Source organism: Burkholderia sp. PU8-34, from assembly GCF_053427725.1.
Window position 1 is genome coordinate 1 of the sequence record NZ_JBSAXC010000014.1, and the last position, 112,407, is coordinate 112,407.

106 protein-coding genes and 1 other RNA gene (1 of these 107 only partly in view) are annotated in these 112,407 nt (G+C 67.2%); 37 read left to right on the forward strand and 70 right to left on the reverse strand.

The features are described 5' to 3' along the window. Positions 1–255: 255 nt before the first annotated feature. The 8 genes from ACV22Z_RS26655 (at position 256) to ACV22Z_RS26690 (ending at position 9,527) form a co-directional block, all read left to right on the forward strand. On the forward strand, positions 256–921 hold the full coding sequence (locus tag ACV22Z_RS26655; RefSeq protein WP_448079270.1) for a paraquat-inducible protein A: 666 nt from the start codon (positions 256–258) through the stop codon (positions 919–921). Continuing rightward, entirely contained in the window at positions 918–1,571 is a 654-nt protein-coding gene (locus ACV22Z_RS26660) for a paraquat-inducible protein A (protein WP_448079271.1), read from the forward strand. Before ACV22Z_RS26655 ends, ACV22Z_RS26660 begins: the two co-directional genes overlap by 4 nt. Beyond that, positions 1,564–3,216, forward strand: coding sequence for a PqiB family protein (locus ACV22Z_RS26665; protein ID WP_448079272.1), 1,653 nt, complete (start codon positions 1,564–1,566; stop codon positions 3,214–3,216). Before ACV22Z_RS26660 ends, ACV22Z_RS26665 begins: the two co-directional genes overlap by 8 nt. Continuing rightward, positions 3,213–3,935 (forward strand): PqiC family protein, encoded by a 723-nt coding sequence (locus ACV22Z_RS26670; protein ID WP_448079273.1) that lies wholly within the window; start codon positions 3,213–3,215, stop codon positions 3,933–3,935. The genes ACV22Z_RS26665 and ACV22Z_RS26670 overlap by 4 nt, the downstream gene beginning before the upstream one ends. A 481-nt stretch (positions 3,936–4,416) precedes the next feature. Continuing rightward, entirely contained in the window at positions 4,417–6,540 is a 2,124-nt protein-coding gene (locus ACV22Z_RS26675) for a site-specific recombinase (RefSeq protein ID WP_448079274.1), read from the forward strand. Between the two features lie 157 nt (positions 6,541–6,697). Then, on the forward strand, positions 6,698–7,996 hold the full coding sequence (locus tag ACV22Z_RS26680) for a THUMP domain-containing class I SAM-dependent RNA methyltransferase (RefSeq protein WP_448079275.1): 1,299 nt from the start codon (positions 6,698–6,700) through the stop codon (positions 7,994–7,996). A gap of 366 nt (positions 7,997–8,362) precedes the next feature. Continuing rightward, positions 8,363–8,755 carry a VOC family protein gene (locus ACV22Z_RS26685; RefSeq protein WP_448079276.1) on the forward strand — a complete coding sequence of 131 codons (393 nt, stop codon included), beginning with the start codon at positions 8,363–8,365 and terminating at the stop codon, positions 8,753–8,755. Positions 8,756–8,840: 85 nt separating this feature from the next. Further along, positions 8,841–9,527 (forward strand): helix-turn-helix transcriptional regulator, encoded by a 687-nt coding sequence (locus ACV22Z_RS26690; protein WP_448079277.1) that lies wholly within the window; start codon positions 8,841–8,843, stop codon positions 9,525–9,527. A gap of 288 nt (positions 9,528–9,815) precedes the next feature. Here the strand turns inward: ACV22Z_RS26690 and ACV22Z_RS26695 are convergent, their stop codons facing one another. The 3 genes from ACV22Z_RS26695 to ACV22Z_RS26705 are packed head-to-tail and all read right to left on the reverse strand — an operon-like array spanning position 9,816 to position 12,736. Continuing rightward, positions 9,816–11,270 carry an NAD(P)(+) transhydrogenase (Re/Si-specific) subunit beta gene (locus ACV22Z_RS26695; RefSeq protein WP_448079278.1) on the reverse strand — a complete coding sequence of 485 codons (1,455 nt, stop codon included), beginning with the start codon at positions 11,268–11,270 and terminating at the stop codon, positions 9,816–9,818. Beyond that, positions 11,267–11,584: an NAD(P) transhydrogenase subunit alpha gene (locus ACV22Z_RS26700; protein ID WP_448079279.1), complete on the reverse strand. Its 318-nt coding sequence runs from the start codon at positions 11,582–11,584 to the stop codon at positions 11,267–11,269. The genes ACV22Z_RS26695 and ACV22Z_RS26700 overlap by 4 nt, the downstream gene beginning before the upstream one ends. Before the next feature lie 12 nt (positions 11,585–11,596). After that, positions 11,597–12,736, reverse strand: coding sequence for a Re/Si-specific NAD(P)(+) transhydrogenase subunit alpha (locus ACV22Z_RS26705; protein ID WP_448079280.1), 1,140 nt, complete (start codon positions 12,734–12,736; stop codon positions 11,597–11,599). A 282-nt stretch (positions 12,737–13,018) separates the two neighbouring features. Here ACV22Z_RS26705 and ACV22Z_RS26710 point away from each other — a divergent pair, with 282 nt between their 5' ends. The 3 genes from ACV22Z_RS26710 (at position 13,019) to ACV22Z_RS26720 (ending at position 16,408) form a co-directional block, all read left to right on the forward strand. After that, positions 13,019–13,528, forward strand: coding sequence for an NUDIX hydrolase (locus tag ACV22Z_RS26710; RefSeq protein WP_448079281.1), 510 nt, complete (start codon positions 13,019–13,021; stop codon positions 13,526–13,528). Continuing rightward, the gene (gene mnmA / locus ACV22Z_RS26715) at positions 13,525–14,670 is read left to right on the forward strand and encodes a tRNA 2-thiouridine(34) synthase MnmA (protein ID WP_448079282.1); all 1,146 of its coding nucleotides are present in this window, start codon (positions 13,525–13,527) and stop codon (positions 14,668–14,670) included. The genes ACV22Z_RS26710 and mnmA overlap by 4 nt, the downstream gene beginning before the upstream one ends. 118 nt (positions 14,671–14,788) lie before the next feature. Next, positions 14,789–16,408: an FMN-binding glutamate synthase family protein gene (locus tag ACV22Z_RS26720; RefSeq protein WP_448079283.1), complete on the forward strand. Its 1,620-nt coding sequence runs from the start codon at positions 14,789–14,791 to the stop codon at positions 16,406–16,408. A 111-nt stretch (positions 16,409–16,519) separates the two neighbouring features. Here ACV22Z_RS26720 and ACV22Z_RS26725 read toward each other — a convergent pair whose 3' ends face one another. After that, complete coding sequence (locus ACV22Z_RS26725) at positions 16,520–17,134, reverse strand: glutathione S-transferase family protein (protein WP_448079284.1); 615 nt, start codon at positions 17,132–17,134, stop codon at positions 16,520–16,522. Between the two features lie 192 nt (positions 17,135–17,326). On the opposite strand from ACV22Z_RS26725, the gene ACV22Z_RS26730 reads away from it, so the two are divergent. The 9 genes from ACV22Z_RS26730 (at position 17,327) to ACV22Z_RS26770 (ending at position 26,670) form a co-directional block, all read left to right on the forward strand. Continuing rightward, positions 17,327–18,724: an aminopeptidase P N-terminal domain-containing protein gene (locus ACV22Z_RS26730; protein ID WP_448079285.1), complete on the forward strand. Its 1,398-nt coding sequence runs from the start codon at positions 17,327–17,329 to the stop codon at positions 18,722–18,724. Between the two features lie 40 nt (positions 18,725–18,764). Further along, on the forward strand, positions 18,765–19,943 hold the full coding sequence (locus ACV22Z_RS26735) for a UbiH/UbiF/VisC/COQ6 family ubiquinone biosynthesis hydroxylase (protein ID WP_448079286.1): 1,179 nt from the start codon (positions 18,765–18,767) through the stop codon (positions 19,941–19,943). 166 nt (positions 19,944–20,109) lie between these two features. Further along, positions 20,110–21,180 (forward strand): tRNA dihydrouridine synthase DusB, encoded by a 1,071-nt coding sequence (dusB, locus tag ACV22Z_RS26740; RefSeq protein ID WP_448079287.1) that lies wholly within the window; start codon positions 20,110–20,112, stop codon positions 21,178–21,180. Then, positions 21,177–21,410, forward strand: coding sequence for a Fis family transcriptional regulator (locus ACV22Z_RS26745; RefSeq protein ID WP_006401675.1), 234 nt, complete (start codon positions 21,177–21,179; stop codon positions 21,408–21,410). The genes dusB and ACV22Z_RS26745 overlap by 4 nt, the downstream gene beginning before the upstream one ends. A 44-nt stretch (positions 21,411–21,454) precedes the next feature. After that, positions 21,455–23,020, forward strand: a complete 1,566-nt coding sequence (gene purH / locus ACV22Z_RS26750) for a bifunctional phosphoribosylaminoimidazolecarboxamide formyltransferase/IMP cyclohydrolase (RefSeq protein WP_448079288.1) — start codon at positions 21,455–21,457, stop codon at positions 23,018–23,020. Positions 23,021–23,242: 222 nt separating this feature from the next. Further along, positions 23,243–23,785 (forward strand): crossover junction endodeoxyribonuclease RuvC, encoded by a 543-nt coding sequence (ruvC, locus tag ACV22Z_RS26755; RefSeq protein WP_448079289.1) that lies wholly within the window; start codon positions 23,243–23,245, stop codon positions 23,783–23,785. 154 nt (positions 23,786–23,939) lie between these two features. Beyond that, positions 23,940–24,521: a Holliday junction branch migration protein RuvA gene (gene ruvA, locus ACV22Z_RS26760; protein WP_448079290.1), complete on the forward strand. Its 582-nt coding sequence runs from the start codon at positions 23,940–23,942 to the stop codon at positions 24,519–24,521. 99 nt (positions 24,522–24,620) lie between these two features. Beyond that, complete coding sequence (gene ruvB / locus ACV22Z_RS26765; protein WP_448079291.1) at positions 24,621–25,688, forward strand: Holliday junction branch migration DNA helicase RuvB; 1,068 nt, start codon at positions 24,621–24,623, stop codon at positions 25,686–25,688. Between the two features lie 25 nt (positions 25,689–25,713). Next, the gene (locus tag ACV22Z_RS26770; RefSeq protein ID WP_448079292.1) at positions 25,714–26,670 is read left to right on the forward strand and encodes an oxygenase MpaB family protein; all 957 of its coding nucleotides are present in this window, start codon (positions 25,714–25,716) and stop codon (positions 26,668–26,670) included. Positions 26,671–26,812: 142 nt separating this feature from the next. On the opposite strand, the gene ACV22Z_RS26775 is transcribed toward ACV22Z_RS26770, so the two are convergent. From ACV22Z_RS26775 to tyrS, 3 genes are read right to left on the reverse strand one after another with little or no spacing between them, the layout of a single operon-like run. Continuing rightward, entirely contained in the window at positions 26,813–27,475 is a 663-nt protein-coding gene (locus ACV22Z_RS26775) for a histidine phosphatase family protein (RefSeq protein WP_448079293.1), read from the reverse strand. Between the two features lie 23 nt (positions 27,476–27,498). Further along, a complete protein-coding gene (gene dtd, locus ACV22Z_RS26780; protein WP_448079294.1) occupies positions 27,499–27,957 on the reverse strand; it encodes a D-aminoacyl-tRNA deacylase in 459 nt (152 codons plus the stop codon). Next, a complete protein-coding gene (tyrS, locus tag ACV22Z_RS26785) occupies positions 27,954–29,195 on the reverse strand; it encodes a tyrosine--tRNA ligase (RefSeq protein ID WP_448079295.1) in 1,242 nt (413 codons plus the stop codon). The genes dtd and tyrS overlap by 4 nt, the downstream gene beginning before the upstream one ends. A gap of 141 nt (positions 29,196–29,336) precedes the next feature. Here tyrS and ACV22Z_RS26790 point away from each other — a divergent pair, with 141 nt between their 5' ends. Then, positions 29,337–30,485 carry an anhydro-N-acetylmuramic acid kinase gene (locus ACV22Z_RS26790; protein WP_448079296.1) on the forward strand — a complete coding sequence of 383 codons (1,149 nt, stop codon included), beginning with the start codon at positions 29,337–29,339 and terminating at the stop codon, positions 30,483–30,485. A gap of 90 nt (positions 30,486–30,575) precedes the next feature. On the opposite strand, the gene erpA is transcribed toward ACV22Z_RS26790, so the two are convergent. From erpA to rplM, 3 genes are all read right to left on the reverse strand, one after another. After that, a complete protein-coding gene (gene erpA, locus ACV22Z_RS26795) occupies positions 30,576–30,944 on the reverse strand; it encodes an iron-sulfur cluster insertion protein ErpA (protein ID WP_010091356.1) in 369 nt (122 codons plus the stop codon). A 270-nt stretch (positions 30,945–31,214) separates the two neighbouring features. Beyond that, positions 31,215–31,607: a 30S ribosomal protein S9 gene (rpsI, locus tag ACV22Z_RS26800; RefSeq protein WP_010091355.1), complete on the reverse strand. Its 393-nt coding sequence runs from the start codon at positions 31,605–31,607 to the stop codon at positions 31,215–31,217. 11 nt (positions 31,608–31,618) lie between these two features. Continuing rightward, complete coding sequence (gene rplM, locus ACV22Z_RS26805; protein ID WP_009687896.1) at positions 31,619–32,047, reverse strand: 50S ribosomal protein L13; 429 nt, start codon at positions 32,045–32,047, stop codon at positions 31,619–31,621. Between the two features lie 331 nt (positions 32,048–32,378). On the opposite strand from rplM, the gene ACV22Z_RS26810 reads away from it, so the two are divergent. Together ACV22Z_RS26810 and ACV22Z_RS26815 are read left to right on the forward strand one after the other, a co-directional pair. After that, a complete protein-coding gene (locus tag ACV22Z_RS26810; protein WP_448079297.1) occupies positions 32,379–32,678 on the forward strand; it encodes a hypothetical protein in 300 nt (99 codons plus the stop codon). A 420-nt stretch (positions 32,679–33,098) separates the two neighbouring features. Further along, entirely contained in the window at positions 33,099–33,563 is a 465-nt protein-coding gene (locus ACV22Z_RS26815; RefSeq protein ID WP_448079298.1) for an OsmC family protein, read from the forward strand. 75 nt (positions 33,564–33,638) lie between these two features. On the opposite strand, the gene rnpB is transcribed toward ACV22Z_RS26815, so the two are convergent. The 3 genes from rnpB to pyrC form a co-directional block, all read right to left on the reverse strand. Next, positions 33,639–34,052, reverse strand: an RNA gene (gene rnpB, locus ACV22Z_RS26820) — RNase P RNA component class A. A gap of 32 nt (positions 34,053–34,084) precedes the next feature. Then, positions 34,085–35,044, reverse strand: a complete 960-nt coding sequence (locus tag ACV22Z_RS26825) for a DUF3025 domain-containing protein (protein WP_448079299.1) — start codon at positions 35,042–35,044, stop codon at positions 34,085–34,087. Continuing rightward, positions 35,041–36,105 (reverse strand): dihydroorotase, encoded by a 1,065-nt coding sequence (pyrC, locus tag ACV22Z_RS26830; protein WP_448079300.1) that lies wholly within the window; start codon positions 36,103–36,105, stop codon positions 35,041–35,043. The genes ACV22Z_RS26825 and pyrC overlap by 4 nt, the downstream gene beginning before the upstream one ends. 225 nt (positions 36,106–36,330) lie before the next feature. Between pyrC and ACV22Z_RS26835 the strand changes: the two genes are divergently transcribed. After that, positions 36,331–37,233: a class II glutamine amidotransferase gene (locus ACV22Z_RS26835; protein ID WP_448079301.1), complete on the forward strand. Its 903-nt coding sequence runs from the start codon at positions 36,331–36,333 to the stop codon at positions 37,231–37,233. Positions 37,234–37,342: 109 nt separating this feature from the next. Here ACV22Z_RS26835 and ACV22Z_RS26840 read toward each other — a convergent pair whose 3' ends face one another. The 6 genes from ACV22Z_RS26840 to ACV22Z_RS26865 all read right to left on the reverse strand — a co-directional run bounded on the left by ACV22Z_RS26840 (position 37,343) and on the right by ACV22Z_RS26865 (position 43,247). Next, complete coding sequence (locus ACV22Z_RS26840; protein ID WP_448079302.1) at positions 37,343–38,068, reverse strand: amino acid ABC transporter ATP-binding protein; 726 nt, start codon at positions 38,066–38,068, stop codon at positions 37,343–37,345. Beyond that, positions 38,065–38,742, reverse strand: a complete 678-nt coding sequence (gltK, locus tag ACV22Z_RS26845) for a glutamate/aspartate ABC transporter permease GltK (RefSeq protein WP_448079303.1) — start codon at positions 38,740–38,742, stop codon at positions 38,065–38,067. Before gltK ends, ACV22Z_RS26840 begins: the two co-directional genes overlap by 4 nt. After that, complete coding sequence (locus tag ACV22Z_RS26850) at positions 38,742–39,482, reverse strand: amino acid ABC transporter permease (RefSeq protein WP_448079304.1); 741 nt, start codon at positions 39,480–39,482, stop codon at positions 38,742–38,744. The genes gltK and ACV22Z_RS26850 overlap by 1 nt, the downstream gene beginning before the upstream one ends. A gap of 85 nt (positions 39,483–39,567) precedes the next feature. Beyond that, positions 39,568–40,461, reverse strand: a complete 894-nt coding sequence (locus tag ACV22Z_RS26855) for a glutamate/aspartate ABC transporter substrate-binding protein (protein WP_448079305.1) — start codon at positions 40,459–40,461, stop codon at positions 39,568–39,570. A gap of 218 nt (positions 40,462–40,679) precedes the next feature. Further along, positions 40,680–41,966, reverse strand: coding sequence for a Glu/Leu/Phe/Val family dehydrogenase (locus tag ACV22Z_RS26860; RefSeq protein ID WP_448079306.1), 1,287 nt, complete (start codon positions 41,964–41,966; stop codon positions 40,680–40,682). A gap of 327 nt (positions 41,967–42,293) precedes the next feature. After that, a complete protein-coding gene (locus tag ACV22Z_RS26865; RefSeq protein WP_448079307.1) occupies positions 42,294–43,247 on the reverse strand; it encodes a LysR substrate-binding domain-containing protein in 954 nt (317 codons plus the stop codon). Between the two features lie 317 nt (positions 43,248–43,564). On the opposite strand from ACV22Z_RS26865, the gene purB reads away from it, so the two are divergent. Continuing rightward, a complete protein-coding gene (gene purB, locus ACV22Z_RS26870) occupies positions 43,565–44,953 on the forward strand; it encodes an adenylosuccinate lyase (RefSeq protein ID WP_448079308.1) in 1,389 nt (462 codons plus the stop codon). Between the two features lie 169 nt (positions 44,954–45,122). Here the strand turns inward: purB and ACV22Z_RS26875 are convergent, their stop codons facing one another. After that, positions 45,123–46,544 (reverse strand): NAD(P)/FAD-dependent oxidoreductase, encoded by a 1,422-nt coding sequence (locus ACV22Z_RS26875; protein ID WP_448079309.1) that lies wholly within the window; start codon positions 46,542–46,544, stop codon positions 45,123–45,125. 286 nt (positions 46,545–46,830) lie between these two features. On the opposite strand from ACV22Z_RS26875, the gene ACV22Z_RS26880 reads away from it, so the two are divergent. Next, complete coding sequence (locus ACV22Z_RS26880) at positions 46,831–47,493, forward strand: TetR/AcrR family transcriptional regulator (RefSeq protein WP_448079310.1); 663 nt, start codon at positions 46,831–46,833, stop codon at positions 47,491–47,493. 58 nt (positions 47,494–47,551) lie between these two features. Here ACV22Z_RS26880 and ACV22Z_RS26885 read toward each other — a convergent pair whose 3' ends face one another. The 4 genes from ACV22Z_RS26885 to edd form a co-directional block, all read right to left on the reverse strand. Next, entirely contained in the window at positions 47,552–48,055 is a 504-nt protein-coding gene (locus ACV22Z_RS26885; protein ID WP_448079311.1) for a gluconokinase, read from the reverse strand. A 13-nt stretch (positions 48,056–48,068) separates the two neighbouring features. Continuing rightward, positions 48,069–49,430, reverse strand: coding sequence for a GntP family permease (locus ACV22Z_RS26890; RefSeq protein ID WP_448079312.1), 1,362 nt, complete (start codon positions 49,428–49,430; stop codon positions 48,069–48,071). Between the two features lie 220 nt (positions 49,431–49,650). After that, entirely contained in the window at positions 49,651–50,277 is a 627-nt protein-coding gene (gene eda, locus ACV22Z_RS26895) for a bifunctional 4-hydroxy-2-oxoglutarate aldolase/2-dehydro-3-deoxy-phosphogluconate aldolase (RefSeq protein WP_448079313.1), read from the reverse strand. Positions 50,278–50,302: 25 nt separating this feature from the next. Continuing rightward, entirely contained in the window at positions 50,303–52,159 is a 1,857-nt protein-coding gene (gene edd / locus ACV22Z_RS26900; RefSeq protein ID WP_448079314.1) for a phosphogluconate dehydratase, read from the reverse strand. Between the two features lie 295 nt (positions 52,160–52,454). On the opposite strand from edd, the gene ACV22Z_RS26905 reads away from it, so the two are divergent. Continuing rightward, positions 52,455–53,303 (forward strand): MurR/RpiR family transcriptional regulator, encoded by an 849-nt coding sequence (locus ACV22Z_RS26905; protein ID WP_448079315.1) that lies wholly within the window; start codon positions 52,455–52,457, stop codon positions 53,301–53,303. Positions 53,304–53,399: 96 nt separating this feature from the next. Here the strand turns inward: ACV22Z_RS26905 and ACV22Z_RS26910 are convergent, their stop codons facing one another. The 9 genes from ACV22Z_RS26910 to ACV22Z_RS26950 all read right to left on the reverse strand — a co-directional run bounded on the left by ACV22Z_RS26910 (position 53,400) and on the right by ACV22Z_RS26950 (position 62,700). After that, a complete protein-coding gene (locus ACV22Z_RS26910) occupies positions 53,400–53,822 on the reverse strand; it encodes a CopD family protein (protein ID WP_448079316.1) in 423 nt (140 codons plus the stop codon). A gap of 17 nt (positions 53,823–53,839) precedes the next feature. Next, positions 53,840–55,111 carry a glutamate-5-semialdehyde dehydrogenase gene (locus ACV22Z_RS26915; RefSeq protein ID WP_448079317.1) on the reverse strand — a complete coding sequence of 424 codons (1,272 nt, stop codon included), beginning with the start codon at positions 55,109–55,111 and terminating at the stop codon, positions 53,840–53,842. A gap of 128 nt (positions 55,112–55,239) precedes the next feature. Next, complete coding sequence (holA, locus tag ACV22Z_RS26920) at positions 55,240–56,355, reverse strand: DNA polymerase III subunit delta (RefSeq protein WP_448079318.1); 1,116 nt, start codon at positions 56,353–56,355, stop codon at positions 55,240–55,242. 18 nt (positions 56,356–56,373) lie between these two features. Beyond that, positions 56,374–56,925 carry an LPS-assembly lipoprotein LptE gene (locus ACV22Z_RS26925; protein ID WP_448079319.1) on the reverse strand — a complete coding sequence of 184 codons (552 nt, stop codon included), beginning with the start codon at positions 56,923–56,925 and terminating at the stop codon, positions 56,374–56,376. A gap of 39 nt (positions 56,926–56,964) precedes the next feature. Further along, positions 56,965–59,559 (reverse strand): leucine--tRNA ligase, encoded by a 2,595-nt coding sequence (gene leuS, locus ACV22Z_RS26930; RefSeq protein ID WP_448079320.1) that lies wholly within the window; start codon positions 59,557–59,559, stop codon positions 56,965–56,967. Between the two features lie 297 nt (positions 59,560–59,856). Then, positions 59,857–60,318, reverse strand: coding sequence for an ExbD/TolR family protein (locus ACV22Z_RS26935; protein ID WP_448079321.1), 462 nt, complete (start codon positions 60,316–60,318; stop codon positions 59,857–59,859). 24 nt (positions 60,319–60,342) lie between these two features. Beyond that, positions 60,343–61,011: a MotA/TolQ/ExbB proton channel family protein gene (locus ACV22Z_RS26940; protein ID WP_448079322.1), complete on the reverse strand. Its 669-nt coding sequence runs from the start codon at positions 61,009–61,011 to the stop codon at positions 60,343–60,345. An 18-nt stretch (positions 61,012–61,029) separates the two neighbouring features. Beyond that, positions 61,030–61,827, reverse strand: coding sequence for a 4-hydroxy-tetrahydrodipicolinate reductase (gene dapB, locus ACV22Z_RS26945; protein ID WP_448079323.1), 798 nt, complete (start codon positions 61,825–61,827; stop codon positions 61,030–61,032). A gap of 57 nt (positions 61,828–61,884) precedes the next feature. Then, entirely contained in the window at positions 61,885–62,700 is an 816-nt protein-coding gene (locus ACV22Z_RS26950) for an outer membrane protein assembly factor BamE (protein ID WP_448079324.1), read from the reverse strand. Between the two features lie 142 nt (positions 62,701–62,842). Between ACV22Z_RS26950 and fur the strand changes: the two genes are divergently transcribed. After that, the gene (gene fur, locus ACV22Z_RS26955; protein WP_448079325.1) at positions 62,843–63,271 is read left to right on the forward strand and encodes a ferric iron uptake transcriptional regulator; all 429 of its coding nucleotides are present in this window, start codon (positions 62,843–62,845) and stop codon (positions 63,269–63,271) included. Between the two features lie 117 nt (positions 63,272–63,388). Here fur and ACV22Z_RS26960 read toward each other — a convergent pair whose 3' ends face one another. From ACV22Z_RS26960 to ACV22Z_RS26970, 3 genes are all read right to left on the reverse strand, one after another. After that, on the reverse strand, positions 63,389–63,913 hold the full coding sequence (locus ACV22Z_RS26960) for an ureidoglycolate lyase (protein ID WP_448079326.1): 525 nt from the start codon (positions 63,911–63,913) through the stop codon (positions 63,389–63,391). 14 nt (positions 63,914–63,927) lie between these two features. Beyond that, complete coding sequence (gene alc, locus ACV22Z_RS26965) at positions 63,928–64,935, reverse strand: allantoicase (RefSeq protein ID WP_448079327.1); 1,008 nt, start codon at positions 64,933–64,935, stop codon at positions 63,928–63,930. A gap of 260 nt (positions 64,936–65,195) precedes the next feature. Then, a complete protein-coding gene (locus ACV22Z_RS26970) occupies positions 65,196–66,518 on the reverse strand; it encodes a C4-dicarboxylate transporter DctA (RefSeq protein WP_448079328.1) in 1,323 nt (440 codons plus the stop codon). Positions 66,519–66,797: 279 nt separating this feature from the next. Between ACV22Z_RS26970 and ACV22Z_RS26975 the strand changes: the two genes are divergently transcribed. Next, on the forward strand, positions 66,798–67,520 hold the full coding sequence (locus ACV22Z_RS26975) for a FadR/GntR family transcriptional regulator (protein ID WP_448079329.1): 723 nt from the start codon (positions 66,798–66,800) through the stop codon (positions 67,518–67,520). Between the two features lie 319 nt (positions 67,521–67,839). Here the strand turns inward: ACV22Z_RS26975 and cynR are convergent, their stop codons facing one another. After that, positions 67,840–68,745 carry a transcriptional regulator CynR gene (gene cynR, locus ACV22Z_RS26980; protein WP_448079330.1) on the reverse strand — a complete coding sequence of 302 codons (906 nt, stop codon included), beginning with the start codon at positions 68,743–68,745 and terminating at the stop codon, positions 67,840–67,842. A 393-nt stretch (positions 68,746–69,138) separates the two neighbouring features. Here cynR and ACV22Z_RS26985 point away from each other — a divergent pair, with 393 nt between their 5' ends. After that, positions 69,139–70,338, forward strand: coding sequence for an MFS transporter (locus ACV22Z_RS26985; protein WP_448079331.1), 1,200 nt, complete (start codon positions 69,139–69,141; stop codon positions 70,336–70,338). A gap of 65 nt (positions 70,339–70,403) precedes the next feature. Here the strand turns inward: ACV22Z_RS26985 and ACV22Z_RS26990 are convergent, their stop codons facing one another. The 4 genes from ACV22Z_RS26990 to ACV22Z_RS27005 form a co-directional block, all read right to left on the reverse strand. Then, a complete protein-coding gene (locus ACV22Z_RS26990) occupies positions 70,404–71,462 on the reverse strand; it encodes an L-idonate 5-dehydrogenase (RefSeq protein ID WP_448079332.1) in 1,059 nt (352 codons plus the stop codon). An 11-nt stretch (positions 71,463–71,473) separates the two neighbouring features. Continuing rightward, a complete protein-coding gene (locus ACV22Z_RS26995; protein WP_448079333.1) occupies positions 71,474–72,430 on the reverse strand; it encodes a 2-hydroxyacid dehydrogenase in 957 nt (318 codons plus the stop codon). Between the two features lie 71 nt (positions 72,431–72,501). Next, entirely contained in the window at positions 72,502–73,971 is a 1,470-nt protein-coding gene (locus tag ACV22Z_RS27000; protein ID WP_448079334.1) for an MFS transporter, read from the reverse strand. 341 nt (positions 73,972–74,312) lie between these two features. Next, entirely contained in the window at positions 74,313–75,086 is a 774-nt protein-coding gene (locus tag ACV22Z_RS27005; protein WP_448079335.1) for an SDR family NAD(P)-dependent oxidoreductase, read from the reverse strand. Between the two features lie 151 nt (positions 75,087–75,237). Between ACV22Z_RS27005 and ACV22Z_RS27010 the strand changes: the two genes are divergently transcribed. Next, positions 75,238–76,146, forward strand: coding sequence for a LysR family transcriptional regulator (locus tag ACV22Z_RS27010; RefSeq protein WP_448079336.1), 909 nt, complete (start codon positions 75,238–75,240; stop codon positions 76,144–76,146). A gap of 266 nt (positions 76,147–76,412) precedes the next feature. Here the strand turns inward: ACV22Z_RS27010 and gap are convergent, their stop codons facing one another. Beyond that, positions 76,413–77,423, reverse strand: coding sequence for a type I glyceraldehyde-3-phosphate dehydrogenase (gene gap, locus ACV22Z_RS27015; RefSeq protein WP_006476940.1), 1,011 nt, complete (start codon positions 77,421–77,423; stop codon positions 76,413–76,415). Positions 77,424–77,512: 89 nt separating this feature from the next. After that, entirely contained in the window at positions 77,513–79,585 is a 2,073-nt protein-coding gene (tkt, locus tag ACV22Z_RS27020; protein ID WP_448079422.1) for a transketolase, read from the reverse strand. Between the two features lie 233 nt (positions 79,586–79,818). Between tkt and speE the strand changes: the two genes are divergently transcribed. The 3 genes from speE to ACV22Z_RS27035 all read left to right on the forward strand — a co-directional run bounded on the left by speE (position 79,819) and on the right by ACV22Z_RS27035 (position 82,065). Continuing rightward, positions 79,819–80,676 (forward strand): polyamine aminopropyltransferase, encoded by an 858-nt coding sequence (gene speE, locus ACV22Z_RS27025; protein WP_448079337.1) that lies wholly within the window; start codon positions 79,819–79,821, stop codon positions 80,674–80,676. Positions 80,677–80,842: 166 nt separating this feature from the next. Beyond that, entirely contained in the window at positions 80,843–81,259 is a 417-nt protein-coding gene (locus tag ACV22Z_RS27030) for a VOC family protein (RefSeq protein ID WP_448079338.1), read from the forward strand. A gap of 38 nt (positions 81,260–81,297) precedes the next feature. After that, a complete protein-coding gene (locus ACV22Z_RS27035; RefSeq protein ID WP_448079423.1) occupies positions 81,298–82,065 on the forward strand; it encodes a 16S rRNA (uracil(1498)-N(3))-methyltransferase in 768 nt (255 codons plus the stop codon). Between the two features lie 77 nt (positions 82,066–82,142). Here ACV22Z_RS27035 and ACV22Z_RS27040 read toward each other — a convergent pair whose 3' ends face one another. From ACV22Z_RS27040 to ACV22Z_RS27095, 12 genes are all read right to left on the reverse strand, one after another. Continuing rightward, positions 82,143–82,979, reverse strand: a complete 837-nt coding sequence (locus ACV22Z_RS27040; RefSeq protein WP_448079339.1) for a hypothetical protein — start codon at positions 82,977–82,979, stop codon at positions 82,143–82,145. Positions 82,980–83,080: 101 nt separating this feature from the next. Next, positions 83,081–83,524 carry a hypothetical protein gene (locus ACV22Z_RS27045; protein WP_448079340.1) on the reverse strand — a complete coding sequence of 148 codons (444 nt, stop codon included), beginning with the start codon at positions 83,522–83,524 and terminating at the stop codon, positions 83,081–83,083. Continuing rightward, positions 83,413–84,876, reverse strand: coding sequence for a hypothetical protein (locus ACV22Z_RS27050; protein WP_448079341.1), 1,464 nt, complete (start codon positions 84,874–84,876; stop codon positions 83,413–83,415). Before ACV22Z_RS27050 ends, ACV22Z_RS27045 begins: the two co-directional genes overlap by 112 nt. 137 nt (positions 84,877–85,013) lie before the next feature. Then, a complete protein-coding gene (locus tag ACV22Z_RS27055; RefSeq protein ID WP_448079342.1) occupies positions 85,014–85,772 on the reverse strand; it encodes a hypothetical protein in 759 nt (252 codons plus the stop codon). 263 nt (positions 85,773–86,035) lie between these two features. Further along, complete coding sequence (locus ACV22Z_RS27060; protein WP_448079343.1) at positions 86,036–86,608, reverse strand: hypothetical protein; 573 nt, start codon at positions 86,606–86,608, stop codon at positions 86,036–86,038. Positions 86,609–86,689: 81 nt separating this feature from the next. Next, positions 86,690–87,928, reverse strand: a complete 1,239-nt coding sequence (locus tag ACV22Z_RS27065) for an HlyD family type I secretion periplasmic adaptor subunit (protein WP_448079424.1) — start codon at positions 87,926–87,928, stop codon at positions 86,690–86,692. Between the two features lie 140 nt (positions 87,929–88,068). Beyond that, positions 88,069–88,848 (reverse strand): ATP-binding cassette domain-containing protein, encoded by a 780-nt coding sequence (locus tag ACV22Z_RS27070; RefSeq protein WP_448079344.1) that lies wholly within the window; start codon positions 88,846–88,848, stop codon positions 88,069–88,071. Further along, a complete protein-coding gene (locus ACV22Z_RS27075; RefSeq protein ID WP_448079345.1) occupies positions 88,821–89,843 on the reverse strand; it encodes an ABC transporter transmembrane domain-containing protein in 1,023 nt (340 codons plus the stop codon). The genes ACV22Z_RS27070 and ACV22Z_RS27075 overlap by 28 nt, the downstream gene beginning before the upstream one ends. Before the next feature lies 1 nt (position 89,844). Next, complete coding sequence (locus ACV22Z_RS27080; RefSeq protein ID WP_448079346.1) at positions 89,845–90,198, reverse strand: hypothetical protein; 354 nt, start codon at positions 90,196–90,198, stop codon at positions 89,845–89,847. 442 nt (positions 90,199–90,640) lie between these two features. Beyond that, positions 90,641–91,207, reverse strand: a complete 567-nt coding sequence (locus ACV22Z_RS27085) for a barstar family protein (RefSeq protein ID WP_448079347.1) — start codon at positions 91,205–91,207, stop codon at positions 90,641–90,643. A 16-nt stretch (positions 91,208–91,223) separates the two neighbouring features. Next, complete coding sequence (locus ACV22Z_RS27090) at positions 91,224–91,655, reverse strand: ribonuclease (protein ID WP_448079348.1); 432 nt, start codon at positions 91,653–91,655, stop codon at positions 91,224–91,226. A 350-nt stretch (positions 91,656–92,005) separates the two neighbouring features. Further along, entirely contained in the window at positions 92,006–94,306 is a 2,301-nt protein-coding gene (locus tag ACV22Z_RS27095) for an NADP-dependent malic enzyme (RefSeq protein ID WP_448079349.1), read from the reverse strand. Between the two features lie 177 nt (positions 94,307–94,483). Here ACV22Z_RS27095 and thiL point away from each other — a divergent pair, with 177 nt between their 5' ends. The 3 genes from thiL to ACV22Z_RS27110 are packed head-to-tail and all read left to right on the forward strand — an operon-like array spanning position 94,484 to position 96,554. Beyond that, positions 94,484–95,482, forward strand: coding sequence for a thiamine-phosphate kinase (thiL, locus tag ACV22Z_RS27100; protein WP_448079350.1), 999 nt, complete (start codon positions 94,484–94,486; stop codon positions 95,480–95,482). Further along, positions 95,472–96,023, forward strand: coding sequence for a phosphatidylglycerophosphatase A family protein (locus tag ACV22Z_RS27105; protein WP_448079351.1), 552 nt, complete (start codon positions 95,472–95,474; stop codon positions 96,021–96,023). The genes thiL and ACV22Z_RS27105 overlap by 11 nt, the downstream gene beginning before the upstream one ends. Before the next feature lie 30 nt (positions 96,024–96,053). Beyond that, entirely contained in the window at positions 96,054–96,554 is a 501-nt protein-coding gene (locus tag ACV22Z_RS27110; protein ID WP_448079352.1) for a CinA family protein, read from the forward strand. A gap of 121 nt (positions 96,555–96,675) precedes the next feature. On the opposite strand, the gene pyrF is transcribed toward ACV22Z_RS27110, so the two are convergent. The 15 genes from pyrF to ACV22Z_RS27185 all read right to left on the reverse strand — a co-directional run. Continuing rightward, positions 96,676–97,503, reverse strand: a complete 828-nt coding sequence (gene pyrF / locus ACV22Z_RS27115) for an orotidine-5'-phosphate decarboxylase (protein ID WP_448079353.1) — start codon at positions 97,501–97,503, stop codon at positions 96,676–96,678. 39 nt (positions 97,504–97,542) lie between these two features. After that, on the reverse strand, positions 97,543–98,592 hold the full coding sequence (locus tag ACV22Z_RS27120; RefSeq protein WP_448079354.1) for an aldose 1-epimerase: 1,050 nt from the start codon (positions 98,590–98,592) through the stop codon (positions 97,543–97,545). A 68-nt stretch (positions 98,593–98,660) separates the two neighbouring features. Continuing rightward, positions 98,661–99,470 carry an SDR family NAD(P)-dependent oxidoreductase gene (locus ACV22Z_RS27125; RefSeq protein WP_448079355.1) on the reverse strand — a complete coding sequence of 270 codons (810 nt, stop codon included), beginning with the start codon at positions 99,468–99,470 and terminating at the stop codon, positions 98,661–98,663. Positions 99,471–99,489: 19 nt separating this feature from the next. Continuing rightward, positions 99,490–100,503, reverse strand: coding sequence for an L-arabinose ABC transporter permease AraH (araH, locus tag ACV22Z_RS27130; RefSeq protein ID WP_448079356.1), 1,014 nt, complete (start codon positions 100,501–100,503; stop codon positions 99,490–99,492). A gap of 76 nt (positions 100,504–100,579) precedes the next feature. Next, positions 100,580–102,100 (reverse strand): L-arabinose ABC transporter ATP-binding protein AraG, encoded by a 1,521-nt coding sequence (gene araG, locus ACV22Z_RS27135; RefSeq protein ID WP_448079357.1) that lies wholly within the window; start codon positions 102,098–102,100, stop codon positions 100,580–100,582. A 65-nt stretch (positions 102,101–102,165) separates the two neighbouring features. Further along, positions 102,166–103,161 (reverse strand): arabinose ABC transporter substrate-binding protein, encoded by a 996-nt coding sequence (locus ACV22Z_RS27140; protein ID WP_448079358.1) that lies wholly within the window; start codon positions 103,159–103,161, stop codon positions 102,166–102,168. Between the two features lie 110 nt (positions 103,162–103,271). Further along, positions 103,272–104,051 carry an SDR family oxidoreductase gene (locus ACV22Z_RS27145; RefSeq protein ID WP_448079359.1) on the reverse strand — a complete coding sequence of 260 codons (780 nt, stop codon included), beginning with the start codon at positions 104,049–104,051 and terminating at the stop codon, positions 103,272–103,274. Continuing rightward, positions 104,048–104,728 (reverse strand): 2-dehydro-3-deoxy-6-phosphogalactonate aldolase, encoded by a 681-nt coding sequence (locus ACV22Z_RS27150; RefSeq protein WP_448079360.1) that lies wholly within the window; start codon positions 104,726–104,728, stop codon positions 104,048–104,050. Before ACV22Z_RS27150 ends, ACV22Z_RS27145 begins: the two co-directional genes overlap by 4 nt. A gap of 29 nt (positions 104,729–104,757) precedes the next feature. After that, positions 104,758–105,783: a 2-dehydro-3-deoxygalactonokinase gene (locus ACV22Z_RS27155; RefSeq protein WP_448079361.1), complete on the reverse strand. Its 1,026-nt coding sequence runs from the start codon at positions 105,781–105,783 to the stop codon at positions 104,758–104,760. Further along, positions 105,780–106,682: an IclR family transcriptional regulator gene (locus ACV22Z_RS27160; protein WP_448079362.1), complete on the reverse strand. Its 903-nt coding sequence runs from the start codon at positions 106,680–106,682 to the stop codon at positions 105,780–105,782. Before ACV22Z_RS27160 ends, ACV22Z_RS27155 begins: the two co-directional genes overlap by 4 nt. Before the next feature lie 365 nt (positions 106,683–107,047). Beyond that, a complete protein-coding gene (locus ACV22Z_RS27165; RefSeq protein ID WP_448079363.1) occupies positions 107,048–107,443 on the reverse strand; it encodes an EF-hand domain-containing protein in 396 nt (131 codons plus the stop codon). A 99-nt stretch (positions 107,444–107,542) separates the two neighbouring features. Further along, the gene (locus ACV22Z_RS27170) at positions 107,543–109,159 is read right to left on the reverse strand and encodes a S10 family peptidase (RefSeq protein WP_448079364.1); all 1,617 of its coding nucleotides are present in this window, start codon (positions 109,157–109,159) and stop codon (positions 107,543–107,545) included. Positions 109,160–109,601: 442 nt separating this feature from the next. Further along, positions 109,602–110,339, reverse strand: coding sequence for a monofunctional biosynthetic peptidoglycan transglycosylase (gene mtgA / locus ACV22Z_RS27175; RefSeq protein ID WP_448079425.1), 738 nt, complete (start codon positions 110,337–110,339; stop codon positions 109,602–109,604). Positions 110,340–110,356: 17 nt separating this feature from the next. Further along, positions 110,357–111,223: a shikimate dehydrogenase gene (gene aroE / locus ACV22Z_RS27180; RefSeq protein ID WP_448079365.1), complete on the reverse strand. Its 867-nt coding sequence runs from the start codon at positions 111,221–111,223 to the stop codon at positions 110,357–110,359. Then, positions 111,220–112,407 carry the 3' portion of an RNB domain-containing ribonuclease gene (locus tag ACV22Z_RS27185; RefSeq protein WP_448079366.1) on the reverse strand. The gene runs 906 nt beyond the window's last position, so the window shows 1,188 of its 2,094 coding nt (coding positions 907–2,094); its start codon lies off the right edge, out of view; it ends in the stop codon at positions 111,220–111,222. Before ACV22Z_RS27185 ends, aroE begins: the two co-directional genes overlap by 4 nt.

Sequence of the window (112,407 nt, forward strand, 5' to 3'; positions counted from 1 at the left end):
AGTCCTCAGTTCAATCATGCGCAGCGCGGCCTTTCAATCGTCCGACGCATGCCAAGGGCGCCATGCTACCGCAACCTTTTGACGCGCGCGGAATCTCAGGACGGGCGCGCCAGCCGCCCGCCAGCTTCGCGCCACGTTACCGACCGGTCACGCAGCGCCATGCTCTTGACACGTCGGAAAAGGCGTTTTGGTAAGATTGGCGCGGGTTCCGGCCCCGTCGACTCGCGTTTCCGCAGTCACGCAACCGCATTGTCCATGCAACGAAACGACCTGATTGCCTGTCACGAGTGCGACGCACTGTTGCACAAACCGCGCCTCGGCGGCCGCGACAGCGCGCGCTGCCCGCGCTGCGACGCGTTGCTCTACCGCAGCAGCTCGGCCCAGCTCGACCGAATCTGCGCACTCGCGCTCGCGGCGCTGATCACGTTCGTGATCGCGCAGGCGTTCCCGATCCTCGAGATGGACGTGAACGGCAACCGCGTGCAGACAACGCTGATCGGCGCGATCGAGGCGCTGTGGCAGCAGGACATGGCGATCGTCGCCGTGATGGTGTTCTGCTCGACCGTGCTGTTCCCGCTCGTCGAGATGGCCGCGCTGCTGTACCTGCTGTTTCCGATGCGGCGCGGCGTCGTGCCGCCCGGCTTCAACCTCGTGCTGCGCGCGGTCCAGCTCGTGCGCCCGTGGGGGATGATCGAGGTCTTCATGCTCGGCATCGTCGTGACCATCGTCAAGATGGTCAGTCTCGCACGCGTCGTGCCGGAAGCCGCGCTGTTCGCGTTCGGCGCGCTGACGCTGATGATCGCCGTCGTGCTGATGTTCGATCCGCGCATGCTGTGGGACATCGCCGACGATCTGCGCGCCGGCCGCACGCCCGAGCGCCGCCCGGCCGCCGCGCCGCTGCCGGAGGCACCTCGCCGATGACTACACCAAACACTGCGCCGACGACTACGCCGACCGCCGCCCGCGAGGGCCTCGCCAGCTGCCACACGTGCGGGCTCGTGCAGCCGCTCGGGCACGCGCATGCGCATTGCACGCGCTGCGGCGCCGCGCTGCACTTCCGCACGCCGGACAGCATCATGCGCACCTGGGCGCTGCTGCTCGCCGCCGCGATTCTCTACATTCCGGCGAACCTGCTGCCGATCATGCGCACCGCGTCGATCGTCGGCGCGCAGGAAGACACGATCATGAGCGGCGTCGTCTATTTCTGGGTGTCGGGCGACTGGCCGCTCGCCGTCGTCGTGTTCGTCGCGAGCATCCTCGTGCCGATGCTCAAGCTCGGCGTGCTGCTGATCCTCGTGATCAGCGCGCAGCGCCGCTCCGCGTGGCGGCCGATGCAGCGCACGCGCCTGTTCCGGATCGTCGAGCGCATCGGCCGCTGGTCGATGCTCGACATCTTCGTCGTGACGCTGACCGTCGCGCTCGTCCACTTCCGTTCACTCGCCACCATCACGGCCGGCCCCGGCGCGCTCGCGTTCGGCTCGGTCGTGATTCTCACGATGCTCGCGTCGATGCAGTTCGATCCCCGCCTGATCTGGGATCCTGTCGAAACCTCAGGGAAACACCATGAATAGTCCGCAAGGCCCGCAGCACGACCCCAATGCGGGGGACGGCCATCCGGAGCCCGATCAGCCACGCCCGCCGGATCCCGTGATCTCGTCGAAGAGCGGCTGGCTGCCGTCGCTCGTCTGGCTCGTGCCGCTGATCGCCGCGCTGATCGGCATCGGCCTCGTGATCAAGTCCGTGCGCGAGCGCGGCCCGGAAATCACGATCAGCTTTCACAGCGCCGAGGGCCTCGAACCCGGCAAGACCCAGGTCAAGTACAAGGACGTCGAGATCGGCATGGTCAAGACGATCACGCTGTCGAAGGACCTGTCGCGCGTGCTCGTCGACGTGCAGCTCAAGAAGGAATCGGAAGACTTCGCGGTCAAGGGTTCGCGCTTCTGGATCGTGCGTCCGCGTGTCGGCGCGACCGGCGTGTCGGGCCTGAGCACGCTGCTGTCGGGTGCGTACATCGGCGTCGACGCCGGCCGTTCGGCCGAATCCGAGACCGACTTCACGGGCCTCGAGACGCCACCGGCCGTGACCGGCGACCAGAAAGGCACGCAGTACGTGCTGCGCGGCGATTCGCTCGGCTCCGTCGACATCGGCTCGCCGGTCTACTACCGGCGCGTGCAGGTCGGCCAGGTGGTCGGCTTCTCGCTCGACAAGGACGGCACGGGCGTGACCTTCAACGTGTTCGTCAACGCGCCGTACAACCAGTACGTCGGCGTCAACTCGCGATGGTGGCAGGCGAGCGGCGTCGACCTGAGGCTCGACTCGAGCGGCTTCAAGCTGAACACGCAGTCGCTCGCGACCGTGATCCTCGGCGGCATCGCGTTCCAGGCGCCGCCCGGCCAGGGCAGCGGCACGACCGCGCCGAACAACACGACGTTCCGCCTCGGCTCCGACGAGGCCGACGCGATGCGCGATCCGGACGGCCAGCCGCTGCAGGTCGTGATGAGCTTCAACCAGTCGCTGCGCGGGCTGTCGGTCGGCGCGCCGGTCGACTTCCGCGGCATCGTGCTCGGCGAGGTCACGGGCATCGGTATCGACTTCGATCCGAAGACGAAGAACTTCACGATGCCGGTCACGATGAACGTCTATCCGGAACGCCTCGGCCGCCGCTTCCGCGAAACGATCGCGAGCAAGGGCGAACCGGCCCGCCGCGAGATCGTCGAGCGCCTCGTCCAGCACGGGCTGCGCGGGCAGCTGCGCACCGGCAACCTGCTGACGAGCCAGCTGTACGTCGCGCTCGACTTCTTCCCGAAGGCGCCCGCCGCGAAGCTCGATACGGCGCGCGAGCCGCTCGAGCTGCCGACGGTGCCGAACACGCTCGACGAGCTGCAGCTGCAGGTCGCCGACATCGCGAAGAAGCTCGACAAGGTGCCGTTCGACCAGATCGGCGCGAACCTGAACAGCGCGCTCGCGAATGCCGACAAGCTGTTCAAGCAGCTCGACACGCAGGTCGCGCCCGAGGCGCGCGACACGCTGTCGGCCGCGAAGCAGACCTTCTCGACCGCGGAAGCGACGCTGCAGCAGGATTCGCCGCTGCAGTCCGACGTGCGCGGCGCGCTGAAGGAGCTCACGCGCACGCTGCAGTCGCTGAACGCGCTCGCCGACTATCTCGAGCGTCACCCCGAATCGCTGCTCAAGGGCAAGCCAGGAGATCAACCATGACGACACGCGTGAACGCATTCGCCTGCGGCGCGGCACTGGCCGCCGCGCTGGCGCTCGCCGCGTGCAGCTCGCCGCCCGCGCGGTTCTACACGCTGAGCCCCGCCGACGCGGCGCTCGCGACGCGCACCGCGCCCGCCAACCCGTCGTTCCTGATCGAGGTGCCGTCCGTCGGCGTGCCCGAGCAGGTCGCGAAGAACCAGCTCGTCGTGCAGAAGAACACCGCGCAGGTCGACGTGCTGGAGCAGGAACGCTGGGCGTCGCCGCCCGCCGACGAGATCCGCCGCGCGCTGTCCGACGATCTCGCCGCGCAGCTCGGCACGATCGACGTCGCGAACTCCGCGTATCCGGCCGGCGTGCCCGTGTACCGCGTGAGCGTCAACGTGCAGCGCTTCGAGTCGTGGCCGGGCAAGCGTGCGGCGATCGATGCGGTGTGGAGCGTGCGAGCGGTCGGTACGCAGGCGGTGATGACCTGCCGCACGAGCGTCTCCGAGCCCGTCGGCGACGGCTACGACGCGCTCGTCGCCGGCCATCGCCGCGCGCTCGACGCGATCGCGGCGCAGGCGGCCGCCGGCGTGCGCGCGATGGCCGCGCGGCGCGGCGCGGCAGCCCCTGCATCCTCGGCGGCATCCGGCGGGAAGAACGCGCCGCCGCTCGTGCCGTGCCCCGCGAGCGCGACGGCCGGCGATGCAGCCGGCGCAAGCGGCAAAGCGGGGACGTAACCGGTAACCGGCCGCTGCGGTGCGCGCCTTTGTTACGCCCGTACCGCCCGCGCGGCTGCCTGCAACGCGCACGCGTGACGCGGATGCGGCACCGGCTCCCTCGCCGTGCGCCGGTCCCACGCGGCGCGCACCGCGGGCAATCGATCTTGCATTGTTTGTCAAAATCCGCCGGAACCGTCGATAGGCAATCCGGTCGGCTTGCGTTTTTGCGGCCGATTGACGATCCTACGCACGTTCAGGCCTGCACCGGCCGCTGCTCGCGCCCGTCGCCCGCGCCGGGCAGCACCGCCGGCCGGCCGCCTCGCAAACCGCCCGCGCCCGTGACGCCGCGCGAGCCGCATCAAACGGGCCGCACCGTGGCCGCCGCGCCCGGCAGCGCGACCTGGCCAGCCTCACCGGTATCCCTGGGGCCGCCGCTGCGCGGCCGGCACCTCGCCGCATCCGAAACCCGCCCCTCCAGGGCTTTCGCTATTTCCGCTTTATGTTTCGTTCCCTGACGACCCTGATCAAGAAGTGGCGCGCATCGCGCAGTGCCAGCCACCAGCTCGACGCGCTGCTCGCGCATGCCGACGCCGGCGCGTCGTATGCCGAGCGCAGCGAATGGCTGATCGAGCTCGCGCACTGGCTGCGCCGCAGCGGTACGATGCAGCCCGCGCAGGACGCCGCGGCCGACCGCGACGACGACGTTCGCGCGTATCCCGCGCATGCGCGGCTGCGCTACCTGTTCCACGTGCTCGACCGCAATCCTGCGTGGAAATCGCACGCCGCGCGGATCCTGCGCAGCATCCTGCGCGAGTGCGACGGCATCTCGCTGTTGTGCGACGCCGGCATGCCCGTGCACTCGGGCTTCTTCGGCGCGCTGTTCGAGCGGATCGACTCGTCGCTGATCCCGCCCGCGCCGAACCGCCGCGAGCTGTCCGCGCTGTTCACGCTGATGTTCCCGTCGCCCGACGACGCGAAATGGATCGACGCGCTGCCCGACGACCTGCTCGCGCGCCTCGCCGCACTGTTCTCGTTCGACGTGACCGACGAGGAGCGCCACGAGCCCGGCTCGTTCTCGCGCGACCTGCTGGCCGCGCTGCACAACCTGACCTGCCAGATCAGCTCGACCGGCCTGTCGCAGACGGTGCGCAGCCGCCTGTCCGACGACGACGCGCACAAGCCGCTCGAGTCGCAGCCGTTCTACCGGCTGACGCGCGCGATGCTCGCGGTCGAGACTGCGCATGCCGCCGTCGAGGACGGCGGCGATCCGAGCAAGCTGCTGCACGAGGTGAACTACCTGCGCTCGCTGCTCGACGAATGCCGGATTGCGGTCGACGACGTGTTCTCGCACCTGTACCGCAACGGCGTGTCGGTCGACATCGTGTTCCAGGTCGAGCGGATGCGGATGCGCATCCAGCGTGCGGAAATGCTGCTCAACGCGTGGATGGCGCGCGACGACCTGCGCGGGATGGCGCACCTGACCGGCGAGCTCGTCGACGCGAACCAGAACAGCCAGAGCGTGGCGCACCTCGTGCGCAGCAATTTCTCGCTGTTCGCGCGCAAGCTCGTCGAGACCAACGCGGACACTGGCGAGCACTACATCTCGCGCGGCCGCGCCGAGTACCTGAAGATGCTGCGGATGGCCGCGGGCGGCGGTCTCGTCACGGTCGTGACGGTGTGCATGAAGTTCGCGATCACCGGCGCGCACCTGCAGTCGATGCTCGAAGGGCTGCTCGCCGGCATCAATTACGCGGCGAGCTTCATGCTGATGCACTTCCTGCACTTCACGCTCGCGACCAAGCAGCCCGCGATGACCGCGCCGACGCTCGCGCGCGAGCTCGACGGCACCACGCACGACGAAGGCGTGAAGCAGTTCGTCGCGTCGGTGATCGCGCTGATCCGCACGCAGGCGGCGGCGATCTGCGGCAACGTGCTGGTCGTGCTGCCCGTGTGCCTGCTCGTGCAGCTGTTCGCAGGCAGCGTGCTGCACGCGAACCTGATCTCGACGCAGAAGGCGCACGCGACGCTGCAGTCGTTCACGCTGCTCGGCCCGACGCCGTTCTACGCAGCGCTCACGGGCGTGCTGCTGTGGGCGTCGAGCCTGATCGCCGGCTGGGCCGACAACTGGTTCGTGCTGCATCGCGTCGGCGACGCGCTCACGTACAACCGCCGGTTGCGCCTCACGCTCGGCGTGGCCGGCGCGGCAAAGCTCGCGCACTTCTGCCGGTCGAACGTCGCCGGCGTGGTCGCGAACGTCGGCCTCGGCCTGATGCTCGGTCTCGTGCCGGCGATCGTCAGCGTGTTCCTGTTCTCGTTCGAGGTAAGGCACGTGACGCTGTCCGCAGGGTCGATCGGCATCGCGCTCGGCGTGCTCGGCAAGGAGACGCTGCACTCGCCCGAGCTATGGTGGGCCGCGGCAGGCGTGCTCAGCATGGCGATCCTCAACGTGCTGGTGAGCTTCGCGCTTGCGTTCACGATGGCCGTGCGCTCGCGCAGCCTGCGGCCGACCAAGGTGCGCGCGCTCGTCGCCGCGATCGGCCGCGCGGTGGTTGCCAATCCGATCGTGCTCGTCTGGCCGGCTGCCGACCGCACGGCCGGCGCGGGACAGTCCGGATCGCACTGACCCGCGTCGCGGGGCGGTCGCAGCGGGCCGCCGCGGCCGCCACCGCCCCGCCAGATGCCGTTTATGCCCTTTGGTCACCGGGGGTCCGCGCAAAGCCGCCGGCCCCACCGCGCGCGCCGCGTACAATAGTGGACTTTTGTCCGCCCTCTCCCGTCTTATGTCCTCGCCCACCCTGTACGAATTCTTCGCCCCCTGCCCGCGCGGCCTCGAAGCGGCGCTCGCCGCCGAGCTGGCCGAGATCGCCGGCCGCCACCTGGACGGCGCGCCGTTCGCCGCGGGCGCGCAGGTGCCGGGCGGCGTCCATTTCCGGGGCGGCTGGGCCGCCGGCATGGCCGCGAACCTGCATTCGCGGATTGCGAGCCGCATTCTGCTGAAGATCGCGCACCGCCCGTACCGCAACGAGCAGGACGTGTACGCGCTCGCACTCGAGCAGCCGTGGGAGCGCTGGTTCGCGGCGACGCAGACGCTGCGCGTCGACATCACCGCGATCAAGTCGCCGCTGAAGAGCCTCGAGTTCGCGACGCTGCGCGTGAAGGATGCGATCTGCGACCGGATGCGCGACAAGACCGGCGCGCGCCCGAGCATCGACACCGGCGCGCCCGACGTGCGCGTGTTCGCGTTCCTGACCGCGTCCGACTGCACGCTGTACCTCGACACGTCCGGCGAGCCGCTGTTCAAGCGCGGCTGGCGCCTCGACAAGGGCGCGGCGCCGCTGCGCGAGAACCTCGCGGCCGGCATCCTGCGCCTGACCGGCTGGACGCCCGGCACGCCGCTGTACGACCCGATGTGCGGCAGCGGCACGTTCCTCGCGGAAGCCGCGCAGATCGCGCTCGGCGTGGCGCCGGGCGTCGAACGGCGCTTCGGCTTCGAGAAGCTCAAGCAGTACGACATCACCGCGTGGCAGGGCCTGAAGGTCGCGGCGCTGGACGCGAAGCGCGCGGCGCGCGGCAAGCGCGACGATCTCGCGGTCTACGGCAGCGACATTTCGGGCGACATGCTCGAGAAGGCGCGCGCGAACCTCGAACGCGCGGGCGTGCCGTCGGTGTGGCTCAAGCAGGTCGACGCGCGCGGGATGACGCCGCCGTGCGACGCGCCGGGGATCATCGTCGCGAACCCGCCGTACGGCGAGCGGATCGAAGTGCGCGGCCGCGGCCCGCGCGGCGATGCGCGCGAAACGGGCCGCAACCGCGGCAACGACGACGCGTTCCGCCGCACGCACACCGATGCGCCGGACAGCGAGTTCTTCAACGCGCTCGGCGATGCGCTGAAGCAGCGCTTCACGGGCTGGCAGGCGTTCCTGCTGACGTCCGACCGCGCGCTGCCTGGCCAGCTCCGGCTGCGTGAGTCCGCCAAGACGCCGCTCTTCAACGGCGCGCTCGAATGCCGGCTGTTCCGCTTCGACCTGATCGCGGGCAGCGTGAAAACGCGCCCGGCCGCGCCGGAAGGCGACGCGTAAGCGATCGCACCCCGCTTCGGGCGGCGCCGCACCGGCGCCGCCCGCCAGCGCGCATTGCGCGCTACCCCATCGAATCCCGACGTGGCCGTCATGCCCGACGGCCAGCCTCCCGCCCTCCTCATCCCGCCCGACCGGCAAGGCCGCGCGCCTTCTGTCGCCCTTTCCCGACGGCCCATCCCGCGCGGCGACGCGCCAGTACACGGAACGCGCTCCGCTACGACCGCCCCGCCGCTCGGCGGCCCGGTTGCCATGTCAGCACCGACGAATCTACTGACAACACGCTGTCAGCAGCCCCCGCTCACACTGCAATCCCGGCGCAATGCAACGCTGGTTTCCACACTGAATCGAACGAAAAAGGAGCACGTCATGACGTCCGCAACCCAGGAACGCGCCATCGCATGGTTCGACATTCCGTCCCTCGATTTCGACCGGGCGATCCGCTTTTACGAAACCGTGCTGCAGACGACGCTGCAGCGCGAGGTGATCGGCGGCGTGCCGATGGCGGTGTTCGGCCATGAGGAAGCGAGCACCGGCGGCAGCATCGTCTACGATCCGCAGCAGATGAAGCCGAGCGCCACCGGCGTGCTCGTCTACCTGAACGCGGGCGACTCGGTCGTCGCGGCGCTCGAGCGCGCCAAACGCGCGGGCGGGGTCGTGCAGGGCTCGGTCGTCGAGTTGCCGAACAACTACGGTTACATCGGCTACCTGATCGACACCGAAGGCAACCGCGTCGGCCTGCACGCGCCGAAATGCCACTGAGCGCGTCGGCCGGGCAGCAAGCGCGGCGCTATCATCGCGGAAGCGCCGCCTTCGACGGAATCGAGCTACACAACGAGGAACACCCATGACGCGCCGTGCCGACCGCCTGTTCCAGATTGCCGAGCTGCTGCGCGGTCGGCGCCTCACGACCGCGCAGCAGCTGGCAGACTGGCTGTCGGTGTCGCCGCGCACCGTGTACCGCGACGTGCGCGACCTGCAGTTGTCGGGCGTGCCGATCGAAGGCGAAGCCGGCATCGGCTACCGACTGAACCGCAACGCGAGCCTGCCGCCGCTCACCTTCACCGCGGAGGAGCTCGCGGCGCTCGCCGCGGGCGCGCGGATGCTCGAGACCTGGGGCGGCGCGCGTTTCGCCGGCGGCGCACGCTCGGCGCTCGCGAAGATCGCGTCGGCGATGCCGGCCGACAAGCGCACCACGCTCGACCGCCTGCCGGTGTTCGCGCCGTCGTTCCACATCGACGCCGCGTTCTCGCTGAAGGTCGATGCGATCCACCAGGCCGTCGACACGCGCCACATCGTCAGCTTCGCGTACCGCGACCGGCTCGGCGCGCACACGCAGCGCCGCGTGTGGCCGCTCGGGCTCGTGTACTGGGGCGGGCGCTGGACGATCGGCGCGTGGTGCGAGCTGCGCGACGACTTTCGCACCTTCGACATCGCGCGGATGGGCGACATCACCGTGCACGAGCAGTTTCCGGACATGGAAGGGCGTCGGATCGCCGATTACATGCGGATCGCGGAAGCGCCGATGCGCTGACGTACGCAGGCGACGGGCAGCGCGCGCACGCTGACGCTCGCCGATTATCTGCGGCGCGGGCAATCGCGCAGGCGACGCCGCTGCATTGGGTCGTCGCGTGCCCGGTCGCGCTGCCGGGCTATCCGGTGGAGATCGGCTGGCTTACGAACGCGCAGCGCGACCCGGCGATCTTGCGCGTGCGGGACACCGTCGCCGCGTGCATCGAAAGGATAGTCAGGCCGCGAAAAAAAGGCGGGCGAACGGATCAACCGTCGCCCGCCGTGCACGCGAGTGCGTTTTTCGAGTACGTCAGTCGACCGACTTCACCATGTCCTCGATGACTTTCTTCGCATCGCCGAAGACCATCATCGTCTTGTCCATGTAGAACAGGTCGTTGTCGAGCCCCGCATACCCCGCCGCCATCGACCGCTTGTTGACGATCACCGTGCGCGCCTTGTACGCCTCGATGATCGGCATCCCCGCGATCGGCGACTTCGGATCGTTCTTCGCCGCCGGGTTCACCACGTCGTTCGCGCCCAGCACCAGCACCACGTCGACCTGGCCGAACTCGCCGTTGATGTCCTCCATCTCGTGCACGATCTCGTATGGCACTTCCGCTTCCGCGAGCAGCACGTTCATGTGCCCCGGCATCCGCCCGGCAACCGGGTGAATCGCGTACTTCACGTCGATCCCCTTCTCGACCAGCTTGTCGGTCAGCTCCTTCAGCGCATGCTGCGCGCGCGCCACCGCCAGGCCGTAGCCCGGCACGATCACGACCGTTTCCGCGTTGCCGAGCATGAACGACGCGTCCTCCGCCGAGCCCGACTTCACCGGACGCTGCTCCTTCGAGCCGCCGGCAGCACCCGCCGACGCCTCGCCGCCGAAGCCGCCGAGGATCACGTTGAAGAACGAGCGGTTCATCGCGTGGCACATGATGTACGACAGGATCGCACCCGACGAGCCGACGAGCGAACCCGCGATGATCAGCATCGCGTTGTTCAGCGAGAAGCCGATGCCCGCCGCCGCCCATCCCGAGTACGAGTTCAGCATCGACACGACCACCGGCATGTCCGCGCCGCCGATCGGGATGATGATCAGCACGCCGAGCACGAACGCGATCGCCGTCATGATGATGAACGGCAGCCACGATTGCGTGATGAAGAAGATCACGCCGAAGCCGATCATCGCGAGCGCGAGCATCAGGTTGATCAGGTGCTGGCCCGCATACACGACCGGCGCGCCCTGGAACAGCCGGAACTTGTACTTGCCCGACAGCTTGCCGAACGCGATCACCGAACCCGAGAACGTGATCGCGCCGACGAACGTGCCGATGAACAGCTCGATCCGGTTGCCGTACGGGATGAAGTTCGCCGACGTCGCGTCAGCCGGCACGAGCCCGAACGCCTCCGGCTCGGCCACCACCGCATAGGCGATACACACCGCGGCAAGACCGATCAGCGAGTGCATCGCCGCGACGAGTTCCGGCATCTTCGTCATCTCGACGCGCGCGGCGACGAACGCACCGACCGCGCCGCCGACCACCAGCGCGCCGAGCACGAGGCCGAGGCCGAGCGGCAGATCCGCGCCGAGCGACGTGGCCTGCTTGAAGATCAGCGCGAGTGTCGTGAGGATCGCGATCGCCATCCCGACCATCCCGAACAGGTTGCCGCGCCGGGCGCTCTTCGGGTTCGACAGCCCCTTCAGCGCCTGGATGAAGCACACCGACGCGACGAGGTACAGCAACGTAACGACGTTCATGCTCATCGCGCGCCCCCCTTCGTACCCTTCGGTTCCTTCTTGCGGAACATCTCGAGCATTCGCCTCGTGACGAGGAAGCCGCCGAACACGTTGACGGCCGCCAGCGCAACCGCGAGCGTGCCGAAGAACTTGCCCGCGCCGCCGAGCGTGAGCGCCGCCGCGAGCATCGCGCCGACGATCACGATCGCCGAGATCGCGTTCGTCACCGCCATCAGCGGCGTATGCAGTGCGGGCGTGACGTTCCACACCACGTGGTAGCCGACGTACACCGCCAGCACGAAGATGATCACGTTGATCACCGTGTGATTGATGAGCTCCATGGTCGCCTCCGTTTATTTGCGCGTCACTTCACCGTCGCGGCACAGCAGCGTCGCGGCGACGATGTCGTCGGTCAGGTCGATGTTCAGCGTGCCGTCCTTCGCGACGATCAGCTTCATGAAGTCGAGCAGGTTGCGCGCATACAGCGCCGACGCATCCGACGCGACCATCGACGCGAGGTTCGTATGGCCGGCGATCGTCACGCCGTTGTGGACGATCACCTGATCGGCCACCGTTAGCGGGCAGTTGCCGCTCTTCCTGCCGTCGAATTCCGGCCCGCGGCCGGCCGCGAGGTCGATCAGCACCGAGCCGGGCTTCATCGACTGCACGGTCTCGACCGAGATCAGCGTCGGCGCGGGGCGGCCCGGAATCAGTGCGGTGGTGATGATGATGTCGGCCTGCTTCGCGCGCTCGTGCACGAGCGCCGCTTGCCTGCCGAGCCACGACGCGGGCATCGGCCGCGCGTAGCCGCCGACGCCTTGCGCGGCGTCGCGCTCCTCGTCGGTTTCGTACGGCACGTCGAGGAACTTCGCGCCGAGCGACTCGATCTGCTCCTTCACCGCCGGACGCACGTCGGACGCCTCGATCACCGCGCCGAGCCGCTTCGCGGTCGCGATCGCCTGCAGTCCGGCCACGCCTGCGCCGAGGATCAGCACGCGCGCGGCCTTCACGGTGCCGGCGGCCGTCATCAGCATCGGGAGGAAGCGCGGATACAGCGCGGCGGCGACGAGCACCGCCTTGTAGCCGGCGATGTTGGCCTGCGACGACAGCACGTCGAGGCTTTGCGCGCGCGTCGTGCGCGGCGCGGCTTCGAGCGCGAAGCCCGTCACGCCGGCCGCCGCGAGCTGCGCGGCCTGCTCGCCGTTGAACGGGTCGAGCATGCCGACGAGCACGGTGCCGCGCTTGAGCAGCGGGATTTCGGTATCAGTGGGCGCCTGGACCTTCAGCACGATGTCGGCGTCGAAAGCGGCCGACTGGTCGGTCAATTCGGCGCCGGCTGCGGCGTACGCGTCGTCGGGGTAGCTGGCCGCGACGCCCGCCCCCTTCGCAACGCTCACGCGGTGGCCGCCGGCCGCGTATTTCTTGACGGTCTCCGGCGTTGCGGCCACGCGCGCCTCGTTCGCCCGCGTCTCAGCAGGCACTCCGATATGCATTGTCAGATCCTCCAGTCATTGTCAGTAATTCTCTCTTTCGATTCTTACTGCGACGGCGAGCCGGACAGGCTGACATACCGGCTCACGAGCAACGGCGTTCACGTTGCACTTTAACCGAAAGCGGGGGTCGCGCCAGCGCTTTACGCACGATCGTGCGGCACCGTTGCATTGCAGCATTCGACAAGCCCGCGCACCTCGCACATCCGGACGATCCGCCGGGGTCGGAACCGTCTTCGCGGTACACCCGGCAACGTCCGGGCGCAACCGGTAAAATGCCCACCCATGAAACCCGAAATCTGGACCCCGCATGTGACCGTCGCGGCGCTCGTCGAGCGCGCCGGCCGCTTCCTCATGATCGAGGAAGAGACGTCGACGGGCCTGCGCATCAATCAGCCGGCCGGCCATCTCGAGGCCGGCGAATCGCTCACCGACGCGGTGATTCGCGAAACGCTCGAGGAAACCGCGCATCCGTTCGAACCCGCCGCGCTCGTCGGCGTGTATCTCGCGCACTACGAGCGCGCCGGCAGCGCCGGCGCGACCTACCTGCGCTTCACGTTCTGCGGCACGGCCGGCGAGCCGCTCGCCGGGCACCGGCTCGACGACGGCATCGTCCGCACGCTGTGGATGACGGCCGACGAGCTGCGCGCGTGCAGCGAGCGCCATCGCTCGCCGGCGGTGATGCGCTGCGTCGACGACTATCTCGCCGGGCGGCGCATTCCGCTCGATTTCGTGCACACGCATTCGGTCGCGCCGCGGCCGGACGCGTTCGACCGTCAGGCGGTGAGCAAATGAGCAAGGGCCGTGTGGTAGTGGGCATGTCGGGCGGCGTCGATTCGTCGGTGACCGCGTGGCTGCTGAAGGAACAGGGTTACGACGTCGTCGGCCTGTTCATGAAGAACTGGGAAGACGACGACGACGGCGAATACTGCTCGACGCGCCAGGACTGGATCGACGTCGTGTCGGTCGCCGACCTGATCGGCATCGACGTCGAGGCCGTCAACTTCGCCGCCGAATACAAGGACCGCGTGTTCGCCGAATTCCTGCGCGAATATTCGGCGGGCCGCACGCCTAACCCGGACGTGCTGTGCAACGCCGAGATCAAGTTCAAGGCGTTCCTCGATCACGCGATGACGCTCGGCGCGGAAACGATCGCGACCGGCCACTACGCGCGCGTGCGCGAGCGCGACGGCCGCTTCGAGCTGCTGAAGGCGTTCGACCATACGAAGGACCAGTCGTACTTCCTGCACCGGCTTAACCAGGCGCAGCTGTCGAAGACGATGTTCCCGCTCGGCGAAATCCCGAAGACGAAGGTGCGCGAGATCGCCGCGCAGATCGGCCTGCCGAACGCGAAGAAGAAGGATTCGACCGGCATCTGCTTCATCGGCGAGCGGCCGTTCCGCGACTTCCTGAACCGCTATCTGCCGACGAAGCCCGGCCCGATGAAGACGCCCGACGGCAAGACGGTCGGCGAGCACATCGGCCTCGCGTTCTACACGTTCGGCCAGCGCAAGGGCATCGGCCTTGGCGGCAGCAAGGACGGCAGCGGCGAACCGTGGTTCGTCGCCGCGAAGGACATCCCGTCGAACACGCTCTACGTCGTGCAGGGCCACGATCACCCGTGGCTGCTGTCGCGGGAACTCGTCGCCGGCAACGTCAGCTGGACCGCCGGCGAGCCGCCGGCCGACGGCGTCGCGTGCGGCGCGAAGACCCGCTACCGGCAGGCCGACGCCGCGTGCACGTTCGCGCGGGCCGGCGGCGAGCGCTTCTCGCTCGCGTTCGACGACGCGCAATGGGCGGTCACGCCCGGCCAGTCGGCGGTGCTGTACGACGGCGAGATCTGCCTCGGCGGCGGCATCATCGAATTCGCGGCGACCGGCCAGGCCGGCCACGCGGCGAGCACGCACGGCGCCCCGGCGCTCGCCGACGCACGCTGATACGCATTCGGTTTAGACTTGCGGCACGCCGCGCCCGGCGGGACACGATTCCGCCGCGGCCGGCGCGCCGCCGCGCAGCGTACGCATGGCGGCATTTCAAGATCCTTTCGGAGCCCCCATGTTTTCACGACGCTATCTGGCGATGTGGTGCGCGGTCCTGCTGCTGGTCGCAATCGCCGCGCTCGCCTCGCTCCATGCGCTCTCCTGGCTGTGGATTGCGATTCCCGCGGTACTCGTCGCCCTCGGCCTGTACGACCTCAACCAGGACCGCCACGCGATCCTGCGCAACTACCCGCTCTGGGGCCACCTGCGCTTCCTGTTCGAATTCATCCGCCCGGAAATCCGCCAGTACTTCGTCGAGGACGACACCGACGAGAAACCGTTTTCACGCGCGCAACGCAGCCTCGTGTACCAGCGCGCGAAGAACGTCGGTGACAACCGGCCGTACGGCACCGAGCTGAACGTGAAGGCGGTCGCGCATGAATGGATCAGCCATTCGCTCGCGCCGACGAAGCTGCCGAACCACGATTTCCGCATCCGCGTCGGCGCGAGCCGCGCGCAGCCGTACGACATCTCGATCTTCAACATCTCGGCGATGAGCTTCGGCTCGCTGTCCGCGAACGCGATCCGCGCGCTGAACCTCGGCGCGAAGAAAGGCGGCTTCGCACACGACACCGGCGAAGGCTCGCTGTCGAAATACCACCGCGAGAACGGCGGCGACATCATCTGGGAAATCGCGTCCGGCTACTTCGGCTGCCGCAACGACGACGGCACGTTCAGCCCGGACAAGTTCGCGAAGCAGGCGGCCGATCCGCAGGTGAAGATGATCGAGATCAAGCTGTCGCAGGGCGCGAAGCCCGGCCACGGCGGCGTGCTGCCGGCCGCGAAGATCACGCCGGAGATCGCGGAGACGCGCGGCGTGCCGATGGGCAAGGACTGCATCTCGCCCGCCACGCATTCGGAATTCTCGACACCGCGCGGCCTGCTCGAATTCGTCGAGCGGCTGCGCACGCTGTCCGGCGGCAAGCCGACCGGCTTCAAGCTGTGCGTCGGCCATCCGTGGGAATTCTTCGGCATCGCGAAGGCGATGCTCGAGACCGGCATCGTGCCCGACTTCATCGTCGTCGACGGCGCGGAAGGCGGCACGGGCGCTGCGCCGCTCGAATTCACCGACCACGTCGGCGTGCCGCTGCAGGAAGGGCTGCTGGTCGTGCACAACACGCTGGTCGGGATCGGCGTGCGCGACCGCGTGAAGATCGGCGCGAGCGGCAAGATCATCACCGCGTTCGACGTCGCGCGCACGCTCGCGATCGGCGCCGACTGGGTGAACTCGGCGCGCGGCTTCATGTTCGCGGTCGGCTGCATCCAGGCGCAGACCTGCCACACGGGCCGCTGCCCGACCGGCGTCGCGACGCAGGACCCCGTGCGCCAGCGCGCGCTCGTCGTGCCGGACAAGTCCGATCGCGTGTACAACTTCCACCGCAACACGCTGCATGCGCTGCAGGAGCTCGTGCAGGCAGCCGGCCTGTCGCATCCGTCCGAGCTGCGCGCGCATCACATCGTGCAGCGCATCGCGCCGCACGAGGTCCGGCTGATGTCGCAGCTGCTGAAATACCTGAAGCCGGGCGCGCTGCTGGACGGCAACGTTTGCGGCTATACGCTGTACGACAAGTGGTGGCCGATCGCGCGCAGCGATTCGTTCACGCTCGGCGACGCCGTGTACGCGTCGATCGAGTAATGCAGCCGGCCGCTTGACCGGCCGTTCGAGCAGCAATGAAAAACGCGCCCGTCGGGGCGCGTTTTTCATTTGCGGACGGCATGGGCGGCATCGGCGGTGGCGCCGTCCGTGTCACCCCTGCGGCACCGTGTCGACAAACGACTGCCGCTGCATCAGCTTCACGAAATGCTTGTCGAGGTTCGGATGGCGGTCGCGCCAGTTGAGTTCGGGCATCCGGAAGTCGAGATAGCCGAGCGCGCAGCCGAGCGCGATGTCGGCGAGCGAGTAATGATTACCGACACACCAGGTCTTGCCGCCGAGGCCCTGCGACATCGCGACGAGCGCGTCGTCGATCTTGCGCTGCTGGCGCGCGATCCAGCTCGCGCTTCGGTGTGCCTCCTCTCGCTGCGTATGCTCGAGGCGGATCGCGACGGATGCGTCGAGCGCGCCGTCGCACAGCGCCTCCCAGCAGCGCACTTCGACGCGCTCGCGGCCGGACGGCGGAATCAGCTTGCCGACCGGGGACAGCGTGTCGACGTATTCGCAGATCACGCGGGAGTCGAACACCGCGGCGCCATCTTCCATCACGAGACACGGAACCTTGCCGAGCGGGTTCGAGGCATGAATGTTGGTATCCGGCGCCCAGACGTTCTCGAGCTCCAGCTTGTAGTCGATTTTCTTTTCAGCAAGCACGATTCGCGCCTTTCGGACGTACGGGCTGCTGAGCGAACCGATTAATTTCATCATCTGCCTTTGTTGGGGAACCGCAGAGAGTATACGTTGTCGGCGATCATAACCGGCCAGCGGCGGTCGGTAGACAATCGCCCGTCCGGCCTGTGGATGGTTTGCAACAGCCGCGGCGGCCCCCTTGCATGCCACCTTGCGCGTTCCTTTCCGCCCCCTCTCACACGCCGCGTCCGGCGGCGCTACAATCGCACGATGAATGCGCCCCACGAATCCGCCATCGCCGTCGACGTCTACCGCCAGCGCCGCGAGCGCGTGCTTGCCGCACTGCGCGCCGCGGGCGGCGGCGTCGCCATCGTCCCCACCGCGCCCGAAGTGCTGCGCAATCGCGACACGGGCTACCCGTTCCGCCACGACAGCTATTTCTATTACCTGACGGGCTTCGCCGAGCCGGACGCGGTGCTCGTGCTGAACGCGTCCGCACCGCACGGCGCGCCGCAGTCGATCCTGTTCTGCCGCGCGAAGAACGCCGACCGCGAAATCTGGGAAGGCTTCCACTACGGCCCCGAGGCCGCAAGCGATGCGTTCGGCTTCGACGCGGCGTTCGCCGTCGACGTGCTCGACACGGAAATGCCGCGCGTGCTCGCCGACGCGGGCACCGTGCACTACCGGTTCGGCGCATCGGCCGAGTTCGACCGCCAGCTCGACCGCTGGCTCGACGCGGTGCGCGCGCAGGCGCGCACGGGCGTCGCCGCGCCGGACGCCATGCTCGACCTCACGCCGGTGCTCGACGACATGCGGCTCGTCAAGGACGAACACGAGCTCGCGATCATGATGCGCGCCGCGCACATCTCGGCGCTCGCGCACCGGCGCGCGATGGAGATCTGCCGGCCCGGCGTGCGCGAGTACGAACTCGAGGCCGAGCTGCTCTACACGTTCCGCAAGCATGGCGCGCAGGCGCCCGCGTACGGCTCGATCGTCGCGGCAGGCGCGAACGCATGCGTGCTGCACTACCCGGCCGGCAACGCGGTCGCGCAGGACGGCGACCTGATCCTGATCGACGCGGCCTGCGAACTCGACGGCTACGCGTCCGACATCACGCGCACGTTCCCGGCGAGCGGCCGCTTCTCGCCCGCACAGCGCGCGCTGTACGACATCGTGCTCGCCGCGCAGCAGGCGGCGATCGACGCGACGCGCGCCGGCGTGCCGTTCGAGGCGCCGCACGACGCCGCGGTGCGCGTGCTCGCGCAGGGGCTGCTCGACACCGGCATCATCCCGAAAACGCGCTTCTCGAACGTCGATGACGTGATCGCCGAACGCGCGTACGCGCGCTTCTACATGCACCGCACGGGCCACTGGATCGGCATGGATGTGCACGATTGCGGCGACTACCGCGAGCGGCTCGCCGGGCGCGACGACAAAGGCGCGCTGCCGTGGCGCACGCTGAAGGCCGGGATGGCGCTGACCGTCGAGCCGGGCCTGTACGTGCGCGCGGCTGACGACGTGCCGCCCGAATACTGGAACATCGGCATCCGCATCGAGGACGACGCGATCGTGCGCGAGAATGGCTGCGAGCTGATCACGCGCGACGTGCCCGTCGCGGCCGCCGAGATCGAGGCGCTGATGCGCGCGGGCGCGGCGCACGGCGCCTGAACGCGCAGCGCCGACCGTTTCATCCGTTTCACGATTCCCGATGACGACCGAATCCTCCCCGGCCACGCCGGACTACGACATCGCCATCGTCGGCGCGGGCCCGGTCGGGCTCGCGCTGGCCGGCTGGCTCGCACGGCGCAGCGCGACGCAGCCGTGGTCGATTGCGCTGATCGACGCGCGCGAACCCGCGGCGAGCGCGAACGATCCGCGCGCGATCGCGGTGTCGCACGGCAGCCGCGTGCTGCTCGACACGCTCGCGTGGCCCGCCGATGCGACGCCGATCGAGCACATCCACGTATCGCAGCGCGGCCATTTCGGCCGCACGCTGATCGACCGCGACGAACACGACCTCGCTGCACTCGGCTACGTCGTGCGCTACGGCTCGCTCGTGCAGGCGCTGGCCGGTGCGGTCCGCGGCACGCGCGTCGACTGGCTCACGTCGACGTCCGCACGCGCGCCGCAGCAGCACGCCGACGGCGTCACGCTGACGCTCGACAGTCCGCACGGCGAACGCGCGCTGCGCGCGCGCGTCGTCGTCAATGCCGAAGGCGGCCTGTTCCACGAGCAGCAGGCCGACGCCGGCAAGCATCGCCGCGACTACGGGCAGACTGCGCTCGTCGGCACCGTGACGGTGTCCGCACCGCGTCCGAACGTCGCGTGGGAACGCTTCACGCACGAAGGGCCGCTCGCGCTGCTGCCGCTCGGCGGTGCCGATTACGCGCTCGTGTGGTGCTGCGAGCCCGGCGAAGCCGCGCGCCGCGCCGCGCTGCCCGACGATGCGTTCCTGCGCGAGCTCGGCCGCGCGTTCGGCGAGCGGATGGGCCGCTTCGTCGCGATCGCCGGGCGCGCGTCGTTCCCGCTCGGGCTCAACGCCGCGCAGACGCTCGTCGATCGCCGCACCGCGATCGTCGGCAATGCCGCGCAGACGCTGCACCCGGTCGCTGGCCAAGGGCTGAACCTCGGCCTGCGCGACGCGCACACGCTCGTTGATGCACTGTCCACGCATGGCGCCGAACCGGCCGCGCTCGCGGCCTTCAACGCGCGGCGCGCGCTCGACCGTCGGCTCACGATCGGCGCGACCGACACGCTCGCACGTCTCTTCACGATCGAATCGACCCCGTTTGCGCTGCTGCGCGGCGCGGCGCTTACCGCGCTCGAGTTCGTGCCGCCGCTCAAGACCGCGATCGCCCGCCAGATGATGTTCGGCCAGCGCGACTGACGCACGCTCCGCCGCCTGCACAAGCATGGCGGCCGACTTGTGCCGGTGCGACATGACGCACGCCACACAAACCGGGTCAAATCGGCACAGCGGGGGAATACGGTAAAATGCGCGTTTTCCCTCCGCCCTTTCCGTGCCCGCGCTGGTCGCGGGCGGTGCCATTGCGATGCCCGTTATCGGCTCTCACGTATTGCGTAACAACCTGTTCGTCGCCCCGATGGCGGGCGTGACGGATCGTCCGTTCCGCCAGCTGTGTAAACGGCTTGGGGCCGGCTACGCCGTGTCCGAAATGGTCGCATCGAACGCGCAATTGTGGAAAAGCGCCAAGACGATGCGCCGCGCGAACCACGAAGGCGAAGTCGAGCCGATCGCCGTGCAGATCGCCGGCGCCGACCCGGCGATGATGGCCGAAGCCGCCCGCTACAACGTCGACAACGGCGCGCAGATCATCGACATCAACATGGGCTGCCCGGCGAAGAAGGTCTGCAACGTCGCGGCCGGCTCCGCGCTGCTGCAGAACGAGCCGCTCGTGAAGCAGATCGTCGAGGCGGTCGTCGGCGCGGTCGGCATCGGGCCCGACGCCGTGCCCGTCACGCTGAAGATCCGCACCGGCTGGGACCGCGAGCACAAGAACGCGATCACCGTCGCGCGCCTCGCCGAGGCCACCGGCATCTCGATGCTCACCGTGCACGGCCGCACGCGCGCCGACCTGTACCGCGGCGATGCCGAATACGAGACGATCGCGGCCGTGAAGGCGGCCGTCGGCATTCCGGTCGTCGCGAACGGCGACATCACGTCGCCGCAAAAGGCGAAAGCGGTGCTCGACGCAACGGGCGCCGATGCGCTGATGATCGGTCGTGCCGCGCAAGGTCGGCCGTGGCTGTTCCGCGAAATCGATCATTTCCTGCAAACTGGCGAGCTGCTGCCGCCGCCGCTGATCGACGAGATCCAGCAGGTGATGAACGAGCATCTGGAAGACCATTACGCGTTCTACGGAGAATTCACGGGAGTCCGTACTGCGCGCAAGCACATCGGCTGGTACACTCGCGGCCTTTCCGGAGCCAACGGGTTCCGGCACCGGATGAACACGCTCGATTCCACCCGCGAGCAGCTCGCCGCCGTCAATGCGTTCTTCGAGGCGCAAAAGGCGCTGTCCGATCACCTCGTCTACGTCGACGAGGACGAAGACGAGCCCGGCCAGCGCGAGGCGGACGACCATAACCAGTTAGCAGCATGAGCAAGCACAACATCGAACAATGTGTCCGCGAGAGCCTGGACGTGTATTTCCGGGATCTAGACGGCTCCAATCCGCACGACGTCTATGAAATGGTGATGTCCTGCGTCGAAAAGCCGATGCTCGAGGTCGTGCTCGAACAGGCGGGCGGCAACCAGTCGCTCGCCGCGGAGTACCTCGGCATCAACCGCAACACGCTGCGCAAGAAGCTGCAGCAGCACGGCCTGCTGTAGCCGGCCGCCCTGTCCCCGTTTCCCTGGCTATTGGTGGTTCCATCATGATCAAGCAAGCGCTCATTTCCGTTTCCGACAAGACCGGCATCGTCGACTTCGCGAAGTCGCTGTCCGACCTCGGCGTCAAGCTGCTGTCGACGGGCGGCACCGCGAAACTGCTCGCCGACGCGGGCCTGCCCGTTACCGAAGTGGCCGACTACACGGGCTTCCCGGAAATGCTCGATGGGCGCGTGAAGACGCTGCACCCGAAGGTGCACGGCGGCATCCTCGCGCGCCGCGACCTGCCGGAGCACATGCAGGCGCTCGAGCAGCACGGCATCCCGACGATCGACCTGCTCGTCGTGAACCTGTATCCGTTCGTCGCGACGATCGCGAAGGACGACTGCACGCTTGCCGACGCGATCGAGAACATCGACATCGGCGGCCCGACGATGCTGCGCTCGGCCGCGAAGAACCACCGCGACGTGACGGTGATCGTCGATCCGGCCGACTACGCGGTCGTGCTCGACGAGATGAAGGCGAACGGCAACACGGTCGGCTACCCGACCAACTTCCGCCTCGCGACGAAGGTGTTCGCGCACACCGCGCAGTATGACGGCGCGATCACGAACTACCTGACGAGCCTGACCGACGAGCTGAAGCACGCGTCGCGCAATACCTACCCGGCGACGCTGAACATGGCGTTCGAGAAGGTGCAGGACCTGCGCTACGGCGAGAACCCGCACCAGAGTGCCGCGTTCTACCGCGATGTCGCGCCGCAGGCCGGCGCGCTCGCGAACTACCGCCAGCTGCAGGGCAAGGAACTGTCGTACAACAACATCGCCGATTCGGACGCGGCGTGGGAATGCGTGAAGACGTTCGACGCACCGGCCTGCGTGATCATCAAGCACGCTAACCCGTGCGGCGTCGCAGTCGGCAACGATTCGGCCGACGCGTACGCGAAGGCATTCCAGACCGACCCGACGTCGGCGTTCGGCGGCATCATCGCGTTCAACCGCGAAGTGGACGAAGCGGCCGCGCAAGCCGTCGCAAAGCAGTTCGTCGAAGTGCTGATCGCGCCGTCGTTCACCGATGCCGCGAAGCAGGTGTTCACCGCGAAGCAGAACGTGCGCCTGCTCGAGATCGCGCTCGGCAACGGCCATAATGCATTCGACCTGAAGCGCGTCGGCGGCGGCCTGCTCGTGCAGTCGCTCGATGCGAAGAACGTGCAGCCGCACGAACTGCGCGTCGTCACGAAGCGTCACCCGACGCCGAAGGAAATGGACGACCTGCTGTTCGCATGGCGCGTCGCGAAGTACGTGAAGTCGAACGCGATCGTGTTCTGCGGCAACGGCATGACGCTCGGCGTCGGCGCGGGCCAGATGAGCCGTGTCGACTCGGCGCGCATCGCCAGCATCAAGGCGCAGAACGCGGGCCTCACGCTCGCCGGTTCGGCGGTTGCGTCGGACGCGTTCTTCCCGTTCCGTGACGGTCTCGACGTCGTCGTGGCAGCGGGCGCGACCTGCGTGATCCAGCCGGGCGGCTCAGTGCGCGACGACGAAGTGGTCGCGGCGGCCGACGAGCACAACATCGCGATGATCCTGACGGGCGTGCGCCACTTCCGTCACTGATCGACTGCTCGCGGCCCGTGGGGCCGCGACACGAAGGCCCGGCGGCGTCGTACCCGCCGGGTTTTTTATTGTGCGGCACCCGGCCGGAGCGCGCGCGTCACGCGTTGCACCGTGGACGGCAACGCGCGTTCGCAAGCCCGTTCGTCGCGCAAGCGGGCGCCGACCCGGCGGCGCGCTGCGCCATTCGTTGTAGTATCGCTGCATCAAGCAATCCTCTTCATCATGCGAATTATCGGCATCGACCCCGGCCTGCGCGTCACGGGCTTCGGCATCATCGACGTCCACGGCCACCATCTCGCCTACGTCGCGAGCGGCGTGATCCGCACGTCGACGGCGGACCTCGCGACGCGGCTCGGCACGATCTTCGAAGGCGTGTCGACGCTGATCCGCGAACACGCGCCCGACCAGTCCGCGATCGAAAAGGTGTTCGTCAACGTCAACCCGCAATCGACATTGCTGCTCGGCCAGGCGCGTGGCGCCGCGATCTGCGGCCTCGTGTCGGGCGGGCTGCCCGTCGCCGAGTACACGGCGCTGCAGCTCAAGCAGGCCGTCGTCGGCTACGGCCGCGCGACCAAGGCGCAGATGCAGGAAATGGTCACGCGGCTGCTGAATCTCTCCGGGCAGCCGGGCTCGGACGCCGCCGACGCGCTCGGCATGGCGATCTGCCACGCGCACGGCGGCAATACGCTCAGCACGCTCGGCGGCCTCGCGCCGGCGCTCGCGAAGAAAGGGCTGCGCGTGCGGCGCGGCCGGCTCGTCGGCTGATCGCCGGCGCGCGCAATCGCCGGTGCGCCGGTGCGCCGGATCGACCGTTTTGCCCGCATGGACACGCATCGCTTCGGCCTGACGGCCGACCCATCGGCATTGCGCCGCACGTGCGCTACACTCGCGCTTCCTTCTTCATCGCCTTGCTCACTCCATGATCGGTCGCATCGCCGGCATCCTCCTCGAAAAAAACCCGCCTCACCTGCTCGTCGACTGCAACGGTGTCGGCTACGAAATCGACGTGCCGATGAGCACGTTCTACAACCTGCCGCAAACCGGCGAACGGGTCGTGCTGCTCACGCAGCAGATCGTCCGCGAGGACGCGCACCTGCTGTACGGTTTCCTGACCGCGCAGGAGCGCACGACTTTCCGCGAGCTGCTCAAGATCACCGGCATCGGCGCGCGCATGGCACTCGCCGTGCTGTCCGGCATGAGCGTGCCGGAGCTCGCGCAGGTCGTGACGATGCAGGACGCCGCCCGCCTCACCCGTCTGCCCGGCATCGGCAAGAAAACGGCCGAGCGCCTGCTGCTGGAGCTGAAGGGCAAGCTCGGCGCCGACCTCGGTGCACTCGCCGGCGCCGCGTCGCAGTCCGACCACGCGGCCGACATCCTCAACGCGCTGCTCGCGCTCGGCTACTCGGAGAAGGAAGGCCTCGCCGCGATCAAGAATGTGCCGGCCGGCACGGGCGTGTCCGAAGGCATCAAGCTCGCGCTCAAGGCGCTGTCGAAGGCGTAACGGCAAGCGGTTCAGCGCAGTGTCGCGCCTCCGCATGCGGCGCGCCAGTCGGCCGTTCGGCCAGGTTGGTAGGGCGGCGGCGCGCGGTACAATGGCCGCATGATTGAAACCGACAAACTCGCCACCGAGCGGATCATCGCCGCCACACCAGCCTCGTCGCACGAGGAGGTGTTCGAACGCGCGCTGCGGCCGCGCCAGCTCGACGAATACGTCGGCCAGGAAAAGGTGCGCGGCCAGCTCGAGATCTTCATCGAGGCCGCCAAGCGCCGTTCCGAGCCGCTCGACCATGTGCTGCTGTTCGGCCCGCCCGGTCTCGGCAAGACCACGCTCGCGCACATCATCGCGCGCGAGATGGGCGTCAACCTGCGCCAGACGTCGGGCCCGGTGCTCGAACGCGCGGGCGACCTCGCGGCACTGCTGACGAACCTCGAGGCGAACGACGTGCTGTTCATCGACGAGATCCACCGGCTGTCGCCGGTCGTCGAGGAGATCCTGTATCCGGCACTCGAGGATTACCAGATCGACATCATGATCGGCGAAGGTCCGGCCGCGCGCAGCGTGAAGCTCGACCTGCAGCCGTTCACGCTCGTCGGCGCGACCACCCGCGCCGGGATGCTGACCAACCCGCTGCGCGACCGTTTCGGGATCGTCGCGCGGCTCGAGTTCTACGACGCGGAGCAACTGTCGCGCATCGTGCGCCGCTCGGCATCGCTGCTCAACGCGCAGATCGATCCGAACGGCGCGCTCGAGATCGCGAAGCGCTCGCGCGGCACGCCGCGGATCGCGAACCGGCTGCTGCGCCGCGTGCGCGACTATGCGGAAGTGAAGGCCGACGGCACAATCACCGCGGCCGTCGCCGATGCGGCGCTCGCGATGCTCGACGTCGATCCGGTCGGCTTCGACCTGATGGACCGCAAGCTGCTCGAAGCGATCCTGCACAAGTTCGACGGCGGCCCGGTCGGCATCGACAACCTCGCCGCGGCGATCGGCGAAGAGCGCGACACGATCGAGGACGTCCTCGAACCGTACCTGATCCAGCAAGGCTTCCTGCAGCGCACGCCGCGCGGGCGCGTGGCGACGCTGATGACCTACCGCCACTTCGGGCTCGCCGCGCCCGACGCGGGCACCCCTGCACGCGGCTCGTGGGAGACGTCCGACGGGAAATGACCGCCCGCCCGACGCCACGCAAGCGATGACGACGCCCTCCAACCCGCACCCCGGCGCGCCCGCCTCGCACCCGCGCTGGCTCGAGCCACTGCGCAAGCGGCTCGTGGCCGGCGTCACGCATCTGACGACAGGCAGCGGCCCGTCGCTCGACTTCTCGTCGCCGCCTGGCGATCCGGGCCTGTTCGGACCCGACGCGGTCTGCTGGCGCGTGCATGCGGATTTCGCATCGATGATGACGGGCGGCATTTCCGCGCTGCTGCTCCAGGCATTGCATCCACTCGCGCTCGCCGGCGTATGGGATCACTCTTCGTTTCGCACCGACATCCTCGGCCGGCTGCGGCGCACCGCGACGTTCATTTCCGGCACCACGTTCGGCAACAGTGCGGACGCGCTCGCGCTGATCGAGCGCGTGAAGGCGATTCACGCCCGGGTGCACGGCACCGCACCCGACGGGCGTCCATACCGGGCCGACGATCCGGCGCTGCTGACCTGGGTGCACGTCGCCGAAGTCTCGAGCTTTCTCGCGGCGCACTTGCGTTACGTGAACCCGGCATTGCCGGGCGAGCTGCAGGATCGCTATTACGCTGAAACGGCGCGGATCGCCGAAATGCTCGGCGCGCAGGATGTACCCCGCTCGCGTGCCGAGATCACCGCGTACCTGACGCGCATGCGGCCCGAGCTCGAGGCCGGCCCGCGCACGTTCGAGGTGATGCGGATCCTGCTCAACGCGCCGGTCGCTAGGCCGGCCATGCGGCCCGCTGCGACCCTGGTGATGCACGCCGGAATCGACCTGCTGCCGCCCTGGGCGCAGGACATGCTCGGGGTCTCGGCATTCGCGCCGTTGCGGCGCGCGTTCGTCCGGCCCGGTGTGCGCGCCGTTGCGCCGGTATTGCGCTGGGCGCTCGTCAACGGCGCGTCGAGGCGCGCGCGTCGGCGGGCAACCGCACACAACGTGGTGCAATCGGAACGGAAAGGAAGCTGACGAGCTGACGCCCGGTGGGCCGACCGCAGTGGTCGCCGGCGGGTGAAGCAAGGCTCACGCTCGCGGCAGCTCGGCCGCCGAGCCCGCGCGCATGCTGCACGCGAGCTGCAACGACGCCGCCGTCGCGGCTCGCGGCCTGCGCCTACAACACCCTGCTGTAGCCGTCGTCGTCGCTCGCCTCGTTCAGATGCGAGATGTCGGCCCACTGCACGACGTTTGCGCGTCCGTCCACATAGTCGACGACATTGATGCTCGTATTGAGCAGCTGATAGTTGCGCGGCGCGTCGAGATCGAGCGCGTTTGCGAACCGATACACGCAATCGAGCACGCCGCCGTGCGCAACGCACGCAATCCGGCCGCCCGGATGCGCGGCGACGATCGGCTCGAGTGCGTGCAGCACGCGATGATAGAACACGCGCTGCGACTCGCCGCCTTCGGGTTCGAAACCTGGGTCGCGCGTCTGCCACGCGGCGTACGCATCCGGAAAGCGCGCCTCAATCTCCGCGCTGTCATGACCCTGGAAGATGCCGTATGCGCGCTCGCGCAAGCCTTCGCGCAGCACGAGCGGCAGGCCGAGTGCATCGGCGGCCGGCTGCGCGGTCTGCTGCGCGCGCATCAGGTCGCTCGAATAGATCGCATCGACGCGCGCACCGTCGCGCGCATCGCGCGCAAGACGCGCGGCAAGCCGCTGCGCCTGCGCGAGGCCCGATTCGGCGAGCGGAATGTCGATATGGCCCTGGATACGCTTGATGCGGTTCCAGGCCGTCTCGCCATGACGGATGAAGAGAATCTGCGTGGTAGCCATCGCGACGGCGCTCCCGGAAAGAATCAGGGCCGCACTTGCAGCCAGAACGTCACCGGCCCGTCGTTGACGAGCGACACCTGCATGTCGGCGCCGAATTCGCCGGTCGCGACGAGCGGATGGCGCACGCGTGCCGCGGCGACGAAGTAATCGAACAGGCGCGCGCCCTCGTCGGGCGGCGCCGCGGGCGTGAAGCTCGGGCGCAGGCCGCTGTTCGTGTCGGCCGCGAGCGTGAACTGCGACACGAGCAGCAAGCCGCCCGCGCGCCCTTCGCCGTCGATGTTCGACACGGGCAGGTTCATCTTGCCGGCCGCATCGCTGAACACGCGGTAGCCGAGCACCTTCGCGAGCAGCTTGTCGGCCGCCGCGTCGGTGTCGCCGCGCTCCGCGCAGACGAGCGCGAGCAGGCCCGCACCGATCTCGCCCGTCACGCGGTCGCCAACGCGCACGTCGGCGCGCTTCACGCGCTGGATCAGCGCGATCATGCGGTCAGCGTCACGCGCGCGAAGCGGCGCTTGCCGACCTGAACGACGAACTCGCCGGCCTCGACCTTGAGGCCCTTGTCCGACACGGTCGCGCCGTCGATCTTCACGCCGCCCTGCTCGATGTTGCGCAGCGCTTCGCTCGTCGACGGCACGAGGCCCGCCTGCTTCAGCAGCTGGCCGATCGCGAGCGGCGCGCCCGCGAGCGTCACCGACGGGATATCGTCCGGCACGCCGCCCTTTGCGCGGTGGTTGAAATCCTCGAGCGCGCGCTCGGCGTCGGCCTGCGAATGGAAGCGCGCGACGATTTCCTGCGCGAGCAGCACCTTGAAGTCGCGCGGGTTGCGGCCCGCTTCGGCCTCGCGCCGGAAGCCGATGATCTCGTCCATGCCGCGGAACGACAGCAGCTCGAAGTAACGCCACATCAGCGTGTCCGAGATGCTCATCAGCTTGCCGAACATGTCGGTCGGCTTCTCGCTGATGCCGACATAGTTGCCCTTCGACTTCGACATCTTCTCGACGCCGTCGAGGCCTTCGAGCAGCGGCATCGTCAGGATGCACTGCTGTTCCTGGCCGTACTGCTTCTGCAGTTCGCGGCCGACGAGCAGGTTGAATTTCTGGTCGGTGCCGCCCAGTTCGAGATCGGCATTCAGCGCGACGGAATCGTAGCCCTGCATCAGCGGGTACAGGAACTCGTGGATCGAGATCGGCACGCCGCCCTGGAAGCGCTTCGTGAAGTCTTCGCGCTCGAGAATCCGCGCGACCGTATAGCGCGACGCGAGCTTGATCATCCCGTCCGCGCCGAGCGGCATCGACCATTCGCTGTTGTAGCGGATCTCGGTCTTCGAGCGGTCGAGCACGAGCGATGCCTGTTCGAAATAGGTCTTCGCGTTCGACTCGATCTGCTCGCGCGTGAGCGGCGGACGCGTTGCGTTGCGGCCGGACGGATCGCCGATCAGCGACGTGAAATCGCCGATCAGGAAGATGACCGTGTGGCCGAGGTCCTGCAGCTGGCGCATCTTGTTCAGCACGACCGTGTGGCCGATGTGGATGTCCGGCGCGGTCGGATCGAGGCCGAGCTTGATGCGAAGCGGCTTGCCCGTGGCCGCGCTGCGCGCGAGCTTCTGCGCGAACTCTTCCTCGATCAGCAGTTCGTCGACGCCGCGCTTCGTGACGGCGAGCGCATGCCGGACTTCGTCGGTGATCGGGAATACAGGCTTGGAACTGGGTTCGGTGCTCATCGGTGCCAGAAAGAATGTCGCAAAGACAAGGATTTTCCCATAACTTGCGCGCGCATCGCTTAACGGCTGCCTTGGTTGCGCGGATAATCGGACGCAAGGCGCGCGGCACCGGCCGGCGCCGCACGATTCGGGAGAGATCACGTGCCGCTAAGACGTCCGCCATCCGGCCATCCGGCCGACGGCGTTTACTTCGGGTTGATGTCGGGAACGAGCATGGACGGCGTCGACGGCGTCGCCGTGCGCTTCGAGCACGGCAAGCCGCCGGTCGTGCTCGCCGAGGCGTTCGTCGGGTTTGCGCAGTCGCTGCGCGATGCGCTGTTCGCGCTGCAGCAGCCGGGCGACGACGAGATCGAGCGCGAAGCGCTCGCGGGCAACGCGCTCGCGGCGCGCTATGCGGTGTGCTGCCACGAACTGCAGCGCGCGGCGGGGCTTGCGCCCGACCAGGTGCGCGCGATCGGCGTGCACGGCCAGACGGTGCGGCATCGCCCCGAGCGCGGCTATACGCGGCAGATCAACAATCCGGCACTGCTCGCCGAACTCACGCATATCGACGTGATCGCCGATTTCCGCAGCCGCGACGTCGCCGCCGGCGGCCAGGGCGCGCCGCTCGTGCCAGCGTTCCACGCGACCGTGTTCGGCGCGCCGGGCGAGACGCGCGTCGTCTGCAATCTCGGCGGCATCAGCAACATCACGATCCTGCCCGGCGAAGGCGGCCACGTGCGCGGCTTCGACTGCGGCCCCGCGAATGCGCTGATCGACGAATGGGCGAGCCGCCACCTCGGCAAACCCTACGACGAAGGCGGCCGGTTCGCCGCGCGCGGCAACATTCATGCGCCGCTGCTCGATGCGCTGCTCGACGAGCCCTACTTCGACGCGCCGCCGCCCAAGAGCACCGGACGCGACCTGTTCAATCCGGCATGGCTCGACGGCAAGCTGGCCGCATTCGCGCAGCTCGCGCCGGAGGACATCCAGGCCACGCTCACGGCGCTGACGGCCGTGTCGATCGCGCATGAGGTCGCACAGCATGCGCCCGACTGCACGGCCGTCTATGTGTGCGGCGGCGGCGCCCGCAACCCCGTGCTGCTCGACACGCTCGTGAATGCGCTCCGCGATCGCGGCGTACGCGCGGCGGTCGACACCACGACCGCGCTCGGCGTGCCGCCGCAGCAGGTCGAGGCACTCGCGTTCGCATGGCTCGCACGCCGCTTCACCGCGCGCGAGACAGGCAATCTCGCGTCGGTCACCGGCGCCGCCGGCGACCGCGTGCTCGGCGCGCTCTATCCGCGCTGATACGGCGCTTGCCCATCATTCGGGCACAAAAAACGGGGCTTGATGCCCCGTTTTTCGTTTCAGCGAACCGGATCGGATCCGTCGTGCCGCTCAGACCGAGAACGACGAACCGCACCCGCAGGTGGTCGTGGCGTTCGGGTTCTTGATCACGAACTGCGCGCCGTTCAGGTCGTCCTTGTAGTCGATTTCAGCGCCGACCAGGTACTGGTAGCTCATCGAGTCGATCAGCAGCTGGACGCCGTTCTTGTTCATCACGGTGTCGTCCTCGTTGACTTCCTCGTCGAACGTGAAGCCATACTGGAAGCCCGAGCAGCCGCCGCCCTGCACGAACACGCGCAGCTTCAGGTCGGGGTTGCCTTCTTCGTCGATCAGTTGCTTGACCTTCTCGGCCGCCGCATCGGTGAAGACGAACGGCGCCGGCATTTCGGTCGTTGCTGCGGATTCGGTAACAGCGTTCATGCGAACTCTCCAAAAAGCTTTAGCCGCTATTGTAGGGCTGATCTGAATATCGTGCTGATGTCCATGAAATCAACAGGTTTTTGTCGATTTCGTCAAAGTGGGCGACCGGGGTGGGCGACCAAGCGTCAGTGGCCTGCGCGGGCGACCGGCGCAGGCCGCCGGCACGGGCGCGCAGCGAAGAACCGGACGCGCATAAAAAAACCGCCAGCGCAAAAGCTGGCGGTTTTTTCGGCAGGCGCCGCCCGAAAGCGGTGCACGACCGTGAAGCGCTTAACGCTTCGAGAACTGCTTGGCGCGGCGTGCCTTGCGCAGACCGACCTTCTTACGCTCGACTTCACGTGCATCGCGCGTGACGAAGCCCGCGTTCGACAGCGACGGCTTCAGCGTCGCATCGTAGTCGATCAGTGCGCGGGTGATGCCGTGGCGCACTGCACCTGCCTGACCCGTTTCACCGCCGCCCGTCACGTTCACCTTGATGTCGAACGTCTGGCCGTGGTTCGTGAGTTCCAGCGGTTGACGCACGATCATCAGCGACGTTTCGCGCGAGAAGTAGTCAGCGATGGGCTTGCCGTTGACGACGATGTCGCCCTTGCCAGCCTTGATGAAGACACGTGCGACTGCGCTCTTGCGGCGGCCCGTACCGTAGTTCCAGTTACCGATCATGTGGGCTCCCCTTAGATCTCGAGCGCCTTCGGCTGTTGAGCCGAGTGCGGATGCGTCGCTTCTGCGTAGACCTTCAGCTTCTTGATCATCGCGTAGCCGAGCGGGCCCTTCGGCAGCATGCCCTTGACCGCCTTCTCGAGCGCACGGCCCGGGAAGCGTTCTTGCATCTTGCCGAACGTCGTTTCATAGATACCGCCCGGGTAGCCCGAGTGGCGGTAGTACTTCTTGTCCAGCGTCTTGTTGCCCGTGACCTTCAGCTTGCTCGCGTTGATGATGATGATGAAATCACCAGTGTCGACGTGCGGAGTGAACTCAGGCTTGTGCTTGCCGCGCAGACGGCGTGCCACTTCGCTGGCAACACGGCCGAGAACCTTATCCGTCGCGTCAATCACGTACCATTCGCGCGTCACCTCATGGGCTTTTGCGGAAAACGTCTTCATGATCGATCCAAAAAAAATGCTTTGCCCGATGTGTTCTTTCCTGCTTGTCTAGGTGCGCTTCGAGGCGCGGTGCAGGCTCTCCCTGTTCTTTTTCCGTGGGCATGAATGCGGAAAAGCCCTGAATTATAAGGGAAATGGTGTGCCGCGGTCAAAGGGAATCCACGTCCGGATGCGCGATGCGCGTGAAATCGGTGAAAATCCGGTCGTGCCCCGGGGTCATGCCCCGCCAAACCGGACGAATCCGAGCGCCCGGGGGCACGCAGCGGCGCGCGCCGTCGTCACCCGTCGTCGTCACCCTTTCGCGCGCCGGACAAGGAGAACAACAAACACGATGAAGCCACAACTCACGCCCTTCTTCGCGGCCGCCCTGCTGATCGGCGCCGCCACGCCCGCCGCCGCCGACCCGGCCGGCTGCAACACCAAGCTCGAGGCGCTCGACGCGCGGATCGCCGCCGCCCGCCACGCCCAAGCCGACGACCGCGCCGCCCGCCTGCGCGCGGTGCGTGAACGGGTCAGGCATTTCTGTTCGCACCGCCACGGCCAAGCATCCGCTGTGCACGCACCGCCGGCCCTTCCGCGCGGCGCGGTATCCGGCACGGCCGCGCAGCCCGCCGGCCGCCAGCCCGTATAACCGCCGCCTGACGCGCGAAATGCGCATCGATCGTTGCATGGGACGAAAAAAAGCCCGAACGACTGGTTCGGGCTTAATCCACCATTGGAGGAGGGTGGAGGAGACATTCGGAGGTTGCCGCAGCGCGACAACCAATGAAACGCATTATACGAACGCACCCGCAGCAGCACAAGAAAATTTGCATTACGAAATCTGACATCACAATATGAAATTCTCGCGCGCCAGTTGGCACGGATGATTTCATTTGAATAATCAGTCACTTGCGCACCCAGCCGACAAACCGGCGGCGCGCACAACTAGAGTAAAACCCCTAAAAACCCGGGGGAAATCGACGCCCTGCCGCGCGCCGCACGCGGCACACGGGCGCCCGCCGTTCGGCATCGTGCAGCGCATCAGCCGACCGTTGCGTCGCGGGCTACAATGCCGGATCGAATTCGAATCAGGCAACGCTGGAGCGCAAGCATGGAATGCAAAGTAAGCTGGTTGGGTCAGGACGGCATGGCATTTTCCGCCCAGACCGGGAGCGGGCACCTCGTCGCGATGGACGGCGCGCCGGAAGGCGGCGGTCACAACCTGGCGGCGCGGCCGATGGAGATGGTGCTGGTCGGCACCGGCGGCTGCACCGCCTACGACGTCGTGCTGATCCTGAAGAAAAGCCGCCAGGACGTCACCGGCTGCTCGGTCACGCTGAAGGCCGAGCGCGCGAGCGAAGACCCGAAGGTCTTCACGAAGATCCATTTCCACTTCACCGTCACCGGCCGCAACCTGAACCCTGCCACGGTCGAGCGCGCGATCAACCTGTCGCACGACAAATACTGCTCGGCATCGATCATGATCGCCAAGACGGCCGAGCTCACGCATTCGTTCGACATCGTCGCCGCCTGAACCGGGGCCAAGTCGCACCGATGAAAAAAAGGGCCGGCGTCTCGCAACGAGACGCCGGCCCTTCTTGCATTCGAACGGCAAAGCAGGCCGATAAGCCGGATTCTGTGCACGCCGCGCGTCCGAAGACGCGCGGCGCGTGGCAGCCATTCCTCTAGGCGCGCCATTGCTGACGCGCTCAAGCTTCCTACCCGCAGACGAGACGGGGGCCCCGTCCTGCATCCGGAGATGCGCGCCTGCCTACTTGGAATTGCTCCGGGTGGAGGTTACCGTGCCGGCGAACGTCGCCGTCGCCGCGGTGCGCTCTTACCGCACCGTTTCACCCTTACCTGATCCCGGCTTGCGCCGGGCCATCGGCGGTTTGCTTTCTGTTGCCCTGTTCCGCGTGTCGCCACGGATGGCCGTTAGCCATCACCCTGCCCTGTGGAGTCCGGACTTTCCTCGCCCCCGCCTGCCCGAAGGCGGCGGGGCCGCGACTGCCTGGCCTGCTTTGCGACGCGCATTCTAGCACTGCGCGCCGCACATCACAGCGCTCGCGCGCGCCGCCCGCTGCGAAACACCGCCGGATCGTCGTAGAACGACGGATCGGCATTGGCCGCACACCAGCCCGGCACGCCCAGCACCGGCAGCGGCGAAAAATCGCGGCTCGTCAGCGCGCGCGTCGCGAGCGCATGCGCGACCTGCTCGTCGACGTGGGTCGCCCGGTGTGCAGCGGACCACGTGAAATAGTCTGCGCTCACTTCGACGATCCACACATGCGCGGTGCAGGACTTGTACGGCGCAACGAGCTTCTCGAGCAGCGCGTGTCCGACGACGCGCGTCTCGCAGCGCGTGCCCCATGCGTCGCGCGCGGCGACCAGCAGCCGCTGCCAGTCGAAGCCCCGCAGCGCGTCGGCGAGCGCCGGGTCGGCCGTCACGAACAGCGCGGCGTTTTCGTCGAACAGCGTCAGCGCATCGCGCAACGTGCCGCGCACGGGCCCGACACCGCCAGAGGCATCAATCGCCGCCGCCTGGCGCGCGTTCAGCGCCGCCTTGATGCGCGGATACGCAAACCAGACGAGCGCATTGAAGAAGTCGTGCAGATTGTGGCGCGTCGGCACGCCGCCCGTTGCGGCGATATGGGTCTCGTACGCAACGCCGGCCGGCAGTTCGGCCTGCGGCACGAAGCGCAGCGGCTCGCCGCGGCCGCTGACGAGCGGGGTCGCGCACTCGGCGCACTCGGCGCACTCGGCGCACTCGGCGCACTCGGCGCACTCGGCGCACTCGGCGCGGTCGGCGCGGTCGGCGCGGTCGGCGCGCTTGGCGTGTGCAGCGCGGTTCAGCGCGGTGAGCAACGCAGGCGCGCCGTCGAGCGCGGCCGCGTGCACCGCGCGGCCCGGTTCGTCGAAGCCCGCGAGCCACGGCGCGGACCAGTCGATCCGTTCGAATGCCGCCGCGTCCGCGCCGGCCGGCTGGCCGGCCGCGCGCGGCGGCGCGGCGTTCACGCGAGTTTCCAGCCGATCGACTCGCCCGCGCGCAGCGGCACGACCGGCGTGTCGCCCGCGAAGATCTCGAGCGGCAGTTCCCACGGTTCGCGGCGCAGCGTCACCGTCTCGCCGCTGCGCGGCAGGCCGTAGAAATCCGCGCCGAAGAAGCTCGCGAAACCTTCGAGCTTGTCGAGCGCACCGGCGTTGTCGAACGCTTCCGCATACAGCTCGAGCGCGTGCAGCGCCGTGTAGCAGCCCGCACAGCCGCACGCGGCTTCCTTCGCGTTGCGCGCGTGCGGCGCACTGTCGGTGCCGAGGAAAAAGCGCGGGTTGCCCGACGTCGCCGCCTCGACGAGCGCGACACGGTGAGTCTCGCGCTTGAGCACCGGCAGGCAGTAGTAATGCGGGCGGATCCCGCCGACGAAGATCGCGTTGCGGTTGTACAGCAGGTGGTGCGCGGTGATCGTCGCGCCGATCAGCCCGGGGGCGGCATCGGCGTCGCGCACGTAGTCGGCCGCGTCCTTCGTCGTGATGTGCTCGAATACGACCTTGAGGCCCGGGAAATCGCGGCGCAGCGGCGTCATCACGCGGTCGATGAACACCTTCTCGCGGTCGAACAGGTCGATCGACGCGTCAGTCACCTCGCCGTGGACGAGCAGCGGCATGCCGAGCTCCTGCATCGTCTCGAGCGTCTTCGCGCATTTCGCGAGATCGGTCACGCCGTGGTCCGAGTTGGTGGTCGCGCCTGCCGGATACAGCTTCACGCCATGCACGAAGCCGCTTTCGCGCGCGCGGCGGATCTCGTCGGGCGGCGTGTTGTCGGTCAGGTACAGCGTCATCAGCGGCTCGAACGTCACGCCGGCGGGCACCGCGGCGAGGATCCGTTCGCGGTATGCGTGCGCCTGCTCGGTGGTCGTCACGGGCGGTTTCAGGTTCGGCATGATGATCGCGCGGCCGAACTGGCGCGCGGTGTGCGGCAGCACCGCGGCGAGCATGTCGCCGTCGCGCACGTGCAGGTGCCAGTCGTCGGGACGGGCGAGCGTCAGCGTCGCCGGGGAAGGTGCGTTCGAGGCAGTCATAGGAGGCGTCGTGAGGAATCGGGCGAAACGCGGGGGGCGGGAAACAGTGCCGGAAGGCGCCGGCGCGGGCCGACTGACGGCAAACCGCAACACGGGGCCGCTCGCCGGTGGAATCCGCTTTTTACCGCTATTGGCTCGGTGATATGCTAGAAGCACACATTGTACCGGGGTTCACCCGGTCCCAACCGGTTCGATACCCCGCTTCAGCCTGCCGCCCCAAGTAAAATGTGCCAACTCCTAGGAATGAACTGCGCCGCGCCGACGGACGTCACATTCTCCTTCACCGGCTTCGCGGCCCGGGGCGGGGTCACCGATCACCATGCCGACGGCTGGGGCATCGCCTTCTTCGAAGATAAAGCCTGCCGCCTGTTCATCGATCACCAGGCATCGGCCACGTCGCCGATCGCCGAAATGGTGAAGCGCTACCCGATCAAGTCGAAGAATACGATCGCGCACATCCGCAAGGCGACGCAGGGCCACATCCTGCTCGAGAACAGCCATCCGTTCATGCGCGAGCTGTGGGGCCGGCACTGGATCTTCGCGCACAACGGCGACCTGCAGGATTACGAACCGGACATGGAAGGCAGCGTCTATCACCCGGTCGGCACCACGGACAGCGAGAAGGCGTTCTGCGTACTTATGCAGGGGCTGCGCGAAGCATTCCCCGGCGCGCAGCCGCCGCTGCCCGAGCTGTTCGAGCGGGTCGGCGAACTGACGCGCGGCATCACCGAACACGGCGTATTCAACTTCCTGATGTCGAACGGGCAGGCACTGTTCGCGCACTGCTCGACGCGGCTGCACTACCTCGTGCGCCGCTGGCCGTTCTCGACCGCGCACCTCGTCGACGAAGACCTGTCGATCGATTTCGCGAAGTACACGACGCCCGAGGATCGGGTCGCGGTGATCGCGACGCAGCCGCTCACCGACAACGAAGTCTGGACCGCGTTCGAGCCCGGCGAACTGATCATGTTCCAGTGTGGCGAAGTCGCCGCGCGGATGCAGATCCCGGTGCCGCCCGCCGTGCTCGAGAAGCTGCGCAACCCGGCGCTGGACGCGTCGGCGTCCGCACCCGCGCGGCCGCTGCCCGCGGTCGAGGCGGACGTCAGCGAGGACGCGTTCGATTTCTGAGCGCGCCGCCTGCCTGCGGACCACCGCCTGCACACGACAAAACGCCCGGCATCGCCGGGCGTTTCCATTTGCAGCACCGCATGAAGGACGGCCCCGCCGCCCTTCCCGCTCAGTGCAGGATCTTCGCGAGAAAGTCCTTCGCGCGGTCCGACTTCGGATTCGCGAAGAAGTCTTCCTTGCGGTCGTCCTCGACGATCGCCCCCTTGTCCATGAAGATCACGCGATGCGCAACCTTCTTCGCGAAGCCCATCTCGTGCGTGACGACCATCATCGTCATCCCTTCCTTCGCGAGTTCGACCATCACGTCGAGCACTTCGTTGATCATCTCCGGGTCGAGCGCGGACGTCGGCTCGTCGAACAGCATCGCGATCGGGTCCATCGACAGCGCGCGCGCGATCGCAACCCGCTGCTGCTGGCCGCCGGAGAGCTGGCCCGGAAATTTGTGCGCGTGCGCCTTGAGACCCACGCGGTCGAGCAGCTTCAAGCCCTTCTCGGTCGCCTCGTCCTTGCTGCGGCCGAGCACCTTGACCTGCGCGAGCGTCAGGTTCTCGGTGATCGACAGGTGCGGGAACAGCTCGAAATGCTGGAACACCATCCCGACCTTCGAGCGCAGCTTCGACAGGTTCGTCTTCTTGTCGCCGACCGACTGGCCGTTGACGAGAATCTCGCCCTGCTGGAACGGCTCGAGGCCGTTCACGGTCTTGATCAGCGTCGACTTGCCCGAGCCCGACGGCCCGCAGACGACCACCACCTCGCCCTTCTTCACCTCGGTCGTGCAATCGGTGAGGACCTGAAACTGGCCATACCACTTCGAAACGTTCTTGATGGAAATCATCTTGTGACCTTTTTCTGGAGACCTTTGACGAGGCCGGATGCCACCGTGCAAATCACGAAATAGCATGCGCCCGCGAACAGGATCATCTCGACGCTCGTGCCGTCGCGATCGCCGATGTTGGCGGCCGTGCGGAAGAAGTCCGCGAGGCTGATCACGTAGACGAGCGACGTGTCCTGGAACAGCACGATCGCCTGCGTGAGCAACAGCGGCACCATCGCGCGGAAGGCCTGCGGCAGGATCACGAGGCGCATCGCCTGCGCATAGTTCATGCCGAGCGCGAACGCGGCATTCACCTGCCCGCGCGGCACCGCCTGGATGCCGGCGCGGATGATCTCCGAATAATACGCGGCTTCGAACAGCGAGAACGCGACCATCGCCGACGCGAGCCGGATGTCGATCGTCGGCGACAGACCGAGCACGCCCTGCAGCACCTGCGGCACGATCAGGAAGAACCACAGCAGCACCATCACGAGCGGGATCGAACGGAACACGGTCACGTAGCCCTGCGCGAACCACGCGAGCGGCTTGATGCCCGACAGCCGCAACAGCGCGAGCAGCGTGCCCCAGATGATCCCGACCACGATCGCGAGCGCCGTGATCTGAAACGTGATGACCGCCCCCGTCCATAGCGCCGGCAGTGCGCCGGGGATACTGCTCCAGTCGAACTGATGCATCACTTGCCTCCAATGTAGCCGGGCAGCTTCGACCTGCTTTCGACCCAGCGCATGAACGCCATCACGATCAGGTTGATGATCACGTATGCGAGCGTGACCGCGATGAACGACTCGTACGTCTGCGCGGTGTAGTCGACGAGCTGGCGCGCCTGCGCGGACAGGTCGAGCAGGCCGATCGTCGACGCGACCGCGGAGTTCTTGAAGATGTTCAGGAATTCCGACGTGAGCGGCGGCACGATGATCCGGTACGCGACCGGCAGCAGCACGTAGCGATACGTCTGCCACTGCGTGAAGCCCATCGCGAGGCCCGCGGCGCGCTGGCCCTTCGGCAGCGCATTGATGCCCGAGCGCACCTGCTCGCAGACGCGCGCGCCGGTGAACAGGCCGAGGCAGACGATCGACGCGGTGAAGAACTGCGTGCCCGGCGGCAGCTGCTTGATCCAGGTGCCGATCGCCGGCGGCAGCAGTTCCGGCACGACGAGGTACCAGACGAAGAACTGCACGATCAGCGGGATGTTGCGGAAGATCGACACGTATACGGTGGCGATCGCGGAAAGCCATTTGTTCGGCACCGTGCGCAGCACGCCGAACAGCGAACCGACGATGAGCGCGATCACCCAGGCGACCAGCGACACCTTGATCGTCACCCAGAACCCGGACATCAGCCATCCGAAATAAGTGGTCGGCTCGCCGGTCGACACGGGGCTCAGGAGGATGCCCCAGTTCCAGTGGTATGACATGGACAAGACTCCAGCAAAAAGAAACGGAAGAAGCGTGGCCTCTTCCGTTTCGTCAGCGTCATTTCTGCATCAACGGACGCGCAGGTCAGTCGAGCGCCTTGTCGTTCGGGTTCGCGTACAGATTCTTCATCGCATCGGAGAGCGGGAACTTCAGGTTCAGCCCCTTCGGCGGGATCGGGTTCTCGAACCACTTCGCGTAGATCTTCGCGGCGTCGCCCGACTTCTCGACCTGTTGAATCGCGTCGTCAACGACCTTCTTGAACGCCGGGTCGTCCTTGCGCATCATGCAGCCGTACGCTTCCTGCGATTGCGGCGTGCCGACGATCACCCACTCGTCCGGCTTCTTCGCCTTCGCGCGCTCGCCCGCGAGCAGTGCATCGTCCATCATGAACGCGACCGCGCGGCCCGTCTCGAGCGTCTGGAACGACTCGCCGTGATCCTTCGCGCTGATGATGGTCATGCCCATCTGCTTCTCGTTGTTCATCGCACGCAGCAGGCGCTCGGACGTCGTGCCGGCCGTCGTCACGACGGTCTTGCCCTTCAGGTCCGGGAAGTCCTTGACGCCCGAGCTCTTGTTCGTCATCAGGCGCGTGCCGATCACGAAGATCGTGTCCGAGAAGGCCGCCTGCTTCTGGCGGTCGAGGTTGTTCGTCGTCGAGCCGCACTCGATGTCGACCGTGCCGTTCTGCACGAGCGGGATGCGGTTCTGCGACGTGACGGGAATGTTGCGGACCTGCAGGTTCGGCAGGTTCAGCTTCTTCTTCACCGCGTCGACGACCTTCATCTGGAAGTCGCGCGAGTAGCCGACGACCTGCTGCTTTTCGTCGTAGTAGGAGAACGGGATGGACGACTCGCGGTGGCCCAGCGCGATCACGCCCGTGTCCTTGATCTTCTTCAGCGTGCCGGTCTCCTGGGCATGCGCGCCGCTTGCGAACGCGATGCACGCCGCGGCCATCAGGACTGCCTCGTGGAATTTCATTTTGTTCATCTCCTTGGCTGATACCCGCGCCAGTGTATCAAAGTAATATTTTTGAAAGTACTGGATGTTTACCGCATGACGGATCGCCGTCGTCGAAGCCGTCCTCCCGGCTCCGGCGCCCGAATGCGCGCGCGGGCGGCACCGGATCCGGTGCCGCCCGCGAGGGTTCATGCACGCAATCGGGTGGATTGCGTCATGGCTTGATCGGAATCAACTGATCAGGGGTACAGACCGCGCATTTCACGCGCCATCAGGATGCGCTTGCACGCAACGATGAACGCCGCGGTACGCACCGATACCTTGTGCTCTTCCGCGACCGCCCACACGCCGGCGAACGCTTCGCGCATCACGCGCTCGAGGCGGTGGTTGATCTCGTCTTCCGTCCAGAAGAAGCTCGAGAAGTCCTGCACCCACTCGAAGTACGACACGGTCACGCCGCCCGCGTTCGCGATCACGTCCGGGATCACGAGCACGCCGTTCGCGCTCAGGATGTCGTCCGCCGCCGTCGTCGTCGGGCCGTTCGCGCCTTCGACGATGATCTTCGTGCGGATCTTCGATGCGTTCTTCTCGGTGATCTGGTTTTCCAGCGCAGCCGGGATCAGGATGTCGGTCTCGACCGTCCAGAACTCATCGTTCGGCATCGGCTCCGAACCTTCGAAGCCCGCGACGCCGCCCGTGCGGCCCACGTGGTCGAGCAGCTTGTTCGCGTCGAGGCCGGCCGGCTGATAGATCGTGCCGGTGTGATCCTGCACCGCGATCACCTTCGCGCCCGCTTCCTGGAACAGCTTCGCCGCGATGCCGCCGACGTTGCCGAAGCCCTGCACCGCGATGCGCGCGCCTGCGATCTCGAGACCCTTCTTCTTCGCAGCTTCGGAACCGACGACGAACACGCCGCGGCCCGTCGCTTCCTTGCGGCCGAGCGAACCGCCGAGCGAGATCGGCTTGCCGGTCACGACGCCCGTCGACGTCTGGCCCTGGTTCATCGAGAACGTGTCCATCATCCACGCCATCACCTGTTCGTTGGTGTTGACGTCCGGTGCCGGAATGTCGGTGTTCGGGCCGATGATGATGCCGATTTCGCTGGTGTAGCGACGCGTCACGCGCTCGAGCTCACCGCGCGACAGCTTGCGCGGGTCGACACGGATGCCGCCCTTCGCGCCGCCGTACGGCACGTTCACTGCTGCGTTCTTCACCGACATCCACGCGGACAGCGCCATCACTTCCGACAGCGTCACGTCCTGGTGGTAACGCACGCCACCCTTGCCCGGACCGCGCGACACGTTGTGCTGCACGCGATAGCCTTCGAAGTGCGCGACGGTGCCGTTGTCGAGCTCGATCGGCACGTCGACGACCAGGATGCGCTTCGGGCGCTTCAGCGTTTCGAGCCAGCGCGACAGCGAGCCGAGGTACGGCGCGACGCGATCGACCTGCTGAAGGTAGTTACCCCACGGGCCGAGATCGTCGGCGTGCAGGTAGGACGGGATGGACTGCAATTGCGAAGACATGGATTCTCCAACGGTCAACGGATGGCGCACATTGTCGAAAAACCCGTTTTTTTTATCCAATGCCGTTTGCTTATTCGATTATGCGTTTCTTGCATGATCGCGATTTTTCGCAATTACGCGGTCGAATTGCGCAAGAACGGCTGCGATCGTCCGTCGATCGGGGGCGCAGAAAATCGTGTCGGACGGGTGCGGCGCCCGTGTTCGTTGCGGCGGGTGCGCGACAATGCGCCGCGCTGCCTGCGTCGGGCCCGCACTGCGGGCCGCCAGCGCAAGCCGCTTGCAACGCGTTGCAGACCGTTTGGAGACTGATTGTCAGAACAACGGGCGTCAGCCGGCCGCCTCACGCAGCTCGTCGCTGACCACTTCCCACAGCGCGCGCACGAGTTTTTGCCGCGGCTCGTCACCCTGCACCGCGACCTTGTCGCAGTACAGCCGGATCTCCATCGTCAGCGTGAACGGATGCACGCCGCCGCGCACCGCACGGTCGAGCCGGATCAGGCGGCCACCGGCGACCGCATCCTCGACCGCGCTGTGCGGCAGGAACGCGATGCCGTGGCCCGCGAGCGCCATGGCCTTCAAACCTTCGGCCATGTCGGTTTCGTAGACGCGATCGAGAAACAGCGGCGTCGGCGCGTTCGCGATGATCACTTCGGTCATCCGGCCGAGATACGCGTTCGGCGTATATGACAGGTACGGCACGCGCGCGTCCGGCGTGCCCGGCAGCGTGTAGCGCGGCCGCCCCGCCCGGCCGGGCGCCGAGAACGGGCTGATCGGCTCGCTGCCGAGCGTCAGCATGTCGTAGCGCGCAGGGTCGAGCGCGACGGGGTGGCTCGGATGGTGATAGCCCATCACGAGATCGCAGCCGCCCTCGACAAGCGACAGCACCGCGTCGTGCACGTTCAGCGCGCGCAGCCGCGTGTGAACCGGCCCCATCTTCGCCTCGATCCGCTGCAGCCAGCGCGGGAAATAGGTAAGCGACAGCGTATGCGGCACCGCGAACTCGATCGTCGGCACGGGTGCGCCGACGTGGCCGCGCAACAGCGTGCGCGCCTCGTGCGCCTGCGACAGCATCGTCAGCGCCTGCTCGTAGAAGATCTGGCCGGCCTGCGTGAGCCGGGTCGGATAGACCGAACGATCGATCAGCTCGGTCGCGAGCCACGCCTCGAGCGCCTGGATGCGCCGTGAAAACGCTGGTTGCGATACGTGCCGCAATTCGGCGGACCGGCTAAAGCTGCGCGTCTCCGCGAGCGAGACGAAGTCTTCGAGCCATTTCAGTTCCATGCGGGGCGGGCGCGGCGGGCGGCGGTCGGGATGAAGCCGGCATTTTACCGGTGCAACGGCACTGGCGCGGCGCCGACAGGCGCCCCTGCACCGTGCATCGGGGCGCGCTTCGCGCTCGTTGTGCAGCGCCGCACCGGCGCCGCGCGCGCGGCGCCGGCGCCGGCTCTCGCAGCCGCGCCGCTGAACGGCGCCGCGCACGTCGCCGAATGACGGCAGCCGGCCGCAATCGACGCGCCCCTGGGGACCGCCGCGCGCGGATGGTAAAATCGCCAATTCTCCTCCCCCTCGTTCGACCCGGCCCCAAGGCCCGCCCGACCATGTCCGACACTCGTCCCGATACGCTTTTCGCCCTCACCGCGCTCTCGCCCATCGACGGCCGCTACGCCAGCAAGACCGAAGCGCTGCGCGACTGGCTCTCCGAAGCCGCCTTCATGCGCCACCGCGTCACCGTCGAGGTGCACTGGCTGATCGCGCTGTCGCGCGCCGGCTTCGCGGAAGTCCCGCGCTTCTCCGATGCGTCCGAGCAGTTCCTGCTGCAGCTCGCAGAGCGCTTCACCGCGCACGACGCCGCGCGCATCAAGGAAATCGAGCGCGTGACGAACCACGACGTGAAGGCCGTCGAATACTGGCTGAAGGAATCGGTGAAGGGCCAGGCCGAGCTCGAGAAGGCAAGCGAATTCATCCACTTCGCTTGCACGTCCGAGGACATCAACAACACGTCGCACGGGATGATGCTCGCCGGCGCGCGCGAGCACGTGATCGTGCCGGCGCTGCGCACGGTGCACCAGCGCCTCGTCGCGCTCGCGCACGCGCTTGCCGACCAGCCGATGCTGTCGCGCACGCACGGCCAGCCGGCCAGCCCGACCACGCTCGGCAAGGAACTCGCAAACGTCGCCGCGCGCCTCGCGCGTGCAATCGCACGCATCGAGAAGGTCGAGATCCTCGGCAAGATGAACGGCGCGGTCGGCAACTTCAACGCACATCTGTCCGCGTACCCGGAATTCGACTGGGAAGCGTTCTCGCGCGACGTGATCGAGAACCGCCTGAAGCTTACGTTCAACCCGTACACGATCCAGATCGAGCCGCACGACTACATGGCCGAGCTGTTCGACGCGGTCGCGCGCGCGAACACGATCCTGCTCGACCTCGACCGTGACGTGTGGGGCTACATTTCCGTCGGCTACTTCAAGCAGAAGACGAAGGCCGGCGAAATCGGCTCGTCGACGATGCCGCACAAAGTCAACCCGATCGACTTCGAGAACTCGGAAGGCAACCTCGGCCTCGCGAACGCGACGCTGCGCCACCTCGCCGACAAGCTGCCGGTGTCGCGCTGGCAGCGCGACCTGACCGACTCGACGGTGCTGCGCAACATGGGCGTCGCGCTCGGCTACTCGCTGCTCGCGTACGACTCGCTGATCCGCGGCCTCGACAAGCTCGAAGTGAACCCGCAGCGCCTGAACGAAGATCTCGACAACTGCTGGGAAGTGCTCGCCGAGCCGGTGCAGACGGTGATGCGCCGCTACGGCATCGAGAACCCGTACGAGCAGCTGAAGGAACTGACGCGCGGCAAGGGCATCACGCGCGAAGCGCTGCAGCAGTTCGTCGGCACGCTCGCGATCCCGCAGGACGCGAAGGACCGCCTGCTCGCGATGACGCCGGCGTCGTACATCGGCAAGGCCGTCGAACTCGCAAAGCGGATCGCGTAACACGAGTCCGATCGCGGTGGGCGGCCGACGGCCGCCGCTGCTTTCAAAGAAAACGCCCGATGCGTGCAATGCACTGCATCGGGCGTTTTTGTTTCCGACATCGCGTCGGCGCCGATGCAGCCGGGAATCCGTCGATTCATCGATCCGGCATCACGCCGGCAAAAGCCGATCAGAACGAGATCATCTTCCCCGGATTGAGCGCGCTCATCACGCTCATCGCGGCCTTCGCGGCCGGAATCGCGATCGGCGACAACTGGCGGCCGAGCGGAATCTCGCGGTGATCGATGCCGGTCAGCATCGAGAAATCGTCGTTGCGGCCAACGAAGTCGTCGCAGATCGCCTTGCCGATCCGCACCGTCTGCGCGACGCCGTGGCCGCTCCAGCCCTGCACCATGTAGACGGGCACGCGGCCGTCGGTCTTGCGGCTGTCGGTCGCGCCGTTCAGCGTGAAGTCGCTGACGCCGCTCCAGCAGTAGTCGAGCGCGAAGTGGCCATCGGCCTGCGGGAACACCGTGTTCAGCCGCGTGAGCAGGTACGCGTTGACGTCCGGCTGCGCCCAGCAGGTGCCGGTGCCCTGGCCGCCGAACAGCAGGCGGTTGCCGCGCACGGGCCGGAAGTAGTCGATCTGGAACTGCGTGTCGTAGACGGGCATGCCGGCCGGCATCAGCGTCGCGACGTCGACGTCGAGCGGCGCCGTCACGCTCACGTACGTGAAGAACGGCACGGTCGTCGCACCGCCATCGTCGAGCAGCCGGAACGTCGCGTTGTGCAGCGCGAGCACGACGCCCTTGCGGGCCGTGATCGTGCCGCCGGCCGTGGTCGCGACGACACCGGCCGGCGTCTCGTCGAGTTCGAGCACCTCGGTGCCTTCGTACAGCGCGCCGCCGTTCAGCCGGAAACCGTGGACGAGGCCGCGCACCAGCGCGAGCGGATGGAGCTGGCCGCCCATCGCGTCGATCGCCGCGCCGTGGTACAGCGCCGAGCGCACGTATTCGTGCTGCAACTGGTGCTTGCCGGCGAGCGTCACGCTCGCATCACCGAGGTAATGGCGCGCATCTGCGCCGTCGAGCAGCGCGCTCATGTGGCCCGGGTGGACCGCCGCCGTGATGTGGCCGCGCTTGCGGTCGAGATCGAGCGCGTAGCGCGCGCCGATCGCATCGATCAGGTCCATCGACTCGGCCGACGCGAAACGCCACAGACGCTTCGCGTCGTCGTGCGACAGGTGTTCGATCATGTCGGCCGCTTCCCAGCGCGCGAGGCCCGGCGTCAGCTGGCCGCCGTTGCGGCCCGACGCCGCGGAGCCGACGTGATGCTTGTCGACGAGGATCGTATCGACGCCCGCTTCGGCAAGGTGCAGCGCCGCCGACGCGCCGAGCAGGCCCGCGCCGATCACGAGCACGTCGCACACCGCGTCGTGCGCGAGCGGCGCGCTGTTTTCGTGGCGCGACAGCGACGCCTCGTAGTAGTTGGCCGGGCGATCGCCGTCGTAACGGGCCGGATCGCACCAGTTCCAGTTGTCTTTCTCGATATTCAGTTGCGTTTGTTCAAAGCGCGATTCGTCCTGAATCAGGGGTTTGCTGTTCGAAGTCATGTTTGCACTTGCATGGCCTTGGGCCGCCTGTCGAATAGCCGTTCGGGCTTCGCGGGTGGGGCAGCCGGTTCCACTTGGGTGTCAACGAGAGGCGGGCGCGATGGCCCGTGTTGACGGCGGACACGCTCGTGTCGCCTGGATCCCGGACCGTGCGGAAGCACGTATTGAAAGGTGCCGGGACACCCAATTTCTACACCGCAGAAATAATTCTACAGTGTAGAATAAGCTTTCGTCAAGTTGACACCCCGACCGGCCTGGCGCCGGATGCGGAGAAGCCACCTCCCCGATGAAAGACAAACCCTCCCAGGGCCCGCGCGGCCTCGACAAGGACGCGATCGTCGCTGCCGCGCTGACATTGCTCGAAGACGTCGGCGAAACGGCGTTCAGCGTGCGCAAGCTCGCGCAGGCGGTCGGCTGCGATCCGATGAGCGTGCTCTACCACTTCAAGTCGAAGGAAGGGCTGAGCCGCGCGATCGCGAACGCGCTGTCGCGCTCGCTCGTGCCGGTCGACGAAAACCTGCCGTGGCGCGAACGGCTGCGCGATCTCGCGCGCCAGTATCGCGCGCTCGCGCTCCGCTATCCGGCCGCGTTCGCGTTGCTGCAGCGCCATGTCAGCACCGGGCCGGCCGATCTCGCGCACGTCGAAACCGTGCACCGCGCGCTCGTCGACGCCGGCATCGCGCACGCGGCGCTGCCGTGCGTGTGCGTCGGCTGGTACGCGAGCGTGATCGGGCTCGCCGCGGCCGAAGCCGGCGGGCTGACGCGGCCCGCGAACGACGTCGAGCTCGCGGAGATGGCCGCGCTGTCCGACGCCGAGCAGCCACTCGTCAAGTCGGCCGCGCCGCTCTACGCGCGGCTCGACCCGGCCGCCGTGCACGACACGATGCTCGAGATCCTGCTCGACGGCATCGCGCGCCACGCAGACATGGCTGCCGCCGCCCCGAAATGAACAAAGGCGCCCCGAGAGACGCCTTTGCATACCAGCTTCCGATTACCGCGAACCGCGCTCAGTGCTGCTGCGCGACGCCGATCTTCACCATCACATGATCGACGATCTGCTCGGGCGTCAGCGCGATGCTGACCTCGATCGCTTCGTCCGGGCCCGGCTCCTCGAGCGTGTCGAGCTGGCTTTGCAGCAGCGACGGATCGAAGAAATGGCCGGTGCGGGTCTTCAGGCGCTCGTGCAACATGTCGAACGTGCCCCTCAGGTAGACGAACCGCACGTCGGTGTCATGGCCGCGCAGCACGTCGCGGTACGCGCGCTTCAGCGACGAGCAGGTGAAGACGGCCGTCTCCCCCGCGCGCTGCTTTTCCTCGATGGCCGCGCGAATCGACTGCAGCCACGGCCAGCGGTCCTCGTCGGTCAGCGGAATCCCTTGGTGCATCTTTTCCTTGTTGGCGGCGCTGTGAAACGCATCGCCATCGGTATAGGTGCACGCCAGGCGTTCCGCCAGCATTTCGCCGATCCGCGATTTGCCCGCGCCCGACACGCCCATTGCGATCAGAATCATTGACTACCCCTTGTTACAGAAACGCGCTCAGCACCAGCGTAAACGTGAGGCCGAGCACCGAGATGATCGTTTCGAGCAGCGTCCACGTCTTGAACGTCTGGCCGACCGTCATCCCGAAATACTCCTTGATCAGCCAGAACCCGCCGTCGTTGACGTGCGAGAAGATCAACGAGCCCGAGCCCGTCGCCAGCACCAGCAGTTCCGGGCGAACCGTCACGCCCGACGCGGCTGCGATCGGCGCGACGATGCCGCACGCGGTCGTCATCGCAACCGTCGCCGAGCCGGTGGCCAGACGAATCAGCGCGGCGACGAACCAGCCGAGCAGCAGCGGCGACAGATGCGCCTGCGTCGCCGTCGCGACGATCTGCTGCGAGATCCCGCTGTCACGCAGGATACCGCCGAAGCCGCCACCTGCGCCGACGATCAGCGTGATCCCGGCGATCGGCGCGAGACACTCGCTGCAGAACTTCTGGATCTGGTCGCGGTTGAAGCCCTGCAGCCTGCCGAACGTGAGGAAGCTCACGAGCACGGCGATCAGCAGCGCGACGTCCGAGTTGCCGGCAAAGCGCAGCAGGTTGTTCGGCAACGACTTCGGGGCGAACAGCAGGTCGGCCCAGCTGCCGACCAGCATCAGCACCACCGGCAGCAGGATCGTGAACAGCGTGATGCCGAAGCTCGGCAGCTCGCGCTTCTTGCCTTCGACATGCGACTCGACGAATTGCGCGGCGAGCGGGTTGTTGTTCGGCAGCTTCACGTACTTCGAGATCGTCAGCGCGAACAGCGGACCGGCGACGATCGCGGTCGGCACGCCGACGATCAGGCCGAACGCAATCGTCTTGCCGATGTCGGCGCCGTATTGCTGCACCGCAAGCAGCGCCGCCGGGTGCGGCGGGATCAGCCCGTGCACGACCGACAGGCCGGCCACCATCGGCAGGCCGACGACGAGCAGCGACTTGCCGGTGCGCTTCGCGACGTTGAACGCGATCGGGATCAGCAGCACGAAGCCGACTTCGAAGAACACCGGCAGGCCGACGATGATCGCGACGAACATCATCGCCCAGTGGATGTTCTTTTCACCGAACCAGTCGATCAGCGTGGTCGCGATCCGCTCCGCCCCGCCCGACTCGGCCATCATCTTGCCCAGCATCGTGCCGAGGCCGACGACGATCGCAATGTGGCCGAGCGTGCCACCCGTGCCTGCCTCGAACGACTTGACGATCTTGTCCATCGGCATGCCGACGACGAGGCCGAGGCCGAGCGAGACGATGATCAGCACCAGGAACGGATAAATCTTGAAGCGCGCGATCATCACGATCAGCGCGGCAATCGCGATCAACGTGAATACGAGCAGCATGCTGCCTTGGACAGCCCCCATGTGGCACTCCTCCTTGGGATTATTCGAACCGGGCGGATTGACGCGAGTATGCCCGGCTATGCAGGTCTCCGAAACAGCGGGCGAACCCCGTCGTCAGGACGCTGAATTTTACTTATCTTTACGGCCGAGCGATAGAACCGGTTCCATAAGCAAAAACCCTCGGTAAAACAAGCACTAAGCGCTAGTCTACCGAGGGTCGATCTGCCATTTCGTACAAGTATTAGCGGGGGAGCTGGCTTGCAGCTTGCGCGAGACGCGTGACCTCCGCCCAGTCCTGCGCGGCGAGCGCGGCCTTCGGCGTCAGCCACGAACCGCCGACGCACACGACGTTCGGCAGCTTCAGGAAATTCGGCGCGGTCTCGGCCGTGATGCCGCCCGTCGGGCAGAACTTGAGGTTCGGGAACGGGCCGTGGAACGCCTGCAGCATCGGCACGCCGCCCGCCTGCTGGGCCGGGAAGAACTTGACGATCTCGTAGCCGAATTCGAGCGCCTGGATGATGTCGCTCGGCGTCATCACGCCCGGCAGCAGCGGCAGGCCCGCGTCGAGTGCGGCGAGGTGCAGGTCTTTCGTCAGGCCCGGCGACACGCCGAACTTCGCGCCCGCCTTCTTCGCCTGCGCGCAATGCTCGGGCTTCGTGAGCGTGCCGACGCCGACGACGATGTCGTCCGCGAGCTGGCTCGCGCGTTCGATCGCCTCCAGCCCCGCCGCGGTGCGCAGCGTGATCTCCAGCACCTTCACGCCGCCGGCGTGCAGCGCGCGCGACACATTTTCGCCCTGCTCGACCGTGTCGAACGCGAGCACCGGAATCACCGGGCCCAGCTTCACGATTTCGCCAATCGTCATCATCGAACTCTCTCCTTGAACCTTGAAATTACGCAGTGACGTGGGCGGCGGCTTCGCCGACCAGCGCCCCGAACACCGACGCGCCATGCTCCGCCGGCGCGGCCGCCGCGCGGAACACGCCGAACAGCTCGCGGCCGAAGCCCACTTCGTTGTCCGCCTGGTGCAGCGGCTGCGCGACCGGGCGCGCGTGCCATTCGGCGTCGTCGACCTCGATGTCGAGCACCCCCGCCTCGGCGTCGATCACGAGCGTGTCGCCCGTCTGCACCTTGCCGAGCGGCCCGTTCAACAGCGCCTCCGGCGACACGTGGATCACGGCCGGCACCTTGCCCGACGCGCCCGACATGCGGCCGTCGGTGACGAGCGCGACATGGAAGCCCTGATCCTGCAGCACGCCGAGCAGCGGCGTCAAACGGTGCAGTTCCGGCATCCCGTTCGCGCGCGCGCCCTGGAAGCGCACCACCGCGACGAAATCGCGCTTCAGCTCGCCGCGGTCGAACGCTGCCTGCACGGCTTCCTGCGAATCGAACACGACCGCGGGCGCCTTCACCTTGCGATGTTCGGGCGCAACCGCCGAGATCTTGATCACGCCGCGGCCGAGCCGGCCCTGCATCAGGCGCAGGCCGCCGTCCGGCTGGAACGGCTCGTGAATGCCGCGCAGCACCTTCGTGTCGTGGCTTGCGGCCGCGCCATCGACCCACGTCAGCTTGCCGTCGATCAGCTTCGGCTCCTTCGTGTAGTGCGACAGGCCCTTGCCCGCGACCGTCGTCACGTCTTCGTGCAGCAGCCCGCCCTCGAGCAGGTTGCGCACCAGGAACGCGATGCCGCCCGCCGCGTGGAAGTGGTTCACGTCGGCCTTGCCGTTCGGATAGATCTTCGCGAGCAGCGGCACCGCGGCGGACAGTTCGTCGAAATCGTCCCAGTCGATCAGGATGCCGGCCGCGCGCGCGATCGCGACGAGGTGCAGCGTATGGTTGGTCGAGCCGCCCGTCGCGAGCAGCGCGACGATGCCGTTGACGATCGCCTTCTCGTCGATCACGTGGCCGATCGGCGTGTAGTTGCCGCGCTCGACGGTCAGGTCGAGCACGCGGCGCGCGGCCTCGGCCGTCAGCGCGGTACGCAGCGGCGTGTGCGGATGGACGAACGCCGAGCCCGGCAGATGCAGGCCCATCAGCTCCATCAGCATCTGGTTGCTGTTCGCGGTGCCGTAGAACGTGCAGGTGCCGTGGCCGTGATACGCGGCCGATTCGGCTTCGAGCAGCGCATCGCGGCCGACCTGGCCGGTCGCGAACTGCTGGCGGATCTTCGCCTTGTCGTCATTCGACAGGCCGCTCGTCATCGGGCCGGCCGGCACGAAGATCGTCGGCAGGTGGCCGAACTGCAGCGCGCCGATCAAAAGGCCCGGCACGATCTTGTCGCAGATGCCGAGGCACAGCGCCGCGTCGAACATGTTGTGCGTGAGCGCGATCGCGGTGCCCATCGCGATCGCCTCGCGCGAGAACAGCGACAGCTCCATCCCCGGGTTGCCCTGCGTGACGCCGTCGCACATCGCCGGCACGCCGCCCGCGAACTGCGCGACGCCGCCGTTCTCGCGCGCGGCTGCCTTGATGATGTCGGGGAAATCCTTGTACGGCGCGTGCGCGGACAGCATCTCGTTGTACGAGGACACGATGCCGATGTTCGGTTGCTTGATCGCCTTGATTTCGAACTTGTCGTTGCCTTCGAGGCCCGCGAAACCGTGCGCGAGGTTCGCACACGACAGCGCGCCGCGCGCCGGGAACTTGCCCTGCGCGCCATCGATGCGCTTCAGGTAGGCGGAACGGGTCGACTGGCTGCGCGCGATCACGCGTGCGGTGACTTTCGCGAGGATGGGATGCAGCGAGGACATGCTGGGCGCTCCTGTATGCCGGCCGACACCGGCGGTTGGAATCGTGGGGACGGTCGAATGCAACGACTGAACGCAGGCAGTCTAGTAGAAAAACTACAAGCATGCAATGCGGATTCTCACACCAACCCAACACAAAATCGCTTTATTTCCGGCAAATATCGGTATAAACCCTAGGCCTCCGATCTCCAACACACCCGATCATGTGCACCATCAGCGCTAGCAATTTCTTGTAGATTTTCTACAATTCGGTTGCGATACACTCGCTCATCCGAACCCGATTGACGTTAGCTGCCCAATGCTGCCCCGCATAGAAGCGATCCGCCCCGAACTGCGCCCGTCCGAGCGCAAGCTTGCCGACTACATCCTCGCCGCGCCGCGCGAGGTGCTCGACCTTGCAATGACCGAGCTGTCCGCGCGCGCGGGCGTCAGCCAGCCGACGATCGCGCGCTTCTGCCAGGCGCTCGGCTGCAGTGGCTTTCGCGAATTCAAGATCCGGCTCGCGCAAAGCGTCGCGCCGGGCGTGTCGTCGGTCTACCGCGACGTCGAGCCCGACGAGCCCGCGCCCGGCATCATCGGCAAGGTGTTCGACCGCACGATCGGCGCGCTGATCGAAGTACGCAACAGCCTGTCGGCCGGCAGCGTCGCCGATGCGATCGCGCTGCTGTCGAACGCTTCGCGGATCGAGTTCTACGGCGCGGGCGGCTCGGGCATCGCCGCGCAGGACATCCAGCACAAGTTCTTCCGGCTCGGCGTGCCGAGCGTCGCGTATTCCGATCCGCACACGTTCTCGATGTCGTCGGCGCTGCTCGGCCCGCAGGATGTGGTCGTCGCGATCTCGAACACCGGCCGCACGCGCGACATCGTCGACGCCGCGCGTTCGGCACTCGCGTGCGGCGCGAAGGTGGTCGCGATCACGCACAGCCACTCGCCGCTGTCGCGGCTCGCGACGGTGAGCCTCGCGTCGAACGTCGCCGAGGAAACCGACGTGTTCTCGCCGATGACGTCGCGGATGTCGCACCTCGCGATCGGCGACATCCTCGCGGTCGGCGTCGCGCTGTCGCGCGGCCCCGCGCTGATGGAACGCGTCGGCCGCGCGAAGGAGGCGATCACGCGCCGGCGGATCGACGCGAACGCGAAGGAATAGCCGCGAGCGTCAATGCTCCGCACGACCGCGTAAACGAGAAACGGCGCCCCGCGGGGCGCCGTTTCTCATGCGGCCACCAGGCCAGCGGATTGCCGGTCAGAACGGCTTGATGACGACGAGCGCGACTGCCGCGAGCATCCCGAGCACCGGCAGTTCGTTGAACACGCGATACCACTTGTCGGAACGGCGGTTCTCGCCGCGCTCGAACACCTTCAGCAGATGGCCGCAGTACGCGTGATAGACGATCAGCAGCAGCACGACCGTGACCTTCGCGTGCACCCAGCCCTGCCCCTGGCCGATGCCGATCACGAGCCACAGCCACAGCCCGCACGCGAGCGCCGGCACCGCGATGAGCGTCATGAAGCGGAACAGCTTGCGCGCCATCACGAGCAGGCGCCGCACCGCGGCCGGATCGGTTTCCATCGCGAGGTTCACGTAGATGCGCGGCAGGTAGAACAGCCCCGCGAACCACGCGGCGATCAATACGATATGGAATGTCTTGACCCAGAGCATCGCCATCGGTCGTGTCCTCGCGGTTACTGACGGCCTTCGCCGTGCCCGAGCACGACGTACTTCAGCGACGTCAGCCCTTCGAGGCCCACCGGCCCGCGCGCATGCAGCTTGTCGTTCGAGATGCCGATCTCCGCGCCGAGGCCGAACTCGAAGCCGTCGGCGAAGCGCGTCGACGCGTTGACCATCACGCTCGCCGAATCGACTTCGCGCAGGAAGCGCATCGCGCGGTCGTGATCCTCGGTGACGATCGCGTCCGTGTGGTGCGAGCCGTAATGGTTGATGTGCTCGATCGCGGCGTCGAGGCCGTCGACGACCTTGATCGCGAGCACCGGCGCGAGGTATTCGGTATGCCAGTCTTCTTCGGTCGCGTCGACCAGCGGGCCGACGCCGGCGTCGGCGAGCACCGCGCGCGCGGCGGCATCGACGCGCAGCTCGACGCTCTTCTCGCGATACAGGCGGCCGAGCGGCGGCAGCACGACTTGCGCGATGCCGCTCGCGACGAGCAGCGTCTCCATCGTGTTGCAGGTGCCGTAGCGGTGCGTCTTCGCGTTGTCGCAGACGGTGAGCGCCTTGGCCAGGTCTGCGCGATCGTCGACATACACGTGGCAGATCCCGTCGAGGTGCTTGATCATCGGCACGCGCGCCTCGTTGATCAGGCGCTCGATCAGGCTCTTGCCGCCGCGCGGCACGATCACGTCGACGTATTCGGTCATCGTGATCAGCTTGCCGACCGCCGCACGGTCGGCCGTCGCGACCACCTGCACCGCGTCCTGCGGCAGGCCCGCGGCAGCGAGCCCCTCGCCGATCAGCTTCGCGAGCGCGGCATTCGATTCGAGCGCCTCGGAGCCGCCGCGCAGGATCGTCGCATTGCCGGACTTCAGGCACAGCGCGGCCGCGTCGATCGTCACGTTCGGGCGCGACTCGTAGATGATGCCGATCACGCCGAGCGGCACGCGCATCTGGCCGACCTGGATGCCGCTCGGGCGGAACTTGAGATTGCCGATCTCGCCGATCGGATCGGCGAGCGACGCGACCTGGCGCAGGCCTTCGACCATCGTCGCCAGCGCCTTGTCGGACAGCGTCAGGCGATCGATGAATGCCGCATCCAGCCCTTTTTCGCGGGCGCGCGCGACGTCGCGTGCGTTCGCATCCTTCAGCGCCGGTGCATCGCGCTCGATCGCGCGGGCGACCGCATCGAGCGCTGCGTTCTTCGCCGCCGTGCTGGCGCGCGCCATCGCGCGGGAAGCGTGCCGGGCGCGGCGGCCCAGGTCCGTCATGTACTGATCGATATCCATCGTGTGACTCGAAAAGCGAGCCGCTCAGGGCGGCATCAAATCATCGGGAAGCGCGCGGCGCAGCCGCGCCGGTTGTCGAAGCAATTGTATGCGGGTTGCGGACGGCGCGCTGACGCCGGAGGCGGGACTTAGCGCCGCACGCCGCGACCCGCGGTCGGCGGTCGCTCACCTTGCGCACGCTGCGCACTCGTGGCGCCGGCAACCGTCATCGCGAGCTGGAACAGGCCGTCCCACGGATCGGGCGGCGGCTCGTCCTGCGGGCGCCGGCCGGGCGTCACGGCGCTGAGCCCCTTGACCTGCCGGTCGAGCCGCGCAGCGAACGCGAGCGCCTTCTCGAGCACGGCTTCGGTCACGCGATTGAGTGCGGGACCGATCAGCCGTTCGCGCGGCCCCCATACGCGGTTTTCGCGCAACAGCGTCGCGAGCGGCTTGCCGGCCGTCACGCCGCGCTTGATCCGCAGCAGCGTGCGTAATTCCTCGACGACCGCCCACATCACGAGCACGATCGCCTCGCCCTCGCCCTTCAGCCCGTCGATCATCCGCGCGAGCCGCGCGGCGTCGCCGGCGAGCATCGCTTCGTTCAGCTTGAAGACGTCGTAGCGCGCGACGTTCAGCACCGCGTCGTGCACCTGCTCGAACGACAGCACGCCCTGCGGATACAGCAGGCCGAGCTTCTGGATTTCCTGGTGCGCGGCGAGCAGGTTGCCCTCGACGCGCTCGGCGATGAACTGCAGCGCGCGCCGGCCGTCCTCGCCGGCCGCGACCCGCTGGCCCTGCATCGACAGACGCTGGCCGATCCAGTTCGGCAGCTGCGCGCGGTCGACCGGATCGATCTTCAGCGCGACGCCGCCGTTCAACAGCGCGGTGAACCACGCGGATTTCTGCGTCGCCGCGTCGAGGCGCGGCAGCGTGACGAGCATCAACGCGTCCGGATTGTTCGCGGCGGCGAGCGCCTTCAGCGCGTCCGCGCCTTCCTTGCCCGGCTTGCCGGACGGAATGCGCAGCTCGATCAGCTGGCGTTCGCCGAACAGCGACATCGCCTGGGTCGCGCCGAGCAGCACGCTCCAGTCGAAGCCGCGCTCGACGGTATGCACCGACCGCTCGGTGAAGCCGGCTGCGCGCGCGGCGGCGCGGATCCGGTCGCACGCCTCCTGCGCGAGCAGCGGCTCGTCGCCGAATACGGTGTAGAGCCCGGCCAGCCCCTTCGCGAGGTGCGGCTCCAGCGCGTCAAGTCGCAGTTGCATCGGTTGGTGCGCCCGCGATCACAGCGGCGGCGGCGGCAGCGGCGCGCGCGGCGCCACGCCCGGCACCACGTCTTCCGGCGCCGGATTCAGCGAGTGGACGATCGCGAGACGCCGCATCAGCTGGTCGACCGCGTCGTTCTGCATGTCGCCGTACAGGATATCGGCTTCCTGCGACTTCGCGTTCGTGTACTGGTCGCTGTACGTCATCGCGCGGTTCAGCGCGATCACGCTCGGCGGAATCAGCACGGTGCCGTCCTTGCTCGTCAGCGTGTAGCTCAGCGAATAATTGAGCGCATACTCCTGCGCCGAGCCGTACTTGTTGAGCGTCAGCGTGCTCTGGCCGCGCGATTCCGACATCTGCAGCACCGCATCCGCCTGGTCCGGCACCTTGACGATCTTCGTGTCGCTGCCAGCCTCGACGAGCCGCGTGAAGCGCGCCGCAACCGCCGGCTGCGCACCGACCACCAGCAGGTGCTTGAACGCGTAATCCTGCTGGCCCCGCAACTGGAAACCGCATGCCGACAGCGCGACCGCGCTGCCGACGAGCATCAAAAACGATCTGCGGATCACCTTCGCTCCTTCAGTTTGCGTCCGGACGGCCTTCGGCCGTCAGACGACGATGTTCACGAGGCGGCCCGGCACGACGACGATCTTCTTCGCCGGCTTGCCCTCGCCAAACTTCGCGAACATCTCGTCGGCCTGTGCCGCGGCTTCGATCGCGTCGCGGCTCGCGTCCTTCGCGACCTTCAGCGAACCACGCACCTTGCCGTTGATCTGCAGCACGAGTTCGATCTCGGCCTGCTCGAGCGCGGCCTCGTCGACCTTCGGCCACGGCGCGTCGAGCAGCGGGCCGAACTCGTCCGCGTAGCCGAGCGCCTTCCACAGCTCGAACGTGACGTGCGGCACGACCGGGTACAGCACGCGCAGCAGCACGCCGTACGTCTCGCGCAGCACCGCGGGCGTCGCGCCCTTCGCGCCGTCGACCGCGTTGAGCATCTTCATCGCGGCGGACACGACCGTGTTGTACTGCAGGCGCTGGTAGTCGAAATCGGCCTGCTTCAGCACGCTGTAGATCTCGCGGCGCAGCGCCTTGTCGGCATCGCCGAGCTTCGCCGCGTCGAACGCCGCGCGCTCCGCGAGCGCCGCGCGGTTCGTCGCGCCGAAGCTCCACACGCGGCGCAGGAAGCGGCTCGCGCCCTCGACGCCCGCGCCCGACCACTCGAGCTGCTGCTCGGGCGGCGCCGCGAACATCGTGAACAGGCGCGCAGTGTCCGCGCCGTACTGGTCGATCAGCACCTGCGGATCGACGCCGTTGTTCTTCGACTTCGACATCTTCTCGATGCCGCCGAGCACGACCGGCTGGCCGTCGGCGTTCAGCGTCGCGCCAACCGGGCGGCCCTTGTCGTCGAACGTGACGGTCACGTCGGCCGGGTTGTACCAGGTCTTCTTGCCCGATGCGTCCTCGCGATAGAACGTCTCGTTCAGCACCATCCCCTGCGTCAGCAGGTTCTTCGCCGGCTCGCCGAACTTCACGAGGCCGAGGTCGCGCATCACCTTGGTCCAGAAGCGCGAATACAGCAGGTGCAGGATCGCGTGCTCGATGCCGCCGATGTATTGATCCATCGGCATCCAGTAGTCGGTGCGCGCGTCGACCATCGTGTCGGCATCCGGCGCCGTGTAGCGCGAGAAGTACCACGACGAATCGACGAAGGTGTCCATCGTGTCGGTTTCGCGCTTCGCGGCCGCGCCGCACTTCGGGCACGTGCAGTTCAGGAACGCTTCCGACTTCGCGAGCGGGTTGCCCGAGCCGTCCGGCACGAGGTCTTCCGGCAGCACGACCGGCAGGTCCTGCTCCGGCACCGGCACGTCGCCGCACGACGGGCAGTGGATGATCGGGATCGGCGTGCCCCAGTAGCGCTGGCGCGACACGCCCCAGTCGCGCAGGCGCCACGTGACCTGCTTGTCGCCGAAGCCGCCGGCCTTCAGGTCGGCCGCGATCGCGTCGACCGCGGCGCCGTAGTTCAGGCCGTCGTACTTGCCGCTGTTCACGCACACGGCGACGTCCTTGTCGCCGTACCACTCCTGCCACGCGTCGAGCGAGTACGTCTGGCCTTCGGCCGCAATCACCTGCTTGATCGGCAGGCTGTATTTCTTCGCGAACGCGAAGTCGCGCTCGTCGTGCGCGGGCACGCCCATCACCGCGCCTTCGCCGTAGCTCATCAGCACGTAGTTGCCGATCCACACCTCGACCGGCTCGCCCGTCAGCGGATGCTTGACCGTGAAGCCGGTCGGCACGCCCTTCTTCTCCATCGTCGCCATGTCGGCCTCGGCGACGCCGCCGCGCTTGCACTCGTCGATGAACGCCTGCAGCTCGGGCTTGCCCTGCGCGAGATGCGTCGCGAGCGGATGCTCGGCGGCGATCGCGCAGAACGTGACGCCCATGATCGTGTCGGCGCGCGTCGTGAACACGCGCAGCAGCTTCTGCTCGCCGTCGAGTTCGTACGGGAAGCCGAAGTTCACGCCGAAGCTCTTGCCGATCCAGTTCTGCTGCATGATCTTCACGCGCTCGGGCCAGCCGAGGCCGTCGAGGTCGTTCAGCAGCTCATCCGCGTACTGCGTGATGCGCAGGTAGTACATCGGGATCTCGCGCTTCTCGACGAGCGCGCCCGAACGCCAGCCGCGGCCGTCGATCACCTGCTCGTTCGCGAGCACGGTCTGGTCGACCGGGTCCCAGTTCACGGTGCCCGTCTTCTTGTACGCGATGCCCTTCTCGAGCATCTTCAGGAACAGCCACTGGTTCCACTTGTAGTAGTCGGGCTTGCACGTCGCGATCTCGCGCGACCAGTCGATCGCGAGCCCCATCGACTGCATCTGGCCCTTCATGTAATCGATGTTGTCGTAGGTCCACTTCGCGGGCGGCACGCCGTTCGCCATCGCGGCGTTCTCGGCCGGCATCCCGAACGCGTCCCAGCCCATCGGCATCAGCGTGTTGTAGCCGTTCATCCGCAGATAGCGGTACATCACGTCGTTGATCGTGTAGTTGCGCACGTGACCCATGTGCAGCTTGCCGGACGGGTACGGCAGCATCGACACGCAGTAGAACTTCGGCTTCTGCGTGTCTTCCTTCGTCTTGTAAGCATCGGCGGCGCGCCAGTCACGCTGGGCGGCGGCTTCGACGTCGGCGGGTACGTATCTCTCGTGCATGGTGTGGTTCGGACTAGGCTTTAAGCGGCGCGCCGCGACGGCTCGCGCGGGAGTGGATCGAAAATCGTGCTGGCCCGGCGGCGAGGCAGGCCCGGTGCTTCCAGGCCTGCCCGGGTTTCCGGATGTTTTCCGGGTGACCGGGAACGTTCCGGGTGACCGGGAAAGCATCTGCCAACCGGGAAAAACATCGATTATACCGTCCGCGCCGGCCCTCACGGCCGGTCTCGCGGGCGAGGGCCGGCAGCGGCGGCCGGTGGCAGCAACCGGCCCGCGCCCGCGAGACCGGCCCCGAACCGCTCAGCGCGGCGCGGGTGCGCCGGACGGTGCCGCGAAACCGCCGTGCGGCGCCGGCAGGTCGGTCACGAACCCGATCCGCGTGAGGCCCGCGGCCTGCGCGGCGCCCATCACCTGCGCGATCACGTCGTAGCGGGTCGCGCGCGACGCGCGCAGGCGCAGCTCGGGTGGCTGGCTGCCCGCGGCGGCGGCCCGAAAGCGCGCGGGCAGCGCGTCGAGCGCGACCGGCGCGTCTTCCCAGTAGAGCTTGCCCGCGTCGTCGATCGACAGCGTGATGCTCTGCGGCGTGTCGCGCGCGGCGCTGGCCGCGACTTTCGGCAGGTCGAGCCGGATCGCATGCGTCATCAGCGGCGCGGTCACGATGAAAATGACGAGCAGCACGAGCATCACGTCGATCAGCGGGGTCATGTTGATCTCCGCCATCGGCGCGGACGTCTTGTGGTGCTCCAGTCCGCCGAATGCCATGGTCGTCCCTCCGGAAGGCGCGCGTCAGGCGTCGTTCGCGCACACGAACACGTGCAGGTCGCGCGCGAAGCCGTCGAGCTCCTCGGCGAGCTGGCGCACGAGGCGCCCGAGGATGTTGTACGCGAGCACGGCCGGGATCGCGACGACGAGCCCGAACGCGGTCATGATCAGCGCCTCGCCGACCGGCCCCGCGACATTCTCGATCTGCGCCTGCCCGCTCGCGGCGATGCTGCCGAGCGCGTGATAGATGCCCCAGACGGTGCCGAGCAGCCCGACGAACGGCGCGGTGCTGCCGATCGACGCGAGCAGCACCTGGCCGAATTCGAGCCGCCGCTGCGAACGCAGCATCGCGTGGCGCAGCGCGCGCAGCACGCGTTCGCCGTGCTCGACGCGCGCGGCCAGCGCAGCGGGATCATGGTCGCGGGACGCGTCGCGCGCGGCTTCGGCGAGCGGCACGAACACGCGCTCGCGGTCGGCGCCGGCGAGCGCCGCGATGCCCGCATCGAGCGTCGGCGCGCGCCAGAACGCGGCGACCGCGCCCGGCCCCTGCCGCTTCGCGCGGACCAGCAGCCAGGCTTTCAGGAACAGGAAACACCAGCTGGCGATGGACATCGCCAGCAGCACGTAGGCGACGGCGTGCGTGACGGCGTCGCCGCTTTCGAGGTAGTGGATAACGCCGGTGGGGATCGCCATCGGAGTGTCCGGCGCGCGTCAGCGCAGGCCGAGCACGTCCTGCATCTCGTACAGGCCGGCGCCGCGCTCGGACAGGAAGCGCACCGCGCGCAGCGCGCCCTGCGCGTATGACACGCGGCTCGACGACTTGTGCGTGATCTCGATCCGCTCGCCGATCCCGGCGAACAGCACGGTGTGATCGCCGACGATATCGCCGCCGCGGATCGCGGAGAAACCGATCGTCGACGGATCGCGCTCGCCCGTCACGCCGTGGCGGCCATACACCGCGCAGTCGTCGAGCGAACGCCCGAGCGCGCCGGCGACGGCTTCGCCCATCATCAGCGCGGTGCCCGACGGCGCATCGACCTTGTGACGGTGATGGGCTTCGATGATCTCGATGTCGTAGCCGTGCGCGAAATGCTTCGCGGCGAATTCGAGCAGCTTCAGCGTGACGTTCACGCCGACGCTCATGTTCGCCGAAAACACGATGCCGATCTTCCCGGCGGCCGCGTGCAGCGTGGCCTTCTGCTCGTCGGTGAAGCCGGTCGTGCCGATCACGAGCTTCACGTTGTGGCGCAGCGCGGCCTCGACGTGCGCGATCGTGCCTTCCGGGCGCGTGAAATCGATCAGGTAGTCGGCCTGCGCGAACACGGCATCGAGATCGTCGGTCAGCTTGATGCCGGTTTCCTTGCCGAGGAACGCGCCCGCGTCCTGGCCGAGGTGCGGCGAATCGGCACGGTCGAGCGCGCCGACCAGCTGCGCGTCGGAATCGTTGAGAACGGCTTCGATCAGCATCCGGCCCATACGGCCCGACGCACCGGCAATCGCAATCTTCATGGCTTTCTGTACGACAGGTTGAGTGGGGACGGCGCATGCCGCCCCGTTTTCACGCGCTTACTGGGACTGGCCCGGTGCGGTGAGCGGCTGGTTCTGCAGCGTGTCCGAGCCCTGCGGGCCAACGGGCGGCGCTGTCTCGTTCGACGCGGCCGGCTGCGGCGGGCGATGGAACTGGAACTGCGGCTGGATCGCCGGATTCACGCCCGGCGGCTGCCCGCCCGGTGTCGGCGCGCCGCCGGCCGCTGCCTGCGCGGACGGCGTGAAGCGGCGCGCAGTGCCGCCCTGGCCGGACACCTGGTTGGTCGCGCGGTTCGCCGCGCGTGCGGCTTGCGCGTTCGCGTCCTGGTCGACGGCGGCGCTCGCCGCTTCCGGCACCACGGCCGCAGCCGGCGCCGGTTCGCTCGTCGCCTGCACGGTGCTGCTTGCCCCGCTTGCACCGCTCGCAGCGGCGGCTTCGGCTGCCTTCTTCGCCTTCTTGCCGCGCTTGTCGCCGTCGATGTCGGCCAGCAGGTCGAGCTCGGACGGCAGGTTCTCGGCCCCCGTCCAGCCCGTCAGGCGATCGCCCGAGAACGTCAGCACGAGGTCGCGCTGCTGGACGACGGACGTCGAGCCACGCTTGAAGTAGAAGAGGTAATCCCAGCGGTCGGCGTGGAACATGTCCGTCAGCAGCGGGGTGCCGAGCAGCGCGCGGACCTGGTCGCGCGTCATGCCGACCTGCAGCTGCGACGCCTTCTCCTGCGACACGAAGTTGCCCTGCACGACCGTGATCCGGTAGGGCGTGATGCTTTGCGCGATGCGCTGCGTCACGCTGTCGTACGACGAACAACCAGCCAGCGCGGCAACGGCGGCGGCAGCGATGATGGCACTCCGCATGCGGTTCCTTTGATAGTGCGAAAGAGATTCTGGAATCATTTCCCTCACCGTGCTGGCCCGCGTCGCAGGCCGCGCGTGTTTCTGGAACGGCCAAAAGCCGGTAACATTGAAGCCCTGCATTGTACTCTAGGGATGCCTAGCCATGACCAATCCGACGGATCTCAAGAATATCGGGCTGAAGGCCACCCTACCGCGCCTCAAGATTCTCGAGATCTTCCAGCAGAGTCCCGTCCGTCACCTGACGGCCGAAGACGTCTACCGCAACCTGCTGAACGAGCAGCTCGACATCGGGCTGGCCACCGTTTATCGGGTGCTCACGCAGTTCGAGCAGGCGGGCCTGCTGACCCGCAGCAACTTCGAATCCGGCAAGGCCGTGTTCGAGCTGAACGAAGGCTCGCACCACGACCACCTCGTCTGCCTCGACTGCGGCCGCGTCGAGGAGTTCTTCGACGCGGAGATCGAAACCCGCCAGCAGGCAATCGCCAAGGAGCGCGGCTTCAAGCTCCAGGAACATTCGCTCGCGATGTACGGCAACTGCACGACCGAGAACTGCCCGCACCGCAAGCACTGATCCGCGCGCGAAGCGCAAGCCAGGCCAAGCGGCCCGGCCGGCATCTTGCCGGCCGGGCCGCCGTCTTTTTCGGAGGCGTCGTCGACCCGCGCCGACGGGCGCGCGTCAGCGCACGCGTCAGGCCGCGCTCGTGCAGGCCGGCTCGAGATCGAGCTGCCACACGCCGTCGAGCGGAATCTCGTCGCAGTTCGGCTGCGGGCCGCCGCGGTCGACGACGATGAAATCGCTGAGCGCGTCGAGCGCGAGCAGCGGATGGTGCCAGACGCCCTTCGCGTAATTCACGCCCTGCCACCCTTCCGCGAGAAACGCACGCATCGCGTCCGGCCGGAACTCGCCCGCCGGCGCGACGACGATCGCGTAGCGCGACACCGCCGCGAGCGGCACGAACGCCTGGCTGCCGTGCGGATGCCGCTCCATCATCGTGATCGCGACCGGCAGCGCGCGCGGCTGCGCGCGAAACACGCTGACGAGCGGGCGCCCGCCGTCGTCGCAGACGTCGATCGTCGCGAGATCGTGGAACCGCTCGGTCGTGCCGCCGTTGATCGGAAAATGCCGCGCGCCTTCGAGCGCGATCACGTCACCGAACGGCGCGAACGCTTCGCGGGTCAGGCGCTCGACACGCAAGGTCTGGAGCCGGGTCATGTTCGCCTCCGCCGTCAGGCCGGTTCGCCCCACAGACGCAGCCGCGACACGCCGCCGTCCGGGAAGATGTTGAAGCGCACATGCGTGACCGGGCCGAGCGCGGCAAGCGTGTCGAACGTGTGGACATGATCCATCGCCAGCTTCTGCTCGCCGAGCAGTTCGGGCCAGAACATCGCCTGCGTGACCAGCGAATCGTCGGTGCCGCCCGTCACGTGCGCGGCCTGCAGCGAACAGCGGTCCGGGAAATTGCCCTTGAAGAACGCGGTGTCGACCTCGACGCGCCGGATGATGCCCGGCCGCGCGAGCGCGACGATCGCCCAGTCGTTGCCGGGTTCGCGGCGGCGGCGGGTTTCCCAGCCGTCGCCCATGTTCACGCCGCGCCCCGGCATCAGCATCTGCGACGCCGCGCCGAAGTGCTGGTTGTTCGCGGCGACCAGATAGCCGCCGTTCTCGATCGCAGCCAGGTCGACCAGCTCGCCCTGCGGCACGCGGCTCCAGTCGCGCTGCGGCTGGCCGTACACGCGCAGCCGCGCGAGCCCGCCATCCGGATACAGGTTCACGCGCAGGTGCGTGTACGGCTGCGGATCGGTCACGCCGACGTAGTGGTGGCTGTTGCCCTGCAGCGTCGTCGCGGGGACGATCGTGCGCCATTCGGCGTCCTCGGGCGGCGTGTCGCCGTCGGCGACGCATGCGTCGATCGACGCGGCCGGCGGGAAGTTGCCGGTGAAGTGGCTCGTGTCGAGGTCGACGCCGTGGATCACGCCCGGCCGCGCGAGCCGGACCACGCAGAAATCGTGGCCGGTCGTGCGCTTGCGGCGCGTCTCCCAGCCGTCCATCCACTTGCCGTGGTCGTCGTACTTGCCGGGGATGAACACGGCTGGCTCGGGGTTCAGCATGCGCTCCTTCGGCGCGAAGAACTCGTCGCTCGCGTAGAGCGCCTGCGCACCGACGCGCGGATCGGCGAGGTTCATGTAGCGCCGCGTGAAGGCCGGCGCGTTCGGATCGAGGATGGGGGCTGCCATGTTGTCTCCTGTGTCGGCCCGAGTTAGCGCTTTAGCGCTTGCTCGGGCCCCATGGCGTGGTTGGCAGGCGTTAGCGCTTCAGCGCTTACGCCTGCCCCACGGCGGTCGATCGGAGTTGGCGCTTCAGCGCTTGTTCCGATCCCATGCTTCGCGGTCGACCAGAGCTAGCTGACTCCGGTCCCATGCAAAGCTGTTTCGACTGACGCGCCGGCACGTCGAGGCGCCGGCGCACTGTTGCAGATGAGGATCGAACCGTGCGCTCAGACCGCGTGGGCCTGGTCGCCGGCGAGCGGCGCGGCGGCGCCCTCCTCCTCGGCCGGCACGTAGCGCAGTTCGCGGTTCAGCACGCGCTTCGCGCGGGCACGGTCGATGTCGTTCTCCCACACCGCGACGACGACCGTCGCGACGCAGTTGCCGATCAGGTTGGTCAGCGCGCGGGCGATGCCGACGAACCAGTCGACCGGCAGGATCAGCACGAGGCCGAGCACGGGGATCGCGGGAATCGCCGACAGCGTCGCCGCGAGGATCACGATCGCCGAGCCCGGAATCCCGTGCGCGCCCTTGGACGTGACGAGCGACACGAGCAGCACGACGATCAGGTCGTGCGTCGACAGCGGCGTGTTGGTCGCCTGCGCGATGAACAGCACCGCGAGCGTCAGGTAGATCGAGAAGCCGTCGAGGTTGAACGAATAGCCGGTCGGGATCACGAGGCCGACGGTCGAATCCTTGACGCCCATGTATTCGAGCTTGCGCATCACCTGCGGCAGCACCGCGTCCGACGACGCCGTGCCGAGCACGATCGACAGTTCCTCGCGCAGGTAGCGGATCAGCTTGAACACCGAGAAGCCCGCGAGCCGCATCACGATGCCGAGCACCACCGATACGAACACGAAGCAGCTCAGGTAGAACACCGCGACGAGGTAGCCGAGCTGCTTCAGCGACGCGACGCCGTACTTGCCGGTCGTGAACGCGATCGCGCCGAGCACGCCGAGCGGCGCCAGCTTGATGATGAAGCCGATGATGCGGAAGAACACGTGCGACAGCTCCTCGATCAGGCTGTTCACGCGCTGCGCCTTGTCGCCGAGCAGCGACAGCGCGGAGCCGAACAGCACCGCAAACACGAGGATCTGCAGGATGTCGCCCTTCGCGAACGCGTCGATCGCGGTCTCGGGGATGATCTTCATCAGGTAGCCGGCCGTGTCCTTCAGGCTTTCGGCGTTCTTCGCATATGACGCGAGCGACGCCGCGTCGAGCGAATGCAGATCGATGTTCATGCCGACGCCGGGGCGTGTGAGCCACGCGAGCACGAGCCCGATGCCGAGCGCGAGCGTCGTCATCACCTCGAAGTAGACGACGGCCTTCAGGCCGACCCGGCCGACCTTCTTCAGGTCGCCCGCATTGGCCATCCCGCTGACCACGACGCAGAACACGATCGGGCCGATGACCATCTTGATGAGCTTCAGGAAACCGTCGCCGAGCGGCCTCAGCGACTCGGCGAAATGCGGGAAGAACGCGCCTAGCGCGACCCCGAGAATCAATGCGACGACTACCCGGCCAAACAGCGAATTGAGGAATTTCGACACGGCGCTCTCCCGAACCAACGGTTGCAGTTTCGTCTGTTCATACTGGTAAGACCAGTGATGTTATGGACGATAGTAGGAAGCCGATATAGTCGAGTCAAGGAAGAACAAAATAGGGATTTCCCGCCCCTTTCCGGCCCCGCTCCGGCCCCGCTCCGGCCCCGCTCCGGCCCCGCTCCGGCCCCGCTCCGGCCCCTTCCGCCCCGTCCTGCGGCGCCGGATCGCCGGACGAATCGTGACTTTCCCGTAGGCCGGCGGTGCACCGCGCGTGTGCGGATTACAATGCCGGTCAGACCGGCCATCGTTCACATCATGAAAAACGTTCCGCACACCGTGACCGACGCCGCCATCGCGACGATCCGCGACCGGATCGAGGCAGGCGTGTATCCGGTCGGCAGCCTGCTGCCGGCCCAGCGCCAGCTCTCCGAGGAGCTGGAGATCAGTCGCGCGTCGCTGCGCGAGGCGCTGTCGACGCTCGAGGCACTCGGGATGCTGCGTATCCGCGCGGGCAAGGGCGTCTACGTCGAAAGCGCGCAGGCAACCACCGGCCATGCATGGCGGTTCGCCGAGCAGTCGTCGCTGCCCGACACCTACCAGATGCGCTACGCGCTCGAGGGCTTCGCCGCGCGGATGGCCGCGCGCGTCGTCACCGACGACGACATCGCGTGGTTCGAGGACAACCTCGCCGAGCTGCACGTGACGCTGACCGAAAACGAACTCGACGACGCGTCGCAGCTCGACTTCGAATTCCACATGCGGATCATCAATCTCGCCGGCAACGCGGCGATCGAATCGATCCTGCGCAGCAGCGCCGACATCATGAAGGAAAGCCAGCGCATGCCGTTTTACCGGCGCGAGCTGCTGTTCTCGACGTGGCACGAGCATCGCGCGATCGTCGATGCGCTGATCGCGCGCGACCCGGACGCCGCCGGCGTGGCGATCGAGGCGCACATCTCGAACGCCGCGCAGCGCGCGGGCGTGTTCTTCCCGACGCCGGGCGCCTGAGCTGCGGAGCGGCCGGCCTTTCCGCCTTTCCGCCTTTCCGCCTTTCCGCCTTTCCGCCTTTCCGCCTTTCCACCTTTCCGCCTTTCCGCCTTTCCGCCTTTCCGCCTTTCCGCCTTTCCGCCTTTCCGCCTTTCCGCCTTTCCGCCTTTCCGGCGGTTCCGGCGGTTCCGGCGGTTCCGGCGTTCTTCAGCCTGTCCGGTCTGAGCGGTCGCTCCGGCGTTTCCGTTCTTCTGTCGGGCGCCCGGCCGCCAGCCTTCCCGCCCTGCGGCGCGAGTCCCCGCGGTTCGTCGCGTCGCGCCGCCGTCCGGCCGACGTTCGCCTACGTCCGCTTGTGTCCGCGCGCCTGCGCGTCGCCATGCGCGAGCGTGCGCTCGACGAACGCGCGCGCCGCGACACTGCGGTACGCGCCCTTGCGCGTCAGCAGCGCGGCCGTGCGCTTTGGCAGCGGCGGATCGAGTTCCAGCGCGCACAGATCGCCGCTCGCCCACGCGATCGCGTCCGGCAACACAGTCGCGAGGCGGCCGCGCCGCACCATCTCGAGAATTGCGTTGATCGCGTTCACCTCGATCGCGATGCGCGGCCGCGCGCCGTGATCGACGAAATACTGGTCGATGCTCGCACGCGTCGCGAACGCACGGCTCAACAGGATCAGCGGCTCGTCGCCGAGCTCGGCCGGCGTCAGCGCGCGGCGGCGGCGCGCGAGACGGTGCGTGCGGCCCGCCACGAGCACGAGCGATTCGTCCCATAACGGCGTCACGTCGATGTCCGGCAGCCGCGCGGGCATGAATGCGAAGCCCGCGTCGAGCCGGTCGTCGGCGAGCAGTGCCTCGATCCGCTCCTGCGGCATCGCATCGATCGTCAGCGCGACGTTCGGGTACGCGGTGCTGAACGCATCGACGAGCGAGCCGATCAGGTACGCGGTGAAGGTCGGCGTCATCGCAAGCCGCAGCGACCCGCTGCTCAGGTCCGCGACGTCGTGGACCGCGCGCTGCCCGGCGTCGAGTTCGTGCAGCGCCGCGCGCGCATGGCGCGCGTAGGCCTCGCCGAATTCGGTGAGCCGCACCGCGCGGCCCGAGCGGTCGAACAACTGCACGCCGAGCTGATCCTCGAGCTGGCGGATCTGCTGCGACAGCGTCGGCTGCGACACGTGCAGCACCTCGGCCGCGCGCGTGAAATTGCGCTGTTCGGCGACGGCCAGGAAATAGCGGATGTGGCGAAGGAGCATCGCTGATCAGGTATTGGTGAAACCAATAGAAATCATAGCAAGCCAGTCTTGGACGCTATGGCATGACATCCGCATCATACGCACATCCGTGCCGGCGAATCGCGCGTGCCGCCCGCATCGGGGCAGCCCGCGCGGGTTCACCCGGCCCGCGCCGCCGCAGCGGCAGCTCACCCGTCCACCGCCGATCGGCTGCCCGACGCTCACGCCTGCCGCCCGACACGCCGGACCGGTGCCCGACGCCAACGCCTGCGGCCCGACACGCCGGACCGACGGCTCGACGCCGCCGCCTGCCGCCAGACACGCCGGACCGGCTGCTAGCCACCGGTCCGCCTCCTGTAACCCACGCCACCCAACGGCGGCAACCACCGAAGCGCGCCGCCACTTTCCGGATCCATGAAACCGCACCACGACACCCACCCCACCCTGACGCGCGGCATGACGCTGCTGTTTGCCTGCGCATGCGGCATCGTCATCGGCAACATCTATTACGCGCAGCCGCTTCTCGCCGCGATCGCGCACACCTTCGGGCGCGCGCCGGCCGAGCTCGGCTTTCTCGTCACGCTCACGCAGCTCGGCTATGCGGCAAGCCTGCTGCTGATCGTGCCGCTCGGCGACGCGCTCAACCGCCACACGCTGATCGTGCGGTTGCTTGTGCTGAACGTCGTCGCGCTGGCGGCCGTCGCGTGCAGCACGAACTTCCATGCCTTCATCGCCGCGAACATGGCGCTCGGCTTCGTGACCTGCTCGACGCAGCTCCTGGTGCCGTTCGCCGCGTCGCTCGCCGACACACGCACGCGCGGCCGTGCGGTCGGCACGGTGATGAGCGGCCTGCTGCTCGGCATCCTGCTCGCGCGCGTCGCGGCCGGCGCGGTGGCCGACTGGCTCGGCTGGCGCGCGGTCTACGCGATCGCCGCGCTGATGGTGCTGGGGCTGACCGGCGTGCTCGCCGTGAAATTGCCGAAGGATCGCCGCGAGGCGCAGGTCGATTACCCGGCACTGATGAAATCGCTCGCCGCACTCGTGCGCGCGCAGCCGCTGATCGCGTTGCGCTCGGCCTACGGCGCGCTCGTGTTCGCATGCTTCAGCCTGCTGTGGACGGGCCTCACGTTCCTGCTGAGCCAGCCGCCTTACGGCTACACGGAAGGCCAGATCGGCCTGTTCGGCGTGGTCGGCGCGGTGGGCGCGCTCGCCGCGACGTCCGCGGGACGGCTCGTCGACCGTGGGCACGGCAACATGGCGACCGGCCTGTTCGCGGCCGTGGTGCTCGCATCGTTCGCGCTGATCGCGGCCGGCGCGCACTCGCTCGCCGCGCTGATCGCCGGAATCCTGCTGCTCGACGTCGGCGTGCAGGGGATGCACATCTCGAACCAGAGCGTGATCTATGCGCTCGCCGGCAACGCGCGCAGCCGCGTGACGACGATCTACCTGACGAGCTATTTCATCGGCGGCGCGTTCGGGTCATTCGCGGCGAGCGTCGCGTTCGGCGTCGACGGCTGGCGCGGCGTGTGCGTCGCGGGCGCGGTGCTGGCGGGGCTGCTGATCGCGCTGTGGGCCGCGTCGCAGCGCGTCGGTGCGCCGCAGGCGACGCAGTAAGCCGGCCACCGTGCTCCTGCACCCGCGCTTATGGCCACGGCGCCGGAAATGCGGCCATCACGCCATCACGCCGCCGCGTCCGCGAAATCGATCAGCACCTTCATCGCACGCCGCCGGTCGCCCGCGAGTTCGAACGCACGGTGCGCGTCACGCATCGGGAACACGCCGGTCACGGCCGGCCGCAAATCCACCCGCCCCGCGTTGATCAGCTGGACGGCCAGCGCGAACTCGGCGTGGAAGCGGAACGACCCGCAGATCGACAGCTCCTTCGCGACCACGACGTTCTGCGGCAGGCTCACGTCGCCGCCGAGCCCGAGCTGGACGACGACACCGCGCGGCCGCATCACGTCGAGCCCGTCGCGCAGTGCGCGCGCGTTGCCCGAGCACTCGATCATCACGTCGAACGTGCCTTTGTCCGCGGCGTGGCGCGCGACCCACTCCGTATCGGTCGCGGCGTTGATCGTGCGATCGGCGCCGAGCGCGCGTGCGATCGCGAGCGGCTCGTCGACGACATCGGTGGCCACCACTTCGGCCGCGCCGTGCGCGCGGGCGGCGGCCACCACGAGCGCGCCGATCGGCCCGCAGCCCGACACCAGCACGCGCCGGCCGATCAGCGGACCGGCCCGCGACACCGCATGCAACCCGACCGCGAACGGCTCCGCGAGCGCGGCGAGCGACAGCGGCACGTGGTCCGCGACCTTCACGCACTGGTGGGCGTCGCACACCAGCGCGTTGCGAAACGCGCCCTGCACGTGCGGCATCCGCATCGCGCTGCCGTAGAAGCGCATGTCGAGACACTGGTTCGGCAGGCCCTCGGCGCAGTACCGGCAAGCCCCGCACGGGCGGCTCGGATTGACGGCGACACGATCGCCAACCTTCACCGACGTCACGTCCGGCGCGACCGCGGCCACCGTGCCGGCCACCTCGTGACCGAGCACCATCGGCTGCTGCAGGCGCACCGCGCCGAAGCCGCCATGCCGGAAGTAATGCAGGTCGGATCCGCAGATGCCGCCCATCGCGACGTCGACCCGCACCTGGCCCGGGCCGATCTCGCCCGGCTCCTGTTCCTCGAGCCGCAGGTCGTTCGGCCCGTGGATCACCACACACATGCAGCGCATACGCATGACGGTTTTCCTCAGACGACAGGGGTGAGCAACGGCGCGCCGGCGAAGTGCGCGTGCAGGTTGTCGCGCACGAGCCAGCCCATCGCCTGACGCGTCTCGACCGTGCCGCTCGCATGATGCGGCTGCAGCAGCACGTTCGGCAACGCCGTGAAGCGCGGGTCGATGTGCGGCTCGTTCCAGAACACGTCGAGCGCCGCGCCGGCAATGGCCCGTCGCTCGAGCGCGTCGAGCAGCGCGGGCTCGTCGACGGTCGTGCCGCGCGACACGTTCACGAGATAGCCGCGTGGCCCGAGCGCGTCGAGCACGCGCGCATCGACGAGACCGCGCGTCGACGGCCCGCCCGCGAGCGTCACGATCAGCAGGTCGCACCAGCCGGCCAGCTCGGCGAGATCGCCGAAGAAACGGTGCGGTGTGTCGTCGCGCGACGCGACATCGAAGTAGCCGATCTCGACGTCGAACCCCGACAGCCGCCGCGCGAGCGTCGCGCCGATCCGGCCGAAGCCGACGATCCCGACCCGCTTCCCGTACAGGCGCGTGACGAGCGGCATGTCGCCGTCCCGCCACGCGCCCGAGCGCACGTACGCATCGCCGGCGCCGATCCGGCGCAGCAGCGCGAGCGCGAGCCCGACGCCGAGATCGGCGACGTCGCCCGTCAGCACGTCGGGCGTGTTCGTCACGCGGATGCCGCGCGCGCGCGCGGCGGCAAGATCGATCGCATCGGTGCCGACGCCGTAGCACGCGATGATCTCGAGCTTTGGCAGCGCAGCGATCAGCGCCGCGTCGGCGCCGAGATCGCCGCGCGTTGCGATCGCACGCACGCTGGCGCCGTGCTCGGCCAGATAGGCGGCGCGGTCGTGCGCTTCCCACAGCCGGTGAACGTCGTAACCGGCGTCGAGCCATTCCGTATCCCACGGCTGGTAAGGGCCGGTCATCAGCAGTCCGGGCCGGGGGTTCGATGCGTGCGCCATTTGCGCTGCTCCTGTCGAGGTGAGAGAGAGGAAGGTGTCGGGTCCGTCACGGCGACGCGCGAGGCGGCGGCTCATGCATGCCGCGCGACAGCGTCACCGGCGGGCGCGATTGACGAATCGGCCGCGTCGACCGCGTCGAGCGGATCGTCGAGGTCGCGATTCAGCGTTTCCGGCATCCGCGACGTGGTGAACAGCGTGATCACCGTCAGCACGGCCAGATACGCGGCGATCGGCAGCCACGCGCGCACGCCGGCCGCGTGGTCGCCGCCGTGCAGCGCAATCACCGTCGCGATGATCGTCGCGCCGACGAGCGGCGCGATGCCGCCGGCGAGCACCGCGGACACCTCGCGCGAGAACGACACGCCCATGTAGCGGTGCCGCGCGCCGAACAGTTCGGGCAGCAGCGCCGCCTGCGCGCCGAGCATCCCCCAGTTCGCGAAACCCTGCGCGACCGAGATCGCGATCACGCTCGCGACCACATTGCCCTGGCTGAAGATCCACCACACCGGAAACGCGAGCGCGAGCTGCAGCCATGCGAACGAGCGGTACACGCGCACCCGGCCGAAGCGGTCGCTCAGGCGCCCCGCGAGCGGCACCGTCGCGGCGCCGACCGTTGCCGCGCACACCAGCGCGAGCGCGCCGATCGGCCCCTTCATGCCGATCACGCCGGCGAGATAGCTGATCGCGAGCGCCTGGTAGATCGACGAGCCGCCGTTCTCGGCCATCCGCAGCCCGATGCCGATCAGCAGCGAGCGCTTCGAATGCGCGACGACGCTCTTCAACGGGTTCGCCGCAACCTGCGCGCGCTTTTCGAGCCGCACGAAGGTCGGCGACTCGTGCAGCCGCATCCGCATGTAGATGCCGACGCCGACGATCGCCGCGCTCAGCAGGAACGGCACGCGCCAGCCCCAGCCGTCGGTCACGCGGCCGATGTTCGCAAGCAGCACGAAATACACGGCGGCCGCGAGCACGGTGCCGAGCTGGATGCCGAGAAACGGCAGCGACGCATACCAGCCGCGCCTGCCGGCCGGCGCGTATTCGGTCATCAGCACCGCCGCGCCCGCCTGCTCCGCGCCGGCGCCGAGCCCCTGCAGGATGCGCAGCAGCACGAGCAGTGCGGGTGCCCAGTAGCCGGCCGTCGCGAAGGTCGGCAGCACGCCGATCAGCGTGCTCGCGATGCCCATCAGCAGCACGGTTGCCGTCAGCACGAACTTGCGGCCGATGCGGTCGCCGAGCACGCCGAACACGACGCCGCCGAGCGGCCGCACCGCAAAGCCGACGAAGTACGTGCCGAAGCTCGCGATCAGCCGCATCTCGGCGGTTTGCGCGGGGAAGAACAGCGGCCCGAAGACCAGCGCGGCCGCGAGCGTGTACAGCGCGAAGTCGTAGTACTCGAGCGCGCTGCCGAGCGAGCAGGTCCACGCGGCGCGGTTCAGCTGTTTCTCGTCGACCTCGCGCCGCGCGCCGGTGTCGGCGGCCGTGCGGGGATCCGTTGAGGGACGCGTATCGCGTTTGGCGAGCGGCGGGGAAATACGGGCCATCGTTGTCTCCTGTCGGCCAGAGTTAGCGCTTCAGCGCTTACTCTGGCCCCATGCTTCGCGGTCGGCCGGAATTGGCACTTCAGCACATTCCGGCGCCATGCTTCGCGGTCGCCCCGAATCGGCGCTTCAGTGCCTTCTCCGGCCACCTGCAAAGCTGTCTCCGTTGCGGATCCCGGCTGCGCGGACGCGGCCGGGGCATCGGCCCGCTCGTGCGGCGGGCTCTGGAATTCGGGCGCATTGATTCGCGTGCATCGATTCGGGTGCATGACGTCGATGCAGGTTGCCGCCGCCTGCCCGCAGCGCCCCGTGCGCGCAGGCGGAAATTCGAAAGCGCGGGCCCGTCAGACGGCGCTCGTCAGCCCGCCGTCGACGAACAGCGTCTGGCCGTTCACGAAATCGGACGCCGCCGACGCGAGGAAGATCGCCGCGCCGCACAGCTCGTCGACGCGCCCCCAGCGGCCGGCCGGCGTGCGCTTGCACAGCCAGTCGGAAAACGCGGGATCGTCGACCAGCGCGCGGTTCAGCTCGGTCTCGAAATAGCCGGGCGCGAGGCCGTTGGCCTGGATGCCGTGCCGCGCCCAGTCCGCGCACATGCCCTTCGTCAGCATCCGCACCGCGCCCTTGGTGGCCGCATACGGTGCGATCGACGGCCGCGCGAGCTCGCTTTGCACCGAGCAGATGTTGATGATCTTGCCGCGCCCGCGCGCGATCATGTGCCGCGCGACGGCCTGCGCGACGTTGAACACGCCGTCGAGGTTCACGCGCATCAGCGCATGCCAGTCGTCGGGATCGAATGCGTCGAGCGGCGCGCGGCGCTGGATGCCGGCGTTGTTCACGAGGATGTCGATCGCGCCGACGCGCGCCTCGGCATCGTCGATCGCCGCGCGCACCTGGCCATGGTCGGCCACGTCGAACACCGCGTAGTCAGCGGCGAAGCCCTCTTCGCGGAAATGCCGCGCAAGCGACGCTGCCTTGTCCTCATTACGATCGTTGATGACGATCGCCGCACCCGCCTCCGCCAGGCCGCGGGCGAGCGTCAGCCCGATCCCGCGTCCCGATCCGGTAATCAGCGCGCGGCGGCCGTCCAGGCGGAACTGGTCAAGCGCGTTCGTCATGTGTGTCTCCTCGTGCCATTCGAGCCGGCCGCCCGTCGCAGCCGGCCTCGCGTTGACCTTATCTTCGGCGCGCGGCCCGGTGCCGCGCCAATGGTCTTTTTTGATGTGGTTATCATGGAATCTGATCACCGGATTCCGGATTGCGACGCCCATGGAACTCAAGCAATTGCGCGCGTTCGTCACCCTTGCGGAAGAACTGCATTTCGGGCGCGCCGCGCAGCGCCTGTTCATCGTGCAGCCCGCATTGAGCATGCAGATCAAGGCGCTCGAGGAAGAACTGGGCGCACGCCTGTTCGAGCGTGACCGGCACAAGGTCGAACTGAGCGACACCGGGCGCGTGTTCCTGCCGGAAGCGCGGGCGACGCTGCAGCAGGCCGCGCGCGCCGAGCAGCTCGCGCGGCTGTCGAGCCGCGGCGAGATCGGCACGCTGCGCATCGCGTTCGTGTCGTCGGTGCTGCCGACTTTGTTGCCCGCGGTGCTGCGCGTGATGCGCGCACGTTATCCGCTGATCACGCTCGAATTGAAGGACATGCCGACGCCCGACCAGGTCGCGGCGCTACGCGATCGCCGGATCGATTTCGGGATGATCCGGCTGCCGGCCGCGTATGCGGGCATCGACACGCGCGTGGTGCTCGAGGAAGGGTTCGTCGTCGCGCTGCCGCTCGAGCATCCGCTCGCCGCGCGGGACAGGCTTGCGCCGGCCGACCTGCGCGGCCATCCGGCGTTCGTGCTCGCGCGGCGCTATGCGCCCGGCTTCCACGACGACATGCTGCTCGCGCTGAGCCGCGCGGGCACGACGCTCGAGATCGCGCAGGAGTTCGGCGAGTTCACGACGATGCTCGCGCTCGTCGCGGCGGGGATGGGTATCGGACTGATCCCGGCGGAAGCGGCGAGCGCGCTGCCGCCGAACGTGCTCGCGCGGCCGCTCGACCTCGGCGACTACCGGACCGGCATCGGCCTCGCGTGGACCGACCTCGACAACCCGCTGAAGCGCGCGTTCGTCGACGCGCTCGAACAGGTGACCGCGGCGGCGCCGCACGCGCCGGACACGGAGCGCTGACGGCGATGCGGCCACTTGCACCGGACGCGGAGCGCTGACGGCGACGCGACCACTTGCACCGGACGCAGAGCACTGATGGCGGCGCGGCAATGGCGCAACGACGCGGCCGCTGACATCGCCGGCCGCCCGCCGCCTGCGGCAACAAAAAAGGTTCTTCACGGACGAGCGCGAAGAACCAATAAAAAGGCCCGGCCGGCATGAAAGCCGGGCCGGGCCCGATCGCGATCGACACCGGCCGCCTCGCGGCGGCCGTGCGTCGTGCGGGATTACTTCGCGTTCGCGAACGCGATTGCCGTATCCAGCATGCGGTTCGAGAAGCCCCACTCGTTGTCGTACCAGCTCGACACCTTGACGAGACGGCCCGACACCTTGGTCAGCGTCGCGTCGAACGTCGACGAAGCCGGGTTGTGGTTGAAGTCGATCGACACCAGCGGTGCGTCGTTGTAGCCGAGGATGCCCTTCAGCGCGCCTTCCGACGCTTCCTTCATGATCGCGTTGACTTCCTCGACCGTCGTATCGCGCTTCGCGATGAACGACAGGTCGACGATCGACACGTTGATGGTCGGGACGCGAATCGCGTAGCCGTCCAGCTTGCCGTTCAGTTCCGGCAGCACGAGGCCGACCGCCGAAGCAGCGCCCGTCTTCGTCGGGATCTGGCTGTGCGTGGCCGAACGCGCGCGGCGCAGGTCTTCGTGGTAGACGTCCGTCAGCACCTGGTCGTTCGTGTACGCGTGAATCGTCGTCATCAGGCCGGTTTCGAGGCCGATCTTGTCGTTCAGCGGCTTGACGAGCGGCGCGAGGCAGTTCGTCGTGCACGATGCGTTCGAGATCACGGTGTGCTCGGCCTTCAGCACGTCGTGGTTCACGCCGTAGACGATCGTCGCGTCGACGTCCTTGCCGCCCGGCGCCGAGATGATCACCTTCTTCGCGCCGCCCTTCAGGTGCGCGCTCGCCTTTTCCTTCGTCGTGAAGAAGCCCGTGCATTCCATCACGACGTCGACGCCCAGCTCGCCCCACGGCAGTTCGGCCGGGTTGCGGTTCGCCAGCACGCGGATCTTGTCGCCGTTGACGACCAGGTAGTCGCCGTCGACCGACACTTCGCCCGGGAACTTGCCGTGCGCGGTGTCGTACTGGGTCAGGTGCGCGTTGGTCTTCGCATCACCGAGGTCGTTGATCGCGACGATCTCGAGATCGTGCTTCTTGCCGTTTTCATAGAACGCGCGCAGCGTATTGCGGCCGATGCGGCCGTAGCCGTTGATTGCGACGCGGATCGTCATGGTCTATCTCCTGATGGCTGAAAAAAATTCGTTTCGTGCAGCTTCACGGTGCGGCGCGCGCGTGGGGCACGGGCGCGCCGCGAATGCTTTTAGGCCAGCACGGCCTTGGCCGTCTCGACGACCTTGTCGACGGTGAAGCCGAAGTGCTTGAACAGCACGCCGGCCGGCGCCGATTCGCCGAACGTGTCGATCCCGACCACGCCGCCCTCGAGGCCGACGTACTTGTGCCAGAAGCTCGTCACGCCCGCTTCGATGGCGACGCGGCGCACGCCGTGCGGCAGCACGCGCTCGCGGTACTCGGCGTCCTGGCGGTCGAACACCGTCGTCGCCGGCATCGACACGACGCGCGCGGCGATACCCTGCTGCGCGAGCGGCTCGATGGCCTTCATCGCGAGTTCGACTTCCGAGCCCGTCGCGATCAGGATGATCTTGCGCGCGACGATCTCTTCGTCCCACTCCTTCAGCACGTAGCCGCCCTTCTCGATGTTCGCGATCTGCGCATCGGTGCGCGGGTTGAACGCGAGGTTCTGGCGGCTGAAGATCAGGCTCGACGGACGATCCGCGGCGATCGCGTGGGTCCATGCGACGGCCGTCTCGACCGTGTCGGCCGGACGCCACACGTCGTGGTTCGGGATCAGGCGCAGGCTCGACACGTGCTCGATCGACTGGTGCGTCGGGCCGTCTTCGCCGAGGCCGATCGAGTCGTGCGTGAACACGAAGATCGACGGTACCTTCATCAGCGCGGCGACGCGCAGCGCGTTGCGGCTGTAGTCGGAGAACGTCAGGAACGTGCCGCCGAACGGCTTGTGGCCGCCGTGCAGCGCGAGGCCGTTGATCGCGGCGCTCATGCCGAATTCGCGCACGCCGTAGTTGATGTGGTTGCCCAGCGCAACGCCCGGGCCTTCCGGATTCGCGCGAACCGCCTTCGACGCCTTCCAGTTGGTCAGGTTCGAGCCGGTCAGGTCGGCCGAGCCGCCGAGCAGTTCGGGCAGCGCCGCCGCGAGGCCCTCGATCGCCTGCTGCGACGCCTTGCGGGTCGCGACCGTTTCAGCGCGCTCGTTCGCGCCGGCGACGATCGCCGCAGCCTTCGCAGCCCAGTCGGCGGGCAGCTTGCCGGCCATCCGGCGCTCGAATTCGGCCGCTTCCGCCGGATACTTCGCACGGTACTGCGCGAACGCGGCGTCCCAGTCGGATTCGCTGCGCTGGCCCGCTTCCTTCGCATCCCATGCCGCGTAGACTTCCTGCGGAATCACGAACGGCTCCCACTTCCAGCCGAGCGCTTCGCGCGTCTTCGCGATTTCTTCCGCGCCGAGCGCAGCGCCATGCACGTCGTGGCCGCCCGCCTTCGTCGCCGCGCCCTGGCCGATCACCGTCTTGCAGCAGATGATCGTCGGCTTGTCCGACAGCTTCGCCTTCGCGATCGCCGCGTCGACCGCGTCGACGTCATGGCCGTTCACGTTCGGGATCACGTTCCAGCCGTACGCCTCGAAACGCTTCGGCGTGTCGTCGTGGAACCAGTTGACGACGTCGCCGTCGATCGAGATGCCGTTGTCGTCGTACAGCGCGATCAGCTTGTTCAGCTTCAGCGTGCCCGCGAGCGAGCAGGCTTCGTGCGAGATGCCTTCCATCAGGCAGCCGTCGCCGAGGAACACGTACGTGTGGTGATCGACGATCTTCGCGCCGTCACGGTTGAACTCGTCGGCCATCAGCGCTTCGCCGAGCGCCATGCCGACCGCGTTCGCGAGGCCCTGGCCGAGCGGGCCGGTGGTCGTTTCGACGCCCGGCGTGATCCCGTATTCCGGGTGGCCCGGCGTCTTCGAGTGCAGCTGGCGGAAGTGCTTCAGCTCTTCCATCGGCAGGTCGTAGCCGGTCAGGTGCAGCAGCGCGTACAGCAGCATCGAGCCATGGCCGTTCGACAGCACGAAGCGGTCGCGGTCCGCCCAGTGCGGGTTCGCCGGATTGTGCTTGAGATGGCGCGACCAGAGCGCGACGCCGATTTCGGCCATGCCCATCGGCATGCCGGGGTGGCCGGAGTTCGCTTGCTGGACGGCATCCATCGCGAGCGCGCGGATCGCGTTGGCCATCAGGGTGGTGGAGGCGGGAGACGAAGTCGTCATGTCGAGTCCGGAGAACGAGTCGGGAAAACGGGGCACGTGCGGTATCCGGAAGCTCGCGGGCCGGCCGCTCCCGGCGCACAGTGCGGCGCCAGACGGACGCGATAGCGGACGGAGCCAACGGACGAGGCTGCAAAGCTCGTCATTTTAGCAGAACGGCCGGCATTTCCCTTCCGGGCGGTCAGCGTTCCGGCACCGATTTTCGTCAAACTTCCCGCCCGCGATGTCCCGCCTTCTATAATTCAAAAATTGGAACCGCCCCCGCCTCGCGCGGCCTGCCCGTGAGCACGACGCTTCTCTTCCATCCGACGCCCGACTCCACATACGGCTTCCCGCATGCGCGGCGGCTCGCACACGTCGCGTCGCCGCACCAGCAGATCGAGGTGTGGGAAACGCCGCAGCTCGGCCGCCTGTTCACGCTCGACGGCCGGCCGATGACGTCCGTCGGCGACGAATACATCTACCACGAGTGCATGACCCACCCGGCCGCGCTCGCGCACCCGGCGCCGAGAAAGGCGCTCGTGCTCGGCGGCGGCGACGGCGGCGCGGCGCGCCAGTTGCTCAAGCACGCGTGCATCGAGCGCATCGTCGTCGCGGAGCTCGACGACGAGGTCGTCGGCATGGCGCGCCGCTTTCTCGACGACGTGCACCAGGGCGCGCTCGACGACCCGCGCGTCGAGGTCGTGATCGGCGACGCCGCGCACTTCGTCGAGTCGACCGTCGAACACTTCGACCTCGTCGTGTTCGACCTCACGCCGCCCGATTCGCCGGCGGCCGGCCTCTACACGCGCGACTTCTACGCGCATCTGAAGCGGATCCTGACGCCGTGCGGCGCGATCACGATGCATCTCGGCTCGCCGGTGTTCCACGCGCCGCGCATCGCCGCGCTGCTCGCCGACCTGCGCGCGAGCTTCGCGGTCGTCGATCCGCTGTCCGCCCATGTTCCGCTGTACGGCTCGGTGTGGCTGATGGCGATCGCGAGCGACACGCTCGACGCGGCGTCGCTGTTCATGCACGACATCGAGGAACGTCTCGCCAATCGCGGCATCGAAGGATTGCGCTACTACGACGCGCGGCTGCACCCGGCGCTGTTCGCGCTGCCGCGCGCGCTGCGCGATACACTGGGCGTTCGCCGCTGAGGCTTCGCGCCGTCGCGGCGCACCGCTGTTTCGTCGCGGCTTCGCACGGGATCAGCGTGCGAAGCATGAGGCCGAAGCAAGCGCCAGTGCACCACCCGCTTTGCATCGAACCGGAGCAAGTGCCGAAGCACTCGCTCCGGTCGACATCTGATCGACAGGAGATTTCATGACCGATCCACGTCCGGCCAACGTGCCTTGGTTGACGCCTTATCTGGCCGTGCGCAACGCGCGCGCTGCAATCGATTTCTTCAAGGCCGCGTTCGGCTTCGAGCTGCGCGACGTGCTCGACGAGGATGGCGCGATCATGCACGTCGAGATGGTCTACCGCGGCCAGCTGATCGTGATGTTCGCGCCCGAAGGTGCATTCGGCTCGACCGCGCGTACGCCGAAAAGCGCGGGCGAAACCGCGCCGCAATCGTTCTATCTGTATGTTGACGACGTGGACGCCACCTGGCAGCGCGCGCTCGATGCCGGCGCGAAGTCGCTGACCGCGCCGCAGGATCAGTTCTGGGGCGATCGCTTCGCGCAGATCGAGGACCTCGACGGTTACCGCTGGGCGCTCGCGCGCCGTCTCGACGCATGAGCGGAGCCGCTGCACGCATGAGTGAAGCCACCATCCGAATGAACGAAGCCACCACCACCGCGGCCGTGCCGCGCTTTTTCGTCGACGCGGCGCTGCGCGTCGACGCGATGCTCTCGCTGCCCGCCGACGTTGCGCGCCATGCGCAGGTGCTGCGGCTGCAGCCCGGCGACGCGCTCGCGCTGTTCGACGGCACGGGCGGCCAGTACCGTGCCCGGCTCGTCGAGATCGACAAGCGCAGCGCGATCGCGCAAATCGACGCGTTCGAGCCGACCGAGGCCGAGCCGCCTTACCGCGTGACGCTCGCGCAAGGGATCGCAGGCGGCGACAAGATGGATTGGGTGATCGAGAAGGCGGTCGAGCTCGGGGTCGCGGCAGTCGCGCCGTTGACGACGTCGCGCGGCGTCGTGCGGCTGTCGGGCGAGCGTGCGGAGAAACGCGTCGCGCACTGGCGCGGCATTGTGCGCGCGTCGTGCGAACAGTGCGGACGCAACCGTGTGCCCGAGGTCGCACCGGTGCTCGGCTTCAACGCCTGGCTCGATACGCTGACGGCCGCGCCCGTCGACGGCGAACTGCGGCTGCTGCTTTCGCCGCGCGCGAGCATCCCGTTCGCGTCGCTGCCGGATGCGCCGCCCGCCGCGCCCGTCACGCTGCTGATCGGACCGGAAGGCGGATTGTCGCCCGACGAGGAAAACGCGGCGCGCGCGCACGGGTTCACGGCGCTGTCGCTCGGCCCGCGCGTGCTGCGCACCGAAACGGCCGGCGCCGCGGTGCTCGCGGCGTTGGCGGCGCGCTGGGGAGGGTGGTGATGCGCGTCGGCACGGCAATGCGAACCGGTTCCGTCCAACCCCCGCGCGGAGGCATTGCCCCCTTCGGATAATACCGATCACGGCTTCATATTCATCGGCTGAATATCGATCAGTTGACTCTCTTGTAGCGCCGACGCTATAGCGTCGACGTTTTTCGCATCGTAAGGAATAGACGCGGATTCCATTTGCAATTTGCGATCGGGAGAAGCCGCTGCAACCGCTTTGAGCAACGGGCTTCGGTATCTCAGGTTCATCATCAGTGCACTGCTCTGCGCGGCTGTAAGCGGGACACCGTGATTCCGGCGAACAGCTGCGTCCACGACGTCATTCCAGCCCTGGATGAATGCGCCCGCGTCGATCCGGATATTCAGCGCAACCAACTGCCCCATCCGCTCCATGGGGGTGCCGGCCGACTCGCGCATTGCACCGAATGCCTTCCTCACGTCGTCGTCGTACCTTGTTCGCCAAGCCATGAATCCGAGAGCGAATACCATGTTGTCCGGCAATATGTCTTCGTCGGACACGACGTCATAAATACGACGAGAAACCTGATCTGCAACGAACGACGGCGTAAACACCCATGTGCTGCCTACTCGCGTTGCACCAAAGGATCGCCTTTGGCTCGGTTCGTCGGTCGAGTCGATCGAAATTCGCTTCAGCAAGCCAGAACGGACAAGTTCGTTCAGTTGCCCGGTCAAGGCAGGCGAACCCTGCGCTGCGTTGGCAAATACCTTGTACTGCTGCTCTGTGGATCGCCGACGCAAATCATTCAGAATACTTTCGATCGAAACACTCGAGGATTCGGCACTCGGCATACGATGTTGTGAATCTGCGGCCGTGGCCGCCAAAGGCAAGGCAACAAAGCAATGCGCCAACACCCGGACTCGCGCACCAAACTTATTAACGTAGTTCATTTTTACTCCACGAAATCGCGTTGTTATCTTTGGAAGGAGCCCATGCAGGCGCATCATCGATGCGTGCCGTGACGTCAATCTTTTCGCACATGATCAATCACTCAGAATGACATGGCCCACCCTGAGGAACCCCACGACGGAGTAATGGGCCCCTTGTAGCCCCAGCTGCTGCCACCGCTGATATAAACCGTGGCATTCGAGATCCACTGTCCGTCACCGCTATATTGCGATTTCGCGGTCATGTAGCCGGATGCGTTGTAATTGCTCGCCCAGTACGTGCCGTCGTTGTTGTAGGCGTACTTCGTGAATTCGGTCAAAGCGCCCGTCGTCGTGTTGTAACGATCCATTTCGACCTGGCGTCCGGCATTGTCGAAGAAAGCGCGCTCGTATAACTTTCCACTCGAAAATTTGTAATAGTCGTGGATGATGTTGTTTACGCCAAACAGCGCCGCCGTTTCATAGGAACCGTCGAACGTTCGAGCGATGTAGCTCTTGTCGATCGAGAATTCGTACTGCTTCGTTTTGGCACCGTTGTTGTAGAACACATACTTCGTATTGAAACCGCTGTCTGCGAGCCGTCGGCACTGAACACGTATTTCTTGGAGGTTCCGTCGAGACTGAATTCGTACTGTTGAGTTTTCTTGCCGTTCGACGCGTAGAAGATGTCGTGTGTCTTGAAGCCGTTCACGTCGAACAGCGCGTACTCGACCATCTTGCCGTTCTTGTCGAACACGGCGGCCGTCTGCGATCCGTCGACGCTGAACACATATTTCTTGGTGGTTCCGTCGAGGCTGAATTCGTACTGTTGGGTTTTCTTGCCATTCGACGCGTAGAAGATGTCGTGTGTCTTGAAGCCATTCACGTCGAACAAGGCGTATTCGACCATCTTGCCGTTCTTGTCGAACACGGCGGCCGTCTGCGAACCGTCGACGCTGAACACGTATTTCTTGGTGGTTCCGTCGAGGCTGAACTCATATTGTTGCGTCTTCTTGCCGTTCGACGCATAGAAGATGTCGTGCGTCTTGAAGCCGCTGGCATCGAACAATGCGTGCTCGACCATCTGGCCGTTCGTACCGAACAGCGTCGCGGTATTCAGGCCGTCGCCGTCGTACTTGTTCGTTTGGCGCTCACCGTTCGAAAAGGTCAACGTCGCGGATTCTATGAGCCCGGTGGATGAATTCAGCGAGTATTCGACGTCGACGACGGGCGCTTTGGACAAGCGCATTGGCTCCGCGCCGTCAAGCGGCTTGCAATACTCGAAGTAGATCTGGTCAGACATTCCCCACGGTTTCGTTCGTGCAATGTAGCTTCCCGCCACCCGGATCATCACCTGCTCCAGCTCTTCCGCCGGCATCTTTCCGACGTTCGCGTCGTAAATCTTGTTGAGCGAGCCGTTGAGGTCGAACCCGGGTGCGGTGGGGTAGTCCGGACTGTCTCCTAGCACGGCGATCGGCGGACCACCTTTCTCGAGAATTTCGCGGGCAACTCTCCAATTGTTATAGGCTGCATCCCCCTCCCTCGCGATACAAACCATCGCAGCGATGTCGCGATCGGTCTGGATGGCCGACGCGTACTGCTTTTCTCTAGCCTCGTTGCGCGCGTCGTAGAAATAGTGTCCGATTTCGTGGCTCAAGACACTCACGAAGAGCCACGGCTCAAGCTCGTCGTAGGTTTTTCCTTCAAGGTTGCCAAATGTTATTATCTTTTCGCGAATATCCCAAGCCATCCCTTGACGGCCATTATCGATCAAAATTGGCTTGACTTTCTTACCGACAACATCCTGACTATATTGAATCAACTGTCCTACGAGAATAGGACTTTTATTGATCAATTCGATCACCCCTTGCGTCAACTTGATGTTCTTAAAAATTAATTCTTGACCAGTGATAAACGACATAATTTTTTATCCCTCAAGTTATTTCAACGAGCAACAGCTTTGCAAAGGCAGCGCGCAGCACATACGATACCGCTCAATGACAACACCCCGCCAATCACAAATCAATCACTGCACATTTCCCATAGCCAACATATTTCTCACCTCCCTAAATTTCCCTGACGAAGCCCAATTCTAGAAAGACATCCACTTCGGTAAAATCCAAAATACGACTCAATCGCCCCCTCTTGCGCAAGGTACAGATAATCCCATCCATCCCCGTGGCTTCTTGGATAACGACGACTCTCCCCAAACACATCAATCAAGTCCTTCGACGAAACACATATAACCCCTGTATTAATAGAAACTCCAACCCGAGTCCTCCTCGGCGAACCATCCGACGGAAGCAGCATCGAATAGTCCATTTCGCCCCTCCCCTTTCTATACTCCTTTCCTGATGAAACGACCCTTAACGTAACGTCATAACCCAGCCGAACCGCTCCATCATTGATATAAACATCCCCCTCACTCTCCACAACGAAGTCAACTCTCAACCACCGAGAGACACTCGGGACATCAGCCAGATCATTAGCGTCTACAATTTTTTTGATGTCGTGCAGAAAGTCCCGTTCCTCACGCGCTGGCATTTGATCGACAGGGAAAGGCGCACAGGCGGATAACAAAATGGCTGACAGAACGCCAACCCCGACCGTCTCTCTGAACTTATTCTTTATCTTTTTAACAAACCAACTTACCACTCTGGTAACTGATATTGATTGATCGACCACATTAACCGAGAGCAATATCGACAACAACATCCTAATCTGCGCCTCTTGATATGCATTCCAATTACGAAGCGATATGACATCCATCACCTTCGCAAGAGCACCGATAACATCTTTGGTTTCTTTTGCCGACATCGTCCATCTCCTTTTCCGCACCCAAACACCGGCAACTCAGCCATTAATTTCGCGCCAATCGCCCCCCCGAATCAACCGGAAGCCTAATCCGAATTTTTCTGGATAAACTATCTGACGGAAGCAACATCGAATAGTCCATTTCGCCACCTTTCTATACTCATTTCCCGATGAAACGACCTTGAATACAGCCGCCAAATTTCCACAATCAATTCCCCGCATAGTCTTTTGCATTGCATCTTGCGATCTTCACATCCCATTCACGACTAAAAATCCCCCTGGCGAAACCCAAATTTATAGAGACACCCATCATTCAAAAATTGGAAATACAACAAGACGGCCTTCTCTCCGCGCCCTTGATACGAATATTCCCATCCATAACCATGACCGTAAGGACCACGACGCGCCCCCTTAAATATCCCGCCCACATCGGATGACGAAACACAGATCACCTTCCGGTTGACTCGCGCCGACACAAAAATCCTTCTAATATCACTACCCCGCAAAAAGTACATCGAATATCGAAAGCTTTCTTTTCCGTCATACTCCTTTGCAGCCGCAACAGCCTTCAAACGCACCGTATCCCCCAACGACGCCCCCTTATTCTCCGAAAAAACATCCTGTTCATCCTCCACAATGAAATCAACGCCCAACCATTTCGAAGTAGTCGCAACATCGGCCAGATCGCCCGCATCCACAACTCTTTTGATGTCGCGCAGAAAATTCCGCTGTTCTCGAACCGGCATTTGGTCAACAGAAAATGGCACACAAGCGGAAAGCAGCGTAAGCATCATCGCCCCCGCCCCAATCCGCTTTTTTGACTTTGATCTTTTTCCCATAACGACTTTTATCCATGCTCTAATCGCCGAAACTGGCCACCCAATCTCTTGGTCCGTTAACAAATCGTAGACACCGCCCCCTCAATCCCGCATCGACCGCCGCACCCCATCCACAATCGGCTCCAGCAGATAATCCAGCGCCGACCGCGCCTGCTTGCGGATATAAACCTCCGCACGCAACCCAGGCCCCAGCACCACCGGTTGCGCAGCCAACCGATTGGCTCTGGCCACCGCATCTGCCGGCACCTCGACCCGCACCACATAGAAATGACTGCGCGCATCCTTGTCGGTCAGCGCATCGGCGGACACATAAGCCACCCGGCCATCGAGCATCGGCGTGGTGCGCGAGCTGTACGCGGTCAGCCTCACGTCCGCCTGACCGCCCGGCACGATCGCCCGCACGTCGTCGGGCCGCACGTTCGCCTCGACGATCAGCGGCGCGCCTGCCGGCACCACGTCCACGATCGGCTCGCGCGGCCCGACAACCGCGCCGATCGTATGCACCCGCAATCCGACGACGGTCCCGTCGACGGGCGCCGTCACCTGCGCGCGGATCGACGCATCCTGCGCGGGACGCAGACGCTCGCCGAGCTGGAACGCGCGGCTCGTCGCCTCCTTCAGCTCGTCGTCCGCCGTCCGTATGTATTCGTTTCGCAGGCCCGCGATCTTCATCTCGAGGTCGACTTGCCGCTGCCTTGCCCGGCTCAGCTCGGCCTTCGCGGACTGCATCCGCGACAGCGCATCGGCCTCGACCCGCCGCGTGTCGAGCACCTTCATGTCTGCGACGAAGCCTTGGCGGTTCAACGCCTCGTTCGTTTCGCGCTGGCGAACGGCCATCGCATGACTGCCGCCCATCGTCTGCACCAACTGCGCGCTGACCGTGATTTCCTGCCGCGTATGCGCAAGCTCCGCTCGCAGCATCGACATCTGGTCCTGGAAAGTGCGGCGCCGCGTCGCGAACAGCGTGGATTCGCGTTGCAGCAGCTCAGCGACGTGCGGGTCGTGCTGCCTGCCGGTCAGGTCGGCGGGAAACGCCAGCCGATCCTTGAGCTCGCGCTCCGCAGAAAGACGGGCGATCCGCGCCTGCTCCGCGTCCCGCTGTGCACGCAACGCGGCGAGTTCGGCCGCCGGGCTGACGTTGTCGAGCACCACCAGCACCTGGCCGGCCTTGACGCGATCGCCGTCCTTCACCCGGATCGCCTTCACGATCCCGCCTTCCTGGTGCTGCACCGTCTTGCGCTCGCCTTGCGTCCGCACCACGCCTTCCGCGACGACCGCGCCGGACAAGGGCGCAAGCGACGCCCAGAACGCGAGCAGCACGACTCCAGTCGCGCCGCCGATGCAACTCCACGCAATCAATCGGCGCGGCAGCGGCAACGCATCGCCCGAGGATGGACGCCGGCGGGCCAATAACCTGTCCCGAACAACGGCGCCGATGCGCCGGATCCCGTTCCCCGCCTTCATCGCGTCACCCATTTTGTTTTGTCGTCCAGATGCGGCCGCGCCGGCGCGAGCGACGACGGCGGCACCGCACGGAGCAGCCCTTCGTCCGGCATCGCCGACTCATCCGGCATGCCACCGGCGACCGCGCCCTCCTCGACGCGCACCGGCGGCCCGAAACGTTCGACCGCGCCGTCATTCAGATGCAGCACGCGATCGGCCAGCGCGAGCATCGCCGGGCGGTGCGTGACCGCGATTACCGTCACGCCGTCTTCCCTCAGCCTGCGCAGCGCCGTCTCGAGCGCCGCCTCGCCGGCCACGTCGAGGCTGGCATTCGGCTCATCGAGCAGCACGACGGACGGCTCGCCATACAGCGCCCGCGCCAGCGCGATACGTTGCCGCTGGCCGCCCGACAGCGTTTCGCCGCCATCACCGATCTGCGTTTCATACCCTTCGGGGAGCGCGAGGATCATGTCGTGCACCTCGGCACGCTGCGCGGCCCGCACGATCGCCTGCGAGTCGAGCGGCAGCGGTTTCGCGGTGCGGCCGATGTTCTCGGCGACCGTGCCGGCGAACAATTCGACGTCCTGCGGCAGATAGCCGAGATGAGCGCGCAGCGACACGCGCGGCCATTGCGCCGTGTCCGCGCCGTCGAGCCGCACGACGCCGGCCTGCGGCCGCCACAAACCGGCGATCAGGCGCAGCAGCGTGGATTTGCCGGACGCGCTCGGCCCGGTAACGATCAGCGTCTGCCCGGCGGCCAGCTCGAAACTCACGCCGCGCAACAGCAAGCGCCCCATTCCCGGGGTACGCGCGGGTACGCTGAACGTCGCATGCTCGACGCAGAGATGGCCTTTGGGGGCGGCAATTCGAGGAGCGGCGCGTCCGGCGCCTCGGCCAGCAGCGCGTTCAGCCGCGGCCATGCTTCGCGCAGTTCCCCCGCCAGCTTCCAGCTGCCGATGAGCTGCTCGATCGGCGCGAGCGCCTTCCCGAGCAGGATCGTGGTTGCGAGCATCACGCCCGGCGTCGCATGCGCGTCGATCACGAGCCATGCGCCCGCGGCCATCATCACCACCTGGATCGCCTGGCGCAGCATCTTCGTCACGTCGCGATAGAGCGCGTTGGTATCCGCCAGCTCGCGTTGCGCGTCGATATAGCCGCGCTTGCGTCGATCCCACGCGTCGACGATATCGTCAGTCATCCCGAGCACCGTCAATACCTCGGCGTTGCGCATGATCTGCTGATGCGCCGCTTCGCCTTCGCGCTGGCGCGGCAGATAGGCTTCGATCGCACGGCGGGCGTGCCGCTCGTTGATCAGCGCGATAACGAACAGCAGGACGGCGCTGGCGGCCGCGATCGCGCCCAGGCTCCAGTGGAACAGGCCGATGACGATCAGATAGAAGGGCAGCCAAGGCGCGTCGAGAAACGCGATCACGCCGGGGCCCGCCATGAACGCGCGCAGCACGTTGACGTCGCCCTGGGTCGCGATGAACGAAACCGGCACGCGGCGCGCGCGGGCCGACACGTGCGCAGCCAGCGCAAGCCGGTCCAGCCGGTTGCCGATCCTGAGGCCGAGATCGGACAGGATCCGGCTGCGCGCGATATCCGTGACGAGCATCGTGACAAGCGCGATCGCCATCATGATCGTCAGCATCGCCAGGGTTTCGAGGCTGCGGCTCGGCAACACGCGGTCGTAGACCTGCAGCAGATAGATGGTCGGCGCGAGCAGCAGCAGATTGGAGCCGATGCCGAATGCGGCCGCGGCGAACAGATGGGATCGGATAAGCCGGAACATGCTAGCGGCCTCCGTTTGGATCGACGGCTGCGCGCTGCAGAGAGCCGGCGTCGACGGTGGCGAGCGCGAAACTGGCATCCGATGCATACCGCCGGCCCTGCTGACAGGTTTCCCGGGCGTCAAGCTTGAAGATCGATTGAATCGGCGTGACCGTGAAACCAACCGTCGAATAGCCGAGCGCCGACATGCCCGGGATACGCACACCGTTGCGGTCGAGGGACTGCTGCACGCCCAGCTGGGGCAACGGTCCCGCCCGTCCCTGCGGCATTTTCTCGATGCCGGCACGCCATGCGGCCTCCGCGCTCCGGTAGGCGGGATCGGCCGCAATCGTCAGAAGCCCTGCGATTCGCTTCATGAGTTTCGGTAGACGAATGAATTGGCGAAAATAGTATTTCGCCCACCGAAAGGATTTCGTCAGCTTGTGTTGTACGGACAACAAATCGGCAAAATCTACGTTGTCCGATTGCGCCGGTGCGCTTCTACTGTCAGTGCCGTGACGATTTGACGCGCGTCCCGTCCAGATTGCCCCGCGCTGTGCGGCATCCGTCCCCGATAGTCATTTTGCCGCCTGCCGTCCTGCGCACCGGGCACCGGCGCCTCCCGCTCCGGCTGTTGCGATAGCTCGCGATACGGCGGCGCTGCTTGCTTCTTGTCGTTTGGCGGGATGGTGCCGACTCTGCCCGCGGACGCAAAAAAACCCGCACGATGGCGGGTTTCTTGGGAATTGCCGACTTTGCGCCGGCAAGAAAACGCGTCCGGCGGACCCGGCAATGGGCCCGACCAACGGGCCGGCGCGCTTATGCGAACGAGTAGAACACGCGGAACGCGACCTTGCGCTCGGCCCAGAACTCCGCGGCCTCGCGGAACACGTCGAGCAGCGTCTCGCGGCCTTCCTTGTCGAACTTCTGCGCGATCGGCAGCCCTTCGAGCACGATCACGAAACCGGGCTGCGTGCCTGCCTTCGCGACGAGATCGGTCAGGCAGTCATACAGCGCGTCGTAGTTCTTGCCGAAGTGCTTCGGAAACAGGAACGACGTCGCGATCGTTTCCATCACTTCCTGCTTCGACTGCGCGGCACCGCAGTACGCATACAGGAAATGCTGGCCGAGCCGACCGGCTTCATCGGCAAGATCCTGCACGCGGAACGCGCGGATCGACTGGACGAGATTGGGTCGCACGGTCGTGAAAAGGCTCATAGGCTCCTCGTTCGATGAAAGCCCGGGGCAGGCGTCCTGCTGCGCCGGCGCGTCGTCGGCCTGTGCCGTTGCGCGCAGCTGCATCACGCGCTGAAACAGATTGCCGTCGCCGGCCGCGAACAGATCCGCCGTCGACGCCGTGTCGTGCGTGTAGATGGAGTCGCTCATGCCGTTCTTCCCAAAGTCATTCAACAATGCGTTTAAAACTGTTGTAGTGGTCGTCCGTGTAATAACAATTGTCGACCCGGCGCAGCGGCCCGCCGCAGACGATACGGCGCGCGCCGCGGTTGCGCGCGCGCGGGGTCGGCACGGTGTATTCGTGGTAGAAGCCGCGTTTCGCCTTCGGCAGGATCCGCTCGCGGTTGCCGAACACAATGCCGTCTTTCTCGTACGGATAGGGACCGCCGGCGCCGATCAGGCCGAGCGTGGTCACAGCCTCGCGCGGCAGGCGGGCGGCCGGGATCGTGTCGAACCCGCCGGCGGCCACGCCGGCCGAAACGGCCTCACGTGCGTAGGCGGCGGAAACCAGACTGCCCGTCGGCGTGCCGACGATACCCATCGCGAACATCGCGAAGACGGACGCGAGCGCGCCGTTGCGGAGCCACTTGCGTGCCATGAACCGGGGTTCCCGCTGTTAAATCAAGTAGTTGACGACCAACAAAGGCGTTAGCGTAGCGCTATTGTCCGCGCGAATCAATGTTCGTTTGGGAATTGAAAGCAAGGCGCAGCCGCGATCCGGGGAAAATCCGCCGGGCTCGAACTATTTTTATCTTTTGTAGGATAAAATGCGAATGGCATCTCTCGGTTGGCAAGACCCTGCCTCCTTGCCACGCTCACTACCCGGAGTGGAGAGATGCTGCTGTTGCTTGCGGGAAGCGCGCTCTCGCCCTGCCCGGCGGCGTGCCCATTGCGGGCACGCCTTTTTTTCTATTTCTTACAAATTCGCCAGACGCTGCGCGGTCTCGTTTACCGCGCAGCGTTCACGTCGGCCACCAGCAGCGCGGCCATGTTGACGATCCGGCGCACGGTCGCCGATTCGGTCAGCACGTGCACCGGCTGCGCGGCGCCGAGCAGGATCGGCCCGATCGCGATGTTGTTGCCCGCAGCCGTCTTCAGCAGGTTGTACGCAATGTTCGCCGCGTCGATGTTCGGCAGGACCAGCAGGTTCGCATCGCCTTCCAGCGTCGAGTCCGGCAGGATTTCCTTGCGCAGCGCTGCGTCGAGCGCAACGTCGCCGTGCATCTCGCCGTCGACCTTCAGTTCCGGCGCGCGTTCCTGCAGGATCGCGAGCGTATCGCGCATCTTCTTCGCCGAAGGCGCGTTGCTCGTGCCGAAGTTCGAGTGCGACAGCAGCGCGACCTTCGGCTCGATGCCGAAGCGGCGCACTTCTTCCGCCGCCATGATCGTGATTTCGGCGAGCTGTTCCGGGGTCGGATCGACGTTCACGTGCGTGTCGACGAGGAAGATCTGGCGGCCCGGCAGCACGAGGCCGTTCATCGCCGCGTACACGCTGCAGCCTGCGCGCTTGCCGATCACCTGGTCGATGAAGTGCAGGTGGCGGTGCGTCGTACTGATCGTGCCGCAGATCATCCCGTCCGCCTCGCCCTTCTTCACCAGCATCGAGCCGATCAGCGTCGTGCGGCGGCGCATCTCGACGCGCGCGAGCTGCTCGCTGATGCCCTTGCGCGCCATCATCTTCGCGTAGTCCTGCCAGAACTCGCGGTAGCGCTCGTCGTGCTCGGTGTTGACGACCGTGAAGTCGGTACCCGGGGTCAGGCGCAGGCCGTAGCGCTGGATGCGGTGCTCGATCACGGCCGGACGGCCGATCAGGATCGGTTTCGCGAGTTTCTCGTCGACGATGATCTGAACGGCGCGCAACACGCGCTCTTCTTCGCCTTCCGCGAACACAACGCGCTTCTTCTCCGCTGGCGCGCTGCGCGCGAGCTGGAAGATCGGCTTCATCGTCGTGCCGCTGTGATAGACGAACTGCTGCAGGTGAACCTTGTAGGCGTCCATGTCCTCGATCGGGCGCGTCGCGACGCCGCCGTCCATCGCGGCTTGAGCGACGGCCGGCGCGATCTTCACGATCAGGCGCGGATCGAAGGGCTTCGGAATCAGGTATGCGGGGCCGAACGACAGGTCCTGGATCCCGTACGCGGTCGCGACGATGTCGCTCTGCTCCTGCTGCGCAAGCTCGGCGATCGCATTGACGGCCGCGATCTCCATTTCACGCGTGATCGTCGTGGCGCCGACGTCGAGCGCGCCGCGGAAGATGAACGGGAAGCACAGGACGTTGTTGACCTGGTTCGGATAGTCGGTGCGGCCGGTCGCCAGAATCGCGTCGGGACGCACTTCGAGTGCCGCTTCCGGCAGGATTTCCGGCGTCGGGTTCGCGAGCGCGAGGATCAGCGGGCGCTCTGCCATCCCCTTCACCATCTCCTGCTTCAGCACGCCGGCGGCCGACAGGCCGAGGAAAATGTCCGCGCCGTCGATCACTTCAGCCAGCGTGCGGGCCTCGGTTTCGCGTGCGAAGCGTTCCTTGTCCGGGTCCATCAGCTCGGTGCGGCCCTTGTAGACGACACCCGCGAGGTCGGTCACCGTGATGTTCTCGAGCGGCAGGCCGATATCGACGAGCAGGTCGAGACACGCGAGCGCCGCGGCACCCGCGCCGGACGCGACCAGCTTGACCTTCTTGATGTCCTTGCCGACCACCTTCAGGCCGTTCGTGACGGCCGCCGCGACGACGATCGCGGTGCCGTGCTGGTCGTCGTGGAAGACCGGGATCTTCATCCGCTTGCGGCACTCGCGCTCGACGATGAAGCAGTCCGGCGCCTTGATGTCCTCGAGGTTGATCCCGCCGAACGTCGGTTCGAGCGCGGCGATCACGTCGACCAGCTTGTGCGGGTCCGACTCGTTCAGCTCGATGTCGAACACGTCGATGCCGGCGAACTTCTTGAACAGCACCGCCTTGCCTTCCATCACCGGCTTCGACGCGAGCGGGCCGATGTTGCCGAGGCCGAGCACCGCGGTGCCGTTCGTCACGACGCCGACCAGGTTGCTGCGCGCGGTGAAGCGGGCGGCATTCAGCGGATTCTCGACGATCTCCTCGCACGCGAACGCGACGCCCGGCGAATACGCAAGCGCGAGGTCGCGCTGGTTGATCATCTGCTTGGTCGGGGCGATCGCGACCTTCCCGGGGGTCGGAAATTCGTGGTAATCGAGGGCGGCTTCGCGCAGCTTGGCTTTGGAGGAGGCTTGAGTGGACATGTGTCTCGTGACGTGCGGATTAGAATACCTAGTCGACGCATTGTAGCCCCAATCGACGCGTCCAAAACGGCGATTCGGGTGCAACAGCCGCGACAAAAATGTACTGAACGGTGCAAGAACTCCGCCCGTCCGCCTCGTTACAATGCCGTTCACTCAATCGCTTCGGGTCCATCCGCCGTGCCAGCTTCCCTGTCCGAGTTTTCGTTGATCGACCGCTTCTTCGCGCGCCGCGCGGCCCGGGGCGCGCGCGCCGCGACGCTCGGAATCGGCGACGATTGCGCGCTGATCGCGCCACGATCCGGGAAATTGCTCGCGATTTCGACGGACATGCTGGTCGAAGGCCGCCACTTCTTCCCCGACGTCGCGCCCGACGCGCTCGGCCACAAGACGCTCGCGGTCAACCTGTCCGACCTCGCGGCGATGGGCGCCGAGCCGCGCGCGTTCACGCTCGCGTGCGCGCTGCCGCGCGCCGACGCGACGTGGCTCGAGGCGTTCAGCGACGGGCTCTTCGCGCTCGCCGAGCGGTTCGACTGCGAACTCGTCGGCGGCGACACGACGAGCGGGCCGCTGAACCTGTGCGTGACCGTGTTCGGCGACGTCGCACCCGGCGCCGCGCTGCGCCGCGACGCCGCGCGCGACGGCGACGACGTGTGGGTGTCCGGCACGCTCGGCGACGCGCGCGCGGGGCTCGGCGTCGCGCGCGGCGAATGGACGGCCGGCGTGCACGAAGCAGCTGCGTTCAAAGCGGCACTCGAGCGCCCCGAGCCGCGCATCGCGCTCGGGCTTGCGCTCGCCGGCATTGCGCACGCGGCGCTGGACATCTCGGACGGCCTCGCGGGCGACCTGCAGCACATTCTCGACCGCTCGCGCGTGCGCGCGGAAATCGACGCCGACGCGATGCCCCGCTCCGCTGCACTCGCGACGCTGCCGCCCGACGTGCAGCGCCGTTGCACGCTCGCGGGCGGCGACGACTACGAACTGTGCTTCACCGCGCCGGCCACGGCCCGCACGGCGGTCGACGCGGCGGGCGCCGCCGCCGGCGTCGCGGTCACGCGAATCGGTACAATACGCGCGTTGTCCGCACCGTCGGAACGGCCCGCGATTGCGTGGCGCGACGCCGCTGGCGCGCCCCTCGCCCTCACGTTGCACGGTTTCGACCACTTCCATGCAGACTGACCCGACGCCCCCGCGCGCCGCGGCCGACACCGGCGGCGGCGCCACGCAGACCGCGCCGAAACGCGCGACCGCCCGCTTCATGCTGTCGCATCCGGCGCACATCCTGTCGCTCGGGTTCGGCAGCGGGCTCGCGCCGCTGATGCCAGGCACATTCGGCACGCTGTTCGGCTGGCTGACGTTCGTCGTGCTCAACCGCTACCTGACGGTGCCCGAATGGTGGGTGCTGATCGTGGCCGGCGCCGTCGCCGGCGTCTGGATCACCGGTTTCACCGCGAAGAAGATGGGCAATGCCGACCCGGGCCCGGTCGTCTGGGACGAGATCGTCGCGATCTGGATCGTGATGCTGTTCGTCACTCCGGCGACGTTCGCCGGCCAGCTCTGGGCCTTCGTCGTGTTCCGCATTTTCGACATGCTCAAGCCGCCCCCGATCCGCTACGTCGAGCGCCGCCTGGCAGGCGGCCTCGGCATCATGGTCGACGACCTGATCGCCGCGTTCATGACGCTGCTCGTCATCGCGCTGTGGCGGTCCTTCGTCGGCTGACGCCTTTCCGACTCCAGTTCATCCATTCGCATGCCCACCGATTCCGTCGTCCATCAGCTTGCGATCCGCGCAGGCAACCAGTTGCGTGACGCGCACCTGATGCTCGCCACCGCCGAATCCTGTACCGGCGGGATGATCGCCGCCGCGATCACCGACATCTCCGGCAGCAGCCAGTGGTTCGAGCGCGGCTTCGTCACGTATTCGAACCAGGCCAAGAGCGAGATGATCGGCGTGCCGCACGAGCTGATCGACAAGCACGGCGCCGTCAGCGAGCCGGTCGCGCGCGCGATGGCCGAAGGCGCGCTGCGCAACAGCCGCGCGCAGGTGTCGCTCGCGGTGACCGGCATTGCCGGCCCGGCGGGCGGCAGCGAGAAGAAGCCGGTCGGCACCGTGTCGTTCGCATGGAGCAACCGGCTGCATACCGACGTCGAGACGCTCGTGTTCAAGGGCGACCGCGAGCAGATCCGCACGCAGGCCGCCGCGCACGCGCTGCGCGGGCTGCTGAAGCTGCTCGAGGAGCACGAGCGCTGATGCGCGGGAGGTCCGCGCGCGGCGTCTCACGGTAACGCGTCGGCACAACCGCAGACGTAGATGCAAGCCCGCGAGCGCGGGCCATCGGAAGCGAGCCGCCCGGACAGGCGGCCCGCCCCGCTCAACGATGCGCGTTGATCGTGTCGCGGGTCTTCTGCGCGGCGAGCGCCGCGGCTTCGGCGAAATCCTCGTCCTTGCTCGCGTACAGGATCGCGCGCGACGAGTTGATCATCATCCCGGTGCCGTCGGCCGTGCGGCCTGCATTGACGGTCGCCTGCACGTCGCCGCCCTGCGCGCCGATGCCGGGGATCAGCAGCGGCATGTCGCCGACGATCCCGCGCACGACCTCGATTTCCTTCGGGAACGTCGCACCGACGACGAGGCCGAGCTGGCCGCTCTTCGCATTCCACTTGTTTGCGGCAAGATCGGCGACGACCTGGTACAGCGGCCTGCCGTTCGTCTCGAGGAACTGCAGGTCCGAGCCGCCCGGGTTCGACGTGCGGCACAGCACGATCACACCCTTGCCTTCGTGCGCGAAATACGGCTCGACCGAATCGAAGCCCATGTACGGGTTCACCGTCACAGCGTCAGCGCGGTAGCGCTCGAACGCTTCGCGCGCGTACTGCTCGGCGGTGCTGCCGATGTCGCCGCGCTTTGCGTCGAGGATCACCGGCAAGCCCGGATGCTGCAGGTGGATGTGCGCGATCAGCCGCTCGAGCTGGTCCTCCGCGCGGTGCGCGGCGAAGTAGGCGATCTGCGGCTTGAACGCGCTCGCGTATTGCGCAGTCGCGTCGACGATCTGCCGGCAGAATTCGAAGATCGCGTCGGGCTGGCCATCGAACTGCGCGGGAAAGCGCGACGGCTCGGGATCGAGGCCGACGCACAGCAGCGAATTCGTGCGCTGCCACGCGGCGCGCAGCGATTCGATGAAAGTAAGCGGGGAAGACATGGCGGGTACTCGCGGCAAACCGTTGGTAGACCGCGTATTTTACCCGCGTCGCCGGCGGCTTTCGCGCGCGGGCGCATCGCTGCGTCCGACGGTGAACGAAAAGCGCCGCGCGAGGCGCTCGCCGGGCGCGAGCAGCGTCATCCCGTGCGCGGCCGCGCCGCCCGGCAGGTTCACCGCATTGATCGGATGATCGACCGGCTCGAAGCAGAAGAAATCCTCGCCCGGCGGCGTATACAGCACGTACGCATCGGCATCGGCCGCGACGGTCAGCGTGATCCCGCGGCGCGGCCAGCTCACCGTCGCATGGCCGCCCCAGCCCGTGAACGCATGGTTGACGAGCGTGGCCGGCAGCGGATACGCAACGCCGAACTGCCACGCGGGCGGCACGCTCACGTGCCGCACCGGCAGGAAGTCCGCGCCCGACAGCCACAGCCCGCCCGCCGCGGCCGCAAGCTCGGTAGCATCGTCGCGCACGAGGAACGGATGCACGCCGAGCCCGAACGGCAGCCGCGCGCGGCCGGCGTTCTCGACCGTCAGCACGATCGTCAACGTCGCATCGTCGAGCAGGTAGGCCTGCGTCGCGCGAAACGCGTAAGGCGCGCCGTGCGCGCGATCGAGCGACAGGTGCAGCGTCGTGTCGGTCACGTCGTCCACCTGCCAGTGCGCGAGCCAGCCGTCACCATGGATCGGCAGCGCCTCGTCGCGGCGGTTGCGCGGCACCGCGACGCTGCGGCCGTCGCATTCGAAGCGCGCGCCGCCGATCCGGTTCGAGTACGGCAGCAGCGGATAGCACGCGAGCTCGTTCGGATCGGTAGCCGTCTCAGGATGCGCGCAGCGGCGAAACACCGGCGCCAGCGCGCCGTCGTCGCGCCGCCAGTCGAAGCGCGCGATGCCGCCGCCGAGGTGCGGCAGCACGTCGAGCCGCAACGCCGCGTTCGACAGCGTGACGGCCGCCGCGTGCGTCGCGCCGACGCCCTGCGCGAACGCGGCGGTCTGCGGGCCGGCGCTGACCGGCTGCGCAGCGGCGGCGAGGCGCGCACGGCGCGATTGGGTCGTCGAAGTCGATGCACGCAGGGACGGGGCATTCATGATGGGCTCCTTCGTCGAAAAGTCTGAGCAGGCAAGCTTCTGGCGGGATTCAGCGGATACGCGGCCGGTCACGCCCAGCCGCCGTCGACGATCACGTCCTGCGCGGTGATCATCCGGCTGTCGTCGGCTGCGAGGAACAGCGCCATCCGCGCGAGATCGGCGGGCAGCAGCTCGGCATCGAGGCACTGCCCCGCCTTGATCGCCGCGCGGCCCGCGTCGTCCAGCCACAGCCGACGCTGCTTGTCGGTCATCACCCAGCCCGGCACGAGCGAATTGACCCGGATTCCGAACGGGCCGAGATCGCGCGCCAGGCCGCGCGTCAGCCCCTGCACGGCCGCCTTCGCGGTCACGTAAACGGGATAGCCGCCGTTCTTCAGCATCCAGCTGATCGAGCCGAGATTGATGATCGCGCCGCCGCCGAGCTGCTTCATGTCGTCGATCACCGCCTGCGCGGCGAAGAACTGATGGCGCAGGTTCACTGCGATGCCCGCGTCGAACGATTCGGGCGTCACGTCGGCGATCTTGTGGCGCACGTCGTTCGCCGCGTTGTTGACGAGCACCGCGATCGCGCCGATCCGCGCACGGATCGCGTCGATCGCGTGGCGCAGCGCGTCGATGTCGGTCAGGTCGCATTCGATGAAGAGCGGCGCATGACGTGTGTGGTGACCCGCGTGTGAGAGGCGTTCGGCGAGCGCCCGGCCCGCGTCGGCGTCGAGATCGACGAACGCGACGCGTGCGCCCTGCGCGACGAAGTGCTCGACGAACGCGGCGCCGATGCCGGTCGCGCCACCGGTGATCAGCACCGTGCGGTCGGCGAGGCTCGGATACGTTGCGTAGCGCGCGTCGTGCGCGGGTTGCGTGGAAGTATCGGTGGTCATGCCGTTCGTCTCCATGGAATCAGTCGCGCACGCCGCGGTTCTTCAGCTGGTCGAGCAGCACGGCCGCGAGCAGGATCGCGCCGCGCACGAGGTACTGATAGAACGCGTCGATGTTGAGCAGGTTCATCACGTTCTCGACCGTGCCCATGATCAGCACGCCGATCACGACGCCGGAGATCGTCGCGCGCCCGCCCATCAGCGACACGCCACCGAGCACGCACGCGGAGATCACGTTCAGCTCGAAGCCCTGCGCGGCGTTCGGCTGCCCCGACGTGATGCGCGACGCGAGGATCACGCCCGCGAGCGCAGTCACCGCGCCCTGGATCAGGAAGATGCAGACACGCGTGCGCTCGACGTTGATCCCCGCGAGCCGCGAGGCTTCCGGGTTGCCGCCTATCGCGAGCGTGTTGCGGCCGTACACGGTCTGGTTCAGCAGCACGCCGAACACGATGAAGCACAGCAGCGTGACCCAGATCGGCAGCGAGATGCCGAACATCGTCAGCCCGCCGAGCGCGATGAACGTATCGGACGACACGCCGACCGCCTGCCCCTTCGACACGATGAAGCCGAGCCCGCGCACGATCTCCATCGTCGCGAGCGTCGTGATCAGCGCGTTGATGCGCAGGTACGCGATCACCGCGCCGTTGACGAAGCCGATCGCGGCGCCGGCCGCGACCGCCGCAATGATCGCGACGAACGTGTTGTCGGTCGCGTTGAGCACCATCGCGCACAGCACGCCCGAGAACGCGACCGTCGAGCCGATCGACAGGTCGAAGTCGCGCGATGCAAGGCAGAACATCATCGTGCACGCGACCATGCCGATCTGCGAGATCGACAGCGCGAGGCCGAGCATGTTGTCGATCGAGAAGAAGTGATCGACGGTCAGCGACATCGTCACGAACATCACCGCGAAGATCGCGATCAGGCTGTATTCGGCGAGCTGCTGCCACCATTTCTGGCGGTCGTTCTGCGGTGCCGGCGCGTTGGCGGCCGCCTTCACGGCAGCGCCGGCGAGGTTTTCTCTCACTTGCATGGTCATGTCTCCTGCTCCTCAATCGCGCGGCGCAGCGCGCGCCGCGCGTGACCGAATCGAATGTCGTGTCGTTGTTTCAGGCCGCCTGCGCGGCCGTGAGCCCGGTCGCCTGCGGCAGCGCGAGATTCAGCACCGCATGCTCGTTCGCCTGCGCGCGCGGCAGCTCGCCCGCGATCCGCCCTTCGCGCATCACGACGATGCGGTCGGACACGCCGAGCACTTCCGGCAGCTCCGACGACACCATCACGATCGCGCAGCCGCGCTCGGCGAGCCGGTAGATCACGTCGTAGATTTCATGCTTCGCGCCGACGTCGATGCCGCGCGTCGGCTCGTCGAGGATCACGACCCTCAGGTCGGGCTCCGCGAGCCAGCGCGACAGGATCGCCTTCTGCTGGTTGCCGCCCGACAGGAAGCGGATCTTCTGGCGGCGGCTCGGCGTCTTGATCTTCAGCCGCCGGATGAAGCGGTCGGCCGTGTCGCTCTCCGTCTTGCGGTCGATGAACAGGCCCGCGCGCAGCGAATGGCGGCGGCAGCTGATGTTGATGTTCTCCGCGACCGACGCCATCGCGATGATCCCCTCCTCCTTGCGGTCCTCGGGGCACAGCACGATGCCGTGCCGGATTGCGTCGCCGGTGCGCTTCACGTCGATGCGCGCGCCGTCGAGCACGAGCGTGCCCGCACGCTTGCGGTCGGCACCGTACACGAGCCGCATCAGCTCGCTGCGGCCCGCGCCGACGAGGCCGAAGAAGCCGACGATTTCGCCCGCGCGCACCGCGAAGCTCGCCGGCTCGCGCAGCGCGGCGCCGTCGATCCCTTCGGCGGAAAAGCGCACGTCGCCGAGCGGGCGCGGCGCATAGTGATAGATGTCCGCGATCTCGCGCCCGACCATCTCCGCGACCAGCCGCTCGCGCGGCACGTCGGCGAGCGACGCGTGCGACGCGATCTTGCGGCCATCGCGAAAGATCGTGCACGCGTCGCACAGCCGGTAGATCTCGTCCATCCGGTGCGAGATGTAGATCAGCGCGCGGCCGTCGGCGCGCAGGTCGTCGACGAGCTTGAACAGCACCTCGGTCTCGCGGTGCGACAGCGAGCTCGTCGGCTCGTCGAGCGCGATCACGCGCGCGTTGCGCATCAGCGCCTTGCAGATCTCGACCATCTGCCGCTGCGCGATCGACAGCCGGCCGAGCTTCGCATCCGGATCGAGATCCACGCCCATCGCGGCGAGCCGCTCGCGCACGTGGCGCTTCGCTTCCCCCTTCCTCACCCAGCCGAACGCGTTCGGCAGGCGGCCGAGCAGCAGGTTCTCCGCGACCGTCAGGTCGGGCACGTACTGCAGCTCCTGGTGAATCACCGCGATGCCGGCCGCGATCGACGCGGCCGCGCTGGAAAAATGCACGGGCCGGCCATCGACCAGCACGCCGCCCGCATCGGGCTGATATTCGCCGCCGAGAATCTTCAGCAGCGTCGACTTGCCCGCGCCGTTCTCGCCCATCAGGCCGTGCACCTCGCCGGCATGCACGTCGAACGAGATGCCGTCGAGCGCGCGCACGCCGGGGAATACCTTGCCGATATTGTCAAAACGCAGTGCCGCTGACACGTCGCCTCTCCACTTTCGATCGATCGACCGTCGGCCGCCGCGTGCGCGGCAGCCGCCCGGGCCGGTTACTTCGACGCGAGCCCCATCTCGTCGCGCACCTTGCCGACGTTGTCGCGCGTCGCGAGCATGCCGGTCGTCAGCGTGAGCGCCGGCGGCGCCTTGCCCTGCGTGATCCACGCGTACATCAGGTCCGACGTTTCCTCGCCGTGGCGTTTCGGGCTGATGATCACGGTGCCGTAGAAGCCGGTCGGCTGCGGTTTCTTGAATTCGTTCAGCGCCGAATCGGAGCCGCCGATGCCGATCCCGACCATGTCGGCCGCCTTGAAGCCGCGCCCTTCGGCCGCGCGCACCGCGCCGAGCACCGCTTCGTCGTTCAGGCCGTACGCGACCCAGTGCTTGAACTGCGGGTTCTTCGTCAGCGCGATGTTCGCCGCGTTGAATGCGTTCTCGGTATCGGTCTTCGCCTGCGGTGCGGCAATCACGTTCGCCTTCGGAAATCCCGCGGCAACGAGCGCGTCGGTGGCGCCGGTCGTGCGGTCATGTGCAGTCGGCAATTGCTCGTACGTGATGTCGATCGCGCCGACGTCCTTCATGTCCCAGCCGCGCTTCCTGATCTCGGCCGCAATGCCGTCGCCGACCTGCTTGCCGATGTTGTACGCGGAGATGCCCATGTGCGGCACCGCCTCGATCGGCTTGCCGGCACCGTCGACCAAGCGATCGTCGACCGTCATCATCTTCAGGCTGTGCGACTTCGCCTTCGCGACGATGCCGGGCCCGAGCTTCACGTCAGGCGTGCAGATGATGAAGCCCTGCACCTTCTGCGCGGCGAGGTTGTCGATCGCGCTCATCACCTTCTCGCCGGACGGCGCGCCGATCTTCACGAGCGTGAAGCCCTTGTCCTTCGCGGCGATCTCCGCGAACTTCCACTCGTCCTGGAACCACGGCTCCTCCGGCTGCTTCACGAGGAAGCCGATCTTGACCGGGTCGGCCGCATGCGCGAGCGGGCTGCCGATCAGCACCGCGGTCGCGGCGGCCAGCGTGACGAACGTTCTGCGTTTCATCTCCAGTGTCTCCTTGTCTTCATCGAACAGGATGCAGCCGCTTGCTTGTCTCGACGCAGCGTGCGCGCGGCCGTCGCACGCTGCGGTCTTTCAATTCGGTCCTTCAGCCTTCAGTCGTGGTACAGCGCCGCGCGCCCGCCATCGACGGTGATGCAGGTCGCGTTGATGAATGGCGCCTCGTCGGATGCGAGGAACACCGCCGTCATCGCGACTTCTTCCGGCCGGCCGATCCGCTTCATCGGCTGCAGCCCGAGGGTGTCGGCCTGCGCGGCGGCCTGGTCCGGCTGCGCATTCCACCAGTCGCGCGTGAGCTGCGTGTCGATATAGCCCGGCGCGATCGCGTTCACGCGCACGTTGCGCGCCGCGTATTCGATGCCGAGCGCACGCGTGAGGCCGAGCACGCCATGCTTTGCGACCGGATACGGAAAGCAGCCCGGGATGATCCGGAACGCATGCGTCGACGCGATGTTCACGATGCTGCCGAGCCCGCGCTCGACCATGCCGGGCAGCACCGCGCGGCAGCCGTGCCACACGCCGTCGAGATCGACCGAGAAGCAGCGGCGCCAGTCGTCGTCGGTCATCGTCAGCGGATCGCAGAACACGTTGATGCCTGCGTTGTTGACGAGCACGTCGAGCGCGCCGAGCGCCGCTTCAGTCTGCGCGAGCGCTTCATTTACTGCTTCCTGGCGCGCGACGTCGGCCTGAAGCGGCAGCACGCGCGCGTCGCCGATCTCGCTTGCGATTCCATCCGCGGTCGCGCGCGCCTGCGGCAGATCGAGATCGACGAGCGCCACCGCCGCGCCTTCGCGCGCAAACGCGTGCGCGATCGCCGCGCCGATTCCCCGGCCCGCGCCCGTCACCATCGCCACCTTGCCCGCGAGGCGGTTCATCGCGCGGCTCCGCCGCGTGCCGCGCGCAGGCCCGCCTGGAACGCGCGCGCGTTCGCCGCGGTCGCGTCGGCGGACTGGCCGGGCCGGTACAGCGCCGAGCCGAGCCCGAAACCGTTCGCGCCGGCTGCGAGAAACGGCTGCATGTTGCCGGGCGTCACGCCGCCGACCGGAATCAGCGGCACCGCGCGATCGATTACCGCGCGCCACGCCTTCACGACGGTCACGCCGAGCTGCTCGGCCGGGAACATCTTCAGCACATCCGCGCCGTTCGCGAGCGCGGCGAACGCCTCGGTCGGCGTCGCGACGCCCGGCGCGCTCGCAAGGCCGAGCGCGCGCGCGCGGCGGATCACCGCTCCGTCGCTGTGCGGCATCACGATCAGCGCGCCGCCCGCGTCCTGCACGCGGTCGACGTATTCGGGCCGCAGCACGGTGCCCGCGCCGACGATCGCGTCGTCGGGCAGCACACGGCGCAGCGCGGCGATGCTGTCGAACGGATCGGGCGAATTGAGCGGCACCTCGATAATGCGAATGCCGGCTTCATAGAGTGCATGGCCTTGCGCCGCCGCTTCGGCAGGCGTGATGCCGCGCAGGATCGCGATCAGCGGACACGCATCGAACGCGCGCATCAACGCGGGATGCGGCGCGTACGGCGCGGGCAGCGTGAGTTCGGACGACATGAAAGACTTTCCTCCGCAATCGGTTCGGTTCATTGATCGGCGCAGACACGCGCGCCGTCCGCGCGCACGAGTCCCGCGCGCGACGCGATCTGCCACAGCCCGCGCTCGGTCGCGTGCGCGGCGACTCGCGCATGCGTGCAGCCGAATGCCTGCAGCGCGTCGACGTAGCGCGTACACAGGCCGTCGTCGCCGATCAGCAGCAGCGGCTCGTGCGCGAGCACAGCGCCTCGCTCCGCGAGCATCGCGTCGAGCGCGTTCAGCTCGTGACCGATCAGCAGGCCGGACAGGTAGTCGCCCTGCGCGTCGGGCGCGAGACGCCCGGTCAGGCCGAGCGTGCGCGTGCTGAAGATCGTCGCCAGCATGCCGGCGCGCTGCGCGCCGCGCGCAACCGCCACGCCGCGCAGGAACGCGGCGCGATCCGGCGCTTCGGGCACGCGCATCGTGCGGCCGAGAATCGTGTGATCGCGCAGCACCGCGAACAGCTCGCCCGTCATGAAGGTCTGGAAACGCTCGATGAGTCCGTCCTTCACCCACGTCCATTTCGCGTGCGTGCCCGGCAGGCCGATCAGTACCCCTGAACGATCAGGATAAAACGTAGCGGTGTCCGCGAGTGCGCCGAATATCTGCGTTTCTTCGCCGCGCATCACGTCGGGCAATTCGCCCGTCGCGATCACGCCCGGCACGATCGACACGGTCGTGCCGCGCGCTGTGCCTACCGTCAAGATGCCGGCGACGAGCGCATCGGCGCCGGCGGGCAACGCGACATACGGCACGTCGCGCCAGCCCTGCGCGCTGCCGACCATGCCGGCGGCCAGCACCGGCAGGCCAGGCGCGCGATCGAGCCAGTCGCCGCACACGTCCTCGAACACGACGTCGAACGCGCGCGCGCCGCCGGCCGGCACGTGCATCACGCCCGCTGCGCGGCTCTTCGTTGCAAGCAATGCGCCGTGCGCGTCGTAAAGGTACGCGCGCAGCGACGTCGTTCCCCAGTCGAGCGCGATCAGCGACGGGGCGGCGGCAAAGGATTCCGCAGCGGTCCGGGTCGGGTTCGTCATCGTTTGATCCTGCGTGTACCTTGCGGCGGGCTCCAGCCCAGTTCCGCGGAGATCGCTCGCGCTTCGCGCTGCACGAGCGGAATCAGTTCGTCCATCCGGTCATGCGGCATGTACGGAATCGTGCTGGCCACCGACACGGCCGCGACGATCGCGCCGGACGCATCGCGGATCGGTGCGGCGACGCAGCGGATCGATGCTTCGTTCTCCTCGAGATCGAACGTGTAGCCGCCGGCCGCGTAGTGCGCCATGCGTTGCAGGAACGCGCTCGCATCCGGCCGGTGGTCGGGCTTGAAGTTCACGCCGGCGAGCGCGCGGCGCGCGGCCTCGAACAGCGCGCGCCACGTGTCTGGATCGAAGTCGAGCATCATCGCCTTGCCGATGCCGGTCGATGCGAGCGGCATCCGGTGGCCGACCCGCGAGCGCATCTCGAGCCCGCGGGTGCCGGGAATCTTGTCGATGTAGAGCACGTCGTCGCCATCGCGCACGCCGAGGTGGATCGTGTCGAGCGTCGCTTCGGCGAGCGCTTCGAGGTGCGGACGCGCGACGGCAGTCAGCGGCATCTGCTCGAGCGCGATCGTGCCGAGTTCGATCAGCTTCGGGCCGAGCAGGTAGCCGCCCTGCACCTGGCGCAGGTAGCGCGCCTGCACGAGGCTGCTGACGAGACGGTGCGTGGTGCTGCGCGTCGTGCCGAGCGCGGCGCCGATCGAGCGCATGTCGCGCGCGCCGTTCGCGATCGCTTCGAGGATCGCGAGGCCGCGCAGCAGCGTCTGCGTGCCGGCCTGCTGCGCGGCGAGGTCGAGCGGCGTGCTGGTCGCGCCGATGCTGTCGGTGAGCGCGGGCGCGTCGTCCGCTGCCGGACGGCGGCCGTCGAGGGCAAGGGATGCGGGCATCTTGGTCATGGGCGGGCAGTCTTCAACGGAATCGCGGATACCGCTCGCACGCGTGCCGGACCGTGGTCCGGCGCCGCGGCGGCGCGGCGGTCGATGCACCGAGGAAGGCGCCCGGCGAACGTCATGGAAAGTGTCTCCGTGTGCGTCGGGCGCCACGCGATGCGTGAATCCGAAGCCTGTCAATGTGCTTCGGATTGTAGGAGCGCACGCATTCAGCTCCAATATTTGAATGCGTTGTCCAGATAATGAGATCGAATGGATGCTGCGGCGAGGTGCGGGAAGACGGGCGCGCAGCGGCGAGCAGCGCGCCCGCGGGAACGGCGTCGGAACCCGCGATCCGCCGCGGGTCCCTCCCCGTTTTCCGCTACGTGGACTTACTGCTGGCTCGCGCCCTGCTGCTGCATGTAGCGCTGCACGTCGCTGAACGACACGCGTCCGCTGCCGGTCGAGTCGATCTGCTTGAAGTGGTTCGCGACGTAGCCGAGCCCGGCTGCGCGCGCCTGCGCTTCGGTCACCGTGCCGGTGTTCTGCGTGTCGGCGGCGCGGAACTGCCGTGCGAGCTTGGCCACCACTTGCGCGTGCAGCGCGGCGCCGGACGTCTGCGTGCCCGCGGTCGGCTTGCGCGCGGCAGGCGGCACGTACGGATCGCCGAGCTGCGCCTGGCGGGACCGTGCGGGCGCGGCATCGCTCGCCTGTGCAAATGCGGACAGGGACGTCACGAGGCTCCCGCACGCGAGCGCCACTGCAACGACGAAAAATCGCTTCTTCATGTCAGGCTCCAGTCTGGAATGAGGTCGTCGACAACCGGCGGGCGAGCGCCGCACGGCGCGCGCGCTGCCGGATGCCCGTCGCCGGGTTCGCGCATCGCGTCAATGCGCGGCCGCGTTGTAGAAGGTCACCAGGTCGGCTTTCTCCTGCGGGCGCGACGTGTCGTCGAGATAGACCATGTGTCCACCCTGATAGTCCCTGATCGTCAGGTTCGGTTGCGACCCGAGCCGCTTGAGATCGAGCTCCGTCTGGTAGAACGGCGTCGCGATGTCGTGATACCCGTTCAGCGACAGCACCTTCAGCGCCGGATTCAGCGTCAGCGCCGCGGCGAGGTCGGGGATCGTGTCGGGCATCGCGAGGCCGTCGTGGCTCCAGTCCCATGTCAGGATCGCATTGCTGCTTACAGAATAGGCCGATTGCGCCGAGTACTTCAGCTCGTTCGGCAGGTAGCTGCCGATCCTGTCGGTGAACGGCTTCGTGATGAACGTGCTCGACGGATCGCCGTCCGCCGCGAGCGAGCTCGACAGCGGCACGTTCACGCGCGCGTCGTAGCGGCCGATCAGCGTGCCCGGGATCAGCGACAGCTGGTAGCTGTTGTCGAAGAACGTCGGGACCACGTTGAAATCGGCATTCCACAGCGATGCCTTCACGCCCGTCGCGTTCACCATCGTCGTGACGAGGCCGTTCGGCGGCTGCGTGTGGCTCGCGAGATACGCGTTCACCGCGCTCACGTACGAGCCAGCCGTCAACTGGCGCATCTGGTCCGCATACTGCGGCAGGTTCGACGGGTTCGGATTGTCGAGCTGGTAGTACGCGCCGACCGTGCCGTAGCTCGGCACGAAGCCCGCGCAGCTCACCGGGCTCGAACCGTTGTTCGAGTTGCCGATGTTGTTGCTCGCCATGTCGCAGTTGCTGTTGTAGTCGAGGATCGACGACTGCAGCACGATGCCCGACAGATTCACGCCGGCCGTCTCGAGCAGGTTCGCGAGCACGTCGGTGCGCGGCGTGCCGTACGACTCGCCGAACAGGTATTTCGGCGAATCGTTGCGCTGGTTCACGGCCAGGTAGCGCATCACGAAGTCGCGGAACGCGCCCGCGTCCTCGTCGACGCCCCAGAAGCTCTGGTTCGTGTTCGGCGCGATCGCTTCGGAGTAGCCGGTGCCGATCGCATCGACGAACACGAGATCGGTCGTGTCGAGCAGGCTCTCGGCGTTGTCGACGAATGGGAACGACGACGTGTTCGCGTTCGGGTCACCCGTCGCGACGCGTCGCGGCCCGAACGAGCCGAGATGCAGCCACACCGACGCGGAACCGGGGCCGCCGTTGTACAGGAACGTGACGGGCCGCTTCGCCGACGGCTGGTTGTCGGCCGTATACGCGACGTAGAAGAACGTCGCTTCGGGCGCGCCCGTCTGCGGATTGCGTGCAGTCAGGTGGCCGGTCGTGGCTGTGTAGCGGATCGTCTTGCCGTTCAGCGTGATCTGGTGATGCGTGACGGCGGCACGTTCTAGCGCGGCGGACGCGTCGATCGACGCGGTCGGACTCGAGGAGTAACTGTTGGGATCGTTGTACGCCTTGTCCGCCAGGGCGGCGGGATCGGCTGAGCTGTCGGCGCTTGCGGAACCGGAGGCCGACGTCACGTCGTCTCCGTTGCACGCCGCCAGGATCAGCGAAGAGAGAACCACACCAAATAACAGCTTCGCTTTGCTCGCTGGCATCGTTGTTTTTCCTTCTCTCGAATGTCGTTTGTTGTGTCGAGCAGCCGGGTAAGCCGCCCCCCGCCTCAGATGCGCGGCCGATAGGCCGAGGCGCTGGCCAATATACGCGAACCGACCCTCTTTGAAAAATTTGGAAATATTTGAGCGCAGCACGGTGCGGCGCACACCTTTCGAAATCGCTTCGAATTCCGAAACGTTGTGTTTCATGCGCCTTTCAGACGGATATCTGTTTATCTGCCGCCGCTAAACCCGCGCGAAGTCCGGGACATATCTGCAAACAGACCTTCCCCGGATGGCGGTATTGCTCAGGAAAGTGAAATAGATGAATTCGTCTAGACATTGCGCGCGTGATGCGCGGCAACGCACATTCGCCGCAGCGCAACAATGACGTCGCAATGACGGAACGGACAAGCGGACAGAATTACGGACGAAACCCGCGTGCTCACTCCGTCTGCGGCAGCGCGGCCGCGCCCATGCGCCGCGCGATGACGGCCGCGCGCTGCGCCTGGTATGCGGTGCCGCGATGCGCGTCGAACCAGCGCGGCTTCGGCAGCATCACCGCGAGCCGCGCGGACTGCCATGCGCCGAGCCGGTTCGCGGAAGTCCGGTAGTAATAGCGCGCGGCCGCGTCGGCGCCGTATACGCCGCGCCCCCATTCGACGGAATTCAGGTAGATCTCGAAGATCCGCTCCTTGTCGAGCAGCGTCTCGAGCATCCACGTGATGATCAGTTCCTGGCCCTTGCGGATGTAGCTCTTCTCGCGCGACAGGAACAGGTTGCGCGCGAGCTGCTGCGTGATCGTCGAGCCGCCGGCGACGATGCGGCCGCGCGCCTTGTTCTTCTCCCACGCCTGCAGGATCGCGTCGACGTCGTAGCCGTTGTTGGTCGCGAAGGTTGCGTCCTCCGACGCGATGATCGCGCGCTTCAGGTTGCGCGAGATCTGGTCGTACGGCACCCATTGATGCCGGATCGACGCCGGTGGGTTGTCGCGCGACAGCCACCATGCATCGGTGCGCATGAACGCGGTCGAGCCCGGATTCACGACCGACCAGATCGCGATCTGCGCGAAGTAGAAGAGCTGCGTCGCGAGCCACGCGCCGGCGAACACCGCGCCCGCATAGACGATCCAGCGGGCCGGACCGACCGCCCGCGCGCGTTGCGCGCCGCTCACCGCCACCACCACTTGCGTGCTCCGGCTCAGTGTGCGGCGAGTGCCTGGCGCAGCGCCGCGAGCACCGGCGCACCGTCCGGCCGCACGCCGCGCCAGACGAAGAACGATTCGGCCGCCTGCTCGACGAGCATCCCGAGCCCGTCGGCCACGCGCGCGCCGAGCGACGCCGCGTGCTGCATGAACACGGTCGGGTGCGCGCCGTACATCATGTCGTACGCGAGCGTGCCCGCGCCGAACACGGCCGGATCGCATTCCGGCAGCGCGGCGTCGAGGCTGCCGGCCGTCGCGTTGATCACCACGTCGTACGGTTCGGCACGCAGGGTGTCCGGGCCGCCGCCCGCGAGCGTGCAGCCCGCGTCGTGCGCGGCCTGCGTGAACTGGCCGACGAGCGCTTCCGCCTTGCTCGCGGTGCGGTTCACGATCGTGATCGACAGCGGCGCGCGATCGAGCAGCGGCAGCACGACGCCGCGCGCGGCGCCACCCGCGCCGAGCAGCAGGATGCGCGTGCCGGCGAGCTGCACGCCGAGATTCGTCTCGATGTCGCTCACGAGGCCGACGCCGTCGGTGTTGTCGCCATGAATCCGGCCATCGGCGTCGAAGCGCAGCGTGTTCACCGCGCCGGCAGCGGCCGCGCGCGGCGACAGCGTGTCGGCAAGCGCGTGCGCGTCGAGCTTGAACGGCACCGTGACGTTCGCGCCGCGCCCGCCTTCGGCGATGAACGCGCGCACGGCGGCCTCGAAGCCGTCGACGGGCGCAAGCCGGTGCTCGTAGACGATCGGCTCGCCCGTCTGCGCGGCGAACTGCGCGTGGATGAACGGCGACTTGCTGTGTGCCACCGGATTACCGAACACGACGTAGCGGTCCTGCCCGCTCGCCGAAACGGCCGAATTCATGATGCGCGCTCCTCCTCGTTGTCGTTGTTTTCGGCAGCCGCGCCATCGCTGGCGGCCGCGCCGGCGTCCGTCTGCGCTTCGGCGAGCGCCTCGGCCTCGGATTCCGCCGAAGCGTCGTCCGCGTCGAGCAGCACGTCATCGCCGCTTTCGCCGTCTTCCTCGTCTTCAGCCGCTTCGCCGCCCGTCACGGCCGGCGCGTCGAGCACGTTCAGCAGCCGCACCGACGCCTCGATCGTCAGCTCGTCGATCGACATCACGTCGAGCAGCACGCGCGTGCCGCGTGCATGCACGCCGAGCGCCGGCACGTGCAGCAGCAGCGGCACGTCCTCGAGCCGCACGAGATCGCCCTTCACGACGCTCGCGACGACCTGCTTCTTGCCTTCCTGCGTCAGCCAGCGCAGGCACCAGAAATATTCCATCCGGCGCTGGTAGTCGGCATACGCGGAATAGGTATCGTCGAAGCCCTGCACGACTGCGTACAGGTCGGCGTCCTTCGGCTTGAACGGCGCGGCGAGCTTCGCGGTCACGCCGTGCTGCACGCACGCGAGCAGCTGCCACTGGTTGACGAGGTCGACGTAGCGACGCAGCGGCGACGTGCTCCACGCGTATTGCGGCACGCCGAGGCCTTCGTGCGGCGCGGCCGTCGTCTGCATCCGCGTGCGCTTCGGGCCCGGCGCGCCGAAGCCGCGCTGGGACCGATAGATGCCGGGCACCGTGTGGTCGTGCAGGAACGCGCCCCACGTCGAGTTCGCAAGAATCGCGAGTTCCGACACGATCAGGTCGAGCGGCGACCCGCGGCGGCGCGGCGTGATCGTGATGTGCTCGCCGTCGACGTAGAAGTTGTAGTCGGTGTTGCGCTGCACTTCGCGCTTCAGCCCGTAGCCCGCGCGCGCCTGCTGGCGCTTCTCGAACAGCGCCTGCGCGAGCGGCCACAGCACCGCGATGTCGTCCTTGTGCGGATAGTCGCCGCTGCCGTCGGCGAGCGTCTGTTCGGTGACGAGCTCGTCGAGCGTGTTGTGGCGCAGGTTGTTCTTCACGAACACGAGCTCCGCGCGCGTCTCGTTCGCGACGATGTCCTGCGTGTCGCGATTCACGATGATGTACAGCGACAGCGCCGGGCGGTAGTCGCCCTCCTTCAGCGTGAACACGTCGACGACGTCGTCGGGCAGCATCGTGATCTTGTC

What these genes read in the sequence shown, in the direction of transcription:
- ACV22Z_RS26995 (WP_448079333.1), bottom strand. Translation starts at nt 72,430, where the DNA reads ATGGCGCACGCATCGAACCCCCGGCCCGGACTGCTGATGACCGGCCCT.
- fur (WP_448079325.1), top strand. Translation starts at nt 62,843, where the DNA reads ATGACCAATCCGACGGATCTCAAGAATATCGGGCTGAAGGCCACCCTA.
- ACV22Z_RS27070 (WP_448079344.1), bottom strand. Translation starts at nt 88,848, where the DNA reads ATGGGGCGCTTGCTGTTGCGCGGCGTGAGTTTCGAGCTGGCCGCCGGG.
- holA (WP_448079318.1), bottom strand. Translation starts at nt 56,355, where the DNA reads ATGCAACTGCGACTTGACGCGCTGGAGCCGCACCTCGCGAAGGGGCTG.
- ACV22Z_RS26735 (WP_448079286.1), top strand. Translation starts at nt 18,765, where the DNA reads ATGACGACCGAATCCTCCCCGGCCACGCCGGACTACGACATCGCCATC.
- purB (WP_448079308.1), top strand. Translation starts at nt 43,565, where the DNA reads ATGTCCGACACTCGTCCCGATACGCTTTTCGCCCTCACCGCGCTCTCG.
- rplM (WP_009687896.1), bottom strand. Translation starts at nt 32,047, where the DNA reads ATGAAGACGTTTTCCGCAAAAGCCCATGAGGTGACGCGCGAATGGTAC.
- ACV22Z_RS27110 (WP_448079352.1), top strand. Translation starts at nt 96,054, where the DNA reads ATGCCCACCGATTCCGTCGTCCATCAGCTTGCGATCCGCGCAGGCAAC.
- ruvC (WP_448079289.1), top strand. Translation starts at nt 23,243, where the DNA reads ATGCGAATTATCGGCATCGACCCCGGCCTGCGCGTCACGGGCTTCGGC.
- rpsI (WP_010091355.1), bottom strand. Translation starts at nt 31,607, where the DNA reads ATGATCGGTAACTGGAACTACGGTACGGGCCGCCGCAAGAGCGCAGTC.
- ACV22Z_RS26660 (WP_448079271.1), top strand. Translation starts at nt 918, where the DNA reads ATGACTACACCAAACACTGCGCCGACGACTACGCCGACCGCCGCCCGC.
- ACV22Z_RS27035 (WP_448079423.1), top strand. Translation starts at nt 81,298, where the DNA reads ATGAACGAAGCCACCACCACCGCGGCCGTGCCGCGCTTTTTCGTCGAC.
- ACV22Z_RS27005 (WP_448079335.1), bottom strand. Translation starts at nt 75,086, where the DNA reads ATGACGAACGCGCTTGACCAGTTCCGCCTGGACGGCCGCCGCGCGCTG.
- ACV22Z_RS26835 (WP_448079301.1), top strand. Translation starts at nt 36,331, where the DNA reads ATGTGCCAACTCCTAGGAATGAACTGCGCCGCGCCGACGGACGTCACA.
- ACV22Z_RS26690 (WP_448079277.1), top strand. Translation starts at nt 8,841, where the DNA reads ATGACGCGCCGTGCCGACCGCCTGTTCCAGATTGCCGAGCTGCTGCGC.
- ACV22Z_RS26940 (WP_448079322.1), bottom strand. Translation starts at nt 61,011, where the DNA reads ATGGCGATCCCCACCGGCGTTATCCACTACCTCGAAAGCGGCGACGCC.
- araH (WP_448079356.1), bottom strand. Translation starts at nt 100,503, where the DNA reads ATGCAAGTGAGAGAAAACCTCGCCGGCGCTGCCGTGAAGGCGGCCGCC.
- mnmA (WP_448079282.1), top strand. Translation starts at nt 13,525, where the DNA reads ATGAGCAAGGGCCGTGTGGTAGTGGGCATGTCGGGCGGCGTCGATTCG.
- ACV22Z_RS26745 (WP_006401675.1), top strand. Translation starts at nt 21,177, where the DNA reads ATGAGCAAGCACAACATCGAACAATGTGTCCGCGAGAGCCTGGACGTG.
- gap (WP_006476940.1), bottom strand. Translation starts at nt 77,423, where the DNA reads ATGACGATCCGCGTCGCAATCAACGGCTACGGCCGCATCGGCCGCAAT.
- ACV22Z_RS26960 (WP_448079326.1), bottom strand. Translation starts at nt 63,913, where the DNA reads ATGACCCGGCTCCAGACCTTGCGTGTCGAGCGCCTGACCCGCGAAGCG.
- ACV22Z_RS27105 (WP_448079351.1), top strand. Translation starts at nt 95,472, where the DNA reads ATGCAGACTGACCCGACGCCCCCGCGCGCCGCGGCCGACACCGGCGGC.
- ACV22Z_RS26855 (WP_448079305.1), bottom strand. Translation starts at nt 40,461, where the DNA reads ATGAAATTCCACGAGGCAGTCCTGATGGCCGCGGCGTGCATCGCGTTC.
- ACV22Z_RS26840 (WP_448079302.1), bottom strand. Translation starts at nt 38,068, where the DNA reads ATGATTTCCATCAAGAACGTTTCGAAGTGGTATGGCCAGTTTCAGGTC.
- ACV22Z_RS27050 (WP_448079341.1), bottom strand. Translation starts at nt 84,876, where the DNA reads ATGTCGTTTATCACTGGTCAAGAATTAATTTTTAAGAACATCAAGTTG.
- ACV22Z_RS27075 (WP_448079345.1), bottom strand. Translation starts at nt 89,843, where the DNA reads ATGTTCCGGCTTATCCGATCCCATCTGTTCGCCGCGGCCGCATTCGGC.
- edd (WP_448079314.1), bottom strand. Translation starts at nt 52,159, where the DNA reads ATGTCCTCGCTGCATCCCATCCTCGCGAAAGTCACCGCACGCGTGATC.
- ACV22Z_RS26775 (WP_448079293.1), bottom strand. Translation starts at nt 27,475, where the DNA reads ATGGCTACCACGCAGATTCTCTTCATCCGTCATGGCGAGACGGCCTGG.
- ACV22Z_RS27010 (WP_448079336.1), top strand. Translation starts at nt 75,238, where the DNA reads ATGGAACTCAAGCAATTGCGCGCGTTCGTCACCCTTGCGGAAGAACTG.
- ACV22Z_RS26880 (WP_448079310.1), top strand. Translation starts at nt 46,831, where the DNA reads ATGAAAGACAAACCCTCCCAGGGCCCGCGCGGCCTCGACAAGGACGCG.
- dapB (WP_448079323.1), bottom strand. Translation starts at nt 61,827, where the DNA reads ATGAAGATTGCGATTGCCGGTGCGTCGGGCCGTATGGGCCGGATGCTG.
- ACV22Z_RS26710 (WP_448079281.1), top strand. Translation starts at nt 13,019, where the DNA reads ATGAAACCCGAAATCTGGACCCCGCATGTGACCGTCGCGGCGCTCGTC.
- ACV22Z_RS26680 (WP_448079275.1), top strand. Translation starts at nt 6,698, where the DNA reads ATGTCCTCGCCCACCCTGTACGAATTCTTCGCCCCCTGCCCGCGCGGC.
- ACV22Z_RS27095 (WP_448079349.1), bottom strand. Translation starts at nt 94,306, where the DNA reads ATGTCCACTCAAGCCTCCTCCAAAGCCAAGCTGCGCGAAGCCGCCCTC.
- ACV22Z_RS26865 (WP_448079307.1), bottom strand. Translation starts at nt 43,247, where the DNA reads ATGGAACTGAAATGGCTCGAAGACTTCGTCTCGCTCGCGGAGACGCGC.
- ACV22Z_RS26910 (WP_448079316.1), bottom strand. Translation starts at nt 53,822, where the DNA reads ATGGCGATGCTCTGGGTCAAGACATTCCATATCGTATTGATCGCCGCG.
- ACV22Z_RS26860 (WP_448079306.1), bottom strand. Translation starts at nt 41,966, where the DNA reads ATGTCTTCGCAATTGCAGTCCATCCCGTCCTACCTGCACGCCGACGAT.
- eda (WP_448079313.1), bottom strand. Translation starts at nt 50,277, where the DNA reads ATGATGACGATTGGCGAAATCGTGAAGCTGGGCCCGGTGATTCCGGTG.
- tyrS (WP_448079295.1), bottom strand. Translation starts at nt 29,195, where the DNA reads ATGAGCACCGAACCCAGTTCCAAGCCTGTATTCCCGATCACCGACGAA.
- ACV22Z_RS26915 (WP_448079317.1), bottom strand. Translation starts at nt 55,111, where the DNA reads ATGGATATCGATCAGTACATGACGGACCTGGGCCGCCGCGCCCGGCAC.
- ruvA (WP_448079290.1), top strand. Translation starts at nt 23,940, where the DNA reads ATGATCGGTCGCATCGCCGGCATCCTCCTCGAAAAAAACCCGCCTCAC.
- ACV22Z_RS26770 (WP_448079292.1), top strand. Translation starts at nt 25,714, where the DNA reads ATGACGACGCCCTCCAACCCGCACCCCGGCGCGCCCGCCTCGCACCCG.
- ACV22Z_RS27140 (WP_448079358.1), bottom strand. Translation starts at nt 103,161, where the DNA reads ATGAAACGCAGAACGTTCGTCACGCTGGCCGCCGCGACCGCGGTGCTG.
- ACV22Z_RS26700 (WP_448079279.1), bottom strand. Translation starts at nt 11,584, where the DNA reads ATGGAGCTCATCAATCACACGGTGATCAACGTGATCATCTTCGTGCTG.
- ACV22Z_RS26730 (WP_448079285.1), top strand. Translation starts at nt 17,327, where the DNA reads ATGAATGCGCCCCACGAATCCGCCATCGCCGTCGACGTCTACCGCCAG.
- ACV22Z_RS26975 (WP_448079329.1), top strand. Translation starts at nt 66,798, where the DNA reads ATGCCGGTCAGACCGGCCATCGTTCACATCATGAAAAACGTTCCGCAC.
- alc (WP_448079327.1), bottom strand. Translation starts at nt 64,935, where the DNA reads ATGGCAGCCCCCATCCTCGATCCGAACGCGCCGGCCTTCACGCGGCGC.
- ACV22Z_RS27030 (WP_448079338.1), top strand. Translation starts at nt 80,843, where the DNA reads ATGACCGATCCACGTCCGGCCAACGTGCCTTGGTTGACGCCTTATCTG.
- purH (WP_448079288.1), top strand. Translation starts at nt 21,455, where the DNA reads ATGATCAAGCAAGCGCTCATTTCCGTTTCCGACAAGACCGGCATCGTC.
- ACV22Z_RS26665 (WP_448079272.1), top strand. Translation starts at nt 1,564, where the DNA reads ATGAATAGTCCGCAAGGCCCGCAGCACGACCCCAATGCGGGGGACGGC.
- ACV22Z_RS26720 (WP_448079283.1), top strand. Translation starts at nt 14,789, where the DNA reads ATGTTTTCACGACGCTATCTGGCGATGTGGTGCGCGGTCCTGCTGCTG.
- ACV22Z_RS26670 (WP_448079273.1), top strand. Translation starts at nt 3,213, where the DNA reads ATGACGACACGCGTGAACGCATTCGCCTGCGGCGCGGCACTGGCCGCC.
- ACV22Z_RS26885 (WP_448079311.1), bottom strand. Translation starts at nt 48,055, where the DNA reads ATGATTCTGATCGCAATGGGCGTGTCGGGCGCGGGCAAATCGCGGATC.
- leuS (WP_448079320.1), bottom strand. Translation starts at nt 59,559, where the DNA reads ATGCACGAGAGATACGTACCCGCCGACGTCGAAGCCGCCGCCCAGCGT.
- pyrC (WP_448079300.1), bottom strand. Translation starts at nt 36,105, where the DNA reads ATGACTGCCTCGAACGCACCTTCCCCGGCGACGCTGACGCTCGCCCGT.
- ACV22Z_RS26675 (WP_448079274.1), top strand. Translation starts at nt 4,417, where the DNA reads ATGTTTCGTTCCCTGACGACCCTGATCAAGAAGTGGCGCGCATCGCGC.
- dtd (WP_448079294.1), bottom strand. Translation starts at nt 27,957, where the DNA reads ATGATCGCGCTGATCCAGCGCGTGAAGCGCGCCGACGTGCGCGTTGGC.
- ACV22Z_RS27145 (WP_448079359.1), bottom strand. Translation starts at nt 104,051, where the DNA reads ATGAACCGCCTCGCGGGCAAGGTGGCGATGGTGACGGGCGCGGGCCGG.
- ACV22Z_RS27160 (WP_448079362.1), bottom strand. Translation starts at nt 106,682, where the DNA reads ATGACCAAGATGCCCGCATCCCTTGCCCTCGACGGCCGCCGTCCGGCA.
- ACV22Z_RS26875 (WP_448079309.1), bottom strand. Translation starts at nt 46,544, where the DNA reads ATGACTTCGAACAGCAAACCCCTGATTCAGGACGAATCGCGCTTTGAA.
- ACV22Z_RS26655 (WP_448079270.1), top strand. Translation starts at nt 256, where the DNA reads ATGCAACGAAACGACCTGATTGCCTGTCACGAGTGCGACGCACTGTTG.
- ACV22Z_RS26890 (WP_448079312.1), bottom strand. Translation starts at nt 49,430, where the DNA reads ATGGGGGCTGTCCAAGGCAGCATGCTGCTCGTATTCACGTTGATCGCG.
- ACV22Z_RS27120 (WP_448079354.1), bottom strand. Translation starts at nt 98,592, where the DNA reads ATGAATGCCCCGTCCCTGCGTGCATCGACTTCGACGACCCAATCGCGC.
- ACV22Z_RS26990 (WP_448079332.1), bottom strand. Translation starts at nt 71,462, where the DNA reads ATGCGTATGCGCTGCATGTGTGTGGTGATCCACGGGCCGAACGACCTG.
- ACV22Z_RS27125 (WP_448079355.1), bottom strand. Translation starts at nt 99,470, where the DNA reads ATGACCACCGATACTTCCACGCAACCCGCGCACGACGCGCGCTACGCA.
- aroE (WP_448079365.1), bottom strand. Translation starts at nt 111,223, where the DNA reads ATGAATTCGGCCGTTTCGGCGAGCGGGCAGGACCGCTACGTCGTGTTC.
- ACV22Z_RS27090 (WP_448079348.1), bottom strand. Translation starts at nt 91,655, where the DNA reads ATGGCACGCAAGTGGCTCCGCAACGGCGCGCTCGCGTCCGTCTTCGCG.
- ACV22Z_RS27165 (WP_448079363.1), bottom strand. Translation starts at nt 107,443, where the DNA reads ATGAAGAAGCGATTTTTCGTCGTTGCAGTGGCGCTCGCGTGCGGGAGC.
- ACV22Z_RS26810 (WP_448079297.1), top strand. Translation starts at nt 32,379, where the DNA reads ATGAAGCCACAACTCACGCCCTTCTTCGCGGCCGCCCTGCTGATCGGC.
- ACV22Z_RS27085 (WP_448079347.1), bottom strand. Translation starts at nt 91,207, where the DNA reads ATGAGCGACTCCATCTACACGCACGACACGGCGTCGACGGCGGATCTG.
- ACV22Z_RS26985 (WP_448079331.1), top strand. Translation starts at nt 69,139, where the DNA reads ATGAAACCGCACCACGACACCCACCCCACCCTGACGCGCGGCATGACG.
- ACV22Z_RS26725 (WP_448079284.1), bottom strand. Translation starts at nt 17,134, where the DNA reads ATGATGAAATTAATCGGTTCGCTCAGCAGCCCGTACGTCCGAAAGGCG.
- erpA (WP_010091356.1), bottom strand. Translation starts at nt 30,944, where the DNA reads ATGAACGCTGTTACCGAATCCGCAGCAACGACCGAAATGCCGGCGCCG.
- ACV22Z_RS26815 (WP_448079298.1), top strand. Translation starts at nt 33,099, where the DNA reads ATGCCGGATCGAATTCGAATCAGGCAACGCTGGAGCGCAAGCATGGAA.
- dusB (WP_448079287.1), top strand. Translation starts at nt 20,110, where the DNA reads ATGCCCGTTATCGGCTCTCACGTATTGCGTAACAACCTGTTCGTCGCC.
- ACV22Z_RS27000 (WP_448079334.1), bottom strand. Translation starts at nt 73,971, where the DNA reads ATGGCCCGTATTTCCCCGCCGCTCGCCAAACGCGATACGCGTCCCTCA.
- ACV22Z_RS26850 (WP_448079304.1), bottom strand. Translation starts at nt 39,482, where the DNA reads ATGTCATACCACTGGAACTGGGGCATCCTCCTGAGCCCCGTGTCGACC.
- ACV22Z_RS26685 (WP_448079276.1), top strand. Translation starts at nt 8,363, where the DNA reads ATGACGTCCGCAACCCAGGAACGCGCCATCGCATGGTTCGACATTCCG.
- ACV22Z_RS27040 (WP_448079339.1), bottom strand. Translation starts at nt 82,979, where the DNA reads ATGAACTACGTTAATAAGTTTGGTGCGCGAGTCCGGGTGTTGGCGCAT.
- ACV22Z_RS27080 (WP_448079346.1), bottom strand. Translation starts at nt 90,198, where the DNA reads ATGAAGCGAATCGCAGGGCTTCTGACGATTGCGGCCGATCCCGCCTAC.
- ACV22Z_RS27155 (WP_448079361.1), bottom strand. Translation starts at nt 105,783, where the DNA reads ATGACGAACCCGACCCGGACCGCTGCGGAATCCTTTGCCGCCGCCCCG.
- cynR (WP_448079330.1), bottom strand. Translation starts at nt 68,745, where the DNA reads ATGCTCCTTCGCCACATCCGCTATTTCCTGGCCGTCGCCGAACAGCGC.
- ACV22Z_RS27055 (WP_448079342.1), bottom strand. Translation starts at nt 85,772, where the DNA reads ATGTCGGCAAAAGAAACCAAAGATGTTATCGGTGCTCTTGCGAAGGTG.
- gltK (WP_448079303.1), bottom strand. Translation starts at nt 38,742, where the DNA reads ATGCATCAGTTCGACTGGAGCAGTATCCCCGGCGCACTGCCGGCGCTA.
- pyrF (WP_448079353.1), bottom strand. Translation starts at nt 97,503, where the DNA reads ATGTCTTCCCCGCTTACTTTCATCGAATCGCTGCGCGCCGCGTGGCAG.
- ACV22Z_RS26695 (WP_448079278.1), bottom strand. Translation starts at nt 11,270, where the DNA reads ATGAGCATGAACGTCGTTACGTTGCTGTACCTCGTCGCGTCGGTGTGC.
- ACV22Z_RS27170 (WP_448079364.1), bottom strand. Translation starts at nt 109,159, where the DNA reads ATGCCAGCGAGCAAAGCGAAGCTGTTATTTGGTGTGGTTCTCTCTTCG.
- ACV22Z_RS26905 (WP_448079315.1), top strand. Translation starts at nt 52,455, where the DNA reads ATGCTGCCCCGCATAGAAGCGATCCGCCCCGAACTGCGCCCGTCCGAG.
- ACV22Z_RS27060 (WP_448079343.1), bottom strand. Translation starts at nt 86,608, where the DNA reads ATGGGAAAAAGATCAAAGTCAAAAAAGCGGATTGGGGCGGGGGCGATG.
- ACV22Z_RS27150 (WP_448079360.1), bottom strand. Translation starts at nt 104,728, where the DNA reads ATGTCGTCCGAACTCACGCTGCCCGCGCCGTACGCGCCGCATCCCGCG.
- ACV22Z_RS26950 (WP_448079324.1), bottom strand. Translation starts at nt 62,700, where the DNA reads ATGCGGAGTGCCATCATCGCTGCCGCCGCCGTTGCCGCGCTGGCTGGT.
- ACV22Z_RS26935 (WP_448079321.1), bottom strand. Translation starts at nt 60,318, where the DNA reads ATGGCATTCGGCGGACTGGAGCACCACAAGACGTCCGCGCCGATGGCG.
- ACV22Z_RS26705 (WP_448079280.1), bottom strand. Translation starts at nt 12,736, where the DNA reads ATGCATATCGGAGTGCCTGCTGAGACGCGGGCGAACGAGGCGCGCGTG.
- ruvB (WP_448079291.1), top strand. Translation starts at nt 24,621, where the DNA reads ATGATTGAAACCGACAAACTCGCCACCGAGCGGATCATCGCCGCCACA.